This window comes from Micromonospora sp. NPDC000089 (genome assembly GCF_042899365.1).
Taxonomy (GTDB): domain Bacteria; phylum Actinomycetota; class Actinomycetes; order Mycobacteriales; family Micromonosporaceae; genus Micromonospora.
Genome location: NZ_JBIAZT010000005.1, coordinates 210,585 through 322,637 on the forward strand (window position 1 = coordinate 210,585; position 112,053 = coordinate 322,637).

General features: G+C 73.7%; 106 protein-coding genes and 2 pseudogenes (1 of these 108 cut by a window edge). 71 read left to right on the plus strand and 37 right to left on the minus strand.

Annotated elements, in window-relative coordinates:
* Positions 1 to 193: 193 nt before the first annotated feature.
* The 4 genes from ACFY3U_RS12515 (at position 194) to ACFY3U_RS12530 (ending at position 3,541) form a co-directional block, all read left to right on the plus strand.
* Positions 194 to 424 carry a hypothetical protein gene (locus tag ACFY3U_RS12515; protein WP_387199403.1) on the plus strand — a complete coding sequence of 77 codons (231 nt, stop codon included), beginning with the start codon at positions 194 to 196 and terminating at the stop codon, positions 422 to 424.
* Positions 425 to 592: 168 nt separating this feature from the next.
* Positions 593 to 1,333 carry a response regulator transcription factor gene (locus tag ACFY3U_RS12520; protein WP_387199928.1) on the plus strand — a complete coding sequence of 247 codons (741 nt, stop codon included), beginning with the start codon at positions 593 to 595 and terminating at the stop codon, positions 1,331 to 1,333.
* Entirely contained in the window at positions 1,311 to 2,816 is a 1,506-nt protein-coding gene (locus tag ACFY3U_RS12525) for a sensor histidine kinase (protein ID WP_387199406.1), read from the plus strand. Before ACFY3U_RS12520 ends, ACFY3U_RS12525 begins: the two co-directional genes overlap by 23 nt.
* A 44-nt stretch (positions 2,817 to 2,860) precedes the next feature.
* Positions 2,861 to 3,541, plus strand: a complete 681-nt coding sequence (locus ACFY3U_RS12530) for a helix-turn-helix domain-containing protein (protein ID WP_387199409.1) — start codon at positions 2,861 to 2,863, stop codon at positions 3,539 to 3,541.
* A gap of 44 nt (positions 3,542 to 3,585) precedes the next feature.
* On the opposite strand, the gene ACFY3U_RS12535 is transcribed toward ACFY3U_RS12530, so the two are convergent.
* The gene (locus ACFY3U_RS12535; protein WP_387199412.1) at positions 3,586 to 3,984 is read right to left on the minus strand and encodes a VOC family protein; all 399 of its coding nucleotides are present in this window, start codon (positions 3,982 to 3,984) and stop codon (positions 3,586 to 3,588) included.
* Positions 3,985 to 4,175: 191 nt separating this feature from the next.
* On the opposite strand from ACFY3U_RS12535, the gene ACFY3U_RS12540 reads away from it, so the two are divergent.
* The 4 genes from ACFY3U_RS12540 (at position 4,176) to ACFY3U_RS12555 (ending at position 9,371) form a co-directional block, all read left to right on the plus strand.
* On the plus strand, positions 4,176 to 4,397 hold the full coding sequence (locus ACFY3U_RS12540; RefSeq protein ID WP_387199969.1) for a hypothetical protein: 222 nt from the start codon (positions 4,176 to 4,178) through the stop codon (positions 4,395 to 4,397).
* A 16-nt stretch (positions 4,398 to 4,413) separates the two neighbouring features.
* Positions 4,414 to 5,829 (plus strand): class I SAM-dependent methyltransferase, encoded by a 1,416-nt coding sequence (locus ACFY3U_RS12545; RefSeq protein ID WP_387199414.1) that lies wholly within the window; start codon positions 4,414 to 4,416, stop codon positions 5,827 to 5,829.
* Between the two features lie 40 nt (positions 5,830 to 5,869).
* A complete protein-coding gene (locus ACFY3U_RS12550; protein WP_387199931.1) occupies positions 5,870 to 7,879 on the plus strand; it encodes a sulfatase-like hydrolase/transferase in 2,010 nt (669 codons plus the stop codon).
* Between the two features lie 208 nt (positions 7,880 to 8,087).
* Entirely contained in the window at positions 8,088 to 9,371 is a 1,284-nt protein-coding gene (locus tag ACFY3U_RS12555; protein WP_387199417.1) for a citrate synthase, read from the plus strand.
* A 177-nt stretch (positions 9,372 to 9,548) separates the two neighbouring features.
* Here the strand turns inward: ACFY3U_RS12555 and ACFY3U_RS12560 are convergent, their stop codons facing one another.
* The gene (locus tag ACFY3U_RS12560; protein ID WP_387199420.1) at positions 9,549 to 10,955 is read right to left on the minus strand and encodes a glycosyltransferase family 4 protein; all 1,407 of its coding nucleotides are present in this window, start codon (positions 10,953 to 10,955) and stop codon (positions 9,549 to 9,551) included.
* 315 nt (positions 10,956 to 11,270) lie between these two features.
* On the opposite strand from ACFY3U_RS12560, the gene glgX reads away from it, so the two are divergent.
* Genes glgX through treZ form a run of 3 tightly spaced genes read left to right on the plus strand, consistent with a single transcriptional unit; the run spans position 11,271 to position 17,448 of the window.
* The gene (glgX, locus tag ACFY3U_RS12565) at positions 11,271 to 13,391 is read left to right on the plus strand and encodes a glycogen debranching protein GlgX (protein WP_387199423.1); all 2,121 of its coding nucleotides are present in this window, start codon (positions 11,271 to 11,273) and stop codon (positions 13,389 to 13,391) included.
* Between the two features lie 2 nt (positions 13,392 to 13,393).
* On the plus strand, positions 13,394 to 15,718 hold the full coding sequence (treY, locus tag ACFY3U_RS12570) for a malto-oligosyltrehalose synthase (RefSeq protein WP_387199426.1): 2,325 nt from the start codon (positions 13,394 to 13,396) through the stop codon (positions 15,716 to 15,718).
* Positions 15,715 to 17,448, plus strand: a complete 1,734-nt coding sequence (treZ, locus tag ACFY3U_RS12575) for a malto-oligosyltrehalose trehalohydrolase (protein WP_387199429.1) — start codon at positions 15,715 to 15,717, stop codon at positions 17,446 to 17,448. Before treY ends, treZ begins: the two co-directional genes overlap by 4 nt.
* A 121-nt stretch (positions 17,449 to 17,569) precedes the next feature.
* On the opposite strand, the gene ACFY3U_RS12580 is transcribed toward treZ, so the two are convergent.
* Together ACFY3U_RS12580 and ACFY3U_RS12585 are read right to left on the minus strand one after the other, a co-directional pair.
* Positions 17,570 to 18,646 (minus strand): hypothetical protein, encoded by a 1,077-nt coding sequence (locus ACFY3U_RS12580; RefSeq protein WP_387199934.1) that lies wholly within the window; start codon positions 18,644 to 18,646, stop codon positions 17,570 to 17,572.
* Positions 18,540 to 19,232, minus strand: coding sequence for a GNAT family N-acetyltransferase (locus ACFY3U_RS12585; protein ID WP_387199432.1), 693 nt, complete (start codon positions 19,230 to 19,232; stop codon positions 18,540 to 18,542). The genes ACFY3U_RS12580 and ACFY3U_RS12585 overlap by 107 nt, the downstream gene beginning before the upstream one ends.
* A 262-nt stretch (positions 19,233 to 19,494) precedes the next feature.
* Here ACFY3U_RS12585 and ACFY3U_RS12590 point away from each other — a divergent pair, with 262 nt between their 5' ends.
* The 5 genes from ACFY3U_RS12590 (at position 19,495) to surE (ending at position 23,639) form a co-directional block, all read left to right on the plus strand.
* Positions 19,495 to 19,812 (plus strand): PadR family transcriptional regulator, encoded by a 318-nt coding sequence (locus ACFY3U_RS12590; protein ID WP_387199435.1) that lies wholly within the window; start codon positions 19,495 to 19,497, stop codon positions 19,810 to 19,812.
* Positions 19,809 to 20,636: a hypothetical protein gene (locus tag ACFY3U_RS12595; RefSeq protein WP_387199438.1), complete on the plus strand. Its 828-nt coding sequence runs from the start codon at positions 19,809 to 19,811 to the stop codon at positions 20,634 to 20,636. Before ACFY3U_RS12590 ends, ACFY3U_RS12595 begins: the two co-directional genes overlap by 4 nt.
* A 61-nt stretch (positions 20,637 to 20,697) precedes the next feature.
* Positions 20,698 to 21,435 (plus strand): ABC transporter ATP-binding protein, encoded by a 738-nt coding sequence (locus tag ACFY3U_RS12600; RefSeq protein ID WP_387199441.1) that lies wholly within the window; start codon positions 20,698 to 20,700, stop codon positions 21,433 to 21,435.
* Entirely contained in the window at positions 21,422 to 22,219 is a 798-nt protein-coding gene (locus tag ACFY3U_RS12605) for an ABC transporter permease (RefSeq protein WP_387199444.1), read from the plus strand. The genes ACFY3U_RS12600 and ACFY3U_RS12605 overlap by 14 nt, the downstream gene beginning before the upstream one ends.
* Positions 22,220 to 22,682: 463 nt before the next feature.
* Positions 22,683 to 23,639 carry a 5'/3'-nucleotidase SurE gene (surE, locus tag ACFY3U_RS12610; protein ID WP_387199447.1) on the plus strand — a complete coding sequence of 319 codons (957 nt, stop codon included), beginning with the start codon at positions 22,683 to 22,685 and terminating at the stop codon, positions 23,637 to 23,639.
* Positions 23,640 to 23,898: 259 nt separating this feature from the next.
* Here surE and ACFY3U_RS12615 read toward each other — a convergent pair whose 3' ends face one another.
* Positions 23,899 to 25,377: a glutamate--cysteine ligase gene (locus ACFY3U_RS12615; protein ID WP_387199450.1), complete on the minus strand. Its 1,479-nt coding sequence runs from the start codon at positions 25,375 to 25,377 to the stop codon at positions 23,899 to 23,901.
* Positions 25,378 to 25,539: 162 nt separating this feature from the next.
* On the opposite strand from ACFY3U_RS12615, the gene ACFY3U_RS12620 reads away from it, so the two are divergent.
* Positions 25,540 to 25,878, plus strand: coding sequence for a DUF3817 domain-containing protein (locus ACFY3U_RS12620; protein WP_387199453.1), 339 nt, complete (start codon positions 25,540 to 25,542; stop codon positions 25,876 to 25,878).
* 16 nt (positions 25,879 to 25,894) lie between these two features.
* Here the strand turns inward: ACFY3U_RS12620 and ACFY3U_RS12625 are convergent, their stop codons facing one another.
* Positions 25,895 to 26,437, minus strand: coding sequence for a hypothetical protein (locus ACFY3U_RS12625; RefSeq protein ID WP_387199455.1), 543 nt, complete (start codon positions 26,435 to 26,437; stop codon positions 25,895 to 25,897).
* Between the two features lie 131 nt (positions 26,438 to 26,568).
* Here ACFY3U_RS12625 and ACFY3U_RS12630 point away from each other — a divergent pair, with 131 nt between their 5' ends.
* The 4 genes from ACFY3U_RS12630 (at position 26,569) to ACFY3U_RS12645 (ending at position 32,460) form a co-directional block, all read left to right on the plus strand.
* A complete protein-coding gene (locus ACFY3U_RS12630; RefSeq protein ID WP_387199458.1) occupies positions 26,569 to 27,687 on the plus strand; it encodes a Vms1/Ankzf1 family peptidyl-tRNA hydrolase in 1,119 nt (372 codons plus the stop codon).
* On the plus strand, positions 27,680 to 29,437 hold the full coding sequence (locus tag ACFY3U_RS12635) for a thiamine pyrophosphate-binding protein (RefSeq protein ID WP_387199461.1): 1,758 nt from the start codon (positions 27,680 to 27,682) through the stop codon (positions 29,435 to 29,437). Before ACFY3U_RS12630 ends, ACFY3U_RS12635 begins: the two co-directional genes overlap by 8 nt.
* Positions 29,438 to 29,617: 180 nt before the next feature.
* Entirely contained in the window at positions 29,618 to 31,030 is a 1,413-nt protein-coding gene (locus ACFY3U_RS12640; protein WP_387199464.1) for a hypothetical protein, read from the plus strand.
* Positions 31,031 to 31,314: 284 nt separating this feature from the next.
* A complete protein-coding gene (locus ACFY3U_RS12645) occupies positions 31,315 to 32,460 on the plus strand; it encodes a SigB/SigF/SigG family RNA polymerase sigma factor (protein WP_387199467.1) in 1,146 nt (381 codons plus the stop codon).
* A gap of 63 nt (positions 32,461 to 32,523) precedes the next feature.
* On the opposite strand, the gene ctaD is transcribed toward ACFY3U_RS12645, so the two are convergent.
* From ctaD to ACFY3U_RS12670, 5 genes are all read right to left on the minus strand, one after another.
* Positions 32,524 to 34,527, minus strand: a complete 2,004-nt coding sequence (ctaD, locus tag ACFY3U_RS12650; RefSeq protein ID WP_387199470.1) for a cytochrome c oxidase subunit I — start codon at positions 34,525 to 34,527, stop codon at positions 32,524 to 32,526.
* 88 nt (positions 34,528 to 34,615) lie between these two features.
* The gene (locus ACFY3U_RS12655; RefSeq protein WP_387199473.1) at positions 34,616 to 35,341 is read right to left on the minus strand and encodes an ATP-binding protein; all 726 of its coding nucleotides are present in this window, start codon (positions 35,339 to 35,341) and stop codon (positions 34,616 to 34,618) included.
* A 91-nt stretch (positions 35,342 to 35,432) separates the two neighbouring features.
* Positions 35,433 to 35,897 carry a DUF4383 domain-containing protein gene (locus tag ACFY3U_RS12660; protein ID WP_387199476.1) on the minus strand — a complete coding sequence of 155 codons (465 nt, stop codon included), beginning with the start codon at positions 35,895 to 35,897 and terminating at the stop codon, positions 35,433 to 35,435.
* Between the two features lie 102 nt (positions 35,898 to 35,999).
* Positions 36,000 to 37,157, minus strand: a complete 1,158-nt coding sequence (locus ACFY3U_RS12665; RefSeq protein WP_387199479.1) for a glycosyltransferase — start codon at positions 37,155 to 37,157, stop codon at positions 36,000 to 36,002.
* Positions 37,158 to 37,263: 106 nt separating this feature from the next.
* Positions 37,264 to 38,247, minus strand: a complete 984-nt coding sequence (locus tag ACFY3U_RS12670; RefSeq protein ID WP_387199937.1) for a glucosyl-3-phosphoglycerate synthase — start codon at positions 38,245 to 38,247, stop codon at positions 37,264 to 37,266.
* A 251-nt stretch (positions 38,248 to 38,498) separates the two neighbouring features.
* Between ACFY3U_RS12670 and ACFY3U_RS12675 the strand changes: the two genes are divergently transcribed.
* From ACFY3U_RS12675 to ACFY3U_RS12700, 6 genes are all read left to right on the plus strand, one after another.
* Complete coding sequence (locus ACFY3U_RS12675; RefSeq protein WP_387199482.1) at positions 38,499 to 39,509, plus strand: Gfo/Idh/MocA family protein; 1,011 nt, start codon at positions 38,499 to 38,501, stop codon at positions 39,507 to 39,509.
* Positions 39,502 to 40,590, plus strand: a complete 1,089-nt coding sequence (locus tag ACFY3U_RS12680; RefSeq protein ID WP_387199485.1) for a zinc-binding dehydrogenase — start codon at positions 39,502 to 39,504, stop codon at positions 40,588 to 40,590. The genes ACFY3U_RS12675 and ACFY3U_RS12680 overlap by 8 nt, the downstream gene beginning before the upstream one ends.
* A 49-nt stretch (positions 40,591 to 40,639) precedes the next feature.
* On the plus strand, positions 40,640 to 42,385 hold the full coding sequence (locus ACFY3U_RS12685) for an ABC transporter ATP-binding protein (RefSeq protein ID WP_387199488.1): 1,746 nt from the start codon (positions 40,640 to 40,642) through the stop codon (positions 42,383 to 42,385).
* A gap of 108 nt (positions 42,386 to 42,493) precedes the next feature.
* The gene (gene secA2, locus ACFY3U_RS12690; RefSeq protein ID WP_387199491.1) at positions 42,494 to 44,785 is read left to right on the plus strand and encodes an accessory Sec system translocase SecA2; all 2,292 of its coding nucleotides are present in this window, start codon (positions 42,494 to 42,496) and stop codon (positions 44,783 to 44,785) included.
* A gap of 181 nt (positions 44,786 to 44,966) precedes the next feature.
* Entirely contained in the window at positions 44,967 to 45,707 is a 741-nt protein-coding gene (locus ACFY3U_RS12695; protein WP_387199494.1) for a GAF and ANTAR domain-containing protein, read from the plus strand.
* An 87-nt stretch (positions 45,708 to 45,794) separates the two neighbouring features.
* Positions 45,795 to 46,289, plus strand: coding sequence for a DUF2231 domain-containing protein (locus tag ACFY3U_RS12700; protein WP_387199496.1), 495 nt, complete (start codon positions 45,795 to 45,797; stop codon positions 46,287 to 46,289).
* Between the two features lie 222 nt (positions 46,290 to 46,511).
* Here ACFY3U_RS12700 and ACFY3U_RS12705 read toward each other — a convergent pair.
* A pseudogene (locus tag ACFY3U_RS12705) lies at positions 46,512 to 47,441 on the minus strand (DUF3500 domain-containing protein).
* A gap of 74 nt (positions 47,442 to 47,515) precedes the next feature.
* Positions 47,516 to 47,863, minus strand: a complete 348-nt coding sequence (locus tag ACFY3U_RS12710) for an ankyrin repeat domain-containing protein (RefSeq protein WP_387199940.1) — start codon at positions 47,861 to 47,863, stop codon at positions 47,516 to 47,518.
* A 174-nt stretch (positions 47,864 to 48,037) separates the two neighbouring features.
* Here ACFY3U_RS12710 and ACFY3U_RS12715 point away from each other — a divergent pair, with 174 nt between their 5' ends.
* The 11 genes and pseudogenes from ACFY3U_RS12715 to ACFY3U_RS12765 all read left to right on the plus strand — a co-directional run bounded on the left by ACFY3U_RS12715 (position 48,038) and on the right by ACFY3U_RS12765 (position 55,344).
* The gene (locus ACFY3U_RS12715) at positions 48,038 to 48,490 is read left to right on the plus strand and encodes a cysteine dioxygenase (protein ID WP_387199499.1); all 453 of its coding nucleotides are present in this window, start codon (positions 48,038 to 48,040) and stop codon (positions 48,488 to 48,490) included.
* A 38-nt stretch (positions 48,491 to 48,528) separates the two neighbouring features.
* Positions 48,529 to 49,014, plus strand: a complete 486-nt coding sequence (locus ACFY3U_RS12720) for a rhodanese-like domain-containing protein (RefSeq protein ID WP_387199502.1) — start codon at positions 48,529 to 48,531, stop codon at positions 49,012 to 49,014.
* A 56-nt stretch (positions 49,015 to 49,070) separates the two neighbouring features.
* A complete protein-coding gene (locus tag ACFY3U_RS12725) occupies positions 49,071 to 49,622 on the plus strand; it encodes a winged helix-turn-helix domain-containing protein (protein ID WP_387199505.1) in 552 nt (183 codons plus the stop codon).
* Positions 49,623 to 49,872: 250 nt separating this feature from the next.
* On the plus strand, positions 49,873 to 50,481 hold the full coding sequence (locus ACFY3U_RS12730; protein WP_387199508.1) for a winged helix-turn-helix domain-containing protein: 609 nt from the start codon (positions 49,873 to 49,875) through the stop codon (positions 50,479 to 50,481).
* A 33-nt stretch (positions 50,482 to 50,514) separates the two neighbouring features.
* A complete protein-coding gene (locus ACFY3U_RS12735; RefSeq protein ID WP_387199511.1) occupies positions 50,515 to 51,216 on the plus strand; it encodes a uridine kinase in 702 nt (233 codons plus the stop codon).
* Positions 51,217 to 51,355: 139 nt separating this feature from the next.
* Positions 51,356 to 51,754 carry a TraR/DksA family transcriptional regulator gene (locus tag ACFY3U_RS12740; protein ID WP_387199514.1) on the plus strand — a complete coding sequence of 133 codons (399 nt, stop codon included), beginning with the start codon at positions 51,356 to 51,358 and terminating at the stop codon, positions 51,752 to 51,754.
* A 42-nt stretch (positions 51,755 to 51,796) separates the two neighbouring features.
* Positions 51,797 to 52,666: a DUF72 domain-containing protein gene (locus ACFY3U_RS12745; protein ID WP_387199517.1), complete on the plus strand. Its 870-nt coding sequence runs from the start codon at positions 51,797 to 51,799 to the stop codon at positions 52,664 to 52,666.
* A 131-nt stretch (positions 52,667 to 52,797) separates the two neighbouring features.
* Positions 52,798 to 53,019 carry a hypothetical protein gene (locus tag ACFY3U_RS12750; RefSeq protein WP_387199520.1) on the plus strand — a complete coding sequence of 74 codons (222 nt, stop codon included), beginning with the start codon at positions 52,798 to 52,800 and terminating at the stop codon, positions 53,017 to 53,019.
* Positions 53,012 to 53,440: a DUF2267 domain-containing protein gene (locus ACFY3U_RS12755; RefSeq protein ID WP_387199523.1), complete on the plus strand. Its 429-nt coding sequence runs from the start codon at positions 53,012 to 53,014 to the stop codon at positions 53,438 to 53,440. Before ACFY3U_RS12750 ends, ACFY3U_RS12755 begins: the two co-directional genes overlap by 8 nt.
* 380 nt (positions 53,441 to 53,820) lie before the next feature.
* Positions 53,821 to 54,057 (plus strand): annotated as a pseudogene (locus ACFY3U_RS12760) (hypothetical protein); the annotation flags it as partial.
* Positions 54,058 to 54,072: 15 nt separating this feature from the next.
* Positions 54,073 to 55,344 carry a cupin domain-containing protein gene (locus ACFY3U_RS12765; protein ID WP_387199526.1) on the plus strand — a complete coding sequence of 424 codons (1,272 nt, stop codon included), beginning with the start codon at positions 54,073 to 54,075 and terminating at the stop codon, positions 55,342 to 55,344.
* 125 nt (positions 55,345 to 55,469) lie between these two features.
* Here the strand turns inward: ACFY3U_RS12765 and ACFY3U_RS12770 are convergent, their stop codons facing one another.
* From ACFY3U_RS12770 to ACFY3U_RS12790, 5 genes are all read right to left on the minus strand, one after another.
* Complete coding sequence (locus ACFY3U_RS12770; RefSeq protein WP_387199529.1) at positions 55,470 to 56,129, minus strand: hypothetical protein; 660 nt, start codon at positions 56,127 to 56,129, stop codon at positions 55,470 to 55,472.
* Positions 56,126 to 58,810, minus strand: a complete 2,685-nt coding sequence (locus ACFY3U_RS12775) for an FtsK/SpoIIIE domain-containing protein (protein ID WP_387199943.1) — start codon at positions 58,808 to 58,810, stop codon at positions 56,126 to 56,128. The genes ACFY3U_RS12770 and ACFY3U_RS12775 overlap by 4 nt, the downstream gene beginning before the upstream one ends.
* The gene (locus ACFY3U_RS12780) at positions 58,803 to 59,693 is read right to left on the minus strand and encodes a hypothetical protein (RefSeq protein WP_387199532.1); all 891 of its coding nucleotides are present in this window, start codon (positions 59,691 to 59,693) and stop codon (positions 58,803 to 58,805) included. The genes ACFY3U_RS12775 and ACFY3U_RS12780 overlap by 8 nt, the downstream gene beginning before the upstream one ends.
* A gap of 5 nt (positions 59,694 to 59,698) precedes the next feature.
* On the minus strand, positions 59,699 to 59,959 hold the full coding sequence (locus ACFY3U_RS12785; RefSeq protein ID WP_387199535.1) for a hypothetical protein: 261 nt from the start codon (positions 59,957 to 59,959) through the stop codon (positions 59,699 to 59,701).
* 211 nt (positions 59,960 to 60,170) lie between these two features.
* The gene (locus tag ACFY3U_RS12790; protein WP_387199538.1) at positions 60,171 to 60,557 is read right to left on the minus strand and encodes a hypothetical protein; all 387 of its coding nucleotides are present in this window, start codon (positions 60,555 to 60,557) and stop codon (positions 60,171 to 60,173) included.
* A 169-nt stretch (positions 60,558 to 60,726) separates the two neighbouring features.
* Between ACFY3U_RS12790 and ACFY3U_RS12795 the strand changes: the two genes are divergently transcribed.
* From ACFY3U_RS12795 to ACFY3U_RS12805, 3 genes are read left to right on the plus strand one after another with little or no spacing between them, the layout of a single operon-like run.
* Complete coding sequence (locus ACFY3U_RS12795) at positions 60,727 to 63,285, plus strand: ATP-dependent Clp protease ATP-binding subunit (RefSeq protein ID WP_387199540.1); 2,559 nt, start codon at positions 60,727 to 60,729, stop codon at positions 63,283 to 63,285.
* Between the two features lie 14 nt (positions 63,286 to 63,299).
* Positions 63,300 to 63,500, plus strand: a complete 201-nt coding sequence (locus ACFY3U_RS12800; RefSeq protein ID WP_387199543.1) for a hypothetical protein — start codon at positions 63,300 to 63,302, stop codon at positions 63,498 to 63,500.
* Positions 63,500 to 63,850, plus strand: a complete 351-nt coding sequence (locus tag ACFY3U_RS12805; RefSeq protein WP_387199546.1) for a DUF3140 domain-containing protein — start codon at positions 63,500 to 63,502, stop codon at positions 63,848 to 63,850. The genes ACFY3U_RS12800 and ACFY3U_RS12805 overlap by 1 nt, the downstream gene beginning before the upstream one ends.
* 106 nt (positions 63,851 to 63,956) lie before the next feature.
* On the opposite strand, the gene ACFY3U_RS12810 is transcribed toward ACFY3U_RS12805, so the two are convergent.
* Both ACFY3U_RS12810 and ACFY3U_RS12815 read right to left on the minus strand, forming a co-directional pair.
* A complete protein-coding gene (locus tag ACFY3U_RS12810) occupies positions 63,957 to 64,196 on the minus strand; it encodes a hypothetical protein (protein WP_387199549.1) in 240 nt (79 codons plus the stop codon).
* Positions 64,197 to 64,237: 41 nt separating this feature from the next.
* Positions 64,238 to 64,855, minus strand: a complete 618-nt coding sequence (locus ACFY3U_RS12815) for a hemerythrin domain-containing protein (protein WP_387199552.1) — start codon at positions 64,853 to 64,855, stop codon at positions 64,238 to 64,240.
* Positions 64,856 to 65,003: 148 nt separating this feature from the next.
* Between ACFY3U_RS12815 and ACFY3U_RS12820 the strand changes: the two genes are divergently transcribed.
* Positions 65,004 to 66,329, plus strand: coding sequence for a M20/M25/M40 family metallo-hydrolase (locus ACFY3U_RS12820; RefSeq protein WP_387199555.1), 1,326 nt, complete (start codon positions 65,004 to 65,006; stop codon positions 66,327 to 66,329).
* A 45-nt stretch (positions 66,330 to 66,374) separates the two neighbouring features.
* Positions 66,375 to 67,037, plus strand: coding sequence for a hypothetical protein (locus tag ACFY3U_RS12825; protein WP_387199558.1), 663 nt, complete (start codon positions 66,375 to 66,377; stop codon positions 67,035 to 67,037).
* A 90-nt stretch (positions 67,038 to 67,127) separates the two neighbouring features.
* Here ACFY3U_RS12825 and ACFY3U_RS12830 read toward each other — a convergent pair whose 3' ends face one another.
* Together ACFY3U_RS12830 and ACFY3U_RS12835 are read right to left on the minus strand one after the other, a co-directional pair.
* Positions 67,128 to 67,319: a DUF5703 family protein gene (locus tag ACFY3U_RS12830; protein WP_088646215.1), complete on the minus strand. Its 192-nt coding sequence runs from the start codon at positions 67,317 to 67,319 to the stop codon at positions 67,128 to 67,130.
* A gap of 99 nt (positions 67,320 to 67,418) precedes the next feature.
* Positions 67,419 to 68,390 carry an aldo/keto reductase gene (locus ACFY3U_RS12835; RefSeq protein ID WP_387199562.1) on the minus strand — a complete coding sequence of 324 codons (972 nt, stop codon included), beginning with the start codon at positions 68,388 to 68,390 and terminating at the stop codon, positions 67,419 to 67,421.
* Positions 68,391 to 68,567: 177 nt separating this feature from the next.
* On the opposite strand from ACFY3U_RS12835, the gene ACFY3U_RS12840 reads away from it, so the two are divergent.
* The 6 genes from ACFY3U_RS12840 (at position 68,568) to mshC (ending at position 74,029) form a co-directional block, all read left to right on the plus strand.
* Positions 68,568 to 69,620 (plus strand): LLM class F420-dependent oxidoreductase, encoded by a 1,053-nt coding sequence (locus ACFY3U_RS12840; RefSeq protein WP_387199565.1) that lies wholly within the window; start codon positions 68,568 to 68,570, stop codon positions 69,618 to 69,620.
* Complete coding sequence (locus ACFY3U_RS12845; protein WP_387199568.1) at positions 69,617 to 70,453, plus strand: undecaprenyl-diphosphate phosphatase; 837 nt, start codon at positions 69,617 to 69,619, stop codon at positions 70,451 to 70,453. The genes ACFY3U_RS12840 and ACFY3U_RS12845 overlap by 4 nt, the downstream gene beginning before the upstream one ends.
* Before the next feature lie 77 nt (positions 70,454 to 70,530).
* Complete coding sequence (locus tag ACFY3U_RS12850; RefSeq protein WP_387199571.1) at positions 70,531 to 71,235, plus strand: histidine phosphatase family protein; 705 nt, start codon at positions 70,531 to 70,533, stop codon at positions 71,233 to 71,235.
* A 103-nt stretch (positions 71,236 to 71,338) separates the two neighbouring features.
* A complete protein-coding gene (locus ACFY3U_RS12855) occupies positions 71,339 to 71,911 on the plus strand; it encodes a DUF3090 domain-containing protein (protein WP_387199575.1) in 573 nt (190 codons plus the stop codon).
* Entirely contained in the window at positions 71,908 to 72,723 is an 816-nt protein-coding gene (locus tag ACFY3U_RS12860; RefSeq protein ID WP_387199578.1) for an SCO1664 family protein, read from the plus strand. Before ACFY3U_RS12855 ends, ACFY3U_RS12860 begins: the two co-directional genes overlap by 4 nt.
* A gap of 67 nt (positions 72,724 to 72,790) precedes the next feature.
* Positions 72,791 to 74,029, plus strand: coding sequence for a cysteine--1-D-myo-inosityl 2-amino-2-deoxy-alpha-D-glucopyranoside ligase (mshC, locus tag ACFY3U_RS12865; protein ID WP_387199581.1), 1,239 nt, complete (start codon positions 72,791 to 72,793; stop codon positions 74,027 to 74,029).
* A 194-nt stretch (positions 74,030 to 74,223) separates the two neighbouring features.
* On the opposite strand, the gene ACFY3U_RS12870 is transcribed toward mshC, so the two are convergent.
* Both ACFY3U_RS12870 and ACFY3U_RS12875 read right to left on the minus strand, forming a co-directional pair.
* Positions 74,224 to 75,015, minus strand: coding sequence for a GntR family transcriptional regulator (locus tag ACFY3U_RS12870; protein WP_387199584.1), 792 nt, complete (start codon positions 75,013 to 75,015; stop codon positions 74,224 to 74,226).
* Positions 75,016 to 75,134: 119 nt separating this feature from the next.
* Positions 75,135 to 76,004: a PAC2 family protein gene (locus ACFY3U_RS12875; protein WP_387199587.1), complete on the minus strand. Its 870-nt coding sequence runs from the start codon at positions 76,002 to 76,004 to the stop codon at positions 75,135 to 75,137.
* Between the two features lie 274 nt (positions 76,005 to 76,278).
* Here ACFY3U_RS12875 and metH point away from each other — a divergent pair, with 274 nt between their 5' ends.
* Entirely contained in the window at positions 76,279 to 79,782 is a 3,504-nt protein-coding gene (gene metH, locus ACFY3U_RS12880; protein WP_387199946.1) for a methionine synthase, read from the plus strand.
* Here the strand turns inward: metH and ACFY3U_RS12885 are convergent.
* Complete coding sequence (locus ACFY3U_RS12885; RefSeq protein ID WP_387199590.1) at positions 79,769 to 80,032, minus strand: hypothetical protein; 264 nt, start codon at positions 80,030 to 80,032, stop codon at positions 79,769 to 79,771. The genes metH and ACFY3U_RS12885 overlap by 14 nt on opposite strands.
* Positions 80,033 to 80,152: 120 nt before the next feature.
* On the opposite strand from ACFY3U_RS12885, the gene ACFY3U_RS12890 reads away from it, so the two are divergent.
* On the plus strand, positions 80,153 to 81,586 hold the full coding sequence (locus ACFY3U_RS12890; RefSeq protein ID WP_387199592.1) for a HEPN domain-containing protein: 1,434 nt from the start codon (positions 80,153 to 80,155) through the stop codon (positions 81,584 to 81,586).
* A 572-nt stretch (positions 81,587 to 82,158) separates the two neighbouring features.
* Here ACFY3U_RS12890 and ACFY3U_RS12895 read toward each other — a convergent pair.
* A complete protein-coding gene (locus ACFY3U_RS12895; protein WP_387199595.1) occupies positions 82,159 to 83,280 on the minus strand; it encodes a hypothetical protein in 1,122 nt (373 codons plus the stop codon).
* Positions 83,281 to 83,846: 566 nt separating this feature from the next.
* Between ACFY3U_RS12895 and ACFY3U_RS12900 the strand changes: the two genes are divergently transcribed.
* From ACFY3U_RS12900 to ACFY3U_RS12925, 6 genes are all read left to right on the plus strand, one after another.
* Complete coding sequence (locus ACFY3U_RS12900) at positions 83,847 to 85,058, plus strand: helix-turn-helix domain-containing protein (protein WP_387199597.1); 1,212 nt, start codon at positions 83,847 to 83,849, stop codon at positions 85,056 to 85,058.
* Positions 85,059 to 85,234: 176 nt separating this feature from the next.
* Positions 85,235 to 85,573, plus strand: a complete 339-nt coding sequence (locus ACFY3U_RS12905; RefSeq protein ID WP_387199949.1) for a hypothetical protein — start codon at positions 85,235 to 85,237, stop codon at positions 85,571 to 85,573.
* Complete coding sequence (locus ACFY3U_RS12910) at positions 85,570 to 85,806, plus strand: hypothetical protein (protein WP_387199600.1); 237 nt, start codon at positions 85,570 to 85,572, stop codon at positions 85,804 to 85,806. The genes ACFY3U_RS12905 and ACFY3U_RS12910 overlap by 4 nt, the downstream gene beginning before the upstream one ends.
* 196 nt (positions 85,807 to 86,002) lie before the next feature.
* On the plus strand, positions 86,003 to 86,797 hold the full coding sequence (locus tag ACFY3U_RS12915) for an ArsR/SmtB family transcription factor (protein WP_387199603.1): 795 nt from the start codon (positions 86,003 to 86,005) through the stop codon (positions 86,795 to 86,797).
* A gap of 142 nt (positions 86,798 to 86,939) precedes the next feature.
* Positions 86,940 to 87,137 (plus strand): hypothetical protein, encoded by a 198-nt coding sequence (locus ACFY3U_RS12920; RefSeq protein WP_387199606.1) that lies wholly within the window; start codon positions 86,940 to 86,942, stop codon positions 87,135 to 87,137.
* Between the two features lie 130 nt (positions 87,138 to 87,267).
* Entirely contained in the window at positions 87,268 to 87,969 is a 702-nt protein-coding gene (locus ACFY3U_RS12925; RefSeq protein ID WP_387199608.1) for a dihydrofolate reductase family protein, read from the plus strand.
* On the opposite strand, the gene ACFY3U_RS12930 is transcribed toward ACFY3U_RS12925, so the two are convergent.
* The 4 genes from ACFY3U_RS12930 to ACFY3U_RS12945 all read right to left on the minus strand — a co-directional run bounded on the left by ACFY3U_RS12930 (position 87,961) and on the right by ACFY3U_RS12945 (position 90,799).
* Positions 87,961 to 88,431, minus strand: coding sequence for a DUF1707 domain-containing protein (locus ACFY3U_RS12930; RefSeq protein ID WP_387199611.1), 471 nt, complete (start codon positions 88,429 to 88,431; stop codon positions 87,961 to 87,963). The two genes, ACFY3U_RS12925 and ACFY3U_RS12930, sit on opposite strands and share 9 nt — an antisense overlap.
* Before the next feature lie 9 nt (positions 88,432 to 88,440).
* Positions 88,441 to 89,190, minus strand: coding sequence for a hypothetical protein (locus tag ACFY3U_RS12935; RefSeq protein ID WP_387199614.1), 750 nt, complete (start codon positions 89,188 to 89,190; stop codon positions 88,441 to 88,443).
* Positions 89,191 to 89,259: 69 nt separating this feature from the next.
* Positions 89,260 to 89,676 (minus strand): hypothetical protein, encoded by a 417-nt coding sequence (locus tag ACFY3U_RS12940; protein WP_387199617.1) that lies wholly within the window; start codon positions 89,674 to 89,676, stop codon positions 89,260 to 89,262.
* Positions 89,677 to 89,776: 100 nt separating this feature from the next.
* Entirely contained in the window at positions 89,777 to 90,799 is a 1,023-nt protein-coding gene (locus ACFY3U_RS12945) for a sigma-70 family RNA polymerase sigma factor (RefSeq protein WP_387199620.1), read from the minus strand.
* Between the two features lie 71 nt (positions 90,800 to 90,870).
* On the opposite strand from ACFY3U_RS12945, the gene ACFY3U_RS12950 reads away from it, so the two are divergent.
* Complete coding sequence (locus ACFY3U_RS12950; RefSeq protein ID WP_387199623.1) at positions 90,871 to 91,704, plus strand: alpha/beta fold hydrolase; 834 nt, start codon at positions 90,871 to 90,873, stop codon at positions 91,702 to 91,704.
* Between the two features lie 17 nt (positions 91,705 to 91,721).
* Here ACFY3U_RS12950 and ACFY3U_RS12955 read toward each other — a convergent pair whose 3' ends face one another.
* Both ACFY3U_RS12955 and ACFY3U_RS12960 read right to left on the minus strand, forming a co-directional pair.
* The gene (locus tag ACFY3U_RS12955; RefSeq protein ID WP_387199626.1) at positions 91,722 to 92,306 is read right to left on the minus strand and encodes a hypothetical protein; all 585 of its coding nucleotides are present in this window, start codon (positions 92,304 to 92,306) and stop codon (positions 91,722 to 91,724) included.
* Positions 92,307 to 92,391: 85 nt separating this feature from the next.
* Positions 92,392 to 93,192 (minus strand): class I SAM-dependent methyltransferase, encoded by an 801-nt coding sequence (locus tag ACFY3U_RS12960; RefSeq protein WP_387199629.1) that lies wholly within the window; start codon positions 93,190 to 93,192, stop codon positions 92,392 to 92,394.
* Positions 93,193 to 93,230: 38 nt separating this feature from the next.
* On the opposite strand from ACFY3U_RS12960, the gene ACFY3U_RS12965 reads away from it, so the two are divergent.
* The 3 genes from ACFY3U_RS12965 (at position 93,231) to ACFY3U_RS12975 (ending at position 95,111) form a co-directional block, all read left to right on the plus strand.
* Positions 93,231 to 93,434 carry a hypothetical protein gene (locus ACFY3U_RS12965; protein ID WP_387199632.1) on the plus strand — a complete coding sequence of 68 codons (204 nt, stop codon included), beginning with the start codon at positions 93,231 to 93,233 and terminating at the stop codon, positions 93,432 to 93,434.
* A 98-nt stretch (positions 93,435 to 93,532) separates the two neighbouring features.
* Complete coding sequence (locus ACFY3U_RS12970) at positions 93,533 to 94,294, plus strand: neutral zinc metallopeptidase (RefSeq protein ID WP_387199635.1); 762 nt, start codon at positions 93,533 to 93,535, stop codon at positions 94,292 to 94,294.
* Positions 94,295 to 94,463: 169 nt separating this feature from the next.
* Positions 94,464 to 95,111 (plus strand): HAD family hydrolase, encoded by a 648-nt coding sequence (locus ACFY3U_RS12975; RefSeq protein ID WP_387199638.1) that lies wholly within the window; start codon positions 94,464 to 94,466, stop codon positions 95,109 to 95,111.
* A gap of 50 nt (positions 95,112 to 95,161) precedes the next feature.
* Here ACFY3U_RS12975 and ACFY3U_RS12980 read toward each other — a convergent pair whose 3' ends face one another.
* The 3 genes from ACFY3U_RS12980 to ACFY3U_RS12990 form a co-directional block, all read right to left on the minus strand.
* Positions 95,162 to 97,705: an ABC transporter permease gene (locus tag ACFY3U_RS12980; protein ID WP_387199641.1), complete on the minus strand. Its 2,544-nt coding sequence runs from the start codon at positions 97,703 to 97,705 to the stop codon at positions 95,162 to 95,164.
* Complete coding sequence (locus ACFY3U_RS12985; RefSeq protein WP_387199644.1) at positions 97,705 to 98,472, minus strand: ABC transporter ATP-binding protein; 768 nt, start codon at positions 98,470 to 98,472, stop codon at positions 97,705 to 97,707. Before ACFY3U_RS12985 ends, ACFY3U_RS12980 begins: the two co-directional genes overlap by 1 nt.
* A gap of 487 nt (positions 98,473 to 98,959) precedes the next feature.
* A complete protein-coding gene (locus tag ACFY3U_RS12990; protein ID WP_387199647.1) occupies positions 98,960 to 99,871 on the minus strand; it encodes a RecB family exonuclease in 912 nt (303 codons plus the stop codon).
* Positions 99,872 to 99,953: 82 nt separating this feature from the next.
* On the opposite strand from ACFY3U_RS12990, the gene ACFY3U_RS12995 reads away from it, so the two are divergent.
* From ACFY3U_RS12995 to ACFY3U_RS13005, 3 genes are all read left to right on the plus strand, one after another.
* Positions 99,954 to 101,117, plus strand: coding sequence for a M50 family metallopeptidase (locus ACFY3U_RS12995; protein WP_387199650.1), 1,164 nt, complete (start codon positions 99,954 to 99,956; stop codon positions 101,115 to 101,117).
* Entirely contained in the window at positions 101,114 to 102,130 is a 1,017-nt protein-coding gene (locus tag ACFY3U_RS13000) for a tRNA (adenine-N1)-methyltransferase (RefSeq protein WP_387199653.1), read from the plus strand. The genes ACFY3U_RS12995 and ACFY3U_RS13000 overlap by 4 nt, the downstream gene beginning before the upstream one ends.
* A 79-nt stretch (positions 102,131 to 102,209) precedes the next feature.
* A complete protein-coding gene (locus ACFY3U_RS13005; RefSeq protein ID WP_387199656.1) occupies positions 102,210 to 102,782 on the plus strand; it encodes a hypothetical protein in 573 nt (190 codons plus the stop codon).
* Positions 102,783 to 102,796: 14 nt separating this feature from the next.
* Here ACFY3U_RS13005 and ACFY3U_RS13010 read toward each other — a convergent pair whose 3' ends face one another.
* Positions 102,797 to 103,090, minus strand: coding sequence for a ferredoxin (locus ACFY3U_RS13010; RefSeq protein ID WP_387199952.1), 294 nt, complete (start codon positions 103,088 to 103,090; stop codon positions 102,797 to 102,799).
* A gap of 178 nt (positions 103,091 to 103,268) precedes the next feature.
* On the opposite strand from ACFY3U_RS13010, the gene arc reads away from it, so the two are divergent.
* The 7 genes from arc to prcA all read left to right on the plus strand — a co-directional run bounded on the left by arc (position 103,269) and on the right by prcA (position 111,536).
* A complete protein-coding gene (gene arc, locus ACFY3U_RS13015) occupies positions 103,269 to 105,050 on the plus strand; it encodes a proteasome ATPase (RefSeq protein WP_387199659.1) in 1,782 nt (593 codons plus the stop codon).
* Between the two features lie 153 nt (positions 105,051 to 105,203).
* A complete protein-coding gene (locus ACFY3U_RS13020; protein WP_387199662.1) occupies positions 105,204 to 107,270 on the plus strand; it encodes a hypothetical protein in 2,067 nt (688 codons plus the stop codon).
* Between the two features lie 58 nt (positions 107,271 to 107,328).
* The gene (dop, locus tag ACFY3U_RS13025; protein ID WP_387199665.1) at positions 107,329 to 108,846 is read left to right on the plus strand and encodes a depupylase/deamidase Dop; all 1,518 of its coding nucleotides are present in this window, start codon (positions 107,329 to 107,331) and stop codon (positions 108,844 to 108,846) included.
* A gap of 112 nt (positions 108,847 to 108,958) precedes the next feature.
* Positions 108,959 to 109,171, plus strand: coding sequence for a ubiquitin-like protein Pup (locus ACFY3U_RS13030; protein ID WP_387199667.1), 213 nt, complete (start codon positions 108,959 to 108,961; stop codon positions 109,169 to 109,171).
* A gap of 22 nt (positions 109,172 to 109,193) precedes the next feature.
* Positions 109,194 to 109,880 carry an endonuclease VII domain-containing protein gene (locus ACFY3U_RS13035; protein ID WP_387199670.1) on the plus strand — a complete coding sequence of 229 codons (687 nt, stop codon included), beginning with the start codon at positions 109,194 to 109,196 and terminating at the stop codon, positions 109,878 to 109,880.
* Positions 109,799 to 110,638, plus strand: coding sequence for a proteasome subunit beta (gene prcB / locus ACFY3U_RS13040; protein ID WP_387199673.1), 840 nt, complete (start codon positions 109,799 to 109,801; stop codon positions 110,636 to 110,638). Before ACFY3U_RS13035 ends, prcB begins: the two co-directional genes overlap by 82 nt.
* A gap of 61 nt (positions 110,639 to 110,699) precedes the next feature.
* A complete protein-coding gene (prcA, locus tag ACFY3U_RS13045; protein ID WP_387199676.1) occupies positions 110,700 to 111,536 on the plus strand; it encodes a proteasome subunit alpha in 837 nt (278 codons plus the stop codon).
* Positions 111,537 to 111,699: 163 nt separating this feature from the next.
* On the opposite strand, the gene ACFY3U_RS13050 is transcribed toward prcA, so the two are convergent.
* A protein-coding gene (locus tag ACFY3U_RS13050) for a glycosyltransferase family 2 protein (protein WP_387199679.1) crosses the window boundary here: on the minus strand, positions 111,700 to 112,053 show its end. The gene runs 675 nt beyond the window's last position; 354 of the gene's 1,029 nt are visible here — the last part of the coding sequence; its start codon lies off the right edge, out of view — the gene reads right to left on this strand; its stop codon occupies positions 111,700 to 111,702.

Genomic DNA, 112,053 nt, shown 5'->3' on the forward strand with positions numbered 1-112,053 from the left:
CCCTCCCCATTGGTCTCCCCACCCCCCCGGCGCCCCCCGCCCGGCGGGGCCGGCCCGGTCGCCCGGGGGGCGGGCCCGGGGCCCCCAGCGGGGAACCCCGGGGGCGCCCCCCCCCGCGCGGGCGGGGGCCCGGCCGCGGGTGCGATACGTTCCACCCCGGAGCGTCGGACCGGCGGCGCGGGAGGGGGCGCGGATGAGCGCGGTGACCGTGCGGTTCGTCGGCGGACCGGCCGACGAGCTGGTCCGCGAGCTGCCGGCCGAGCCGGACGGCGGCCCACCCGCCCGGTGGGTGCTACGGCACCCCGACGCCACCCCGTCCCCGGGCGGCGGGCCGGACCACCTCTACGCCCGGGACCGGCCCGACGGCACCGGGGCGTGGACGATGCGCTTCGTGCGGACCTACCCGACCGGCGCGAGCGAGTAGCCCGCCACCACCCGCCCGCCCCGGCAGCGGCCCGCCGGCAGGCGCCGATCGGGTCCCCGCCGGCGGCCCGGCCGGGTACGGTCGGGACGGCGCCGACCGGCGCACAGCTCGCGCACAGGATGCGCATAGGCGAGCGCCAGCCACGGGTCCCACGATGGGGGCATGGTGATGGACGGGCAGACCGCGCAGACCCGGATCGAGCTGCGCCGCCCCGACGGCGAGCCCGTCCGGGTGCTGGTGGTGGACGACGAGCCGACGCTGACCGACCTGCTGTCGATGGCCCTGCGCTACGAGGGCTGGCAGGTGCGCAGCGCCGGGAACGGCACGGCGGCGCTGAGCGCGGCGCGGCAGTTCCGCCCGGACGCGGTGGTGCTCGACGTGATGCTGCCCGACCTGGACGGCTTCCAGGTGCTCCGCCGGCTGCGCGAGCAGACCCCGACCGTCCCGGTGCTCTTCCTGACCGCCCGGGACGCGGTGGAGGAGCGGATCGCCGGGTTGACCGTGGGCGGCGACGACTACGTCACCAAGCCGTTCAGCCTGGAGGAGGTCATCGCCCGGCTGCGCGCGCTGCTGCGCCGATCGGGCTTCGCGGTGGCCGCCCGGGAGGAGGCCGTGCTCACCGTCGGCGACCTCAGCCTGGACGAGGACAGCCACGAGGTGCGTCGCGGCGACGACCTGATCACCCTCACCGCCACCGAGTTCGAGCTGCTGCGCTACCTGATGCGCAACCCGCGTCGGGTGCTGAGCAAGGCGCAGATCCTGGACCGGGTCTGGAACTACGACTTCGGCGGCCAGGCCAACGTCGTCGAGCTGTACATCTCGTACCTGCGCAAGAAGATCGACGCCGGCCGGGCCCCGATGATCCACACCCTGCGTGGCGCCGGATATGTCCTCAAGCCCGCCGACTGACCGGCCCGGCCGACTGCGCTCCCGGCTGGCGGGCTGGCCGCTGCGGACCCGGCTGGTGGCCGCGGTGGTGGCGCTGCTGGCCCTGGTCAGCGTCGGCATCGGCGGGCTGACCACGGTCGCGCTGCGGCACTTCCTCGTCGCCCAGGTCGACGACCAGCTCACCGTGGACAACTCCCGGCGCGACGGTCCGCCGCCCTGGTTCCAGCAGCTCGCCGACCGGCAGCGGGCGGGGGACCAGGACCGGCAGCTGGAACCGCCGCCCACCTTCCCGCCGGGCTCCGTGGCGGTGAAGATCGTCAACGGTGCGGTGACCTCCGCCCGGATCCGGGACGCCTCGACCTCCACCGAGGCGCTGCCCATCGAGGGCCTCGCCGCGGTCACCGGGCTGCCCACCGACGGGCAGCCGCGCACGGTGGAGCTCGGCGACCGGGGCGACTACCGGGCGGTGGCCCGGCAGGCCGCCGACGGCGACGTGCTGGTCTTCGCGATCTCCCTGAGCGGCGTCGAGGAGACCGTGTGGTGGATGGTCGCCGCCCAGGCGGGCGTCGCCGCCGCGGGCCTGCTGATCGCCGGCAGCCTGGGCGCCCTCATCGTCCGGGCGACGCTGCGCCCGTTGAACCGGGTGGCGGCCACCGCCGTCCGGGTCACCGAGCTGCCGCTGGACCGCGGCGAGGTGGCGCTGTCGGTGCGGGTGCCCGAGGTCGACACCGACCCGCGCACCGAGGTCGGCCAGGTGGGGGCCGCGCTGAACCGGATGCTCGGGCACGTCGGCGCCGCGCTCGCCGCCCGGCAGGCCAGCGAGACCCGGGTACGCCAGTTCGTCGCCGACGCCAGCCACGAGCTGCGGACCCCGCTCGCGGCGATTCGTGGGTACGCCGAGGTGGCCCGCCGAGGCCGGGACCGGGTGCCGCCGGACGTGGCGCACGCGCTGCGCCGGGTGGAGTCCGCCAGCACCCGGATGACCAGCCTCGTCGACGACCTGCTGCTGCTGGCCCGGCTCGACTCCGGCCGGCCGCTGGCCACCGCGCCGGTCGACCTGACCGCGCTGCTGGTCGACGCGGTCAGCGACGCGCACGTGGCTGGCCCCGAGCACCGCTGGCAGCTGGAGTTGCCCGACGAGGCGCTCGAGGTGCCCGGCGACGCCGTCCGGCTGCACCAGGTGCTGGCGAACCTGCTCGCCAACGCGCGGGTGCACACCCCGTCCGGCACGACGGTGACCGCCCGGCTCGCGCCCGTCCCGGGCGGGGTGGAGATCGGCGTGTTGGACGACGGGCCGGGCATCCCGCCCGAGCTGCAGGGCGAGATCTTCGAGCGGTTCGCCCGGGGGGACAGCTCCCGGTCCCGCGAGCACGGCAGCACCGGTCTCGGGCTGGCCATCGTCGCCGCGGTGGTCGAGGCCCACCACGGCACGGTGCGGGTGCACAGCGCCCCCGGCCGGACCTGCTTCACCGTGCGGCTGCCGACCTCCGAAGCGGAGGCGTAGCCGCGACCCGGGGTCGCCCGGCCCCGGCGTGACAGGGTGGTGGGGTGTACCGGGAACGACCGGCCGCGCCGCTGCGCGCGGTGCTCTGGACCAGCGTCAGTGACGGCACGCCGGTGCGGGTGCTGCCGGACGGCTGCCTGGACCTGCTCTGGTCGAGCCGGTCGGGGCTGCTGGTCGCCGGGCCGGACCGTACCGCGCAGTTGACCGGCTCGCGGCCCGGGGAGCGCTGGCTCGGGCTGCGGATGCCGCCCGGCGTCGGGCCGGCGGTGCTCGGCCTGCCCGCCGACGAGCTGCGCGACCGGCGGGTGCCGCTCGACGCGGTCTGGGGCGGCGCGGCGGCCGAGGTCGTCGAGCGGCTGGGTGAGCGGCCCACCGGGGACGCCCTGGCCGCGGTCGCGGCCGCCCGGCTGGCCGCCACCGGTGGCCCGGATCCGGTCGGCGCCCGGGTGGCCGCGCTGCTCGCTTCCGGGGCCACGGTCACCGCGACCGCCGCCGAGGTGGGCCTCGGCGCGCGCGCCCTGCACCGGCGCAGCCAGGCCCTCTTCGGGTACGGCCCGAAGACCCTCGCCCGGATCCTGCGGATGCGCCGGGCCCTCGCCCTGGCCCGGGCCGGCGTCCCGTTGGCCGAGGTGGCCGCCCGCGCCGGGTACGCCGACCAGGCGCACCTGAACCGGGACGTCCGCGAGCTGGCCGGGGTGCCGCCGACCGCCCTGCTGTCGGCCTGAGCGCCGAGCCGCCGTCGGGGCGGGGCTGCGGCGCCCCGCCGGTGTCACCCGCCGTCGAGCGCGGCGAACAGGTCGACGCCCACGCCGTCGGGGTCGTGCAGCACGGCGTACCGCTGGCCCCAGCCGGCGTCCCACGGCGGCAGCTCACCGTGGAAGCCGGCGTCGGTCAGCTCCGTCCAGCAGCGGTCCACCTCGGCCGGGTCCGCGCAGCGGAAAGCCAGGTGGGTGCGGGGGTCGCCGCTCGGCGGCGCCCAGTCCGGGTGGTAGCCGCGGACCACCGCGACGGTGTCCCACGCCAGACGGAGGCCGCTCGGCAGGGTCACCTCCACGTGGTCCTGCCGGTCGGCGTCGGGCGGGATCTCCAGCCCGAGCCGCCGGTAGAAGTCGAGGGTGCGGGCCATGTCGGTGACCACGGTGCCGATCAGGTCGAAGCGAGGTGACATGCCGGGACGGTACGGCGGCCGGCGCGGCCCGGTCTTGAACGAATCGGACGGGTGCGGGTGATCCGTAGGTCCCTCGCGGCCGGGCCCGGCGGCGTACGGTGACAAGCAGTAAACCGGCTTTAAGGGTTATATGCCGCATAAGGCGTAGCCGTGACGTCGGGTCCACGACGGCGAGGGAAGGGAGCGACCCGGTGACGCATCTGGCCTACCTGGACGCGGGGTCCGGCAGCCTCATCGTGCAGGCCGTGGTCGGCGGGGTGGCGGGCGCGGCGGTCGCCGCCAAGCTCTACTGGCGCCGGCTCGTCTCCCGGTTCCGCCGGCAGCCCGCTGCCCCGGCCGAGACCGTGCCGGCCGAGACCGCCCCGGCCGAGGTCGCGCCGGCCGCCCGTCGGCAGCTGTCCGCCGACTCCTGATCGACGCCCCGAACTGATGACCACCTCCGACGTCCGGGTCGAGCCCGGCTCCTTCCGCGACCCGGCCAACCGGGTGTTCCACGCCGGTGACCAGGTGCTGCGCGGCCTCGGCCCGCAGGCCGCCGCCGACTGGCGGGCGCTGCGCGCCGCCGACTTCTTCGCCGAGCTGCTGGCCGAGGGCAAGGTGTGCGCCACCGAGCCGGTCGACGCCGCCGCGCTGCCCGGCCTCGGCTGGCACGCGGTCCTGCGGCACGAGCGCATCCCCTTCGTCTCCCACCCGTACGAGTGGTCGTTCGGCATGCTGCGCGACGCCACCCTGCTGCACCTGGAGATCCTGCGCCGGGCGCTGGCCGCCGGGTTCACCACCAAGGACGGCTCGGCGTACAACCTGCAGTGGCGGGGCAGCGAACCGGTCTTCATCGACATCGGCTCGTTCGAGCCGGCCCGCGAGGGCGAGCCGTGGGCCGGCTACCGACAGTTCTGCCAGACGCTGCTGTATCCGCTGATGATCCAGGCTCACCTCGGGCTGGACTTCCAGCCCTGGCTGCGGTCCCGGGTCGACGGCATCGAGGCGGAGCAGATGCGCCGGTTGTTCGGCGGCGCCCGGCGGCTGCTGCCGGGCGTACCGACCCACGTGCACCTGCACGGGGCCATGCAGGCGCGGCACGCCGCGGCCAGCACCACCGAGGTACGCGCCCAACTGCGGGCCGCGGGCTACTCCCGGGAGCTGGCGCTGGCCACCGTACGCGGCCTGGAGAAGCTGGTCCGCCGGCTCGACCGGCGGGCGGACGGCAGCCACTGGGCCGACTATCAGCGCACCTGCGGCTACACCGGACAGGACCGGGCCGAGAAGGAACGCTTCGTCGACGCCTCGGTGTCGGCCGCCGGCACTCCCCGGCTGGCGCTGGACCTCGGCGCGAACGACGGCCGGTACGCCCGGATCGCCGCCCGGCACGCCGACCGGGTGGTCGCCGTCGAGCAGGACCCGGCGGTGACCGACGCGCTCTACCGGGCGCTGCGCGCCGAGGGCGACCGGCGGATCCTGCCACTGGTGATGGACCTGGCCGACCCGTCGCCGGGCGGCGGCTGGCGGGGCGTCGAGCGGGCCGCGTTCGGCGACCGCGCCGGGGCCGACGTGGTGCTCGCCCTGGCCGTGGTGCACCACCTGGCGATCGGCCGTAACGTGCCGCTGCCCGAGGTGCTCGACCAGCTGGCCGCATACGTCCGGCCCGGCGGTCGGCTGGTGGTGGAGTTCGTCCACCCGGAGGACCCGATGGCCCGCCGACTGCTGGCCAACAAGCCCGCCGGGCTGTTCCCCGACTACCGGCGGGACGAGTTCGAGCGGCTGCTGGCGGCGCGCTGCCGGGTCGAGCGGCGGCACGAGCTGCCGTCCGGCACCCGCACCCTCTACCGGGCGGTGGTGGGTGGCTGAACCGGTCCTCACCGTCCGGCCGGGCCGGCGCCGACCCGTCATCCCCGCGCCGGCGGGGCGGGTCGAGCCGTCGGCCCGCCGGGTCGAGTGGCACCGGCTGCTGGAGGTGGCCGCGCTGGTCGGCCTGGTGGTCACCCAGCCGCTGTTCGACGTGCTGGGGCGCAGCCCCGACTTCTTCCTGTTCCACCGCGCCACCACCGGCGACATCCTGCTGCTGGTGGCGCTGATCGCGCTGCTGCCGACGCTGGCCGTCGCGCTGCTCGGGCTGACCGCCCGGCTCGCCGGCGCCCGGGTCCGCGGCGCGACCCACCTGGTGCTGGTCGGGCTGCTGCTGGCCGCGCTGGCCGTCCAGGTCGGCCGGCACGCGACGCCGCTGCGGGGCGTACCGCTGCTGGTGGTCGCGGGGGTGGTCGGCGCGGCCGGGGCGGCCGCGTACCGGCGGTGGTCGGTGCTCGGCCGGGTGCTGCGGGTGGCCGCGGTCGGGCCGCCGGTGTTCGTCGCCCTGTTCCTGTTCGCCTCGCCCGCCTCGGCGGTGGTGATCCCCCGGGCGCACGGTGGCGCCGCCGGGGTGGCCGGGCCGGGGGAGCACCCACCGGTGGTCATGATCGTCCTGGACGAGCTGCCGCTGGTGTCGCTGCTCGGCCCGGACGGAAAGATCGACGCCACCCGCTATCCGCACTTCGCCGAGCTGGCCGGCGACTCGACCTGGTACCGCAACGCCACCGGGGTGAGCGGGTGGACGCCGTACGCGCTGCCGGCGATGCTCACCGGCCGCTACCCGGCCCAGCCGTACGCGCCGCACTACTCGCAGTACCCGGACAACCTCTTCACCGCCCTCGGCGGCCTGTACGACATCGAGGCGCAGGAGAGCATCACCCGGCTCTGTCCGCCCAGCCTGTGCGACCAGCCGGCCGCCCCGGAACAGGGGCTGGGGGCGTTGGTGCGGGAGACCGGTCGGCTGCTGGGGCAGGTGGCCGCCCCGGAGGACAGCCGGGTCGACCCGGAGGAGTCGTACCGCGAGCGCACCCGCGCGGAGGTGGGCCTGGACGCCGCCGAGCCGGTGCCGCACGACCCGAAGTTCCGCTTCGACAGCCTGGACGACAACCAGCCCGCCCGGTTCACCAGCTTCCTCGCCGGCCTGCGCCCGTCGAGCCGGCCCACCCTGCACTTCCTGCACCTGCTGATGCCGCACCCGCCGTGGGCGTTCCTGCCCTCCGGAGCGCGGTACGCCGCGCCCGAGGACCTGCCGAACGACGGGGCCGGCTGGGTGGAGCTGGCCCGGGCCCGGCACCTGGCCCAGCTGGAGTACACCGACCGGCTGATCGGCGAGACGCTGCGGACGCTGCGCGCCAGCGGCCTGTACGACAAGGCGCTGCTGCTGGTCACCGCCGACCACGGGGTGAGCTTCACCCGGGCCTGGCAGGGCCGCGGGATGGACGCGATCACGCACGCCGCCGGGCAGGTCGCCTGGGTGCCGATGTTCGTCAAGGACCCCGGCCAGCGGGCCGGCCGGGTCGACGACCGCAACTGGGAGCACGTCGACCTGCTGCCGACGATCGCCGACGCGACGCACGTGCGGGTGCCCTGGCAGATGGACGGCCGGTCGGCCCGGCAGGCGCCGCGGGAGCGGACCGAGAAGTGGTTCTACGACCGGCCGGGGCAGCGGACCACCTTCCCGGGCGGGGTGCCCACCCCGACGCCGGCCCCGGCCCCTCATCCGCTGGTCGGCAGGGCGGTGGCCGAGACGCCGACCGCGGGCCGGGCCACCGTGGCGAACCTGGCCGCGTTCCGGAACGTGGATCCCGCCGACGGCGAGCTGCCGGCGCTGGTCTGGGGCAGCGTGCCCCGGGAGGTGCCGGACGGCACGCTGCTGGCGGTCGCGGTCAACGGCCGGATCGGTGCGGTGGTGCCGGTGGTCCCGGCGGATCCGGGCGGCCGACGCTTCGCCGCGTTCCTGCCCGACGACCACCTGTTCCGGGCCGGCGCGAACCGGCTCGACCTGTACCGGGTCGGCGCCGGCGACGCGCTGCGCCGACTGAGCCTCTCCTGAGCGGTCGCGGCCCCTTCGTCCGCCTCCGTACCCGCCGTCCGCCTTCGCGGCCCCTTACCCGCGCCCGACCGCGTTTCCCATCCGCCGGGTCGGGAATCGGGTGACGCACACCTCACCGCCGAACCACGGCAGGCGATGTCCCACCGACCGCGATTACGGTAAAGCGAAGGCTATTCAACGACGATTCGCCGGCGAAGCGAGGAACCACATGACGGAAGTCAAGCTCGACCACTCCGGTGGTCAGCTGTCGATGCCGGTGCACGACGCGGTGGAGGGCCCCGGCGGCATCGGGGTGACCAAGCTGCTGAAGGAAACCGGGATGACCACGTACGACCCCGGTTTCACGAACACCGCGTCCTGTTCCTCCGCGATCACCTACATCGACGGTGACGCGGGCATCCTGCGCTACCGCGGCTACCCGATCGAGCAGCTGGCCGAGAAGTCCTCCTTCCTGGAGGTCTCGTACCTGCTCATCTACGGCGAGCTGCCGACCCAGCAGCAGCTGTCCGAGTTCAGCGACCGGATCCGCCGGCACTCACTGCTGCACGAGGAGATGCGCCGGTTCTTCGACGGCTTCCCGCGGGACGCCCACCCGATGGCCGTGCTCTCCTCCGCGGTCAGCGCGATCTCCACCTTCTACCAGGACAGCCTGGACCCGTTCGACGCCTCGCACGTGGAGATGTCGACCATCCGGCTGATGGCGAAGGTGCCGACCATCGCGTCGTACGCGTACAAGAAGTCGATCGGCCAGCCGCTGCTGTACCCGGACAACTCGCTCGGGTACGTGGAGAACTTCCTGCGGATGACCTTCGGCGTGCCGGCCGAGGAGTACGAGGTCGACCCGGTGATGGCCCGGGTGCTGGACATGCTCTTCGTGCTGCACGCCGACCACGAGCAGAACTGCTCGACCTCCACCGTCCGGCTGGTCGGCTCCAGCAACGCCAACCTCTTCGCCTCGGTCTCCGCCGGGGTGAACGCCCTGTTCGGCCCGCTGCACGGCGGCGCCAACCAGGCCGTGCTGGAGATGCTGGAGAAGATCCAGGCCGACGGCGGCGACGTGCAGTCCTTCGTCCGCAAGGTCAAGGACAAGCAGGACGGCGTGAAGCTGATGGGCTTCGGCCACCGGGTCTACAAGAACTACGACCCGCGCGCCGCCATCGTCAAGAAGGCCGCCCAGGACGTGCTGGGCCGGATGTCCAAGCCGGACCCGCTGCTGGACATCGCCATGCAGCTGGAGGAGATCGCGCTCGCCGACGACTTCTTCGTGTCCCGCCGGCTCTACCCGAACGTGGACTTCTACACCGGCCTGATCTACAAGGCGATGGGCTTCCCGACCAAGATGTTCACGGTGCTCTTCGCGCTGGGTCGGCTGCCCGGGTGGATCGCCCAGTGGCGCGAGATGCTGAACGACCCGGAGACCAAGATCGGCCGTCCGCGGCAGATCTACACCGGCTCCCCCGAGCGGAACTACCTGCCCGCCGCGGAGCGCTGACCCTCCACCCGCACGACCGAAGGCCGCCGCCCCCACCAGGGGCCGGCGGCCTTCCCCGTACGCCCCCGCCCCCGCGATCTTGCACTTAGTGCCCCGGCAAATCAGACAAGAAGCACAAAGCAAGGGCCACAAGTGCAAGATCGCGGGGAGGGGAGGGTGGGTCGGGGAGGGGGTGGGTCAGCGGAGGCCGGCGGCGGTGAGGAGGTTGCCCTCCGGGAGGGGGGCGGGGGTGCGGCCGAGGGTCATCTTCAGCTCTGCGCGGGCCGCGGTGAAGGCGGCGTCGCCGGCGATCGCCGCGGCGTACGCCGACGCGGTGCGGTGCGCGATGGCGGACCAGCCGTACTGGTCGCGAACCATGGCGCGGGCGCGCCGGGCGAGCACCCGGGCCCGGTCCCGGTCGGACAGCAGGGCGTCGACCGCCTCGGTGAGGCCGTCCGGGTCCTGCGGGGCGAAGGTCATCCCGGTCACGCCCGGCTCGACGATCTCGGCCAGGCCGCCGGTGCGGGCCACCGCCAGCGGGGCTCCCGCGGCGGCGCCCTCCAGCGCCACCATGCCGAACGGCTCGTAGATGCTGGGCACCGCGAAGCAGTCCGAGGCGGCCATCACCGCGGGCAGGTCGGTGCCGCCGAGGAAGCCGGGCATGCTGACCGTGCCGGCCAGGCCGAGCCGGTGCACCTCGGTCTCCAGCGCCGCCTTGTACGGCCCGTCGCCGACGATCACCGCGCGCAGGCCGGGGTGCCGCTCGCGCAGCCGGGGCAGGCCGGCGAGCAGGTGCTGCACGCCCTTCTCGTACACCAGTCGGCCGGCGAAGGTGACCAGCGGGCCGTCCCCGGCGTAGCGTTCCCGGGCCGAGGCGACGGCGGCCGCCGGCGCCTTCCAGCGGTGCGGCTCGACGCCGTTGGGCACCACGTCGACCCGGTCGGTGGGCACCCCGAACAGCGCGCCCACCTCGTCGCGCATGTAGCCGGAGCAGACGATCACCCGGCCGGACTCGCCGGCCAGCCACTGCTCGACGCCGTGGATGGTCCGGTTCATCTCCTCGGGCAGCCAGCCCTGGTGCCGGCCCGCCTCGGTGGCGTGGATGGTGCTGACCAGCGGCACGTCCAGGTGCTCGCGCAGGGTCATCGCGGTGTGCGCGACCAGCCAGTCGTGGGCGTGGATCACGTCGTACGAGCCGGACTGGGCGGCCCGCAGCGCGGCCCGGGTGAGCGTGTGGTTGAACGCCATCGTCCAGGCCAGCAGCGACTCGGTGGCGAGCGGGAAGGCGACCGGGTCCTCGGCGGCGCGGACCACCCGTACCCCGTCGGCGTACTCCTCGAGCGGGGCGCCCTCGGTGTGTCGGGTGACCACGGTGACCTCGTGCCCGGCGGCCGCGAGGGCGACCGACAGCGCGTGCACGTGCCGGCCCAGCCCACCGACCAGCACCGGCGGGTACTCCCAGGACAGCATCAGGATGCGGCGGGTCCGCGGCGGCACCCCGGCGCCGCCGTGCTGCGGCGGGATCTGGGCGCGGGAGGTGGGGGTGGGCCGGCAGGACCGGTCCGGGGCGGTAGCGAGCTGATCGCCGACCCGCAGGGTGGTCACATCGATCTCCGTCCAGGCATGGAGGCGCACGCCGGCAGCGGTGGCGGCGGAGGGAAGAGGGAAGGGGCCGAGATGGCCGTGCGGACACCCCCGCGCGGGCGCGTCCGTGTCTAGCAAAGGCCATCCCGCGTCCTGGCGCACCATTAAAAGGCCTATCGTGATGGAGGACACCCAAAGGTCCCAGCAGTCTCATCCCGGCGGATATCGGGTGCCGGCCGAACGGGTGGATTGGCCAGCCACCGCGAGGGGCATTAGCGGCCTGCGCACCGGCGGCCGCCCGCCGGTGCGCCCATGATCAGGTGCCGAAGGAGCGACATGCAGGTCTGGCCGGGCGAGCGGTATCCCCTCGGAGCCACGTACGACGGAATGGGAACCAACTTCGCCATCTTCTCCGAGGTGGCCGAGCGGATCGAGCTCTGCCTCTTCGACGAGTGGGACACCGGCGCCGAGCGGCGGGTGGAGCTGCGCGAGGTGGACGCGTACGTCTGGCACGCGTACATCCCGGGCATCGAGCCGGGCCAGCGGTACGGCTACCGGGTGCACGGCCCGTGGGACCCGGCCAACGGGCTGCGCTGCAACCCGAACAAGCTGCTCCTCGACCCGTACGCCAAGGCGGTCGACGGGGAGATCTCCTGGGACCCGTCGGTCTACGACTACGAGGTGGGCGGCGACCCGGACCGGCGCAACGACACCGACTCGGCGCCGTTCATGCCGAAGTCGGTGGTGGTCAACCCGTACTTCGACTGGGGTAACGACCGGCCGCCCCGGACGCCGTACCACCACTCGGTGATCTACGAGACGCACGTGCGCGGGCTGACCATGCGCCACCCGGACATCCCCGAGGAGCTGCGCGGCACCTACGCGGCCATCGGCACCCCGGTCATGATCGAGTACTTCAAGCAGCTCGGGATCACCGCGATCGAGCTGATGCCGGTGCACGAGTTCGTGCACGACCACCGGCTCGCCGACCTGGGGCTGCGCAACTACTGGGGCTACAACACCATCGGCTTCTTCGCCCCGCACCACGGCTACTCCGCGCTGGGCCGGCTCGGCCAGCAGGTGCAGGAGTTCCGGGGCATGGTCAAGGCGCTGCACGCGGCCGGCATCGAGGTCATCCTCGACGTGGTCTACAACCACACCGCGGAGGGCAACCACCTCGGCCCGTCGCTGAGCTTCAAGGGCGTCGACGCCCCCAGCTACTACCGGCTGAGCGAGGAGGACCGCCGCTACTTCGTCGACTACACCGGCACCGGCAACAGCCTCAACGTGCGCGCCCCGCACTCACTGCAGCTGATCATGGATTCGCTGCGCTACTGGGTGACCGAGATGCACGTCGACGGCTTCCGGTTCGACCTGGCCGCCACCCTGGCCCGGGAGTTCTACGAGGTCGACCGGCTGTCCACCTTCTTCGAGGTGGTCCAGCAGGACCCGGTGGTCAGCCGGGTCAAGCTGATCGCCGAGCCGTGGGACGTCGGCCCGGGCGGCTACCAGGTGGGCAACTTCCCGCCGCTGTGGACCGAGTGGAACGGCAAGTACCGGGACACCGTCCGCGACTTCTGGCGCGGCGAGCCGAACACCCTGGCCGAGTTCGCCTCCCGGATCTCCGGCTCGGCCGACCTCTACCAGGACGACGGCCGCCGGCCGTTCCACAGCATCAACTTCGTCACCTGCCACGACGGGTTCACCCTCAACGACCTGGTGTCGTACAACGACAAGCACAACGAGGCCAACGGCGAGGAGAACCGGGACGGCGAGAGCCACAACCGGTCCTGGAACTGCGGCGCCGAGGGGGAGACCGACGACCCGGGCGTACGCGCGTTGCGGGCCCGCCAGCGGCGCAACTTCCTGGCCACCCTGATGCTGTCGCAGGGCGTCCCGATGATCGGGCACGGCGACGAGCTGGGCCGCACCCAGCGGGGCAACAACAACGCCTACTGCCAGGACAGCGACCTGGCCTGGGTGGACTGGGAGCACGCCGATCCCGAGCTGCTTGCCTTCGTCCGACGGCTCACCGACTTCCGTACCCGGCACCAGGTGTTCCGTCGGCGGCGGTTCTTCACCGGCCTGCCGGTCGGTGGTCGCAGCGCCGAGTCCGGCCTGCCGGACCTGGCCTGGTACACCCCCGACGGCCGGGAGATGACCGGCGAGGACTGGGGCAACGACTTCGGCCGCTCGGTCGCGCTGTACGTCAACGGCGACGGCATCCCGGAGCGCGGCCAGTACGGCCAGCGGCACCAGGACAGCTCCTTCCTGCTCTGCTTCAACGCGCACGACGCGGCGCTGGACTTCACCCTGCCCGGGCCCGAGTTCGGGCAGCGCTGGGAGCTGGTGATCAGCACCGCGGAGCCGGAACCGGAGAAGACGGCGATCGTCGAGGCGGGCGGCACGATCTGCGTGCCGGACCGCTCCCTCGTGGTTCTGGAGAGGACGGCCTGACCATGCCCCCCACCCCCCACACCGACCCGACGACCCGGGTCGGTTCGACCTACCGCGTCCAGGTGCGCCCCGGCTTCGGCCTGGACGCCACCGCCGACCTGAGCGACTACCTCGCCGACGTCGGGGCCACCCACCTCTACAGCGCCCCGCTGCTCACCGCCACCCCCGGCTCCGCGCACGGCTACGACGTGGTCGACCACCGCGCGGTCAATCCCGAGCTGGGCGGCGAGGCCGGCCGGCAGCGGCTGGTCCGGGCGCTGCGCGCGGCCGGGCTGGGCCTGGTCGTCGACATCGTCCCGAACCACGCCGGGGTGGCCCAACCGGCCGCCAACCCGGCCTGGTGGGACGTGCTGCGCCGGGGCCGCGACTCGGCGTACGCGGACTGGTTCGACATCGACTGGGAGCGCGGGCGACTGCTGTTGCCGGTGCTGGCCGACACCCCCGACGCGCTGGACGACCTCAAGGTGGTCGACGGCGAGCTGCGCTACCACGAGCACCGCTTCCCGATCGCCGACGGCACCGGCGACGGCACCCCGCGCGAGGTGCACGACCGGCAGCGCTACGAGCTGATCTCCTGGCGGCGCGGTGACGCCGAGCTGACGTACCGCCGGTTCTTCGCAGTGTCGGACCTGGCCGGCCTGCGGGTGGAGGACCCGGAGGTGTTCGCCGCCACCCACGCGGAGATCCTGCGCTGGGCCACCCTCGGCGAGGTGGACGGCATCCGGGTGGACCACCCGGACGGCCTGCGCGACCCGGCCGGCTACCTGGCCCGGCTGCGCGCGGCCGCGCCGGACGTCTGGCTGGTGGTGGAGAAGATCCTGGAGTACGGCGAGGAGCTGCCGGACTGGCCGGTGCAGGGCACCACCGGCTACGACGCGCTCGCCGCGGTCAGCGGCCTGTTCGTCGACGGCCGGGCGGCGGGGGACTTCGACGCGCTCGACGCCCGGCTGACCGGCCGGCACACCTCCTGGCAGGACCTCACCCACTCCACCAAGCTGGCCGCCGCCACCCGGCTGCTCGCGGCCGAGCTGAGCCGGCTGGCCGCGCTGGTGCCGGAGCTGGACCGCGACCGGACCCGGGCGGCGCTGGCCGAGCTGGCCGCCTGCTTCCCGGTCTACCGTGGCTACCCGCCCGAGGGCGCCCGGCACCTGGCCGCCGCCCGCTCCGAGGCCGGTCGCCGCCGGCCCGACCTGGTCGAGACCCTGGACGCGGTCACCGCCCGGCTGCGCGACCCCGGTCACGAGCTGGCCGCCCGCTTCCCGCAGCTGACCGGCGCGGTGATGGCCAAGGGGGTGGAGGACACCGCCTACTACCGGTGGAGCCGGTTCATCGCGCTCAACGAGGTCGGCGGGTCGCCGGCCCACTTCGGCGTGCCGCCGGCGGAGTTCCACCGCTTCGCCGCCGCCCGGCAGGTGCGCTGGCCGGCCTCGATGACCGCGCTGTCCACCCACGACACCAAGCGCGGCGAGGACGTCCGCGCCCGGCTCGCCGTCCTGGCCGAGCTGCCCGAACGCTGGGCCGAGCGGGTGGCCGACTGGATGTCGCGGGAGCCGCTGGCCGATCCGGCCTTCGCCCACCTGCTCTGGCAGACCGCCGTCGGCGCCTGGCCGATCGAGCGGGACCGGCTGCACGCGTACGTGGAGAAGGCCGCCCGGGAGGCATCCGACTCGACCAGCTGGTCCGACCCGGACCTGACCTTCGAGCGGGACCTGCACGCCCTGGTCGACCGGATGTACGACGACCCGCGGCTGCACGACGAGATCACCGCGTTCGCCGCCGAGCTCACCCCGGCGGGCTGGTCCAACTCGCTCGGGCAGAAGCTGGTCCAGCTCGCCATGCCCGGCGTGCCGGACACCTACCAGGGCACCGAGCTGTGGGAGAACAGCCTGGTCGACCCGGACAATCGCCGCCCGGTCGACTTCGCCGTACGCCGGGACCTGCTGGCTCGGATCGACGGCGGCTGGCGGCCCGAGGTCGACGCGGACGGCGCGGCCAAGCTGCTGGTGGTCTCCCGCACCCTGCGCCTGCGCCGGGATCGGCCCGAGCTGTTCACCGGCTACCGGCCGGTGGCGGCGCACGGGCCGGCGGCGCCGCACGCGGTGGCCTTCGACCGGGGCGGGGCGATCGCGGTGGCCACCCGGCTGCCGCTGCGGCTGGCCCGCGACGGCGGCTGGCGGGGCACCGTGCTGTCACTTCCCGGCAACAGTGTTACGGATGTGTTCACCGGTCGGGTCTACAGTGGGTCTGAGCTGCTGCTCCAAGATCTGCTGAGCACCTATCCCGTCGCCCTCCTCGTTCCCGCCGACGTCGCGGAGGCTGCCGCATGACCGAGTTCACCGTCTGGGCGCCCGAGGCCGCCCGGGTCCGGTTGCGCCTGCCCGGCGCCGCCGACCACGAGATGCGCGCCGCCCCGGACGGCTGGTGGCGGGTCGAGGTGCCCGACGCCGGCCCCGGGGCGGACTACGCCTTCCTGCTCGACGACGACGACCGGGCGCTGCCCGACCCACGGTCGGCCTGGCAGCCGGCCGGCGTGCACGGGCCCAGCCGGCGCTACGACCACGACGCGTTCCGCTGGAGCGACCAGGGCTGGACCGGCCGGCAGCTGCCCGGCAGCGTGCTCTACGAGCTGCACGTCGGCACGTTCACCCCGGAGGGCACCTTCGACGCGGCGATCGACCGTCTCGACCACCTGGTCGACCTCGGCGTCGACCTGATCGAGCTGCTGCCGGTGAACGCCTTCAACGGCGAGCACAACTGGGGGTACGACGGGGTCTGCTGGTACGCCCCGCACCAGCCGTACGGCGGCCCGGACGGGCTCAAGCGCCTCATCGACGCCGCCCACGCCAAGGGCCTGGGGGTGATCCTGGACGTCGTCTACAACCATTTCGGGCCCTCCGGGGCCTACGCGCCGATGTTCGCGCCGTACCTCACCGAGCAGAGCAACACCTGGGGCCGCACGGTCAACCTGGACGGCCCGCACTCCGACGGGGTGCGCCGCTACATCATCGACAGCATCCTGATGTGGCTGCGCGACTACCACGTCGACGGGCTGCGGCTGGACGCCGTGCACGCGATGCCGGACTCCCGGGCCACCCACTTCCTGGAGCAGGTGGCGATCGAGGTGGAGGCGCTCTCCACCCACCTGGGCCGGCCGCTGTCGCTGATCGCCGAGTCGGACCTGAACGACCCGACGCTGATCACCCCGCGCGAGGCCGGCGGCTACGGCCTGCACGCCCAGTGGAACGACGACGCCCACCACGCCCTGCACACCCTGCTCACCGGGGAACGCCAGGGCTACTACGCCGACTTCGGCTCGCTGGAGTGCCTCACCGACGTACTGACCGGCGCGTTCTTCCACGCCGGCACCTGGTCCAGCTTCCGCAACCGCAGCCACGGCCGGCCGGTCGACCGGCAGCGCACCCCGGGGCACCGCTTCGTGGCGTACCTGCAGAACCACGACCAGATCGGCAACCGGGCCACCGGCGACCGGATCTCCGCGACCCTGTCGCCCGCGCTGCTGCGGGTCGGTGCCACGCTGCTGCTGACCGCGCCGTTCACTCCGATGCTGTTCATGGGGGAGGAGTGGGCCGCCAGCACGCCGTGGCAGTTCTTCACCAGCCACCCGGAGCCCGAGCTGGCGGTCGCGGTCGCCACCGGCCGGCGCCGCGAGTTCGCGGCGCACGGCTGGCCGGAGGGCGACGTGCCGGACCCGCAGGACCCGCAGACCTTCCTGCGCTCCCGGCTCGACTGGGCCGAGCTGGACAAGCCCGAACACCGCGAGATGTACGAGTTCCACAAGCGGCTGATCGCGCTGCGCCGATCGAGGGCCGACCTGTCCGACCCGCGCCTGCACCGGGTGGAGGTGCGCCACGGCGACCAGTTCGTGCTGATGCGCCGCGGCGACACCCTGGTGGCGGCGAACCTGGCCGACAAGCCGCAGCGGATCACCCTGCCCGGGGTGGCACGCCGGGTGCTGCTGGCCACCGGCGAGGGCGTCACGGTGATGCGCGACCGGGTGGAGCTGCCGGGCGAGACTGCGGCGATCGTCGCGCTCTGACCGAGCCGGTCTCGCCGCACGGCCGGTTACGGCCGGCCGGACTCGCTGCCGGTGCGCCAACGGTGTCCCCGGCCCGGACGGGCGGGATGCGCCGGTCCGGGCCGCGGGTCGTCCGAGTGGATCAGTTGGGCTTCGTCGGCACCAGCAGGTAAGCCCGGCGGGCGGCGTCACCACCGGCGTCGCAGTCGAACGGGCAGGCGAAGCCGACGATGTAGCCGGCATCGTTCACGTCCTCCGCGGATCGCAGGGTCACCGCCGGCGGCAGCCCGCGCACCCGCTTGTTCAGGTCGACCATGCGCCCGCCCTGCCACAGGAAGGCCCGCTCGGGGTAGTAGCTGTCCCCGGACGTCCGGGCGATGCCCACGACCTGCCCGGGCTTGTTCACCGCGCGCGCCTCGGAGTAGTTACCACCGAGAGTGCCGAGGTCACGGATGGCGCCGGCACGCCAGAGGGTCGCGTGCAGTTCGTCACCGCGGTTCTGCGAGATGCCCACGACGTCGCCGTTGTCGTTGAGGTCCCGGGCGTACGTCGATTCGGTGACCCCGCCGAGCGTGCCGAGGTCCCGCAGGGCGCCTCCGGTCCAGAGGAACGCGTGCAGTGCGCCGCTCGGCGTGATGGCGCCGCCGACCACGTGGCCCGCATTGTTCACGGCGTACGCGATGCTGTTCGTGCCCCAGTCGCCGGCCTGGCCACCGAACGTGCCGAGAGCACGGATCGAGCCGTTACGCCAGACGACCGCCTCCTCCGGCGCACCCTGCCGCTCGAACCGGGTCCCGACCGCCGTACCGCTGTTGTTGATGTCCATCGCGTGGCTGCCGCTGCCCGGCCCGTAGCCGGTGCCGAGATCGGCCATCCTCCCGTTGGTGTAACGGAATGCGTGCGGCGGGTCGGTGTAGTTGACGTTGGTTGAGCCGACGACCTCACCGCCGTCGTTGACCCCCGTCGCGGCACTGCCGCTGTAGGTGTTGGGATAGATCACGCCGAGGTCGTTCATCACGCCGGCGGTCCACGCGAACGCGTGATGGGCGAAGATGCCGTCGATGGTGGAGACCCCGACCACGGTGTTGGTGGCGTTGAGCGCGTATCCGTCGCTACTGGGCGCTTCTGCCGTGCTCGGCGTGCCGATCGTGCCCAGGTCGATGTAGGCGTAGGTGGGCAGGGCGGTGGCTGCCGATGCGATGCCAGGCGTGGTGGCCACGCCGGTGACCAGCACGATCAGACCAGTCAGGACTTGGTGCAACCGACTCATGGACACTCCCCGTTGGGTCGTACCGCTGTTGGATCGATGATCCGATGAGACGCTGGCGGGGGACCCTTACGATGTGCTTACCGTCAGCGGGCGGGCGAGGAGGCTTCGCCACCGCCGTGGACATCGAGGCGGAGCAGCGGATCCTCGTGTCGAGACGCTCGCGTTCGTCGTCGGTCAGGGCGGCGCTCCCGGTCGGGTTGCCCGCCCAGACGATCGTCTCGATCCGGTCCGCGCCGAACGCCCGCGCCCGCTCCAGGGCCCGCTCGTGCAGCAGGCCCCCGATGCCCTGCCGCCGGTCCGCCGGCAGCACCCGGACGATCACCGTCGCGGTTCTCGTATCGGTCGTCGGTGGCCGGATCGTGGTGCAGCCGATCAGCTGCGCGTCGCGGTAGGCGACCTCCAGGTGGTGGCGCCCCCTGCGCTCGCGGACCTCCTCGGGGCTCAACGGATCGGCGGGAATGATCTCGTTGTGGGCGTTGCGCCAGTCCTCGGCGGTCGCGTCGTCGTGCACCTCGATGATCCGGATGTCGGTCACCGGCCCTGCGAAGCGCCCACGCCGACGGTCGTCAACCGGGATGCCGGCCTGGCGGTCGTGGAGGTACCGGCGGCGGCGGTGCCGTGTGCGGTCATGGCGAAGAGCGGCCGAGGATGCCGGCCGGCGTGGTGCGGCTGGGCGCGCTGGTCCGCATGACCCGATGCCGACCGGGTGCAATCGCGCGGCCCGATCGACCAAGGGAGTGTTGTTATATCGTCCCACGTAGTACGCTGGGCGGTATAACGACGGGCGGAGTAGCGGCATGAAGCTTGAGGAACCGGGCCGTTGGGCCGAACCGGGCCTGCTGATCCTGGCCAGCCTGGCCGACGGCGCGAAGCACGGCTACGCCATCACCGCCGACGTCGCCGAGCAGGTCGGTGTCACCCTCGGCCCCGGGACGTTGTACGCCGCGCTTACCCGGCTGGAGAAGAGCGGCCTGATCGAAGGGCTCCCGGCCGAGGGGCGACGGCGGCCCTACCGGCTGACCGCGGCCGGGGCGGCCGAGCTGTCCGCCCAGGCCACCCGGATGCAACGGCTGGCCGCACTGAGCCTGAGCCGCCTGGGCGGGGCGCCGGCATGAGCGACGACGGCCGGCTCGTGCGGACGCTGGTGGCCTGCTATCCGGCCCGATGGCGTCGTCGCTACGGCGAGGAGTACGCCCAACTGCTGTGCGACCTGCGGGTGCACCGCCGTGCCGGGCTGATCCTCGACTCCCTGCTCGGCGCCGTCCGCGCTCATGGAGGGGTGCTCATGTCCGGTGATTCTCCGCTGGCCGCCGTGGTCTGGGCGGTCGGGCTCTTCACGGTGGCCGGTCTCGGCTTCGCGAAGCTGGCCGAGGACTTCGACGGCCTGGCGAGCGGCGCGTACCTGTCGCTGGTCGCCGCTGCGGTGGTGACGCTGGCGGCGACGGTGGTCGCGGCGGCGCCCAGCATGCTCGCGCTGGCCCGCCGCGATCGCCGCCTGTGGGCGTACGCCGCCGTCCCGTTCGTCGGCGCCGCGATGTGGTACGGAGTGCTGCGGCTGGCCCTGGCGATCTCGGCCGGTGAGCTGCGCTCGGCACCCAACGTGGCCGCGTTCCTGCTGGTCGCCGTGGCCGGGATCGGGGTGGTCGCCGCCACCGCCTGGGCGGCCACCGCGCTGCTGCGCCGGGCGCCCGCCGCGCCGCCGACCCGGCTGCGTACGGTCGCGCTCACCGTCGTGGCCGCCGGAATGGCGGTGTCCACGGTGACCGCCGTGACGTGGGGCCTGCAGGTGCGCTCCCACGATCCGGCGGGGTTCCATGGCGCTCACGGGTTGCTGGCCACCCCGTTCGTGCTCAACTGGCTGGCCGTCGTGGTCGCGCTCGCCGCCGCGACCGCGGTGGCCGCGACGCAGACCCGGCGACGGCCGCCCGCGTCGCGGTAGGCCGTCAGCTCTTCCCACACCCGTTCCGACCCTCGGTGACCTCGAGAGAGGGCGATGCGTCATGCCCGTACCAACAGTCATGATCCAGGCCGACGGATTGTCCAAACAGTACGGCCGCCGGCGGGCCGTCGACCGGGTGGCCTTCGCGGTGGCGGCCGGCCAGGTCTGTGCCCTGCTCGGGCCGAACGGCGCCGGCAAGACCTCGACCATGCGGATGCTGGTCGGCCTGTCCAGGGCGGACGCCGGTACGGCCCGGATCGCCGGCCAGCCCGTACGCCTGGGCGCGCCGATCCTGCGGCGGGCCGGGGTCCTGATCGACGGTCCCGCCCTGGTGCCGCACCTGAGCGGCACCGCGAACCTGAAGCTGCTCTGGGCCGTCACCCGCCGGCCCTGGCCCCCACCCCGGCTGGCGGACGCCCTGGATCTCGCCGGCTTGGGCCCGGCCATCGATCGAAAGGTCCGGGGCTGGTCGACGGGCATGAAGCAGCGGCTCATGCTGGCCCACGCGCTGATGCGCGACCCCGATGTGCTGATCCTCGACGAGCCGGCCAACGGCCTCGACCCGGCCGAGGTCCGCGCGCTGCGACAGCATCTCGCCGCGCGGGCTGCCGACGGCGCCGCCGTCCTGATCTCCAGCCATCTGCTCGCCGAGATCCAGGCGCTGGCGAGCCACGTCGTCGTGCTCAACCACGGTCGACTGGTCACCAGCAGCCCGCTCGACACGCTGCTCGGGGCACACCGGTCGCTGGAGGACGCCTACCTCGCGTTGCTCGAAGGAGCGGACCATGCTGCGCTTTGAGCTGACCACCCAACTTCTCCGGCTGCGTACGCTGGTCGCCCTGGGCGTCCTGGCCGCCGTGCCGGTCGCCGCCGGGTTGTCCTTCGCCTCGTCGGCCGGGCACCGCAACGGCGACGAGGGCGGGCTCTTCGGCGCGTCACCGTACTCGGCGCTCAACCACGCGATGGCCAGTCTGCAGTTCATCAACCCGTTGCTGCTGCCGATCGTGGTCGCGCTGCTGGCCGCGACGATCGCCTCGGCCGACCGCGACTGGGGCGTGCTGCGCTACCTCTACGTCGCGCCGGTCACCCGCACCCGGCTGCTGGGCGCCAAGCTCGCCGCCACGGCCGTCGCCACCGGCATCGCCGTCCTCAGCGTGCCGTTGGCCGGCCTGGCCGTCGGCACGGTGCTGTTCGGCTGGCATCCGTTCCACGTCATCGGGGCGGCCGACCTCACCACCGGCGGCACGGTCCTGCGGGTGCTGGCCGCCACCGGGTACACGCTGCTCTGCATGCTCGCCATGGCCGCCATCGCGTTCACGCTGGGGCTGCTGCTGCCCCGGGGTGCGGAGGCACTGGCCGTGGCGATCGGCTTCGTCGTGCTCGCCAGCGTCCTGAACGGCCAGGACCGACCGCACGCGGTCGCCGCCGTGCTGCCGGTGCACTACTGGCAGAGCTGGGTGGGCCTGTTCGAGCCGCCCGGAGCCACCGGTCTGGGGCTGGGCGTGCTCGTCCAGGCCGCCACGGTCGCCCTCTGCGTGGCCGCGAGCTGGGCCGTCCTGCGCCGCCGGGACCCGGCGGCGTGACCAGCCGGCACGGGCCGGACGATCACGGCAACACCCCTTACGACACACGGTGATGCGGGCGCCGTGGGTCGCCCGCCTGACTCCTCAGCCCTCGGCTCGGGCGACTCCAGAAGAAGGGACGACTGCACCAAGGTGGTGCTGAAGGTCTGACGGAAGGAGCACGGGCGAGGGTCGCCGGTGCGCCGGCCCGCCCCGGTGGCCGTCGCCGCGGCGCCCGCCGTCGCGCCGGCCGGCTGCACCTCGGTCGGCGCGCCGACCGCCGACCCGCCCGCCGCCCGCGCCTCGGGCGGGTCGCCGGGCGGCACCCCGGGCACGGCCCCGGCGCGCCGGACCCGGGGTTCGCCCGGCCAGAGGGCCGGCCCGGAGGTCGTTTCGGTGCTTGCGGCGCCCGTCTACACTGGACAATCCGCCACGCGCGAAGACCGGTGTCCGGTCCCGGGTGGAACCTCAGATGGGAGTCCCCTTGCGTACAGCTCGTCGCCTCGCCCCCCTCGTCCTGGCCGTGGCCGTGGCCGTCGCCGCGGTCGGCTCGTTCGACGCCACCGCCACCGCCACCGCCCAGCCCCACCGTCAGCCCGCCGAGCAGTCCCCGGTCGACCGGCAGGCCGACGCCCGCCCGCTGCGCATCATGATCACCAACGACGACGGCTGGATCGGACCGGGCGGGTCGAACACCCCGCTGATCGCGGCGCTGCGTACCGCGCTCGTCGCCGACGGTTACGAGGTGACCGTGGTCGCCCCCGCGACGAACCAGAGCGGCACCGGAACGCTGATCACCTATCCGACGGTGAACCTCGCCAACCCCGAAAACGGCGTCTGGACCGTGACGGGCACGCCCAGCGACGCGGTGATCGTCGGCCTCGACGCGGTGTTCCGCAACGACCCACCGGACCTCGTGGTGTCCGGTATCAACCCCGGCGGAAACTACAGCAACATCGTCACCCACTCCGGGACGGTGAGCGCGGCGACCATGGCCCTGGAGAACGACATTCCGGCGATCGCCGTGAGCATCGACGGCAAGACCGTCGACCAGTCTCTGGCGCTCAAGGACAAGGTCGCCGAGTACACCGGCGACGTGGTGGCGGCGCTCGCCCGCAACGCCCGTGGTGGCGCTCTGCTCCCGGAGGGCCTCGGCCTGAACATCAACTACCCCGGCGCCACCCCGGCGACGGGCACGAGCCTGACCCGGGTGGACCGCAACGGCTATCTCCGCTTCGGGTTCCGCAACACCACCGGGGCAACCGGCGAGCCCGGGACGTATGCCCTGTCGGTCGGTGGGCCGACTGGGACGCCCGCGCCGGGCAGCGACTGGAGTGCCCTGCAGGCCGGCAGGATCAGCATCAGCCCGATCGACGCCGACCTCACCGCCGGCCCGCGCGACGTGGCCCGGGTGCGCTTCCTGAACAGCCTCACGCCCTGACCCGCCCGCCGTCGCGGCCGTCCGATCAGGGGTGAACACCGTGGCCCGGGCGGGCGGCGGCGTCCCGCAAGGGGCGCTGCCGCCCGCCCGGGGCGCCGCGCCACGTCGCGTCCCGGCGACGCGGGCGCGAGGATCCCGCAGACGGACCGCTCCGGGAGGAGGGACCAGGACGCAGGGCTTCCCACGGCTTCCCCGCGCTTGCCCGTGTTCCCCCGGTCTCCGGCACCGCGACCCGCCACGCCGTCGGGTCAGCTCCGGTTCAGGGGATCGGCCACTCGTGGACCGGGCGGTTGCTGTGCATCAGGTCGACGTAGTGCCGGACCACCTCGCGCAGCGCCTCCGGCCGGTCGAGGTGGTCGGCGGACTCCAGCCGGTGCAGGGTCTCCACCTGCCAGGTCGCCCCGTTGCGCCCGGTCAGGCAGCGCTGCTCGATGATGCCCAGCAGCCGGTCCCGCTCGGCCGGGTCGAGCCCCCACCGGTCCAGCCCGTGGTGCGCCAGCGGCAGCAACCGGCGCAGCACCAGCTCGGTCACCGGCAGGTAGCCCAGCGCCGGCCAGAAGACCTGCGCGTCGATGCCGTGCCGGGAGCAGTTGGTGAAGTTCTCCTCGGCGGCGCTGAACGACATCTGCGACCACAGCGGACGGTCCGACTCGGCCAGCGCCCGGACCACACCGAAGTAGAAGGCGCCGTTGGCGATGGTGTCCACCACGGTCGGCCCGGCCGGCAGCACCCGGTTCTCCACCCGCAGGTGCGGGCGGCCCCGCAGCACGTCGTAGACCGGCCGGTTCCAGCGGTAGATGGTGCCGTTGTGCAGCCGCAGCTCGGCGAGCTTCGGCACGCCGCCGGCCGCCAGGGTGCGCGCCGGGTCCTCCGGGTCGCAGACCGGTAGCAGCGCCGGGAAGTACCGCACGTTCTCCTCGAACAGGTCGAAGACGCTGGTGATCCAGCGCTCGCCGAACCACACCCGGGGGCGTACGCCCTGGGCCTTGATCTCCTCGGAGCGGGTGTCGGTGGCCTGCTGGAACAGCGGCACCCGGGTCTCCCGCCACAGTTCCCGGCCGAAGAACAGCGGCGAGTTCGCGCCCAGCGCGACCTGGATGCCGGCGACCGCCTGGGCGGCGTTCCAGTAGTCGGCGAACTGGGCCGGGCTGACCTGCAGGTGGAACTGGGTGCTGGTGCAGGCGGCCTCCGGGGTGATGGTGTCGGCGGTGGTGGCCAGCCGCTCCACCCCGCTGATCGCGATCGGCAGGTCCTCCCCGCGGGCGGCGAAGATCTGCTCGTTGAGCAGGTTGTAGCGCGGGTTCGCCGAGAGCGTCTCGGCGGTCAGGTGCTCCGGCCGCAGGGTGGGCAGCACGCCGATCATCACCATGTGCGCGCCGACCGCCCGCGACTTCTCCTCGGCGGCGTTCAGGCTGGCCCGGACCTCGTCCTCGAACGCGGCGGTGCCGGCCCCGGTCAGCCGGCGGGGCGGGACGTTGATCTCCACGTTGAACTGGCCCAGCTCGGTCTGGAAGCTCGGGTCGGCGATCGCGGCGAGCACGTCGGCGTTGCGCATCGCCGGCTGGAAATCCTCGTCGACCAGGTTCAGCTCGATCTCCACGCCGGTCATCGGCCGTTCCACGTCAAAGCGCGACTCGCGCAGCATCTCGGCGAACACGTCGAGGCAGCGGCGGACCTTCTCCCGGTAGCGGGCCCGGTCCTCCCGGCTGAAAGTCCGTACGCCCACGTCCTCGCCCATGGTCACCACCCTGTCACCGTTGGTCCCCCCAACCTCGCACGTCGCGACGGCACGGGAAAGACCCGAAGGACTCTTTACGTACCCAGTCCGGGCCGAGTGATCCCGATCGCGTCCGGGCCGCTGTCGCCGGGGCGGCCGGGGGCGGCTGGCTAGCATGGCCCGATGCGCGACAAGACGACCCGGCTGTTCGTGGTGGCGGCGATCGCGGAGGCCTGCTCCTGGCTGGCCCTGCTGGTCGGCATGGCGGTCAAGTACGGCCCGCCGGCGAACGAGATCGGCGTCAAGATCTTCGGGCCGATCCACGGCGCGCTCTTCGTCGCGTACGGGTTGCTGACCCTGGCGGTGGCCCGCCGGCACCGGTGGAGCGTGCCGGTGACCCTGGTGGCGCTGGCCTGCTCGGTGCCGCCGTTCGCCACGCTGGTCTTCGAGCGCTGGGCGCACCGGCGGGGGATGCTGCGCACCGCGCCCGCCCCGGAGCGTCCGCTCACCCCCGTGGGCTGACGGATCGCGGACGGCCTCAGCCGGTGAGGACCGAGCAGGCGTTGAGCCCGGCGACCAGCAGCACGCCGAGCGCCGCCTGCAGCAGCAGCGGCGGCCCGAGGTGCGACCAGAGCGTCGCGGTACGCGGCCGCAGCAGCTGACCGGTGGTCACGTTGACGATCCGCTCCACCCGGGGCGGTAGGTCCGGATCCGGTTGCCGGCGCAGGGTCAGCTGCACGTGGTCGGCGGGGTGCAGGGCGCTCTGCGGCAGGTGGCCGTGCAGCTCAACCTCGTAGAGCAGGCCGGCGTCGTCGCGGATGCGCAGCGGCGTGACCAGGAACTCCGGGCCCTGCTTCAGCTCCTTCCACCTCCGCCGGGCGCCACCTCCGCCGATCGACGACACCAGCGTGCGCAGCAGCATCAGCAGCAGCCCCACCACGCTGGCGGCGGTCACCACCGCGACCAGCACCGGCTGGCCGATCCTGAGCTCCCGCGGATAGCCCTCCATCAGCCGGACCACCCGGCCGGTGAGGATGCCGTCGGTCGGTCGTACCACGCGGGTACGCAGGTCGTACTCCATGATCACACCACCGAGCGTCAGGAAACGTGCACTGATGGTATCGGTCGTCCGACTCCGGCGGCGTGAGTGAACCGAGGTGACATCTCCGGCGGCGCGGGTAAGCGGGCGGCCGAGCCGGAAAGGGGTCGAGCATGCAGCTGTCCTTCCTGCGCCCGCTCTACGATCGTCCCGGGCCGTGGTGCTCGGTCTACCTGGACGCCTCCCGGGACACCCACGACGCGCGACCGGCGGTCGACCTGCGCTGGCGGGCGCTGTCCGAACAGCTCGCCGCGGACGGCGCGGACGAGCCGACCATCGCCGCGCTGGACCGGGTGGTCCGCGGGCACGACCCGATGCCCGGCGACTACGGCCTGGCCGCCTTCGCCACCCGCGGCCGGGTGGTGCTCACCGAGTACCTCGCCGCGCCGCCGCTGCGCGACCTGGCCGCCTGGACCGCGCTGCCGCACGTCATGCCGATGCTGGCCCAGCGCGGCGAGCAGGTCGCCTGGGTGCGGGTGCTGGCGGACCGCACCGGCGCCGACGCGATCGCGGTCAGCGCCGGGGGAGTGCCGCGCAAGGCCCAGGTCACCGGCCGGGAGGACTTCCAGCTGCGCCGGGTCAACCCGGGTGGCTGGTCGCAGTCGCGCTACCAGCGGGCCGCGATGGAGGCCTGGCACCACAACGCCGGCGACGCCGCGGCCGCCACCGCGGAGCTCGCCGAGCGGGTCGGCGCCGAGGTCGTGGTGGTGGCCGGCGACATCCGGGCCACCGGCATGATCGCCGCGCAGCTGCCGGAGCGCTGGCAGAACCTGGTGGTCCGCACCGACGCGGGGGCGCGCACCGGCGGCGCCGACCCGGCCGCCATGGACGACCTCACCGTGCAGACCATCGCCGAGGTCGCCGACCAGCACGTGACGGCGGCGCTGGACCGCTTCGGCATGCAGGAGGACGTCGGGGCCGGCCTGCCCGCCGTGGTCGCCGCCCTGCAACGCAACCAGGTCGACACCATGCTGATCGTCGACGACCCGTCGGCGACCGGGCAGCTCTGGGTCGGTCCGCAGCCCACCGACATCGCCACCGACCCCGGCCAGCTGGCCGCCGTCCGGGACCCGCAACGGGTACGCGCCGACGCGGCCCTGGTGCGCGCCCTGGTCGGCACGGACGCCGAGCTGACCGTGCTCGGGCCGGACGAGGCGCCCGACCTGACCGACGGCGTCGGCGCGGTGCTGCGCTACGTGGACGCCGGCACCCCGGGGCGCGGCAATGGCTGACCGGATCGTCGCGGACCTGGTGGTGGAACGGCTCCGGGCCTGGCGGGTGCCGCGCGCCTTCGGCTACCCGGGCGAGGCGATCGCCCCGGTGGTCGCGGCGTTGGACGCCGCCGGCGGTGACCCGGAGTTCGTGCCCGCGCGGCACGAGGAGACCGCCGCGTTCATGGCCACCGGGCACGCCAAGTTCACCGGCGGGATCGGGGTCTGCCTGGCCACCCAGGGGCCCAGCGCGGTGCACCTGCTCAACGGCCTGTACGACGCGAAGCTGGACAGCAAGCCGGTGGTGGCGATCGTGGGGGAGGACATCACCGGTCCGCTGGGCGGTGCGCACGAGGAGATCGGCCTGAGCCGGCTCTTCGGCGACGTCTGCCAGTTCGTCCGTTACGGCCGGGTGCCGGCTCAGGTGCCGGCGGTGCTGGACCAGGCGTTCCGGACGGCCGCGGCGACCCGCGGCCCGACCTGCGTGGTGCTGCCCCGGGCGCTGCAGGTCGCGGCCGTGCCGGACCTCGAGTCGTACGCGGCCGGGGTGTTCACCGCCACGCCCGGCGAGCCGCTGGCCCGGGTGCTGCCGCACGACGCCGACCTGGACGCCGCCGCGTCGCTGCTCACCGTGGGGAACCGGGTGGCGATCCTGATCGGGCAGGGGGCCCGGGGCGCGGAGGAGGAGATCATCGCGCTCGCCGACCGGCTCGGCGCCGGGGTGGCCACCTCACTGCTGGGCAAGCCCGTGCTCGACGAGCGGCTGCCGTTCCACACCGGTGTGCTCGGCGAGGTGGGCACCACCGCCGCCGCCCAACTGATGGGTGGCGCCGACACCCTGCTGCTGGTCGGCACCAACGACCCGTGGACGGACTACTTCCCGATGCCCGGCCAGACCCGCACCGTCCAGGTCGACATCGACGGCCGGCGGATCGGCACCCGGTACCCGGTCGACGTGCCGCTGGTCGGCGACGCCACCGAGACGCTGCGGGCCCTGCTGACCCGGGTGGCCGACCACCCCAACCGGGACTGGCGCTCCACCGTGGAGCGATCGGTCGACCGGTGGCGCGAGGACGCGGTGGCCCGGGCCGCCGAGCCGGCCGAGCCGGTCAACCCACAGCAGGTGCTCCAGGAGCTGTCCCCCCGGTTGTTCCACACCGGCGCCGTCGCCGTGGACGTCGGTTCGGTGCTCTACTGGTACGCCCGGCACCTGGAACTGCCGCCAGGGGTCAACGCCCAGCTCTGCGGCACGCTCGGCTCGATGGGCTGCGGCCTGCCGTACGCGGTGGCGGCGAAGCTGGCCCGGCCGCACGAGCCGGTGGTGGCGCTGCTCGGTGACGGGGCGATGCAGCTCAACGGCCTGGCCGAGCTGATCACGGTGGCGCACCGCTGGCAGGACTGGCCGGATCCGCGGCTGGTGGTGCTGGTGCTCAACAACCGCGACCAGTCCGGCATGGGTGGCGGCCGACCGGTCACCGGCACCGGGGGCCGCCGGCCCGACGTGCCGTACGCCGGCTGGGCCCGGCTGCTGGGGCTGCACGGCGTCCGGGTGGACCGGCCGGAGCTGGTCGGGGCGGCCTGGGACGAGGCGCTCGCCGCCGACCGACCCTGCGTGCTGGAGGCGGTGGTGGACCCGGCGGTGTCGCTGCGTCCGCCGGAGCCGGCCCTGGCCGACCTGCGCGGCGTCTTCGCCGACGGCGAGGCCGCCCGCCGGATCCGGGACACCGCGCTGGCCGCCCGCACCGTGGTGGAGGCGGAGGACCTGGTTTAGCGTCCCAGGTCGGCCGGAACCGGTTCTCCCCGGTTGGGCGGGGACACCCTCGGCCGCCGCTCGATCGGCGTACCGACGTCCGGCAGAGGGTTGGTGCCATAGGCGGCGGATGCCCCGTTTAGACCCCATAGGGACGGGAAGCCGCCCCGCGTGGTGAGCGAACGAGGCAGGGTGGGCCCGGTGCCCAAGGCGCCCCAGGGGCCGACGGCCGACGGCGCCGGACTGGCCGGCGACCGGGTGGTGGCCGTGCAGAGCACCGGCCGGGTGCTGGTGGCCGCGGCCGCCCGCGCGCTGCGCGGCGTGGACTGCGCCGACCTCGGCCAGCCCACCCCGCTGTCCCGCTTCACCCCCGCGCCCGAGCCGGTCCGCCGCGCAGCGGCGGCCCGCGCCGCCGGACGGGTGGCGCTCACCGTCGCCCAGACCGCCGAGGTGGACGCCGAGCGGGTGGCCCGGTGGATCGTGGACCAGTACCCGCACCGCCGCTACGCCGGCGTGGTGCTCGGCTCGCCGCACGCCGCGGCGGTGCACCTCGCCGTCGCGCTCGGCGTGCCGTGGCTGCCCGCCGCGTTCGAGATGAGCGTGCACTGGGCCGGCGGCGCGGTGGACCGGCCGCGGGCCGCGCTCGACCACGGGGCGGCGCTCGCCGCCCGACTGCTGGCCGGCAACCCGGACCTGCACGTACGGCAGGTGCACTGTCCGGCCAGCCGGGGCGCGTCGGCCGGCGCGACGGTGGCGCTGACCGCCCGCTGGCGGGGGCTCCCGGCGGCGTACGCGCGCTTCCTGGCCGACCGGCTGGCCCCGGGCGCCCCGCTGGTGCTGGTCCGCGACGCCCGGACCTGGCCGGTACGTGACGAGGGTCAGGGGCACAGCTTCCAGGTCGGCTCCCCGGCCAGCGGGTTGGAGCCGGTGGACTTCCACCCGGACTCGCACGCCCTGCGGCAGGTGCTGCGCTCGGCCGGCGGCGACGGGGACCGGTGGGAGCCGCCGGAGGTGTCCGCGGCCGGCGGGGCCGCCGAGCACGACGTGGAGGCGGGCTTCGAGGCCGACGCCCGGCAGTTCGCCCAGCGGCGGGGCCACGCCCTGCGCCAGGTGCTGGTGCCGCAGCCGGCCGCGCTCAGCGCGGCCACCGCCGACCTGTACCGGAGGTGGCTGCGCGGCGCGGGCAAGACCGGTGACCGGCTGGTGGTCGAGTGCGGCCGGCTGCTCGACCCGTGGCAGGTGGTCCGGGCCGGCATGGTGCCGTACTGGTGCGAGAACGCGACCCGACGCAGCGTGGAGGGGGTGGAGTGGTGGCTGGCCGGCAGTGAGCCGTTCAGCTCGGTGGACGTGCTGCCCGAATCGCCCGGGATGCGGTCGCCGGCCCTGGCCGGGCTGCCGCAGTGGCTGGCGGTGGCCGCGTTCGGCCGGCGCCGGCGCGCGCTGGACCGGACGGCCGCGCGGGGCTACCCGGTCGCCGCGGTGCCCACGAAGCGGGCCACCGAGGTGCTCCGCGGCCAGCCGTACGACCTGCCCGTACCGCCCCCGCTGGGGGTCGACGAGGCGCTGGCCACGCTGCGCGACACCGGTGCCCCGCTGGGCCTCGCGGTCTCCTGAGAACCCCCCGGATCGGGACGTCCGGCGCGTCGCCGCACGGCCCCGCCGGGCCAGCCGGCCGAAACATCCTCGCGAACCCCGGGTCCCGTGGTTGAGTACCTGGGGAGCGGGAACACCGCTCGCTGCGACGGCCCAGTCCACGCTGCGCAGCAGCAGTTCGTCGCTCCCGCGCGCCGGTGACGCCGGCGCGCCAGGTGACCCAACCTCTGACCCGGTGCCGTGGCTCGACCACGCGCACGACCGGCTCCGATTCCGGGCGGGGACCTTCGGAGAGGGAGGCGCGGATGTTCGGACAGACCAGCACGACCACACCGCCACCACCACCCACCGATCGCGGACTGGAGGACCTGGACGCGGCCGCCCTGGCGTACGCCGCGCGGATCGCCGGCCTGCCACCCGAGCGCCGGGGGGAGGCGCGCGACGACCTGGTCCGGTTCGCGCTGCCCTTCGCCGGTCGGCTGGCCCGCCGGTACCGCGGCCGCGGCGAGCCGCTGGAAGACCTCGAGCAGGTCGCCCGGCTCGGCCTGGTCAACGCCGTCGACCGGTACGACCCCGAGCGGGGCTCGTTCACCGCGTACGCCGCGATCACCATCGTCGGCGAGATCAAGCGGCACTTCCGGGACCGCACCTGGGGGGTGCACGTGCCGCGCCGGCTGCGCGACCTGATCCTGGAGGTCGGGCAGGCCACCGCGGCGCTGACCAGCGAGCTGTCCCGGGCGCCCACGGTCGCCGAGTTGTCGGCGCGGCTGGAGACCCCGCAGGAGGAGATCCTGGCGGCGCTGGAGTCGGCCGCCGGATACAGCCCGGCCTCGCTGAACGCGCCGGTGGGCGGGGAGAGCTCCGCCGAGTTCGGCGACCTGGTCGGCGAGTCGGACAACGCGTTGGAGTCGGTGGACGACCGGGTAACCGTCAGCGGGCTGCTGCACCGGTTGCCCTGGCGGGAGCGGCGGATCCTCGCCATGCGCTTCTACGGCAACCAGACCCAGGCCGAGATCGCCGCCCGGTTCGGCATCTCCCAGATGCACGTGTCCCGGCTGCTGTCCCGGGCGCTGACCTGGCTGCGCCAGGCGATGCTGGCCGACGCGCCGCCGCCGTGGCAGAACGGCGCCGCCGAGACGGAGACCGGGCGCAACCGGATCGCGGTCAAACGCACCGGCGACCGGGTGCTGGTCGAGGTCGGCGGGGAGATCGACCGGGACGGCGCCGACCAGCTGCGCCGGGTGGTGCTGGAGGCGGTCACCGGGCAGCCCCGCGAGGTCGTGGTGGACCTGGACGGCGCCGGTGGGGTGGACGCGGGCGGGATCGCCGCGCTGCTGGCCGGCCGGGACGCCGCCGAACGGACCGGGGTGCCGCTGCGGCTGACCCGGGTGCAGCCGGCCGTCCGCCGGTCGCTCACCGCCGCCGGGCTGCCGGCCACCGTGGAGGCCTGACGCCGGTACGACGAGGGCCGGCCCCCGGTGGGGGCCGGCCCTCGCGACGTGCGGCGGGCGCGGTCAGTGCTCCTCGGTGTCGCCCTTGCTGTGCGGGTGCCGCCAGCGCTCGTTGCCCCGCGGGTCGCGATCGGCGCCGAGGTTGCCGATCTCGGGCTCGTCGGTCTGCTCGAAGCTGGGCCGGCGTACCTCCTCGGGCTCCGGCACGTCCACCGGCCGGGCGCCGGACTGCGGGGCCGGCTGGTACGCCACCGCCTCCCGGGCGCCGTGCGCGCCCTCGGCCGCCGGCGACTCCGGCATGTGGTGCTCGTGCTTCAGCTCCTCGCGGAAGTGCTGCGGCGGCTTGGTGGTGCGCTGCGGCAGGTCCCGACCCAGGTCGGAGACGAGCGGACCGTACTTCGCGTCGAAGGCGGGCCGCTCGGAACGGATCCGCGGCATCCGGTCGAAGTTGCGCAGCGGCGGCGGGCAGGTGGTGGCCCACTCCAGCGAGTTGCCGAAGCCCCACGGGTCGTCCACGGTCACCATCGCGCCGTACCGCCAGGACTTCCAGACGTTGTAGATGAAGAACAGGGTGGACGCCCCGAGCACGAACGACCCGACGCTGGAGATCGTGTTGAGCGTGGTGAAGCCGTCGCTGGGCAGGTAGTCGGCGTACCGCCGGGGCATGCCCTCGTTGCCCAGCCAGTGCTGCACCAGGAAGGTGGCGTGGAAACCGACGAACATCGTCCAGAAGTGCAGCTTGCCCAGCCGCTCGTCGAGCAGCCGCCCGGTCATCTTCGGGAACCAGAAGTACACCCCGCCGAAGGCGGCGAAGACGATGGTGCCGAAGAGCACGTAGTGGAAGTGCGCCACCACGAAGTACGTGTCGGAGACGTGGAAGTCCACCGGTGGGCTGGCCAGCAGCACCCCGGTGAGCCCGCCGAGCAGGAAGGTGACCAGGAACCCGATGGCGAACAGCATCGGCGTCTCGAAGGTGAGCTGCCCCTTCCACATGGTGCCGATCCAGTTGAAGAACTTCACCCCGGTGGGCACCGCGATCAGGTAGCTCAGGAAGCTGAAGAACGGCAGCAGCACCTGGCCGGTGGCGAACATGTGGTGTGCCCACACGCTCATCGACAGCACGGTGATCGCGATGGTGGCCAGCACCAGGCCGGTGTAGCCGAAGATCGGCTTGCGGGAGAAGACCGGGATGATCTCGGTGATGATGCCGAAGAACGGCAGCGCCACGATGTAGACCTCGGGATGGCCGAAGAACCAGAACAGGTGTTGCCAGAGCATCGGCCCGCCGGTGGACGCGTCGTAGACGTGGGCGTTGAGTAGTCGGTCGGCGCCCAGCGCCAGCAGCGCCGCCGCCAGCAGCGGGAACACCAGGATCACCAGCACGCTGGTCAGCAGCAGGTTCCAGGTGAAGATCGGCATCCGGAACATGGTCATGCCGGGGGCGCGCAGGGTCAGCACCGTGGTGATCATGTTGACTGCGCCGAGGATGGTGCCCAGGCCGGAGACGACCAGCCCGACCACCCACATGTTGGCGCCGACGCCGGGGGAGTTCTCCACGTCGCTGAGCGGGTTGTACGCGAACCAGCCGAAGTCCGCCGCGCCGCCGGGGGTGAGGTAGCCGCCGAGCACCATCGTCCCGCCGAACAGGTACAGCCAGTAGGCGAACGCGTTGAGCCGCGGGAACGCGACGTCCGGCGCGCCGATCTGCAGCGGGACGATGTAGTTGCCGAACGCGAACACCAGCGGCGTGGCGAACAGCAGCAGCATGATCGTGCCGTGCATGGTGAACGCCTGGTTGTACTGCTCGGGGGAGAGGAACTGCAGCCCCGGCCGGGCCAGCTCGGCCCGGATCAGCAGCGCCAGCACCCCGCCGATCAGGAAGAACACGAACGAGGTGATCAGGTAGAGCAGGCCGATCTGCTTCGCGTCGGTGGTGCCGACCAGCTTGATCAGCTTGTTGCCGGCCAGCGCCGGGCGGACCGGGCCGGGGAAGCCGCCGAACCGCGCCGGGGCGAGGATCGCCGGGCCGCGGTCTCGTGCCGGCTCCGTGGTAACCCGTCTGGCCATGGCTCTTCACCCCGTCGTGACGACAGAAAGGACGGGCGCGACTACCCGCCCCTCCGCCCATGTAACCAGGCGAGAGTGGGAATTTCGGTCAATTCGCCTGGACCAGGGCCCAGACCACCTTGCCGTCCACCAGCGGGGAACTGCCCCACCGCCGCGCGGTCTCCCGCACCAGCAGCAGCCCGCGCCCGCCCTCGGCTCGGGCGCCGGGGGCGGCCGTGGCCACCGTCGAGCGGTTGCCGTCGGTCACCGCGACGTGCAGGTACGGCCGGCGCAGCGTCAGCGTCACCTGCATCGGGGTGTGCGCGTGCCGGACCACGTTGCCGACCAGCTCGCTGAGCACCAGCGAGGCGGGCCCGACCAGCTCCGGCACGTTCCACCGGCCGCAGGCCTCGCCGACCAGCTCGCGGGCCTTGCGGCAGGCCGTCGCCACCGGCTCGAACCGGGCGCGCAGTCGCGGCGCGGACGCCCCGGCGTCGCGGGTGGCCTCCGCGCAGTCGTGGTGCACCGGCACCACCCGGCAGGTGGTGGACTCGGCCAGCCAGGCGGCGGCGTCCGGCGGCGGGGAGCAGAGCACCAGCGGCACGGACGGCCAGCCGGCGGCCTGGCGGGCGGCGGCGACGAAGACCGACAGCGCCAGCCGGTCGGCGACCGTGACCTCGCGCAGGTCGACCACCAGGGCGTCCGGCTGGTCGGTCAGGCAGCGGTCCAGCACGCCGTGGACCGACCGCATGGTGCCGAGGTCGAGGTCGCCGATGAGGCGTACGACGGCCACTCCGGCCTCGTCGCGCACCTGGCAGCTGATCCGGCTCGCCATCGGCCCCTCGATTCCGCTCGCGTGCTGGCTGACCCCCGAACTACCCGGGGCCGCCGCGGGCGAAACCGGACCGACCGGATACCCGCCCTGCTCAGCGGCGATGTCCGTCACGTCGGGTGAGCAGGCCGAGACCGATCATGCCGAGCCCCAGCCCGAGGTGCAGCCAGCCGTCCGGGTCGTCCACGGGCAGGAAGTTGGCCCCGGTGGGCTTGTCGACGACCAGTCCGTACAGCGCCAGCACCAGATAGACCGCGCCGCCGCCGAGCAGGTACGCCCGGGCCTCCCGCGCCCGGCGGGACAGCACCAGGCCGGCCACCCCGAACGCCAGGTGCAGCGCGTTGTGCAGCACCGAGACCCGGAACACCCCGAACAGCTCGGCGCCGGACCCGGGGCCGGCCAGCCGCAGGTCGGCGTAGTCCGTGGTGATCCCGGGCAGGAAGCCCAGCCCCCCGACCAGCAGGAACAGCACCCCGACCGTGGCCGCCGCGCGGCGTACCGGGGCCCGGCCGTCCGCCGGGTTGCGGCGGGCCCGGGAGTGCGCCATCGGTCCGGCCATCCGCGCCCCTCTCGTCGGGGCGCGGGAATTCCCCTGACCCGACCGGGCAAACCCGGGCCCGGACCGTGCGGTCCGGGCCCGGGCAAGGGGGTACGCGACGGCTCAGGCGACCTGCAACTGCCGTTCGGCCACGCCCTGGCGGACCCGCTCGTAGAGCGCGACGTAGCGCTCGGCCATCACCGCGGGGGTGAACCGCGTGGCGGCCTCGCGCCGGCACTCGTCCGGGTCCAGCTGGTCGGCCGCGAGCAGCAGGTCGCCCAGCTCCTCCTCGTCGGTGGTGAGCAGGCCGGTGCGGCCGTGCTCGATCAGCTCCGGCAGGCAGCCGCGGGAGGTGGCCACCACCGGGGTGCCCAGCGCGAGCGACTCGACCACCGCGGTGCCGCCCGGCTCCTCCCAGCGCAGCGGGAAGAGCGAGGCCTTCGCGCCGGCCAGCAGGTCGTCGCGGTCCTGGCCGGCCACGGTGCCGACCCAGCGCACCAGGTCGCCGTCGACGTGCGGGGCCACCTCGTCGTAGAAGAACCGCACGTCCGGGTTCTGCCGGGCCTCGTCGCCCGCCGCGGCCAGATCCTCCGGCCGGTGGTACGGCCCTACCGGGCCGGCCAGCACCAGCGGCACCCCGACCCGGTGGGCCAGCCGGGCGCCGACGTCCTGACCCTTGCCCGGGTTGATCCGACCCAGGATGAGCGCGTAGTCGCCCTTCTCCGCCCGGGGGGCGCGGTCGGCGTCGACCGCGAGCGGGGTGGACAGGTGCACGTGCCCGACCGAATGGTCCCGCAGCGCCTGGGGGGCGCGGGCCAGCTGCGAGGCGGACACGCCGTTGACCCGGACCCGGGCGCCGGCGTCCAGGTTGCCGTAGAACTCGGGGTGCTTGCACAGGTCCCAGTGCAGGGTGTGCAGGGCGGGCGGGGCGTCCGGGCCCATCGCCGCCATGGTGGCCAGCCCGACCGCCTCCACGTGGTCGTGGACCAGGTCGATGTCGTTCCGGTCGCGCAGCAGCCGCACCACGCCGTTGAGGTGCGCCTGGGAGACCCCGCAGACCTGGTTGTACGGCCGCTGCAGGGCGTGGAACTGACCGTCGGGAAAGACGGAGAACTTCTCGTCCACCGGCAGGGTGCTGCTGTCCACCGAGGCCAGCACCACCTTGACGCCGAGGCGGCGCAGCTCGGGCACCAGGGTCGCGATGACGTTCTCGATCCCGCCGTAACCGGGGGGCGGCACGGACAGCCAGGGTCCGGCGTTCATCAGCACGGTGAGAGTCATCGGGTCGTGGTCCTTCCCTCGGCGGGGCCGCCGTCGGCCGTCCGCCCCAACACGTCAGAGACCGGCCCGCAGGGCCGGTCGTACCGCCACGGTCGCTCGGACCGCCTCACGCCGCTGCCACCCGGCGCCGCGGCACCCGGTGGCGCAGCTGCGCCAGTGGCGGCCGCTCCTCCACCGAGACGTCGCTGACCACGATCTCCCGATCCAGGTTGGGCAGCGCGTCCGAGCCGCCCCGACGGAACTGGGTGAGCAGGGTGGCCGGCATCGTGCCGGGGCTGGCCCAGCCGCGCCGCTGCAGCCGCGACCAGGCGGTGTGCATGATCTGCGCGGACATCCGGCCCAGCGCCGCCGTGTCCTGGTGGCGGTGCTTGCGCTCGCCGAGGTCGACCTGGGCGAGCGCGTCCAGGCCGACCAGCTCCAGCAGGTCGATCAGCATCGCCGTCTCGACCCCGTAGCCAGAGACGAACGGCACCCGCGAGAGCACCTCGCGACGGCCGGCGTACTCACCCGCGAGGGGCTGCACGAAGCCGGCCAGCTCCGGCCAGAACAGGTTCAGCAGCGGCCGGGCCATCAGCTCGGTCACCCGCCCGCCGCCGTCGGCCTCGGTGCTGGTCGCCCCGACCAGCGGCCGGTGGTAGAAGCCCTTGACGAAGTCGACCGACGGGTCGGTCAGCAGCGGGCCGATCAGGCCGGTCACGAAGTGTGGCCGGAACTCCCGCAGGTCGGCGTCGACGAACGCGACGACGTCGCCCTCGGCGGCGGCGAGGCCGGCCCAGAGCGCGTCGCCCTTGCCGGTCAGCCGCGGCAGGCCCCGGGTCATCGCGTCCTGGCTGACCACCTCGGCGCCGGCGGCCCTGGCCACCCGCGCGGTCTGGTCGGTCGACCGCGAGTCCACCACGATCAGCTCGTCGACCAGGGCCACCCGGTCCATCAGGTGTTCGCGGATGGTGGCCACGATCGCACCGACCGTGGCCTCCTCGTTGCGGGCCGGCAGCACCACGCTGACCCGGCTGTCACCCTTGGCCCGCAGCAGCCGGTCCACCGGCCAGTCCTGCGCCGACGTGGTCCGGTACGTCGCCCATGCCTCCACGACGGGTGAGACGATCGATTCTGAATCCCGCACTGGCACACCCCCAGATCGTGGCGGAAAGAGCGGATTGGGTTTTCCCATCCACGCCCCCACGCTAACCGGATCATGACTAACAGCTTGATCACGAAGGTCACACTCTCCGGTTCCGGGCAGGTGAACGGCTGATTGCCGGCACGCCCGGGTTTCGCGTTCCACCAGCGCGGGGAGTTCTGAAGCCGCAAATCGTGAAAAGCGTCGAGAGGGTCTGTGGAATGCGCACGTGCCGGGTGGGACTGGTAGGAGCCGGTGGGGTGGCGCAACGCCACGCCAGGGTGTTGAGCGGCTTCGAGGACGTGGAACTGCTCGGGGTGACCGACGTGGCCCGGGACGCGGCGCAGGAGCTGGCCGCCGCGCACGGTGGGCGGGCGTTCGCCGACATCGACGAGCTGCTGGCCGCCGGGCCGGACGCGGTGTACGTCTGCGTGCCGCCGTTCGCGCACGGTCCGGTGGAGGAGGCGGTGATCGCCGCCGGCGTGCCGATGTTCGTGGAGAAGCCGGTCGCGGTCGACCTGGACACCGCCGAGCGGATCGCCGCGCTGGTGCAGGAGAAGCAGCTGCTGACCGCGGTGGGCCACCACTGGCGCTACCTGCACGTGGTCGAGCAGGCCCGCGAGCTGCTCGCCGGCCGGCCGGTCCGGATGGTCAACGGCGCCTGGCTGGACAAGGTCCCCCCGGTGGCCTGGTGGGCCGTGCGGGACCGCTCCGGCGGCCCGGTGGTGGAGCAGGCCGCGCACGTGCTGGACCTGATCCGCGCGCTGGTCGGCGAGGCGACCGAGGTGACCGCGTACGGCGACGGCACCCCGCCGCCGGTCGACGGCGCCGACATCGACTCGGTGACCGCCGCGACCATCCGGTTCGCCGGCGGCGCGGTCGGCACCCTGGCCGCCGCCTGCGTGCTCAACTGGAAGCACCGGGCCGGGCTGGAGATCCTCGCCGACGGGCTGGCGCTGTCGCTGGCCGAGGACGGGCTGACCGTCCGGGACGCCGACGGGGAGCGCCGGATCGGGTCCGACCCGGACGGCGCCCGGGTGGCCGTCGACCGGGCCTTCATCGACGCGGTCACCGGGGTCGGCGACGACGTCCGGGTGCCGTACGCCGAGGCGCTGCGCACCCAGCGCCTCGCCCTCGCGGTCGCCGAGTCGGCGCGTACCGGGCGCAGCGTGACGCTGCCCACCGGCCCGGCCGCCGTTCCCGCGCCGGCGGGGGTGGGCGCCGATGCGTGACACCGTCGTGGCGGTCACCGCCCCGGGCACCGTCGAGCTGATCGAGCAGGACTCCGGCGAGCTGCCCGAGGGCAGCTTCCGGGTGGAGACGCTCTACAGCGGGGTCTCCGCCGGCACCGAGCTGAGCTTCGTCAAGGGCACCAACCCGTACCTCAACGTGACCTGGAACGCCGGCCTGGGCCTGTTCCAGCCCGGCGAGGCGAGCACCCCGTACCCGGTCACCCGGCTGGGGTACATGCAGGTCGGTCGGGTGGTGCAGAGCCGTACCCCGGCGATCGCCGTCGGCACGGTCGGCGCGATGACGTACGGCCACCGCACCGGCTACGTGGCCGACCCGCTGGCCGAGCGGTTCGTGCCGCTGCCCGACGACCTGGACCCGCTGCTCGGCGTCTACGTCGCGCACATGGGCCCGATCTGCGCCAACGGCGTGCTGCACGCCGCCGCCGACCTGTGCGGCACCGACGTGCGCTCGCTGGGCGACGGGGTGCGCGGCCGGCGGGTCGCGGTGGTCGGCAGCGGGGTGGTGGCCCTGCTCACCGCCCTGTTCGCCAAGCGGCACGGCGCTGCCTCGGTGGTGGTGCTCGACCCCACCCCGGCGCGCCGGCAGGTCGCCGAGGCGCTCGGCCTGGAGACCCTCGACCCCGAGGCCGACGACCCGGCCGTGGTGCTGAAGACCCGGTGGAACCACGCGGCCGGCGACCGGGGTGCCGACGTGGTGTTCCAGTGCCGGGGCCAGGCCTGGGCGATGCAGCTGGCGCTGCGCCTGCTGCGTCCCCAGGGCACCGTGATCGACCTGGCGTTCTACCAGGGCGGCGCGGAGGCGGTGCGGTTCGGCGAGGAGTTCCACCACAACGGGCTGTCGCTGCGCTGCGCCCAGATCGGCCGGGTCCCGCGCGGGCTCGCCCCGACCTGGGACCGGGAGCGGCTCTCCGCCGAGACCATCGACCTGCTGCGGCAGTACGGAGACCTGATCCGCAAGCACCTGGTCTCCGCGGTCGTCCCGTTCTCCGAGGCCCCGCAGCTGCTCACCGACCTGGCCGAGCGGCGCCGCTCGGAACTGCAGGTGGTGTTCACCGCCTGATCCACCGCCGGGTGGCGACCGGCGGGCGACCGGCGGCTACCGTCGGCGCATGAGCACCGCAGTCGCCCGGCCGGGCGGTCTCGCCGCCCTGCTGCCGTACCTGCGCGCCCACCGCGGCACCCTCGCCGTGGTGGGCGCGCTCTCGCTGGCCGGGGCCGGCGCCTCGCTGGCCCAGCCGCTGCTGACCCGGGAGGTGCTCGACGCGCTGACCGCCGCCCGGCCGGTCACCGGCCTGGTCGTGGTGCTGGTCGGGCTGGTGGTGGCGGGCGCGGCGCTCGGCGGCCTGCGCGACTACCTGCTGCAGCGCACCGCCGAGGGGCTGGTGCTGGGCACCCGTCGCCGGCTGGCCGGGCACCTGCTGCGGCTGCCGATCGCCGAGTACGACCGTCGCCGCACCGGCGACCTGCTGTCCCGGGTCGGCTCGGACACCACCCTGCTGCGTGCCGTGGTCACCTCCGGCCTGTTCGAGACGGTCACCGGGGCGGTGCTGGTGGTCGGCGCGGCCGCCGCGATGGCCCTGCTCGACCCGGTGCTGTTCGGGGTGACCATGGTCGGGGTGGCCGGCGGCATCGGCTTCGCGGTGACGTTCGCCCGCCGGGTGCGCGGGCTGTCCCGCGCCGCCCAGGAGCGGATCGGCGAGATGACCTCCGCGGTGGAGCGGGCGGTCTCCGGGGCGCGGACCATCCGCGCCGCCCGGGCGGAGACCCGCGAGACCGAGGCGGTCGCCGCCGGCGCCGAGGCCGCGTACCAGGCCGGGCTACGGGTGGCCCGGGTGCAGGCCTTCGTCGGCCCGCTCAGCACGGTCACCATCCAGGGCGCGTTCCTGCTGGTCCTCGGCGTGGGCGGGGCCCGGGTGGCGGCCGGGGCGATCAGCGTCGGCGACCTGGTGGCCTTCGTGATGTTCCTGTTCTTCCTGGTGCTGCCGCTGGGGCAGGCGGTGCACGCGTACACCCAGCTGCAGACCGGGCTCGGCGCGTTGCAGCGGATCGAGGAGATGTTCGACGTACCGGTGGAGGGGGCCGGGGACGACCCGGACCCGGCGCCGGCAGCACCCGCCGGCGGGCCGGCGGTGATCGAGTTCGACCGGGTCGGCTTCGGCTACCCGGGTGGGCCGGCGGTGCTGCGCGAGGTCAGCTTCACCGTGCCGGCGGGCACCCGCACCGCCCTGGTCGGGCCCTCCGGCGCCGGCAAGTCGACGCTGCTGGCCCTGGTGGAGCGCTTCTACGAGGTGACCGAGGGGGCGTTGCGGCTGGACGGGGTGGACGTGCGCCGGCTGCCCCGCGACGCGCTGCGGGCCCGGCTGGGCTACGTCGAGCAGGAGGCGCCGCTGCTGGCCGGCACCCTGCGGCAGAACCTGCTGCTCGGCGTCGGCGCCGCCACCGACGAACGGCTGCGGGCCGCGCTGGACGACGTGAACCTGGGCCACCTGGTCGAGCGGACCGCCGCCGGGCTGGACGTCCAGGTCGGCGAGGGTGGGGTGCTGCTGTCCGGCGGGGAGCGCCAGCGGCTGGCCATCGCCCGGGCGCTGCTCGCCGGGCCGCCGGTGCTGCTGCTGGACGAGCCGACCAGCAACCTGGACGCCCGCAACGAGGCGGCGCTGCGCCGGGCCATCGACGCGGTGGCCGTGCGGCGGACCCTGCTGATCGTGGCGCACCGGCTCGCCACGGTCGTCGACGCCGACCAGATCGTGGTGCTCGACGGCGGTCGGGTGGTCGCCGTGGGCACCCACCACGAGCTGACCGGGACCAGCCCGCTCTACCGCGAGCTGGCCGCCCACCAACTGCTGCTGAGCTGACTGCCGGGCCCCCGCGAGCTGCTCGGACGCCGATCGGACGGGACACACCGGCGCGGGCCGCCCGACCGGGCAGCGATCGGGCCGCCGGTTCGCGTACCGTTGCCGCTCATGGGTGTGTCGCAACGCTTGAAGAGCAGGGTCCGGCGGTTCCTCCAGCGCCCGGGGACGACGGTCGACCTGGCGCCGCTGGAGAAGTTGCTGCCGGGCATCGAGGCGCGCGAGGAGGAGCTGCGGGCGCTCGACGACGCCGCGCTCACCGAGGCCGCCGGCGCCGCCACCGGCTACCAGGAGATCTGCGCGGTCGGCCGCGAGGCCGCCCGCCGCGGGCTCGACCAGCGGCCGTACGACGTGCAGCTGCTCGGCGCCATGTCGCTGCTGTCCGGCAAGGTCGCCGAGATGGCCACCGGGGAGGGCAAGACGCTCACCGCCACCGTCGCCGCGTACGGGCACGTGCGGATGGGCAACGGGCCGGTGCACGTGCTCACCGTCAACGACTACCTGGCCCGCCGGGACGCCGAGTGGATGGAGCCGGTCTACCGGCTGCTCGGGCTGACCGTGGGCTGGGTCAACGAGGCCTCCACCCCCGCCCAACGGCGGTCGGCGTACGGCTGCGACGTCACCTACGTCTCGGTCAGCGAGGCCGGCTTCGACTTCCTCCGCGACCAGCTGGTCACCGACCTCGCCGACCGGGTGCAGCCGCCGCTGGCCACCGCCATCGTCGACGAGGTCGACTCGATCCTGATCGACGAGGCGCGGGTGCCGATGGTGCTGGCCGGCGCGGTCGCCGGCGACCAGGACCCGGTGCAGTCCGCCGCGGCGCTGGTGCGCGGGCTGCGCAAGGGCGCGCACTACACCATCCCCGAGGACGGCCGCAGCGTCGCGTTCACCAGCGAGGGCCTGGCCGCCGTCGAGGCCCGCCTGGACGGCATCGACCTGTACGACACCGAGCACGTCGGGCAGCTCTCCGCGGTGAACGTGGCGCTGCACGCGCACGCCCTCCTGCACCGCGACGTGGACTACATCGTCCGGGACGGCTCGGTGGAGCTGATCGACGAGATGCGCGGCCGGGTGGCCCAGCGCCGCCGCTGGCCGGACGGGCTGCAGGCCGCCGTCGAGGCCAAGGAGGGGCTGGCCGCCACCGCCGAGGGTGAGGTGCTCGGCACCATCGCGGTGCAGGGCTTCATCACCCTGTACCCGAAGCTCTGCGGGATGACCGCGACCGCGGTGCTGGTCGGCGACCAGCTGCGCGAGTTCTTCGGCCTCGAGGTGGCGGTGATCCCGCCGAACACCCCGTGCGTCCGCGAGGACGAGCCGGACCGGATCTACGCCACCCGGGCCGAGAAGGAGGAGGCGCTCGTCGACGAGATCCGGCGCCAGCACGAGCGGGGCCGTCCGGTGCTGGTCGGCACCCTGGACGTCAAGGAGTCCGAGGGGCTGGCCGCCGCCCTGCACGCGGCCGGGGTGCCGTCGGTGGTGCTCAACGCCAAGAACGACGACGAGGAGGCCGCGATCATCGCCGAGGCCGGCGCGTACGGCGCGGTCACCGTCTCCACCCAGATGGCCGGCCGGGGCGTCGACATCCGGCTGGGCGGCAGCGACCAGGCCGACCGGGACCGGGTCGCCGAGCTGGACGGGCTGTACGTGATCGGCAGCGGCCGGCACGACAGCCGGCGGGTGGACGATCAGCTGCGCGGCCGGGCCGGCCGGCAGGGTGACCCGGGTGGCTCGGTCTTCTTCGTCAGCCTGGAGGACGAGCTGGTGGTCCGGCACGCCGGCGACGCCGTGCCCGCGTCGCCGCGGATGAACGCCGACGGCCTGGTCACCGACGAGCAGGTGGACTACGCGGTGGAGCACGCCCAGCGGGTCGCCGAGGGCGTCGCCCACGAGATCCACCGCAACACCTGGCGCTACAGCGTGGTGATCGAGCAGCAGCGCAAGGCCCTGGCGGAGCGCCGGGAGCGGCTGCTGACCACCGACGTCGCGGCGCTGATGCTGCTCGACCGGGTGCCGGAGAAGGCCGGCGAGCTGGACGAGGAGCTGTTGGCCCGGGTGGCCCGGTCGATCGCGCTGTTCCACCTCGACCGGCTCTGGGCCGAGCACCTGGCCGAGCTGTCCGAGGTGCGGGAGGGCGTGCACCTGCGGGCGCTGGGCCGCCTCGACCCGCTGGACGAGTTCCACCGGGCGGCGGTGCCGGCGTTCAACAACCTCGTCCCGGAGATCGAGCGGCGGACCATCGACACGTTCACCGAGACCGAGTTCGACGGGGACTGGCAGCCGGACTCTTCGAAGCTGGTGCGGCCCACCGCCACCTGGACGTATCTGGTGCACGACAACCCGTTCGGCTCCGAGCTGGACCGGTTGATCGCGTCGATCGGCCGGCGGCTCTCCGCCGCCCGCTGAGCATCGCGTAGGGGCCTCCGCCCGGGTCGTTCCGGCCGGGCGGAGGCCCCTTTGCGCGGTTTCGATCCCGGTTTGCGAGGGTAGTAGGCCGGGGCTCACGAATCGGGGGAGAGATCGTAACGATGACACAGGCAATGGCGCCGGTGCCGGGCATCGGACGGTGCGTGGGGGCCGTGGGCCGGTGAACCTGGATACGCGGGAGCCGACGATCGATACCCTCGGTGTGCTGGAGACCGCCGCCCTGCTGCGTGAACTGACCGCCGGGCTGATCGCGGTGGACGACTTCGACGAGGCGCTGGACCGGCTGGTCCGGGTCGCCCGGGACGCCGTACCCGAGGTCACCTGGTGCGGGTTCACCGCGCTGCGGGCCGGTGAGCCAGCCGGCGTGGCCGCCTCCGACCCGCGGCTGGCCGAGCTGGACGACCTGCGGCACGGACCGGAGTCGCCGGCGATGAGCGCGATCACCCGGCGCGAGATGATCATTGCGGGTGACCTCGACGCGGACGGCCGCTGGCCGGCCTGGGCGGTGCGGGCGCGTGGCCTCGGCGTACGGGGGGTGATCTCCGCCCCGGTCGACGTGGACGACCACGTGATCGGCGCGATCAACCTGTACGCCGGCTCCGCCGCACCGTTCACCACCCGGCACCAGCTCACCGCGATGCTGCTGGCCGAGCACGCCGGCTTGCTGCTGGCCGCCGTCCGGGACCGGGCGAAGCAGGCGGCGCGGGCCGGGGAGCTGGACGGGTCGCTGCTCGGCGAGGGCGTGGTGGGGCAGGCGATCGGCGTGATCATGACCCAGCGCGGCTGCCCGGCGCCGGAGGCGCTGGACGTGCTGCGCAGCGCCGCCACCTCGCTGGACATCCCGCTGCGCGAGGTGGCCGAGCGGCTGGTCGCCACGGTCTCCCGCCCGAGGGAGACCTGAGCCACCCGCGCTGAGCTGCTCGTTTCGTCCCGTTGGCGGTCGGGTAGCACCCTGGAGGAGGGCGCTGTCCGATCCTGGGGAGGAATCATGGAGAGCCGGCTGCGGGTGCAGGGGCACCCGATCCAACCGATGCTGGTGACGTTCCCGTTCGGGCTGTTCGTCTGCGCGACCGTGTTCGACCTGGCCGACCTGGCGGGCGGTCCGGCGTTCTTCGGCGAGGTGGGCTACTGGACGGCGGTGGCCGGCCTGGTCGCCGCCGCGCTGACCGCGACGGCCGGCATGGTGGACCTGTGGGACATGCGGCCGGGCCCGGGCCGCCGCAGCGTGGTCACCGTCAACATGGTCAACGCCGGGATGGCCGCCCTGTTCGTGCTGGCCTGCCTGATCCGCGCCGACGCGCCGCGGCACGGCGCCAGCGGCGTGCTGCTGGTCACCGAGCTGGTGGCGCTGGCGGTCGGCGCGGTCGGCGTCGCGCTGGGCGCCCGGCTGATGCGCCGGTTCGACGCCGTCGGGCGGCGCGAGCCGAGCGGGTTCGACCCGCTGAGCGGCGCCACCGTCGAGATCGTCCGCCCCGGCGCCTGATCTGGCGGCCACGCGCCTGATCTGCCGGCCGCCGGCGCGGTGCGGGGCGGATTCGAGCCGGCGGGAATCGCCCACTCCCGCCGGTTCCTCGTCGAGGCCGTCCGGGCGGACTGAGCCACCGCCCCACCCGTCCGGCCGGTCACCCGACCGTGGGGGTGTCGCCCGGCGCGCCGCCGTCCGGCCATCCGGAGGTGGGCGTGGCGCGCGGATGTGCCGGCGGCGTCAGGGGCGATGGTGGGCCTCGGCGTGGTGGTCGGCCAGCACGTCCTGGCCGAAGTCGCCGGCCGGGCGGCGCAGCACGGTGTGCGCGTGGTTGCCGTCGTCCGTGGTGTTGTCGTACTCGATCAACAGGTCGTCGCCCTGGACCCGGTAGTAGTGCCGGGCCCCGGGTCGGGTCGCGCCGGCCCAGGCGAAGTGCCGTTCACCGCCGGCGAGCCGGGCCGCCTCGCGGGCGGCCAGCTCGGCGGGCAGCCGGTCCAGGTAGAGCGCGACCAGCTGGTCCAGCAGCGCCCGGCCGGTCGGGCCGAGCCGCCCGGCCGGTACGCCCAGCGGCTCCAGCGGCGCGGTCACCGTCGGCCGGGTGGCGCTGATGATGTCGGCCGGCGCCTCGTCGGCGATGATCGCCGCGGCCCGGCCGGCCGAGCCGATCGCCTCCAGCAGCTCCCTGGCCAGGTCCTCCTCCACCCCGAGCGGGCGGGAGACCGGGCGGCCGGCGTGCCGGACGGTGGCCGGGTTGGCGCCGAGGAAGATCGGGGCGGGGGAGACCTGGTCGTCGACGACGGTCATGGTCACCGACAGGTGGTGTCCCTCGAACCGTCACGCCCACCGGTCGTCCCGGCCGGGGTCGCCGAAGGTCGCCACCCAGTAGTCGCCGCTGTGCCGGCCCCGCCGCCAGCCCTCCGCGCGGTCCAGCACCTCCTCCAGCGACATCACCGCCATCGCCTGCGCGTACGCGGCGGGGCTCAGCGCGGTGGCGAGCAGCCGGTGGGCCGCCTTGCGGCCGGCCACGTCGAGGTCGGCCAGGCAGCCGCCCGGTCGGGGACGGGGACGGTACTCCAACCATCGGCGCCGGTCGTCGGCGAACGGGCGGGCGACCGCGGCGCGGGCGGGCCCGTCCAGCCCGGCCAGCAGCGCGGTGGTCGCCCGCCGCATCCGTTCGGGTACGGGTTCCTCCACCGCCCCTGTATACCGGCCCGCCGCCGGGTCCGCTGCCCGCGGTCGCCGGCTCAGCGCGCGGTCAGCAGCGCGAGCATCTCCGGCAGGTCGAAGAAGCGGGCGGTCTCCACCGCCGACGGGCCGCCGTGCTCGGGGTCCGCGCCGGCGGCGAGCAGCGCCCGGACCGCGGCCTCGTTCTGCCGGAACACCGCGGCGGCGAGGGCGGTCTGTCCCCGGTCGTTCACCCGGGCGTGGTCGGCGCCGTGCGCCAGCAGGGCGGCGACCGTGTCCGGGCGGGCGTGGTACGCGGCCAGGATGAGCAGCGTGTCGCCCTTGTCGTTGGTCATGTTCGCCGGCAGTCCGGCGTCGAGGTAGCCGGCGAGTTCCTCGGTGGACCCGCAGCGCGCCAGGTCGAACATGCGGTGGGCGAAGGCCAGGGTCTCGGCGTCGAGTTCGTCGGTCACCCCCGCAGGCTAGTGCCGCGGTGGACCGCCCGCGGCCGACACCACGTCCCAACATCCGGTATTGCCTACTAAACCTATAGGGTTTACCGCCTAGACTGGTCCCCAGCACGCACCACCTCGGGAGACGCCATGACCAGCATCCACCCCACCGACCTGCGCACCGTCGCCGAGCGGTACACCGACCCGACGCGATGGCCGGTCCCGCTGAGCTTCGACCCGGCCACCCGGTGGTACGCCCGCCTCGCCGTCGCCGAAGACCACGAGGTGTGGGCGCTGAGCTGGCTGCCCGGTCAGGGCACCGACCTGCACGACCATGGTGGGTCATCGGGCGCGTTCCTGGTGGTCGCCGGCGAGCTCACCGAGGAGACCGTGGTCGGTGGCGAGCTGCGACCGCACCGGCTCGCCGCCGGCGCCGGTCGGCGGTTCGGCCCCCGCCACGTGCACGTGGTGACCAACCGCGGCGACGTGCCGGCGGTCAGCGTGCACGTCTACCGCCCCGCGCTGCGCCGGATGAACCGCTACCTGCTGGCCGACGGCCGGCTGCGGCTCGCCGAGGTGGCCGAGGCCGGCGCCGCCTGGTGACCGCCCCGCCGACCCGCTCCCCGGAAAGGACCACGACCATGCCGCACACCCTCACCCCGGGCCGTTCGACGCCCCCGCCGGGCTCCCGGGGCATCGACGAGATCCTCGCCGCGGCCCGCGCCCGGCTGCGCCGGCTCGACCCCGAGTCCGCCCACCTGGCGTACCGGGGCGGCGCCCTGCTGGTCGACATCCGGCCGGCCGCCCAGCGGGCCGCGCACGGCACCGTGCCGGGCGCCCTGGTGATCGAGCGCAACGTGCTCGAGTGGCGGCTCGACCCGCGATGTCCCGCCCGGTTGCCCGAGGCGGTCGGCTACGACCTGCCGGTGCTGGTGCTGTGCCAGGAGGGCTACACCTCCTCGCTGGCCGCCGCCGCGCTGCAGGATCTCGGCCTGCACCGGGCCACCGACGTCGCCGGGGGATTCGTGGCCTGGCGGATCGCCGGTCTGCCCGTCCTCGGCCCCACCCCACCCCGCCCGTCCCCGCCCGTCGCGCCGCCGGTGACCGCCGGCCGGGCGGCGTACTGACCGCCGCGCTCGACCGGGCGCCGCGGACGGCACCACCGACCCAGGAGGCCCTGCCCATGTCCGTCGTCGCCATCACCTCGCGCCCGCACCCGGCCGGCCGACCGCCGGCCGGCCGGCCCCGGCCCGTGCCGACGCTCACCATCACCGTCGACCTCTCCGCCGACCCGCTCCCGCCCCGGCTGGCCCGCCTGGTCGACCTGCTCGGCGAGCTGGCCGAGGCGGGCGAGGTCGCCGGCCGTCCGCCCGCGCCGCGGATCGTGGCCGCCCTGCCCGCGCCGCGCCCGGCGCCGGTGGCCGAGGACCCCCGGCTCGTTCGGGTGTTCGCCGGCTCCCGGACCGTCCGCCGGGAGGAGCGGGAGATCGCGCTCACCCGGATCGAGTTCGACCTGCTGCTCTTCCTGGCCGAGCACCCGCGCCGGGTGTTCACCCGCCCCCAACTGCTCGACCACGTGTGGGGGCACCCGCACGCGGTGGCCCGCACGGTCGACGTGCACGTGCGCCGGCTGCGGGCCAAGCTGGGCGGCGACGAACCGCTGATCACCACCGTGTACGGCGTGGGCTACCGGCTCGCCGACGACGCCCCGATCCGGGTCGACCGGCTCCGCTGACCGGGCCGACCCCGCCGCCGGCCCGGCCGATCGGGCGCGGCGCCCGCCGTGGGTACCCCCGAAAACCGGACGTTCGGACGACTCTGCTGTAATCATCTGGCTCGTACGCAGAGCGAGGGCTTGGCTGCGATGTGTTCGCTATATGTCACATTCATGCAACGCGGCCGCCCCTTGACCCTCGCTGAGGTGCCGGGAAGCATCGATGCAGCGGCGTCCCGGGCCGTGGGATCCGGACCAGCCTAGGAGGACCATGTCGGTCAGCCCCGCCTCGCCGCGCGCCGGATGGCACACGTCCCAACCCGCGGTCCCCGGCCGGCCGCCGGGCGGCCAACGCCGCCCCTCCAACACGTCCGCGCCGATGCTGACGGTGACCCTGTCCATCCCGCTGGCCGGCGAGGAGTCGCTCACCCCGCCGGCCCGACGACTGCTCGAGGCGGCCCGGGAGCTGCTGGAACGGGGCGAGGCCACGATCGCCACCAGCGGCGTGCCCGGTGAGCGCCGGCCCGAGCAGCTGCCCGCCGGCCGGCAGGCCGGCCGACCGCTCGCCCCGACCATCCCGGCCCTGCACATCCTCGCCTCGTCCCGCTCGGTGCTGCGCGACGGCGAGCCGCTGCCGCTGACCCGGCTGGAGTTCGACCTGCTGCTGCACCTGGTGGCCCACCCACGGCGGGTGTTCACCCGGCTCCAGCTGCTCAACGCCGTATGGGGCTACGAGCACGCCGGCGTCCGCACCGTCGACGTGCACGTGCGCCGGCTACGCGGCAAGGTCGGCGTGGACGTCCCCCTGGTCACCACCGTGTACGGCGTGGGCTACCGCCTCGCCGACGACGCCCGGGTCACCATCGACCGCACCGGCTGACCCGCCCGGCACCGTCCGGGGCACCATGGGCGGATGCGCGTCCGTCCGATCTCACCCGACCGGCTCGTCGAGGAGCTGACCGAACGGCTGCACGCGGCCGCCGGCGAGCTGGCGCCGGCCGTACCCCCGCCGTCCGGCGCCGGGTCGACGGCCGGGTCGACCGACGGCGGCCGGCTGCGGGTCGGCCTGGACGGCCCGCCGGCCGCCGCCCCGCAGCGACTCGCCGCGGCCCTGGTCGACCCGCTGCGCGCGCTCGGCCGGCCGGTGCTGCACGTACGCGCGGAGGACTTCCTGCGGCCCGCCTCGATCCGCTACGAACACGGCCGGACCAACCCGGACGCCTACTACGAGGGCTGGACCGACGAGGCCGGGTTGCGCCGGGAGGTGCTCGACCCGGCCGGTCCGGGCGGCTCGGGCCGGGTGCTGCCCTCGCTCTGGGACGCCGCCGCCGACCGGGCCAGTCGGGCCGGCTACGTCGACCTGCCACCCGGCGGCGTGCTGCTGGTCAGCGGCGCCCTGCTGCTCGGCGGGGGCCTGCCGTTCGACGTCACCGTGCACCTGCGGCTCACCCCGGCCGCGCTGGCCCGCCGCACCGACCCCGAGCACCGCTGGGCGCTGCCGGCCTACCAGCGGTACGCCGACGAGGTCGCGCCGGAGTCCTTCGCCGACGTGGTGGTGCGCGCGGACGACCCCCGCCACCCCGCCCTGGTCGAACCGGACCAGCCGGCCGACTGAGGCGGAAAAATCGCCGGTTTGCTGCCGTGGGGAGCGGGGTAATCGCCCGGCTCACAGGGCACGGGTGATCTCACCCGTGCGCACCGTATCCGGGGGACCGGGCCGACCACGGCACCGACCCCACGAAAGGCAGGCAGCGATGCTCGTCCACGACACGGTCGGTACGGGCCGTTCCCAGGCGGAGACCGACCAGATTCGACTCTCCCTGCGGGCCCGGTACGACGAGTTGTCCGCGGAGTACGAGCAGGCGGTCACCCAGAGCCAGGGGCTGCGGCTGGTGGAGGTCGGCGACACCGCCGGCGACGACCAGGCCGACAGCGGCACCAAGACGGCCGAGCGGGACACCGCCCAGTCGCTGCTGCGCACCATCCTGGACCGGCGGGCCCAGTTCGAGCACGCGCTGACCCGGCTCGACGAGGGCACCTACGGCTTCTGCGAGGGCTGCGCGGCGCCGATCCCGGTGGAGCGGCTGGAGATCTTCCCCTCGGCCACCTCCTGCGTGGCCTGCAAGCAGCACCGGGAGCGGCGGGCGGCCTGACCGCGGTTGCCGGTCGGATCCGGACGCGGTCGACTTCCGCTCATGGGTGAGATCAGGGTGGGCACCGCGTCCTGGACCGACCCGACGCTGCTCGACTCCGGGTGGTACCCGCAGACCGCGGACACCCCGGAGAAGCGGCTGGCGTACTACGCCCGGGCATTCTCGCTGGTCGAGGTGGACGCCACCTACTACGCGCCGCCGGCCGAGCGGACCGCCCGGCTGTGGGCCGAGCGCACCCCGGCCGGGTTCACCTTCAACGTCAAGGCGTTCAGCCTGCTCACCGGGCACCCGACCCGGGTCTCCGCGCTCTACCAGGACCTGCGGCCGGAGACGGACAAGAAGAACGTCTACCCCGACGACCTGCCGGCGCAGGCGTACGAGGAGGTCTGGACCCGGTTCCTGTCCGCGCTGGACCCGCTGGTGGCGGCGGGCAAGCTCGGCGCGCTGCTGTTCCAGTTCCCGCCCTGGTTCACCATCAAGCGGGACAACAAGGACTACCTGCTGGAGGTGGAGCGGCGCTGCCGCCCGCTGCGGCCGGTCTTCGAACTCCGGCACGCGTCCTGGTTCGACGGCGCGAACGCCGACGAGACGCTGGCGTTCCTGCGCAGGCACCGGCTGCCCTTCGTCTGCGTGGACATGCCCCAGGGCCACCGCAGCTCGGTGCCGCCGGTGCTGGCCGCCACCGCCGACCTGGCGGTGGTGCGCTTTCACGGGCACAGCGACAAGTGGACCAGCAAGGACATCCACGAGAAGTTCGGCTACCGCTACTCCGACCGGGAGCTGCGCGACTGGGCGCCGAAGCTGCGCGAGCTGGCCGACTCCGCCGAGCAGACCCACGTGCTGATGAACAACTGCTACCGCGACTACGCGCAGACCAACGCCCGCACCCTGGTCGACCTGCTGGCCGACTGACCGTTCTCCCCGGCGCCGACGCCGCCGGCCTCACCCGCGCCGGGTGAGGCCCGCTCACCCGGCGCCGCGCAGCATGGAGGGTGCCGGCCGCCGCCGCGGCCGGGAACGACGACGGTACGGAGGTGACCGGTATGGCGGCTCGGGTGGTGGCGGATCCACGACGCGGTTCGGTGCTGCACGTCGTCGGCTCGGGCGGTGACCCCCGGCGGCCGGCCCGGACCAACCGGACCAGCAGCCCCGTGCGGCACCGGCGCGGCGCGTCCGGCCCGCCGGGGCGCGACGACGACCGCCGGTGGGGTGGCGACGACGACCCCCGGTGGGACGCCGAGGGCCGGGGGTGGCGCGATGGCTGACGAACCGATCTCCGTCTTCGAGAGCTCGCGGGACAAGACCAACCAGATCCTCAAGGACATCGAGCGGGCGTACGGCTGGCCCCGGGAGCGGCGCAACCAGTCGTACGCGGCGTTGCGCACCGTGCTGCACCTGCTGCGCGACCGGATGCCGGTGCAGGAGAGCGTGGAGTTCGCCCAGCAGTTGCCGGTGCTGGTGCGCGGGGTCTACTTCGACGGTTGGCAGCCCGCGAACGTGCCGATCAAGCTCGACCGGGACGACTTCCGCTACGAGGTCCGGCAGGGCTTCCCGTACGACGCCGAGGGCGGCCCGGAGCGGGTGGCGCAGGTGGTGCTGGACACCCTGCGCCGGCACGTCAGCCAGGGCGAGTGGGAGGACGTCAGGTCCACCATGCCCGCCGACCTGGCCCGGATGATTCCCTAGCGGGGCCCGCCCGCCGGGTGTCACGCCGTACGGTTCACCCGGCGGGCCGGCCCGGCGATCGCCGCCGCGTCGACCAGGATCACCACCGGACCGCTTACTGCGGACCGAGCGGGAACACCTCGAACGCCGCCCCGTACCGGGTGCCGAGCCGGCTCCCGACCGGGCGGCTGACCCCCTCCAGGAACTCCTCCGCGTCGAAGCCTCCGTCCCCCAGCCCGCGCCGAACGCGCGGGACGGGTCGCCGCGCCGAGCCCCGCCGAACGGCCCGTACGTGCGGGTCCGGACGTCTACGGTGTGGTTAGAGAAGATCGCACGTGGGGTACCACCCGCAGCACGACGAACCCCGACCGATGCCGGGGCGGCACACCCGAGGGAGACCCATGGCACTCAACGACGACGACATGCAGACGACCAGCGGCGGCGGCCTCGAGGGCCCGGCCGACGGTGGGGCTACCCCGGGTCACCAGGACGGTGGCGCCGACGGTGGCGCGGAGGGTCCGGCCGACGGTGGCGCGACCCCGGGTCACCAGGACGGTGGCGCCGACGGTGGGGCCGAGGGTCCGGCCGACGGTGGCGCGACCCCCGGCCACTCCGACGGTGGCGCCGACGGCAGCGCCCGCTGACCGACCGACGTGACGATCACCGACCCGCCGGGCGGCCACGGCCGCCCGGCGGTTCCGTCTGCCGCGGCCGCGGCGCTGGCCCGCTGCGTCAGCGTCGAGCCGGCCAAGTTCGCCGCCGCCTACTGGGGTAGGGCGCCGCTGCTGTCCCGCGCCGCCGAGCTGCCCAATCCCACCGGCTTCACCGATCTGCTCAGCCCGGACGACGCCGACGAGCTGCTCAGCCGGCGCGGCCTGCGTACCCCGTTCCTGCGGGTCGCCCGGGACGGCCAGCTGGTCCCCGCGGCCCGCTGGACCGGCGGCGGCGGGGCCGGCGCCGAGATCGGCGACCAGGTCCTCGACGAGCGCGTGCTGGAGCAGTACGCCGCCGGCGCCACCCTGGTGCTGCAGGGCCTGCACCGGATCTGGCCGGCGCTGGTCGACTTCACCCGCGACCTGGGCACGGCGCTCGCGCAGCCGTTGCAGGTGAACGCCTACCTGACCCCGCCGGCCAGCCAGGGCTTCGCCACCCACTACGACACCCACGACGTGTTCGTGCTGCAGGTCGACGGGCGCAAGCACTGGCGGATCCACCCGCCGGTGCTGCCGGACCCGCTGGAGCGGCAGCCCTGGGGCGGGCGGGCCGACGAGGTCTCCGCCACCGCCGAGGGCACCGCCGCGCTGGACGTGGTGCTCGAGCCGGGGGACGCGCTCTACCTGCCCCGCGGCTGGCTGCACAGCGCCCAGGCGCAGGAGTCGAGCTCGCTGCACCTGACCGTGGGCATCCGCGCGCTGACCCGGTACGCCATGGTGGAGGAGCTGCTCGCCCTCGCCGCCGAGGACGCCCGGCTGCGCGCCGGCCTGCCGTTCGGCACCGACGTGGCCGACCCGGACGCGATCGAGCCGGAGCTGACCGAGACCGTCGAGGCGCTGCGCGACTGGCTGCTGCGCGCCGACCCGGGCGCCGTCGCCGCCCGGCTGCGGGCGCGCGCCTGGCCGGCCGCCCGGCCCGCGCCGATCCGCCCGCTCGCCCAGGCCGCCGCGCTGGCCGCCCTGGACGCCGACAGCCGGATCGCCCCCCGCGCCGGCCTGCGCTGGCAGCTCGTTCCCGCCGGGGCTGAGCGGGTGGCGCTGCGGCTGTTCGACCGGACGATCACCCTGCCGGCGGTGTGTGAGCCGGCCCTGCGGGCGCTGCTGGACGGCACGGTCGTCCGGGTCGGCGACCTGCCCGGCCTCGACGACGACGCCGACCGGCTGGTGCTGGCCCGTCGACTGCTCCGCGAGGCCGTCGCCGTCCCGGCCTGACCCGGCGCCGGGCCCGGCCGAGCGGCCGGCCGGGCCGGTGCTGTGCCGCCAGCGGCGCGACCAGCGGCCATCCCACCGCGTGGGCCGCGGACAGGCCGCACGGCGGCCGCCTGCCGCGCCTGCCGTCAGCGCGTCGCGACCAGCAGGCCCACGGTGGTCACCAGGCCGGCGATCAGCACGACGACGACCGGTCGGGGGCCCAGCACGGCGTGCCGCCGGTCCGCCAGCCGCTTGGCCGGCCCGAGCCCCGCCACCGGGCCGAGCAGCGTCACCACCAGCGCCAGCACCGGCATGCCCACCGCCAGGTCCCCGCCGTACCGGTGACCGGCGGCCCGGGCGGCGGCGCCCAGCGCGAACGCGACCAGCGCGCCGGCCACCCCGCAGAGCACCAGCAGCGGATTCACCGCCGCCGGCAGCTCGCCGCGCTGGCCGGTACGGTCCAGCAGCTCCCGCACCCCGCGCAGCAGCGGCACCGGATCCCCGGTGACGTCCGGGGCCGGGGCCGGTGGTTGGCCGAGCCGGCGGGCGCCCAGCCGGGTGCGCAGCTCGCCCCAGAGATGGCCCACCTCGGCGTCCACCCGCTCCAGCAGCGTCCGGGCCGCCGCCGCCTCCCCCTCGGCCTGGCGCAGCTGCTCGTCCGCCTCCGCCGCCGCCCGGGCGGCGGCGGCGCACTGCTGGTCGTGCCAGGCCTGCGCCTCGGCCCGCTGGGCGTGCACCCGGCCGGTCAGCTCGGCGAGCCGGCGGACGTGGGCGGCGTAGGTGTCACTGGCGACCGGTTCGTTCATCGGGACGGACCATAGGGGATGATCACCTGTCCGGTGCGGTGCACCGCCCGGTCGAAGAACAGTCCCCGCCACGGCCGGGGGTACCAGTCCGGGCCGCCGCTGCCGGGGTAGAGCGCCGAGCCCAGCTCACCGCCCTGCACGTCGAGCGCCACCCAGGCCCCGATCTGGTCGGTCCGGGACGCCGGCCCGCCCAGGTCCACCCGCATCCGGGCCACCCCCCGCCACCAGGCCAGGACGTGGGTACGCCGCTCCGGCCCGTCGTGCAGGATCCGCCGCAGCCGGTCCAGCCCGGTGCGGCCGGTGCCGCCGGTGGAGAGCGCGCCGGCGGCCGCGTCGACGGCGAACAGCAACAGGTAGTGCGGAACCGTCGGGGTGCCGGGGCGGCCCAGCCCCTCGGCCGTCTCGGCCATCAGCTCCGGCACGGTCTCCTCGTCGTACCAGGCGGCGTCGTCGGCCAGGTCGGCGTATAGGGCCCGGGCGGCCGGGTCGGCGTCCGGGTCCAGGCAGGCGATGGAGAAGCGGGCGGTGCCGGGGCGGTGCTGGCGGGCCAGCGAGCGGGCGGCCGCGTCGAGCACCGCGCAGGCCTCGTCCACCCGGGTGCCCAGCACCGCGAGGTTGCGTCCGGGCGCCCGGGGCAGCCGCAGCGCCGCCGAACGGGCCTGCACGTCGATGATCTCACCGAGCAGCGCCACCGGCCCCCGCGGCGGCGCGTCACCGGCCGGTGCCTCCAGGGCCCGGAAGTCCGGCGCGTCGGCCAGCCGGGGGATCGCGTCGCCGTCGAACAGCCGGGCCGGCGCGGCGTCCGGCGACCGCATCCGCCACAGCCGGTGCTGCAACTCGTTCCAGTCGTCCCAGTCGCTCGCCGACGGGATCCGGGCCACCTGGTTGCCCTCGGCCATCCCCGACTCGGCGTTGACCACCGCGTGGTACTTCGGCAGCGCCTGCGCCGCGTCGTTGCGTTCGGCCAGGATGCGCAGCGCCTTGGGCAGCGCGATCCGCAGGGTGAACTGGGCGACCAGCGCGGGCCGCCCCCACAGCGCCTCGATGCCGCGCACGTCCTGCGAGGCGAGCACCAGGTGGATGCCCTGCGAGCGGCCCCGCCGGGCCAGGTCCTCCAGCAGGTCGGCGGCCTCCCGGGCGACCACGTCCCGGCCGGCCAGCAGCGCCTGGAACTCGTCGACCACCGCCACGATCCGGGGCCAGTGCCCGGTCGGGTCGACCGCCCGCAGCTCGGCCAGCTTGGTCACCTCGAACGCCTTCGCCGCGTCCGCGCGCCGGCGCAGCTCGTCGGCGAGGAACCGCAGCAGCGCCAGGCCGAACTCCCGGTCGGTGTTGACGTTGATGCCGACCAGCCGGACGTGCGGCAGGAAGCTCGGGTCGCGCCGGCCCTGGGCGAACCGGGCGAAGGACACCCCCTCCTTGAAGTCGAGCAGGTAGAACTCCAGCTCGGTGGGGGAGTAGCGGGCGGCCAGCGCCCCGATCCAGGCGAAGATCAGGTTGGTCTTGCCGGTGCCGGACGGGCCGCCGATCAGCGCGTGCGGCGGATAGTCGCCGAGGGTCAGCCGCACCGGCCGGCCGTGCGGGCCCTCGCCGATCGGCGCGGTCAGCCCCGCCGCCGAGTGTTCCTTCCACATCTGCTCGGGCGGGGGCAGCAGGTCCGCGAAGGGGGCGGGCGGCGGGCCGGCGTTGACCCGGGCGGCGACGTCCCGGCAGGTCTCGGTGACCAGGGTGGCCGGCGGCGGGGGGTCGAGGCGTACCGGCAGGCCGGGCGGGGCGCCCACCCGGGCGTCGTCCGGCGCGGCGACCACCCGGGTCACCGTCGGGTCGTCCGGCAGCGGGATGCCGCGCACCACCAGGTGCACCCCGCAGGCGGCGCCGGTGCGGACCACCCGGTCCAGCTGGCCGCGCTCGTGCCGGGACAGCTCCTCCCCGCCGAGCAGCACCGCCACCCGCCACGGCTCCGGCCGCCGGCCGGTCACCGCGGCCAGCTCACGCAGCGAGCCGTACTCGCCGGCGAGCACCGTCTCGTTGATCCGGCGGATCTGCTCCACCAGGTCGTCCAGCAACCGGCCCAGCCCGCCCGGGCCGACGAACGTGAGCAGCCCGGCGGTGCCGAGCGGGGCGAAACCGGCCAGCCCGCCACCGAGGTGCTCCGGGTCGTACCCGGACAGCCGTACCGTGCCCGGGTCGGCCCGGCCGACGCTGCGCAGCAGCAGCGCGGCGACCACCGCGTCCGCGCCCGCCCGGTCCTCGCCGGACAGGTGCACGTGCCCGGCGTCCAGCAGCGGCACCAGCGCGGGCACCGGTTCCGCGCCGGCGATCCGCAGCGTGCCGACCCGGACCGGGCCGGCCGGCTCGCCGCGCCCGACCGGCGCCGCCCGCCAGCCGGCCCAGTCCGCGGACGCCGCGCCGGGCGCCTCGCGCAGGGCGGCCGCGGCGGCCCGCCGGGCCAGCTCGGCGAGCCGCGCGGCGTGTCGTTCGTCGATCTCCGTCAGCCGCCGGTCGCGCGCCGCGGCGACCTTGCCGGGTACGGCCGCGGCGGCCCGCCGGATCCGGGTACGCCGTTCCTGTGCGGCGGTCACCTCCGCCTCGGCGGCGGCCAATCGGGCCCGGGTCGCGCCGAGCGCCTCGGCGAGCAGGCCCCGGGCCCGCGCGACGACCTGGTTACGCAGGTCAGCCACGGTCGTCACCGGCCACCGTGGAGGCCGCGCGCTCGTCCGAGCGGGGCAGGTCCCGGCCGAGTCGGGCGAGCAGCACGCCGGCGACCACCCCGGCGGTCACCGCGGGGTCGGCGGCGTGCGGTTGGCCGGTTCCGGCGCCGCCGGCCGGCGGCATCCGGCAGATCCGGGTGAGCAGGGTGTCGAGCACCGGCGCCGGCAGCCCCGGCAGCAGGTCGCGGACCCGGCCGCCCAGCTCGCCCCGCAACCGCCCGAGGTCGCCCGCGCGCGGCGGGTGGCCGAGCAGCTCACCGGCGAGGTCGCGCAGCAGCGGCGGGGCGATCGCGGCCAGCCCGAGGCCGACGTCGGCGTGCGCCCGGCGCAGCTCCCGCCGCAGCCCGTCCCGGTCACCGGAGCGGACCCCGCTCACCACCCGGCGCAGCAGCTCGCGGGAGTCACCCACCCGCTCGTCCGGTTCGTCCGGCGGACCCTCGCCGCCGCCGGTCAGCTCCGCCACCCGGACCGCCCACCAGCGCCGGACGGTCGGGTCGGCCCGCTGCTCGCCGGGCGCGCCGGGCGGGGCCACGGCGTCGCCGCGCGGGGCGTCGTGGGTCGGCTCGCGGCCGGCGGCCCGGGGTGCCGGCGCGCCGTCGGGGGCGAGCCCGATCGCGGCCAGGTACGCCGAGAGCTGCTCCTGGGCCACCCGCAGCGCGTGCCCGGCCGACTCGGCGTGCTCGGTGGCCGCGGAGAGCTCGGGCACCCCCATCGGGTCGGCCGACTCCTGCCGAACCCAGCGCAGCCGCTCGCTGGCCTGGCCGAACTTCTCCAGCGCCAGGGCGAGCGGGGCCAGCGGAAGCTCCTCTGCGGCGGCGCGCACCTGCGCCCCGAGGTCCTCGATGATGGACACGGCGACTACAGCGACGAGACGTACAGCTGCGCCTGCTCCACCGCGACGAGTGTCGCGGCGAGGCACTCCTCCAGCTCCTGCCCGGCCTGGGTGAGCGACGCCTGGGCGGCCTCGACGGTTTGGTGCCCGCTGCCCTCCAGCGCGCCGGCGAGGGTCTGCTGCGCCTCGGACAGCTTCTCGCCGGCCGCCTGCACGGCTGTCTGCCCGTCACCGATCTGTTGCAGCGCGACATCGATCGCAGCCTTCAGTTCGGCGACGCTCGCCACGGTGACCTCCAGGGGGCGGGGAGAGCTCCATTACAACGCATCCGGTTCGGGGAGAGAACAGCCGCCCTGGCGGTGTTCCTGCCCCGCTGTCCGGATGCCGGCCCTGACGTGCGACGCGAGCCGGTGCGGGCCCTGCGTCGGCGGCGCAGGGTCCCGTCAACGGGACCGTGGTCGGTCGCCCGGCCCGCCGAGGTGGACCGGGTCGGGCCGGTCAGCGCTCCTCGCCGCGCAGCCAGCGTGGGCCGCGTACCTCGGCGCCGAGCGCGCCCACCCGCTCCCGCAGCTCGCGGTCGGCGGTGACCACCAGCCGGCGCCGGTCCGGCGCGGCCCGGACCAGGTCCACGATCGTGTCGTCGCCCGAGCCGGGCGCGCCGACGGTGTCGACGCCGGGCACCCCCGGCACGTCCCGGGCCGCGCCCTCCACCACCAGCACCACCTCCACCGGCGGCGACAGGTCCGGCGGTACGCCCCCGGCGGCCACCGGCACCAGCCGGTCGCGCAGCCGCGCCGCGGCCCCGGCGCGGTCCCGCCACCAGCCGTCCGGCCGGGAGCCGACCACGTTGGCGCCGTCGACGATCAGCAGCGGTGCGGTGTCCATGCCCCCAGCCTGCCACCCCGCGGCGTTTGTCGGTGCCTGCGACGCGGCGGCGTTCGTCGCCGCCCGCGAGCCGGCGGCGTTTGTCGGGCCGACCGCCGGGTAGCCACCGCCGACCGTGCCGCGCCATGTCGCGCCCCGGCGGCCGTGCCGACCGACTGCGGAGGACAGAATGATGGGACCCGGTGACTTCGGCAACGACCCGTGGGACGAGTTCCTGGCCCGGTACTTCGGCCGGGGCGAGGGTGGTCGCCGACCGGCGCACCGGGTCGACATCACCCGGCTGATGACCGCGGACGCCCGGGAGATGCTGGCGGACGCGGCGCGGCGGGCCGCCCAGAAGCACAGCAACGACCTGGACACCGACCACCTGCTCTGGGCGGCGCTGCAGCGCGAGCCGCTGCGCGACCTGGTACGCCGGGCCGGCGCCGACCCGGACGCCCTGGTCAACGCCCTGGGCGGGCGCGGTGACGGGGCGCCCAGGGGCGAGGTGCCGCCGAACCTCTCGCTCACCCCGGCGGCGAAACGCGCGCTGCTCGACGCCCACCAGCTGTCCCGCGCGATGGGGGCGAACTACATCGGGCCCGAGCACATCCTGATGGCGCTGCCGCTGAACCCGGAGTCCCCGGCCGGCCGGATGCTCGCCGCCGGGCGGATCCAGCCGGAGTCGCTGCAGGCGGCCAGCGCCGAGCGCGGCCCGACGAGCGGCCCGAAACCGGACCGCGGCACCCCCACCCTCGACCAGTACGGCCAGGACCTCACCGACCTGGCCCGGGCGGACCAGATCGACCCGGTGATCGGCCGAGCCGACGAGATCGAGCAGGCGGTGGAGATCCTCTCCCGCCGGACCAAGAACAACCCGGTGCTGATCGGCGAGGCCGGCGTCGGCAAGACCGCCATCGTGGAGGGGCTGGCCGAGCGGATCTGCGACGGGGACGTGCCGCAGACCCTGCTCGGCAAGCGGGTGGTCCAGCTCGACCTGTCCGGGTTGGTCGCCGGCACCCGCTACCGGGGCGACTTCGAGGAGCGCCTGAAGAAGGTGATCGACGAGATCCGGGCCCACCGGGACGAGCTGATCATCTTCCTGGACGAGATCCACACCCTGGTCGGCGCGGGCGGCGCCGGCAGCGAGGGCGGCATGGACGCGTCCAACATGCTCAAGCCCGCGCTGGCCCGCGGCGAGCTGCGGGTGATCGGCGCGACCACGCTGGACGAGTACCGCAAGAGCATCGAGAAGGATGCCGCGCTGGCCCGCCGGTTCCAGCCGGTGCTGGTGCCCGAGCCCAGCGTCGAGGACACCGTCGCCATCCTGCGCGGCCTGCGCGACCGGTACGAGGCCCACCACCAGGTGCGGTTCACCGACGAGGCGGTGGTCGCCGCCGCGGAGCTGTCCGACCGGTACGTCACCGACCGGTTCCTGCCGGACAAGGCGATCGACCTGATCGACCAGGCCGGCGCCCGGGTCCGGCTGCGCACCCGGACCCCCGCCTCCGACGTGCGCGAGCTGGAGCAGCAGCTCGACGACGTCCGCCGGGACAAGGAGCAGGCGGTCGCCGACGAGCAGTACGAGAAGGCGTCCGCGCTGCGCGACCGGCTGGCCGAGCTGGAGGAGCGGATCCGGGGTGCCCACGGCAACGGCGACAACGACTCCTCGCACGTGCCGGCGGTCGGGCCGCAGGAGATCGCCGAGGTGGTCTCCCGGGCCACCGGCATCCCGGTCAGCCAGCTCACCGAGGAGGAGCGGGACCGGCTGCTGCGGCTGGAGGGTCAGCTGCACGAGAAGGTGGTCGGCCAGGACGACGCGGTCAGCGCGGTGGCCGAGGCGGTCCGCCGCTCGCGTACCGGGCTGGCCGACCCGGACCGCCCGATGGGCAGCTTCCTGTTCCTCGGCCCCACCGGCGTCGGCAAGACCGAGCTGGCCCGGGCGCTGGCCGAGGCGCTCTTCGGCGAGGCCGACCGGATGATCCGGGTGGACATGAGCGAGTTCCAGGAGCGGCACACCGTGGCCCGCCTGGTCGGCGCGCCCCCCGGCTACGTGGGGTACGAGGAGGCCGGCCAGCTCACCGAGGCGGTGCGCCGCCGCCCGTACGCGGTGGTGCTGCTGGACGAGATCGAGAAGGCCCACCCGGACGTGTTCAACATCCTGCTCCAGGTGCTCGACGACGGCCGGCTCACCGACAGCCAGGGCCGCACGGTGAACTTCAAGAACACCGTGCTGATCATGACGAGCAACCTCGGCTCGGAGCTGATCACCGGCAGCCAGCGCTCGGTCGGGTTCGACCTGGGCGAACCGGGCGGCTCGCAGGAGAGCGACGAGCTGCGGCAGCGGCTGATGCGTCGGCTGCAGGAGAACTTCCGCCCGGAGTTCCTCAACCGGATCGACGAGACGATCATCTTCCGCCGGCTGGAGGGCGAGCAGCTGCGGCAGATCACCGAGCTGCTGCTGGAGGAGACCCGCCGGCGGCTGCACGCCCAGGACATCCAGGTCGCGTTCACCCCCGCCGGGGTGGACTGGCTGGCCGAGCACGGCTACCAGCCGGAGTTCGGGGCCCGGCCGCTGCGCCGGGTGATCCAGCGCGAGGTGGACAACCGGTTGTCCCGGATGCTGCTGGAGAACGGGATCTCCCCGGGCCAGAAGGTCACCGTGGACGCCCGCGACGGTCAGCTCGCCTTCGACGTGGCGGCCGGGGACCGCGACCACACCCCGTCGAGCACCACCCATCCGCGGTGAGCCGGAGGTCGGGGATGACCGGACCGGAGCAGAACGCGCGGAACGCGCGGAACAGGGAGAACGACGAGAACGAGGACGACGCGGAGCGCAGCGAACCGATCCTCGCGCCGCCGACGGCGAACCCGTCCCGGGTGAAGGTGCCGCCGGAGGGCCTCAGGCACCAGGACGACGACGGTGAGCCGGCCCCGCCCGGGCCGCCGGAAGAGGAGGCGTGATGGTACGCGAGCAGCGACTCGACCCCGAGGTCGAGGTCATCTGGGAGGACTTCCACGCCGAGGTGAACGTCCCCTCCGAGCAGCTGCGCCAGTGGCTGCTGACCCGCGGCTCGGGGGAGGAGTCGTTCGGCCCGAACCCGGATCTCGACCTGCCCGAGCCGGGCCGGCAGATCCTCGCCGTGCTGCGCAAGCGCAAGGTCGATCTCACCCCGGAGGACATCGAGGTGATGCGGAACGCGATCGACCGGATCCGCGAGCTGTCGGCCGAGAAGCCGCGCGGCGGCAACGCCGACGACAAATGGCGCCACTCGCTGCTCGACCTGGGCCACGACGTCCTCGTCGAACGCTGACCGGCACGACCGCGGCACCCGGGAGGTCGGTCCCGGGCGCCGCGGTCGTGGTAGATGGGAGCGGCCAGCGCGTGGCGGGCCCGCGGGCCGCCGGCGCGGCGGCCGGTCAGTGCTCCGTGCCGAGGCTGGGCAGTTGCAGGCCGGCGGCGTCGGCGGCCGCCTGCCGTTCGCCCCGGGCGGCCTCCTCCCGGCTGAGCAGGGTGGCGTACTCGGTGATGTCGGCCGGGTCGGGCACCTCGGGCAGCCGGCGCAGGAACGCCTCGACGTCCCGGGACGCGGCGGTGTGCGCGGCGGCCGCCCGGCGCAGCAGCTCGCTCTGGTCGGCGGCGGGGTAGAGATCGGTCATGCGGGTCGGATACCCGCCGCCGGGCCGTTCGCACCCACCGGTCAGTCGCGGGCGTTCCGCCGCAGGCTGGCCAGGTACGTCCGGCGGCCGGTCACCACGTCGCGCACCTTGTCCACCACGCCCACCGCCGGCTCGACGATCCGGTTCCACGGCGGGGCGGACGGGGTGCCGGGGTGCGGCCGGGTGGGCGCCGCCTCCTGGGCGATCTCCCACCGGTTGCCCAGCCGGATCAGCTCGGCGTCGGTGGCCACCTCGCGCAGCGGGGTGATCAGCGCGGAGACCGCCTCGGCGTGCCGGCGTACCCGGTCCACCACGTCGGCCAGCGCCGGGTCGTCCGGGCCGGTGAGCGCCTTCAGCGCGGTGAGCAGCGCGGCGTCCGCCTCCAGCTCCCGGTCCACCCGGTCGCCGGCCTCGGGCAGCGCGGCCCGGGCGGCCGGCAGCAGGTACTGCTCCTCGGCGGACAGGTGCCGGGACACCGCGGCGGTCAGCACCTCGACCACCTCGCGGCGCCGCTGCGGGGTGAGGCCGGGCTCGAGCACCTCGTCGACCAGGCCGAGCAGCTGCCGGTGCTCGGTGTCGGCGAGGTCGGCCATGCTGCGGCCGCCGGGTCGCCACGCGTCGTCCGCCGCGGGCGGCAGCGGGGGCAGGGGGACGGTCATGGTGCCCTCCTCGACGAGGCGGTGCGCGACGGGGGCCGGTACGACAGGCGTGCCGGGTCGGCGCCGAGGTACCCGTACCGGATGATCGGGAAACCCGGCGCGGATCCGCCGCCTCCCCGCGGCCCCGGCCGGCTGGTAGAAAGGTGCGGTGACTGCCGACGCCGCCCGCCCACCGGATCCCACCGACGAGGTCGTCGACCTCTGCCGCGAGCTGCTGCGGATCGACACCACCAACACCGGCGACAACGCGACCAGCGTCGGCGAACGCGCCGCCGCCGAGTACGTCGCGCAGCGGCTGGCCGAGGTCGGCGTCGAGGCCGAGCTGCACGAGTCCGCGCCCGGCCGGGCCAACCTGGTCGCCCGGATCCCGGGCGCCGACCCGGGGCGGGACGCGCTGCTGGTGCACGGCCACCTGGACGTGGTGCCCGCCGACGCCGACGAGTGGTCGGTGCACCCGTTCTCCGGCGAGATCCGCGACGGTTACCTGTGGGGCCGGGGCGCGATCGACATGAAGGACTTCGACGCGATGGTGCTCGCCGTGGTGCGGCACTGGCGGCGCACCGGGGTCCGGCCGCCGCGGGACATCGTGCTGGCGTTCACCGCCGACGAGGAGGCGGGCAGCGACTACGGGGCGCGGTTCCTGGTGGAGCGGCACCCGGAGCTCTTCGAGGGTTGCACCGAGGCGGTCGGCGAGGTGGGTGGCTTCTCGTACTCGATCAACGACGCCACCCGGCTCTACCTGATCGAGACCGCCGAGAAGGGGATCGACTGGCTGCGGCTGCACGCCAGGGGCCGGCCCGGGCACGGCTCGTTCATCCACGACGACAACGCGGTCACCGCGCTGGCCGAGGCGGTCGCCCGGATCGGCCGGCACCGCTTCCCGGTCACCGTCACCGACACCGTACGGGCCTTCCTGACCGAGGTCTCCGAGGTGCTCGGCGTGGAGCTGGACCCGGACGACCCGGAGACCGCGATCGCCAAGCTCGGCCCGATCGCGAACATCATCGGCGCGACCATCCGCAGCACCGCCAACCCGACCCGGCTGGCCGCCGGCTACAAGGACAACGTCATCCCCGGCCGGGCCACCGCCACCATCGACTGCCGCAGCCTGCCCGGCCAGTCGCAGATGCTGGAGCAGCAGCTGCGCGACCTGGTCGGCCCGGACATCGACATCGAGTACGTCCAGCGCCAGCCGGCCCTGGAGACCACCTTCGACGGTGACCTGGTGGCGGCGATGGGCGCGGCGCTGCGGGCCGAGGACCCGGGGGCCCGGCCGGTGCCGTACATGCTCTCCGGCGGCACCGACGCCAAGGCGTTCTCGCAGCTGGGCATCCGCTGCTTCGGGTTCGCCCCGCTGCGGCTGCCGGCCGACCTGAACTTCTCCGCCCTGTTCCACGGCATCGACGAGCGGGTGCCGGTGGACGGACTACAGTTCGGCGTGCGGGTCCTCGACCGGTTCCTCCGTAGCTGCTGACCGCGGTTCCGCAACCCTCCCCCCACTGTCGAAGGGAACCAACCGATGACCGACCAGCACGGCGAGCTGGACGCCGCCCTGGAGCGCGTGATCGACGCCGCCCGCGCCCACCTCACGGCGGTCCGCGCCGCCCAGGGCCGGATCGACGACGACGACGTCTGGCAGGCGTACGTGGCTTTGAACAACGCCTCCTTCGCCTACGACGAGCAGCTGCTGGACGCGTTCGGCGAGGTCACGCCGTGGGACGTGGAGTCGATCGACCCGGACGAGGCGGACGAGCGCTTCGGCGGCGGGGCCGACGGCGCCGAGGCGACCGATCCGCACCCGCGGGTCATCTCGGTGCGGCAGCGCCGCGACTACCGGGTGCCGAGCGTGTCGGCGCTGATCCGGGTGGCCGACGCCGCCCGCCGCGAGGGCACCCCGGAGGAGGACGAGGCGGCCCCGGTCGAGGGCGTCGGCGAGGCGGTGCTGGAGCTGCTGCAGAGCGGCGACGGCTCGCTGAGCGCGCTGGACGTGCCGGAGCTGGAGCCGCTGGACGGCGTGGTGATGGTCAGTGAGGTCGGCACCCCGGTCGACCTGGAGGCCTTCGACGACGACGACCCGGTGGGCCCGTTCACCCCGGCCGTCGACGACCGGCTGGTCGGCCGGCTCGACGAGCACCCGTTCCTGGACGAGGACGACCACGACCACGCCGGCCACCAGCACTGAGCCCGCGTCAGCACTGAGCCCGCGTCGCCCCGGCCCCGGACCGCACGGTCCGGGGCCGGGGCGCGGGCGGGCCGGTCCGCCCGCCCGAGGTCAGTACGACAGGCCCGGCTGCGGCTGGTTGACCCGACGGCGGCGCAGCACCACCTTGCGCGTGCCGTCCCGGAACAGCTGCACCCGGGCCAGTTCCCAGCCGGAGAATTCCGCCTGGATCGCCAGCTGCGCCGCGGCGGTCAACCGGTCGACGTTCGGCGGCAACCTCAGCGGCGCGTATTCGTAGTCCATGGCACCTATGCTGCCCAGCCCGGCCGGGCCGCGCCACCCTTGTCCGGGTGACCCGTGCCGCGTGTCGCCCCGGCGATCCGGTCGGACGGGACGAACCGCTCAGCCGTCCCGCTCCGGGTAGCCGACCGGCACGGCCGAGACGTCGTCCAGCGCCGTGGTGATCTCCTCCGGCAGGGTCATCCGCTCCACCTGCAGCGCGCCCAGCAGCTGGCCGACCGTGCGGGCGCCCAGGATCGGCGCGGTGACCCCGGGCCGGTCCCGGATCCAGGCCAGCGCCACCTCCACCGGCGACACGCCCAGCCCGCCCGCGGCGATGGTCACCGCCTCGACGATGCTGGAGCAGCGCGGCTCCAGGTAGGTGGCGACGAACCGCTCGAAGTGCGCGGACGCGGCCCGCGAGTCCGCCGGCCGACCGTTGCGGTACTTCCCGGTCAGCACCCCCCGCCCCAGCGGCGACCAGGGCAGCACTCCCAGCCCCAGCGCCGCGCAGGCCGGCAGCACCTCCCGCTCCACCCCGCGCTCCAGCAGCGAGTACTCCACCTGGGCGGCGACCACCGGGGCGCGCCCCGGCCAGGCGGCCTGCCAGGCGGCGGCCCGGGCGGTCTGCCAGCCGGCGAAGTTGGACACCCCGACGTACCGGACCCGCCCGCTGGTCACCGCGTGGTCCAATGCGGACAGCGTCTCCTCCAGCGGGGTGTCCTCGTCGTACCCGTGCACCTGCCACAGGTCGACGTGGTCGGTGCCGAGCCGGCGCAGCGAGGCGTCCAGGGTACGCAGCAGGTGCCCCCGGGAGCCGTCCCGGCGCCGGCCGGTGCCCGGCCGCAGGCCCGCCTTGGTGGCGATCAGCAGCTCGTCCCGGGGGACCAGGGCGCCCAGCAGCGAGCCGAGCACCGACTCGGCGTCGCCGTCGCCGAACACGTCCGCGGTGTCGACCAGGTTGCCGCCGGCGTCGAGGAAGCTCTTCAGCTGGGCGGCCGCGTCGTCGGAGTCGGTGTCCCGGCCCCACGTCATGGTGCCGAGCGCGAGCCGGGAAACCGCCAGCCCGCTTCGGCCGAGCGGTCGCTGTTGCATGGGTGAACCTTATTTCGATCCCGGCGTCACCGATATCCTCGCTCCCGCCATCTTCCCCCGTCGCGTCGCCGACAGACCGCCCGGTGCCCGCCGGCGGCGGTGGTGAGCCGGTGATCGGCACCGGGCACGGCATTGCGTAACCTGATGCGACCTGTGGTGCGGGATGGGGGAGGATCAGTGCGACTCGGGCTCAGCCTCGGTTACCAGACGGCGTGGAGCACACCGGCCGACCACCTGGCGCTTGCCCAGGAGGCGGACCGGCTCGGCTACTCGGTGGTGTGGGCGGCGGAGGCCTACGGCTCCGACTCGCCCAGCATGCTGGCCTGGATGGCCGGCCAGACGGCTCGGATCGACGTGGGCAGCGCGGTGATGCAGATCCCCGCCCGGACCCCGGCGACGACCGCGATGACCGCGGCCACCATCGACGCGCTCTCCGGCGGCCGGTTCCGGCTGGGCCTGGGCGTCTCCGGGCCGCAGGTGTCGGAGGGCTGGCACGGCGTACGGTTCGCCAAGCCGCTCGCCCGCACCCGCGAGTTCGTGGACATCGTCAAGCTGGCGGTCGCCCGCAAGGAGGTCGCGTACGACGGCGAGCACTACACCCTGCCGCTGCCCGACGGCCCCGGCAAGGCGCTGCGGCTGGGCTTCCACCCGCCTCGCGAGCACATCCCGATCTACCTCGCCGCGGTCGGCCCGAAGAACCTGGAGCTGGCCGGCGAGATCGCCGACGGCTGGCTGGCCGTCTTCTACGCCCCCGAGTTCGCCGACGAGCAGCTCGCCTCCGTACGCGCCGGCCGGGCGAAGGTTGGCAAGGAGCTGGCCGGCTTCGACGTGGTCCCCGCGGTGCCGGTGGTGGTCGGCGACGACGTCGCCAGCTGCGCCGAGCTGGTCCGCTGGTACGCGGCCCTCTACGTCGGCGGAATGGGCAGCCGGCAGCAGAACTTCTACAACCAGCTCGCCACCCGGATGGGCTACGGCGACGCCGCCCGCGAGGTGCAGGACCTCTACCTGGCCAAGCGGCAGCGCGACGCCGCCGCCGCGGTGCCGATGGAGTTCATCGACCGCACCTCGCTGCTCGGCCCCAAGGAGCGCATCGCCGAGCGGATGCGGGAGTACGCGGCGGCCGGGGTGACCACCCTGTCGGTCACCCTCTTCGTCGCCGACCGGGACAGCGGCGTGGCCACCCTGCGCACCGTCGCCGAGGCGCTGGAGCTGTCCGGAGTCGGCGAGTGACCTGGGTAGAGGCCATCGTCCTGGGCATCGTCCAAGGGCTGACGGAGTTCCTGCCGGTCAGCTCGTCCGGCCACCTGCGGATCACCTCGGCGATCTTCTTCGGCCGGGACGCGGGCGCCTCCTTCACCGCGGTCACCCAGCTGGGCACCGAGACGGCGGTGCTGATCTACTTCGCCAAGGACATCTGGCGGATCACCCGCACCTGGCTGCTGGGCATCCGGGACCACTCGGTGCGCGCCAGCCTCGACTACCGGATGGGCTGGTACGTCATCGTCGGCACCATCCCGATCGGTGCGTTCGGCTACCTGTTCAAGGACCAGATCAAGACCGCCGGCCGGAACCTGTGGGTGGTCGCCACCACCCTGATCGTGTTCGCCTTCGTGCTGGCCTTCGCCGAGTACTGGGGCCGGCAGACCCGCACCCTGGAGAACTTCCGGATGCGCGACGGCGTGGTGATGGGCTTCGCCCAGGCGATGGCGCTGGTGCCGGGCGTCTCCCGCTCCGGCGGCACGCTGACCGCCGGCCTGCTGCTCAACCTGACCCGGGAGACCGCCGCCCGCTACTCGTTCCTGCTGGCCATCCCCGCCGTGGTGCTGTCCGGGGTGTTCAGCCTCGGGGACGTCTTCGAGCCGTCCGCGCCCGGCACGGCCGCCCCGTCCGGGCCGCAGCTGGTGGTGGCGACGCTGATCGCGTTCGCCATCGGCTACGCGGCCATCGCCTGGCTGCTGCGCTACGTCGCGCACCACAGCCTGTACGTCTTCGTGCTCTACCGGGTGGCGGTCGGCACCCTGGTGCTGGCGCTGCTGCTCACCGGCACGATCAGCGCCACCTGAGCGGCGTTCCCACGGCGGCCCCCGACACCATCGGTGCCGGGGGCCGCCGCGTGAGCGGGCGCGCCTAGGGTGGTGTCGTGGCGACCCTTCTGCTTCTGCGACACGGCCGGACGACCGCGAACGCCGCCGGCGGCCTGGCCGGCCGCCAGCCGGTCGAGCTGGACGACACCGGCCGGGCCCAGGCGGCCGCCGTCGGCGAGCGGCTGCGCGGCCTACCGCTCGCGGCGGTGGTGAGCAGCCCGCTGATCCGCTGCCGGCAGACCCTGGAGCTGGCCCTGCCCGGTACCGAGCCGGTGCTGGAGGACGGCCTGATCGAGTGCGGGTACGGCGGCTGGGAGGGCCAGCCGCTGAAGAAGCTGGCCAAGGAGCCGCTCTGGCCGGTGGTGCAGCAGCACCCGAGCGCCGCGGTCTTCCCCGAGGGGGAGTCGATGGCCGGGATGGCGGCCCGGGCGGTCGCCGCGGTGCGCGCCTGGGACGCCCGGGTGACCGCCGAGCACGGGCCGGAGGCGGTCTGGCTGGCCTGCAGCCACGGCGATGTGATCAAGGCCATCGTGGCGGACGCGCTCGGCGTACACCTGGATCTGTTCCAGCGGATCGTCGCGGACCCGGCCTCGGTGACCGCGATCCGTTACACGCCGTTGCGGCCGTTCCTGGTCCGGCTCAACGACACCGGCGGTGACCTGGGCGGTCTGGTCCCGCCGCGGCCGAAGCGACGCCGGCGGGCCAGCCGGCCGGCCGAGTCGGACGCCGCCGTGGGCGGTGGTGCCGGGGCGGCCGGATGACCGGCGTCGGTGCGGGGGCCGCCGGAAGCGCCGCGTTCGCCCTCGGCGGAACCACCCTCGGTGCGGTGCGCGACCCCTCCACGGGCCGGATAGGGTCGTGGGTATGACCCACCAGGTGCACGCCTTCGAGCCGCCGGAGCGGTTCGTCGCCGGGACCGTCGGGCCGCCGGGGGAGCGCACGTTCTTCCTGCAGGCCCGCGGCGGCGGCCGGCTGGTCAGCGTCGCGCTGGAGAAGGTGCAGGTGTCCCTGCTCGCCGAGAAGCTCGAGGAGCTGCTCACCGAGGCGGCCCGCCGGTTCGGCGTCGACCTGCCGGAGGCTCCGGCCGCCGTCGGCGACAACGAGCCGCTGGACACCCCGGTCGACGAGGAGTTCCGGGTCGGGACGCTCGGGCTGGCCTTCGACGTCGACAGCGCGACCGTGGTGATCGAGGCGATCGCCGCCGGCGAGGCCGAGGTTGAGGTCGACCTCGACGACGAACCGGACGACGAGGACGACGACGAGCCGGACGAGGACCTCGACCGGCTCCGGGTGCGGCTCACCCCGGAGGCGACCCGCGAGTTCATCGAGCGGGCCAAGCGGGTGGTCAACGCGGGCCGCCCGCCGTGCCCGCTCTGCGGCCAGCCCCTCGACCCGGCCGGTCACCTCTGCCCCCGGCACAACGGTTACCACCGGTGACCTCGTCGGAGCTGCGGCGCCAGGACGGCAGCGCGGCGCTCCGGCTGCTGCGCGACGGTGAGCTGACCCTGGAGGGTCGGCTGGTGGACGCCTCCAACACCACCCTGCGCGGCATCCTCACCCTCGACGACCAGACCGCCCGGTGCGTCTACAAGCCGGTCCGGGGCGAGCGGCCGCTGTGGGACTTCCCGGACGGCACCCTGGCCGGCCGGGAGGTCTCCGCCTACCTGGTCTCCCGGGCCACCGGCTGGGATCTGGTCCCGCCGACGGTGCTGCGGGACGGCCCGCTCGGCCCCGGCTCCTGCCAGCTCTGGATCGACGAGCCGGAGGACGCCGAGCCGCTGGTGGGTTTCGTGCCGGCCGAGTCGGTGCCGCCCCGCTGGTTCCCGGTCGCCGCGGCCCGCGACGAGGACGGCGCCGCGTACGCCCTGGCGCACGCGGACGACCCCCGGCTGGCCCGGTTGGCCGTCCTGGACGCGGTGATCAACAACGCCGACCGCAAGGGCGGCCACGTCCTGGTCGGCCCGGACGACCGGCTCTACGGGGTGGACCACGGGGTCTGCTTCCACGTGGAGGAGAAGCTGCGCACCGTGCTGTGGGGCTGGGCCGGCCGCCAGCTGCCGCCGGACGCGCTGGAGATGCTCGACGCGCTGGCCGGCCGGGTCGCCGGCGAGCTGGGCGAGGAGCTGGCCGAGCACCTGACGATCGGCGAGGTGGCCGAGCTGGCCGCCCGGGTCGACCGCCTGCGCGAGAGCGGCCGGTTCCCGCTGCCCCCGGAGGACTGGCCGGCGATGCCCTGGCCGCCCATGTGAGCCGTTGTCGCGTTGATCACCCGAGGGGCGCCGCCCGGGCGTCCGAACGCTGGTTAGGCTGGCGGTCATGGAGTCTTGGGCGGGACACGATGTGCCACGGCTGCCGGGTGACGGTCAGCCCCTGAGGTTGTACGACTCGGCGCGGCGCTCGGCCCACCCGAGCCGCCCGGACGGCGCCGGCACCATGTACGTCTGCGGCATCACCCCGTACGACGCCACCCACCTCGGCCACGCCGCCACCATGATCACGTTCGACCTGGTGCAGCGGATGTGGCGGGACGCGGGCGTGCCGGTGCGCTACGTGCAGAACGTCACCGACATCGACGACCCGCTGCTGGAGCGCGCCGCCCGCGACGGGGAGGACTGGAAGGTCCTCGCCATGCGGGAGACCGCGCTGTTCCGGGAGGACATGGAGGCGCTGCGGATCATTCCGCCGGCGCACTACGTCGGCGCGGTGGAGTCGATCCCGGACATCGCCGAGAAGGTCCTGCTGCTGCTCAAGGACGGCGCCGCGTACCGGCTGGACGACGGCACCGGCGACGTCTACTTCGACGTGAGCGCCGCGCCGGAGTTCGGGTACGAGTCGAACCTGACCCGGGAGCAGATGCTGGAGATCTTCCCGGAGCGCGGCGGCGACCCGGACCGCGCCGGCAAGCGCGACCCGCTCGACCCGCTGCTGTGGCGGGGCGCCCGCGAGGGTGAGCCGTCCTGGCCGGGCGGCGACCTGGGCCCCGGCCGCCCGGGCTGGCACATCGAGTGCGCGGTGATCGCGCTGAACCTGCTCGGCGACACGATCGACGTGCAGGGCGGCGGCAACGACCTGCTCTTCCCGCACCACGAGTGCTCCGCGGCGCACGCCGAGCGGCTCACCGGCCGGGCGCCGTTCGCCGGCCACTATGTGCACGCCGGCATGATCGGCCTGGACGGCGAGAAGATGTCGAAGTCCCGGGGCAACCTGGTCTTCGTCTCCCGGCTGCGGGCCGACCGGGTCGACCCGATGGCCGTCCGGCTGGCGCTGATCTCCGGCCACTACCGCGCCGACCGCACCTGGACCGACGACCTGCTCGCGGTCGCCGGCGAGCGGCTGGACCGCTGGCGCCGGGCCGCCGCCGCGCCCGCCGGGCCGTCCGGCGCCGACCTGCTGGCCGGCGTACGCGCCGCACTCGCCGACGACCTGGACACCCCGGGTGCCATCGCGGTGGCCGACGCGTGGGCGGACGCCACCCTCGCCGGAGCCACCGACGACCCCACCGCCCCGCCCCTGTTCGCCGACACCGTCGACGCCCTCCTCGGCATCCGCCTCTGACGGCGCGGCAGCGGCCTGAACGGGCCCCTGCCCGACCCGTCACCGCTCCGCGTCACGTCGGGCTGCCCCGCGTCGCGCAAGATCGTGCTCGATCCAGGAAACAGTGGCCTCCCTGTTCGAGGGAGACCACTGTTTCCTGGTTGTAGTGGCCTCCGCCGCCAACCTCGCGGCGCGGGTGGCAGGTGCGGGCGACGTCAGCCGAGGACCAGGCCGGGGTCGGGGTCGGGGGTGTGGGCGGGGGCGGGGATGCGGTACTCCTCGGTGAGCGTGGTCATCGGGCCGGGCCAGGTGGCCTGGGCGACCTCGATCGGCTTGCGCTGGGCGTCGTACGCGACGTGCAGCAGGTGCAGCACCGGGGTGTCCGGCCGGATCTGCAGCGTCTCGGCCTCCTCCCGGCTGGGCTGGCGGGCGCTGATCGTGTCGGTGGCCGAGACGTACCGCCGGCCGGTGGCCTCCTCGGCCTCCTGGTAGAGCGGCCGGCCGAACGCCTCGGCCCGCTCCAGCGAGGTGCCGGCGGTGTCGGCGGGCAGGAACCAGGAGGCGCCCACCTCGACCGGTGAGTCGTCGGTGCGTACCAGGTGCCGGCGGCAGAGCAGGTCGGTGCCGTCGGCCACGCCGAACGCGTCGGCCACCTCGGGCGGGGCGGGGGAGCGGCCGACGGAGACCAGCTGCTGCCGGTACCGCGCGGCCAGGTCGGTGTGGTATCCGCGGAAGCCGCCGTACCGCCCCCGGGAGAGCCGGTTGAGCCGCCGCCGGGTGCCCCGGACGTACGTACCGGAGCCGGGTTTGGTGATCAGGATGCCCTCGACCCGCAGCTGGTCGACGGCGCGCTGCACGGTCTGCTTGGCGACGCCGAACATCTCGGCGATGGCCGGGATGGACGGCAGCCGCTCGCCGGGCCCCCAGTCGCCGCGGCGCACCTGCGCCTTGAGCTGCGCGGCGATCTGCCGGTGCGGGAACTCGGCGGCCCCCGGGTTGATCTGCACACCCGCCTCCTCAGAACAGCTAGGTTCCTAGGATGCCCTAGCGGGTGTGACGGCGCCACCCCGGACACGCGAAAAGGGCCCCCGAGCGTCGGAACGCTCGGGGGCCCTGAGGTCTCGGTCTACCAGGAGCCGGCGGTCGGGCCGGCCGAGCCGCCGCGCCGGCGCAGGTACTTCTCGAACTCCTGAGCGATCTCGTCACCGGTCAACGGGGTGATCCCCGCGTCGCCGACCCGTTCCTCCAGCTCGCGCACGTACTCGCCGAGCTCGGCGTCCTGCTCGGCGGCGCTGCGCACCCGCTGCTCCCACTCGGCGGCCTCCTCGGCCAGGTCGGCCATCGGCACCGGCAGGTCGAGCACCTCCTCGACCCGGTGCAGCAGGGCCAGGGTGGCCTTCGGGCAGGGCGGGTTGTTCGCGTAGTGCGGCACGTGCACCCAGAATGAGACGGCGTCCACCTCGGCCCGGCTGCAGGCGTCATGCAGCACCCCGACGATGCCGGTCGGCCCGTCGTAGCGGGTCGGGGTGAGCTGGTAACGCTGGGCGGCCTCGGCGTCCGAGGCGCTGCCGCTGATCGGCAACGGCCGGGTGTACGGCACGTCGGCCAGCAGCGCGCCGAGCAGCACCACCCGTTCCACCTCGAGGCTGTGGCAGATCTCCAGCACCTGCTCGCAGAAGGTGCGCCAGCGCATGCTCGGCTCGATGCCGCGGATCAGCACCACGTCCCGTTCGGTGCCCTCGGGGCTGGCCACCATGAACTTCGTGGTGGGCCACTCCACCCGGCGGGTCTCGCCGTCGGCCATGGTGATCGTCGGCCGGCTCACCTGGAAGTCATAGAACTCCTCCGGGTCCAGCTCGGTGATCGGCCGCGCCTCCCAGACCTGCTCCAGGTGCTCCACGGCGGCGGTGGAGGCGTCCGCGGCGTCGTTCCAGCCCTCGAAGGCGGCGATCGCCACCGGGGACCGCAGCACCGGCAGCCCGTCGAACTCGGTCACGCCGTCACCTCGCCCTGCTCGTCCGGGACGGCGCCGGGCCCCCGCCCGATCGTCCGCCCGCCGGGCACGGTGGCGTCCCTGTTGTCCTTCACGTCCGCCAGCCTACGGGTCGGGGCGGGGCGCGGCCCGTCGGCCGCGCCGGTCCGCCCCACCCCGGGCCCGGCAAAAACCATCAAATCGGGTACGCGGTGGCGGCAGACAGAATGTGGAACCCGCGGCAGGTCGTTACCGTCGCGGGGATCTCGGCACTAACCTGGGTCTCGTGTCGAATTCGTTGCTGAACGCGCTGGCTGACCGGATCCTCATCGCCGACGGGGCGATGGGCACCATGTTGCACGCGGCGGACCTGACCCTCGACGACTTCGAGGGGCTGGAGGGCTGCAACGAGATCCTGAACGTGACCCGCCCGGACGTGGTGCGCGGCGTGCACGAGGCGTACCTCGCCGCGGGAGCGGACTGCGTCGAGACCAACACCTTCGGCGCCAACCTGCCCAACCTCGCCGAGTACGGCATCCAGGGGCGGATCCGGGAGCTGTCCGAGGCGGGCGCCCGGCTGGCCCGGGAGGCCGCCGACGCGGCGAGCACCCCGCAGCGCCCCCGCTTCGTGCTCGGTTCGATGGGGCCGGGCACCAAGCTGCCCACCCTGGGCCACGCCCCGTACGCGTCGCTGCGGGACGCGTACCAGGAGAACGCGGCCGGCCTGATCGCCGGCGGCGCGGACGGCCTGATCATCGAGACGTCCCAGGACCTGCTCCAGGTCAAGGCCGCTGTGGTCGGCTCGAAGCGGGCGATGGCCGAGCTGGGCCAGCGGGTGGCGATCATCTGTCAGGTCGCCATGGAGACCACCGGCACCATGCTGGTGGGCAGCGAGATCGGCGCGGCGCTGGCCGCGATCGAACCGCTCGGGGTCGACCTGGTCGGGCTGAACTGCTCGACCGGCCCGGCCGAGATGGGCGAGCACCTGCGCTACCTGTCCCGGCACGCCCGGGTGCCGCTGTCGGTGATGCCGAACGCCGGGCTGCCGGTGCTCACCGCCGACGGCGCGTACTTCCCGCTGGGGCCGGAGGAGATGGCCGACGCCCTGGAGCGGTTCGTCGCCGACTACGGCGTCTCCCTGGTCGGCGGCTGCTGCGGCACCACGCCGGAGCACATCCGGGTGCTGGTCGAGCGGCTGCACGGGGCGACCCCGGTGGCCCGCGACCCGCGGCCCGAGCCGGGCGTGTCGTCGATCTACCACCCGGTGCCGTTCGCCCAGGACGCCAGCGTGCTGATGGTGGGGGAGCGGACCAACGCGAACGGCTCCAAGGCGTTCCGCGACGCGATGCTCGCCGCGGACTTCCAGGCCTGTGTGGACATCGCCCGCGGCCAGGCCCGGGACGGCTCGCACCTGCTGGACCTCTGCGTCGACTACGTCGGCCGGGACGGCACCCGGGACATGCGCGAGCTGGCCGGCCGGTTCGCCACCGCCTCCACGCTGCCGATCATGCTGGACTCCACCGAGCCGGCGGTGGTCGAGGCGGGCCTGGAGATGCTCGGCGGCCGGTGCGTGGTCAACTCGGTGAACTTCGAGGACGGCGACGGCCCGGAGTCCCGCTACGCCCGGGTGATGCCGGTGGTGAAGGAGCACGGCGCCGCGGTGGTGGCGCTGCTGATCGACGAGGAGGGCCAGGCCCGGACCCAGGAGTGGAAGGTCCGGGTGGCCGGCCGGCTGATCGAGGACCTGACCACCCGGTGGGGGCTGCGCCGCGGCGACATCCTGATCGACGCGCTGACCTTCCCGATCGCCACCGGCCAGGAGGAGACCCGGCGGGACGGCATCGAGACCATCGAGGCGATCCGGGAGATCGCCGCCCGCTGGCCGGGGGTGAACTTCACCCTGGGCATCTCGAACGTCTCGTTCGGCCTCAACCCGGCCGCCCGGCAGGTGCTCAACTCGGTGTTCCTGCACGAGTGCGTGCGGGCCGGGCTCACCTCGGCCATCGTGCACGCCAGCAAGATCCTGCCGATGTCGAAGATCCCCGACGAGCAGCGGGAGATCGCGCTCGACCTGATCTACGACCGCCGGCGCGAGGGGTACGACCCGGTGCAGCGGTTCATCGAGGTCTTCGAGGGCGTCGACGCCGCCTCGGCGCGGGCCACCCGGGCGGAGGAGCTGGCCGGGCTGCCGCTGGACGAGCGGCTCAAGCGGCGGATCATCGACGGCGAGCGCAACGGCCTGGAGGCCGACCTGGACGCCGCGATGGCCGCCGGCACCGCCCCGCTGCTGATCATCAACGACATCCTGCTGGACGGGATGAAGGTGGTCGGCGAGCTGTTCGGCTCCGGCCAGATGCAGCTGCCGTTCGTGCTCCAGTCCGCCGAGGTGATGAAGACCGCGGTGGCGTACCTGGAGCCGCACATGGAGAAGGCCGACGACGGCGGCAAGGGCCGGATCGTGCTGGCCACCGTCAAGGGCGACGTGCACGACATCGGCAAGAACCTGGTCGACATCATCCTGTCCAACAACGGCTACGAGGTCGTCAACATCGGCATCAAGCAGCCGATCAACGCGATCCTGGAGGCCGCCGAGCAGCACCGCGCCGACGCGATCGGGATGTCCGGCCTGCTGGTCAAGAGCACCGTCATCATGAAGGAGAACCTGGCCGAGATGGCCACCCGCGGGGTCGCCGAGCGCTGGCCGGTGCTGCTCGGCGGGGCGGCGCTGACCCGCGCGTACGTCGAGGACGACCTGCGCTCGACCTTCCCCGGCCAGGTGCACTACGCCCGGGACGCGTTCGAGGGACTCTCCCTGATGGACCGGGTGATGGCCGCCAAGCGCGGCGGCGCCCCGGTCGTCGACCCGGAGCGCGAGGCCGCGCTGGCCGCCCGGCGCGCGCGGCGGGAGAAGCAACGCACCACCGTACGGGAGGCGCTGCCCGAGCTGGACGACGCGTCGGTCCGCTCGGACGTGGCGCTCGACGTGGCGGTGCCGACGCCGCCGTTCTTCGGCACCCGGGTGGTCAAGGGGGTGCCGCTGGCCGACTACTCGGCGCTGCTGGACGAGCGGGCCACCTTCCTCGGTCAGTGGGGGCTGCGCGGCTCCCGCGGCGGCCAGGGCCCGTCGTACGAGGAGCTGGTGGAGACCGAGGGCCGGCCGCGGCTGCGCTACTGGCTGGACCGGCTCACCGCCGACCAGGTGCTCGAGGCCGCCGTGGTCTACGGCTACTTCCCGGCGTACGCCGAGGGCAACGACCTGGTGGTGCTGGACGAGAACGCCAACGCCGAGCGGGCCCGGTTCTCCTTCCCCCGGCAGCGGCAGGAGCGCCGGCTCTGCCTGGCCGACTTCTTCCGCCCGAAGGGCGACCAGCTGGACGTGGTGGCGCTGCAGCTGGTCACCGTGGGCCAGCCGATCAGCGACTACACGGCGAAGATGTTCGCCGCCAACGAGTACCGCGACTACCTGGAGGTACACGGCCTGTCCGTGCAGCTCACCGAGGCGCTGGCCGAGTACTGGCACCGGCGGATCCGCTCCGAGCTGGTGCTGCCCGGCGGCGGCACCGTCGCCGGGAACGACCCGGCGGACCTGGCGGGCCTGCTGCGCAACGACTACCGCGGCTGCCGGTACGCGTTCGGCTACCCGGCCTGCCCCGACCTGGAGGACCGGGCGAAGATCGTGAGCCTGCTGGGCGCGGAGCGGATCGGGGTGCAGCTGTCGGAGGAGTTCCAGCTGGTGCCGGAGCAGGCGACGGACGCGATCGTGGTCCACCACCCGGAGGCCAACTACTTCAACGCCAAGTGACCGTGGCAGGCGGTTCGACCTGCGGTGGAGCGCCTGCAACAGCCCCGATTTCTATGATCACGCCGTCTCCATGGAATTCGTACTCGAGCCGGTCCCGTGTGAGTTCGTCGCTGGCGGCGGCGAGCGAGCCGTCGGCGTACCGCTTGAAGGTGATGCGGCGGGCGTACGGGTCGACGTATGTGCCCTTGAGGATGTCGGCTTGGGCGCTGGCGAGGAACGCTTGCACTTGCCGCTTCTTCTTGCCCCCCATGGAACTTACCTCGCGTCGGCAAGTCAGGCACTGAAGGTGTAGCACCGATGATCTTCAGACGCCGCAATGTTATCCGTTACGCTGATTTACAGTCCACAAAAGAGGGATAGCATCGGCGGAATGCAAGCACTTGATTCGACGGGCGAGTTTTGGCTCCCCGGGCCTCACGGCGTCAGGCAGTATGGCCGCCTCGTCTTTGACCCGGTTGACGGTACAACCTTAACCCTCGCGGACCCTTTGGTGGAACGCATGCCTAACGGGGAGGAGCAGGAAAAGGAAGGCGGCATGCGCCGCCGCATACTTGGCTACATCGACTACGGAAATCACCGCCAGCAAGTCACACTGATCGACAGCGTTCACACGAGCCGTAAATTGTATAGGCCTAATGTCATCCTCATAGGCGGCCACTTTGAGAGAGAGGAAGAAACCTTCTTTGAGTCCGTCATCGTTCGTCTGAGAGATGCGGCGCCATGGGTTAACAGAGAAGCAATTACGGTTGATCACGACTCTCCGGTAGACGGCGTTGATCGGGGTGACCTCGCATGGCGTCTAGATGTCCCTGAAGGAAGTAGTGCCAGATTCTCGCGGGGTAGAATTGTCTTGGATTTTCGCTGGTCCCGAGAAGACACAGAGCTTGAGGGAATCGCTGTCAAGTATTGGCCGGATTTTGCGATCGAGTACGAGCGGCAGGCTTCTTTAAGCGAGATTATCGAAGACGCGGGAAACCTGCAAAGCCTTTCGTCACTGTGCGTCGATCGCTCGGACGCGTTCATAAGCCTACGTGCCTACCACTCGGACCATCCCGAGACAAACATTAACGGGCTGCCCTTTGACGGTACGCGCCGTCCAATCGAGCTCAAGGCGCGTATGTACGAGCCAGGGCGACAGCTCAAGGCTAAGCGGCTAGAAGCCCACAGGGTTATCGTCCCCCTGGACGTCTTCGGTGGGGTTGAAGCGATTGCGACCTGGCTCGATCGCGTGCCTGGCATTGCGCCAATCGTTGGCTCGCTGCTGACTATGCGGGCGCAAAGTATTTACTCGGAGAATAGATTTCTCAACGTAGCTTCGGCAGCAGAAGGGCTGCATAGGGCTCTCGTTGGTCGAGGTAGATACATGCCGCAAGCCACTTTCGACAAGCTCAGGCGTGCAATGCGCGCACAGATGGTGCCGCCGGAGCATCACGAGTGGTTCACGAACGTAATGGCGCACGCGAACGACCTCGATCTTGACCGCCGACTGAACGACCTCATGGCTGAGCTGGGCGATCTTTCTCCCTTCCTTGTTGGCGAGGACACCATGCTGTGGACTAAGGCCGTTAAGAAAGCGAGGAACAACCTCACTCACCTTGACGAAAGTCGTCAGAGTTTCGACGGGTCAGACTTGTACTGGCTAGCGGAAAGCTTGTTCCAAGTAACCAGGCTTTGTCTGCTCACCCGTACCGGCCTAAGTGCGAACCGGCTCCCCGAGGTTGTGCGACACATATACGCCTGGAGCGATATCGAGCGGCTGGAAGGGGCGGTCCAACGCATTACAGGGCAGCCGGCGAGGACCTGACGACGATCAGCAAGCTGGTCGGTGTGCGTTGGTGGTGGGTGGGCCTGCACCTGTGGGAGGCCCTCAGCTGCTATCTGCGTGCCGGTCACTCAAGGTGTTCCCTGAACCCCGCACACATGGCCGCGATCGGCGTGCTGTCTTGCCGATCAGTTGGGGTCGCATGTCGCACATCAGCTGACGGAGGATAGTCTCCGAGGGTGGTGTGTCGGATCTCAGAACTGTTGTCCGCAGACGGTGAGGTTGCCCGAGGTGGGAACGATCCGGGTGGCCTCCACGGCCAAGCCGACGTCGTCACCGATTGTCACTGGTACGGCTGCGACGGTGGTCGAGCGCGCGGGCGGCGGAGGCGCTGGGACTGGCTTTCTGGGCGCCGGAATGGTGGTCGCTATCGCCGGGGGAGCCGCAGCGCGTCGGTTACAACCCGCTGACAGCGTCGGACACGAGGAAGCCCCGGTCCACCAATCGCGGCAGATTCCGGGGCTTCAAGAGTCTGGAGGACCATGCGTTAGCATGCTCCTTTGGCGTCCTGCGCACACCTCGTTGGTCCTCTGGACCCATGCGTAGAACACTCGTCAGCTGGCGTCGGCAGCGGCGGTCCCGGAAGGAAGCCATTCCAAGACGCGTGGGTCTGGTCCAGTAAACACGGACTTCTCTAGCGGTAGCGTCTCAAAGGCTTCCGATTCAACTAGGATAACGGTCATCGGCGGCGGATTTTCACTCAGGTCGCTGAAGCCGTGTATTCCCTTGCGGATCTCAGAACGAACAACATCATAGAGTTTGGGAGGGCTGTTTGTCGGAATGACGAAGAACACGACAGGGCGGAACCGCCCTCTAAAGCTTTGCCGAGCTGCGTAGCGTGCCTCTTGCGCCCACTCTAGCGACTGTCGAACTTTAGGACGCGCGACCGAAGTACCGTTTATCTGACTGACGTCGACGGCGAGGTTCGGCATATCGTCGGTGTCCGAGGTAACCATGAAGTCGGCTCGATCTACCCCTAGCCGCACATTGCGGACGACGTCGAGTTTCCCACCATAGACCCGTTCAAGATAGAGCACCGCTTCTTCTTGGGCACGGATGTAGTTGAGCATTCCCCGGATCTCGAGCGAACCAACGTTCCCGGCGACAATCTTGAGCGCAGAGATGTTCGTACGCGTGGTTGATGCGCGAGTTTCGGCATCCGGGCGCTCTTCATCCTCCGTCGATCGCCTGGGTGGGGGTACTTCCGTCCGGTCGTGCTCGTCGGAAGAGGGGGGATCGGCTGCCGACTCTTTGATGGCCGCCTCTGCGGCTTCTTCCTCGCCTTCCTTGTTGTCTCGAATTAACGCTCGGATCTCGTGGCGGGTTTTCTCATGCTCAAGCTTGATCTTCTCTAGTTCGGCCGACTCCCGGTCATTGAGCAGATCTTGGCGCCTCTTCCACATGGCAGCGCCGACAACAATAAGGACGATTCCAATCGCGAACAGGGCAATAGACACCGGGGGCCAGTAATTAATTATCCAGAGGGCTTGCTTCTGCTGGGCCTCTACCGCATCTCGGGCGTTCGGGCTGAGGTCTGCCAGCTGCTTCTCTGTAACCATCACGGTCTTCTGTGAGCGCAAAAGCAGAACCGGGAGAGCCACGGCCGCCGCCAGTGATAGGCCACCAACGCTCACAAGGAACTTGTGAAAGTCACTGAACTGCAGGCTGGGAAGCACGACTCACCGTACCGCAACCTCCTAATTGGCGAGGTGTCGGCTCGTGGCACAGCAAGAGATTGGGAGGTATCAGGACACCCGCTTGAGCCGGCCTGCCCTGCAGCCCGGCTAGAGGCGCCACGGGACATCGCCAACTACACCTCGCAGTACAAACCTTGGAGTAACGCCGATCGCCAGCAAACTGCCTCCGGCGAGGCACTCGGGCACTCCGGGATGCTGGTGCCGTCCCGACAGCCTCCGTCCGGGCGGAGCCGAGCAGACAGGGGATGCCCGGTCAAGGTCGTTCAGCCGCTGGGTGCTCCACCTGACCCGGCAGGCCCACCCCTCCGCGTTGTGCTGACGAAGGCCGACGGGATGGGTGTAGCCAGGCTATGGGCGATGGACGTCGAGCCAGTCGCCGCGAGATGGTCGCCCGGTACAGATCCAACGTCCGGCCCGACAACTGAGCCACTCCGTTCTGGACGCCCGGTGTGTGGGGGCTGTCAGGGCGGCCGTTGGGTCGGTAGCGTTGGCGTGACGGCGCACCGGTGGCCGACGGTGCAGCCCGCGCCGCGAGGAGGTCCGGGATGGATTACCTGCCGGAGTTGACGTTCGGGCAGCGGTTGAAGGTCTACCGCGAGCGGTCGGGCAAGACCCGGGCCGTGCTCGGTGGGCTGGTGGGCCGCAGCGCCGAGTGGGTCAAGGCGGTGGAGACCGACCGGATCCTGCCGCCGCGCATCCACATGCTGGACCGCATAGCCCGGGCGTTGAAGGTCGACGTGTCCGTGCTGGCCGGAGATCTGGGCGACCGCTCGGCGATGGTCAACGGGCCGGAGCATCCCGCGTTGGGATCCGTGCGCGAGGCGGTGAACCGCGTTGCGCTCCCCGGCGACGCTCCGGCCGAGCCGTTGGCGAGTCTGCGGGGGCGGCTGGCAGCGGCGTGGCGGGCCCGCCATCAGGCGTCGGATCACCGCACGGTGCTGGGCGGCCTGCTGCCGGGGCTGGTGCGGGACGTGCGGCACGCCGCCCTGGCGTACGAGGGTGACGAGCGTCGGCAGGCCCAGGCGCTGCTGGCGGAGACGCTCGGCCTGGCCCAGATGTTCCTCGCCTACCAACCTGCCGCCGAGTTGCTGTGGCGGGTCGCGGACCGGGCGATGGTGGCGGCGCAGGAGTCCGGTGATGCGGAGGCGCTGGCCGGTGCGGGGTGGTTCCTCTGCCAGGTGCACCGGGACGCCGGTGACTGGGACACTGCGATGGCGGTGACACTCGACGTCCTGTCGGCGGTGGAACCGCGAACCGCCGACGGGAGCACGAACCTGCTGGCGCTGTGGGGCGCGCTGAACTTCGAGGCCGCCTACACCGCCGCCCGCGCCGGTGAGGAGGGCCGGGCCTGGCGGTACTGGGACCGCGCGGACCGCGTGGCGCAACGCCTACCCGAGGGCTTCTACCAGCCGCAGACGTCGTTCTCCCGGGTCATCATGGGCGCCCACGCGGTGACGGTGGCGGTGGAGTTGCAGAAGTCCGGCGAGGCCGTGCGCCAGGCCCGCCGGCACGACGCGGCCGTGATCCCGTCGCGGCCGCGCCGGGCACGCCACCTGATCGAGGTGGCACGCGCGCATCACGGCAAGGGTGACAACGAGGCCGCCGTGGTCACCCTCCGGCAGGCGTACGAGTCGGCCCCGGAGACGATCCGCTTCAACGGGTACGCCCGCCGGATCACCCTGGAGCTGCTCGACGGTCCGCGGTCCATCCGGGACGACGCCCGTGATCTCGCCCTGAAGGTCGGGCTCGTCTCCTGAGTAACGGGTAGGAACCGTACCCGTACCGCCGCACGACCGACCGTAGCTTCGTGCTCACGGGATGCGGCGGGCGGTGCGGGTTTCGCCTGGTCGCCGCGTCCCCCTCAGCTTCGGGGGCAGAGTGCTGCCCTCGTGCCCGACGGGGGAGGGTACGTGCGGCGCGTCAGCTACGACGAATACCTGTCTGCCACCGCGCTGACGCTCGCCCGCCGGCATCGGCCGGTCTGGTGCTGGCGGCGGTGGCGGTGGGTCTGCCGGTGCGGCGTCGACCTGCCGTGCCGGGCCCGCCACCGGATCCCGATCAACCGGGGCCACTGGCCGCGGAGCGACGCCGAGTGAACGACGACCAGGAACAGGCGATCCTCGCGGTGCACGTGCCCGGGCTCGACGGGATGTGCGTCGGCTGTCGTGCCTGGTGGGCGCGGCTCACGCCGTACCCGTGCTGGCAGGTGGAGTGGGCGACCAGCCGGCATGCGCGGTCGCTGACGGCGGCGCTGCTGGGCGGCCGCGGATGACCACCCACGGCCCGGTCCCGCCGGTCTGGAGCTGCGGAGGCTGCGACCTGCCGTGGCCCTGCCCGACCCGGCGGCGCGAGCTGTCGGCGGAGTACGCGGGCGCCCCGGTGTCGCTGGCCCTGTACCTCGGCGCGCACCTCGTCCAGGCCACGCAGGACATGCCGTGGACACCGGCCGGTCTGTTGCACCGCCGCTTCCTCGGCTGGACCAGAGGCGTCGTCCGCCCACGCTGACGACCCTCCGCCTGGCCGGCCCGGAGGAGGGGCGGCGGCGCCACGAGGCTGCTCCGATCAGCGGCCGACCACCGGCAACGCCCTTGGCGAAGATGCGCGATGTGTTTTACATGCAGCCTCCCGGCTGCGTATCGTCAGAGGCAGCCAAACGGCTGCATATCCGAGCGGCGACGACCCCGGGGGTACGAGGGCAGGCATGGACGAGGTGTTCAAGGCGCTGGCCGATCCGAGCCGGCGCGCGCTGCTCGACTCGCTCAACGCCCGCAACGGGCAGACGCTGCGCGAGCTGTGCGCCGGGCTCGACATGGCCCGGCAGTCCGTCAGCAAGCACCTCGCCGTGTTGGAGGAGGCCGGGCTCGTCGCCACCGTGCGACGGGGCCGGGAGAAGCTGCACTACCTCAACGCCGCGCCCGTGCACGAGATCGCCCACCGGTGGATCAGCCGTTACGACCGGGCCAGGGTCGCAGCCCTGGCGGACCTGAAGATCGCTCTGGAGGAGACCTCGATGGACGCGCCGACCTTCGTCTACACCACCTACATCAAGACGACGCCGCAGAAGCTCTGGCAGGCGTTGACCGAGCCCGAGTTCACCCGCCGCTACTGGGCCACGACGTTCACCACGGACTGGGCCGTCGGCTCCCCGATGACCTGGGACAACCACGGCGTGGTCATCGAGGACAAGGAGCAGGTGGTGCTGGCGGCCGAGCCGTACAGCCGGCTCTCCTACGCCTGGCACGCCATCACCCCGGAGCTGGCCAAGCGCTTCGGCTGGGACGACGACATGCTCGCCCGGCTCTCCGGTGAGGCCCGGTCGAAGGTCACCTTCACGATCGAGGAGACCGGTGCGCAGGTCGTCAAGCTCACCGTCGTGCACGACGACTTCGAGCCGGGGTCGAGCCTGGCCGACATGGTCCAGCATGGCTGGCCGAACGTGGTGGCGAGCCTGAAGTCCCTGCTGGAGACCGGGGAGCCGCTGCCCGAGGACGGATGATTTCGGCAGCAGCTCCCGGCCCGGGTGGTGGCGCACGGCGCACGCACCCGGGCCGGCCGGCGTGCTCACCGCCGCTTCCTCGGCCGGCCGTAGGGGTCGACGGAGCCGCGCCGGTGGTCCACTTCGCGGAAACTTCCCAGGAGTGTCGATTCGCGCCGCGCTGGCCACCTACGGCTACCTCAGCGCCGCCCGCGCCGACTTCCTGCGCCGGCTGCGGCGGTGGACGGCGGCGGCGGAGGCGTACCGGGAGGCGCTGGCGCTGACCGACAACGACGTCGAGCGGACCTTCCTCGCCGAACGCCTCGCGGACGTGGAGCTGGCCCAGGAGGCGTACCCGTGACCGGGGGTGGCCGCGCGCCGATGAGGTGACCGGCGTCACACAGGCGTGGTGTCGGAATGGGCACGGAGGGCTCCGATCACCCGGTGAGCGGCGCCGTCGGGGCGCCGCCGGGCCGGAAGGAACCAGCACGATGACGAAGGTGACCGCGCAGCTGTCCGTGTCGCTCGACGGCTGCTACGCAGGGCCGCGGCACCACGGCGACGGGGACTGGATGGCGTCCGACGAGGCGGCCAAGTTCTTCCGGGTCACCCGCTGGGTCACCGAGGCGGCCGCCTGGCGGGAGCGGCAGGGCTTCGCCGGTGGGGTCAGCGACACGAACTCCGACATCCTCGCCGAGACCTTCGCCGCCCCCGGCGCGTACGTGATGGGGCGCCGGATGGCCGACGGCGGCGAGGTGCCGTGGGGCGACGAGCCGCCGTTCCGCGCGCCGGTCTTCGTGGTCACCAACCGTCCCCGGGAGACGCTCCGCCGCGGCGGCGGCACCAGCTTCACGTACGTCACCGACGGGATCGCCGCCGCCGTCGACCGGGCCCGGGAGGCCGCCGGCGGGAAGGACGTGGCGGTGGCCGGCGGCGGCAGCCTGGTCCGGCAGGTGCTGGAGGCCGGCCTGCTCGACGAGCTGGAGCTGCACGTCGTACCCGTGGTGCTGGGTGCCGGGATGCGGCTGCTCGACGGGGACCTGGGCCTGGGCGGGCGGACGGGGATCGAGCTGACCCCGATCCGGGTGGTGCCCACGCCCGACGTGACCCACATCCGCTACCGGGTGGAGGGCCCGGCGCCGCTGCGCCTCGACGACCGCGGCGCCGGCGGCGGCCCGACCGCCCTACGGTGACTCCCGCTCCGGCCGCTGCCGGTGGTCGGCGTCCGCGCCGGAGTCGCGGGGCCGGCGCAGGTGCTCGACGTACGCCCCGAGCACGGTGACCGCCACCGGCACGGCGAGCGCCCACCAGGCGCCGTAGACGAAGCCCAGCACGACGGCCACCGGCAGGCCCAGCCCCAGCGCCAGGCACCCGGCGACCGCCACCGGCGGGAAGTCGGCGTCGTCGGCGTCCCCGCCGTCGTCGGTGGACGGTGGCATCCGCGGGTGCGGGGCGGGCAGGTCGGCGAAGACCTGGAGGAGCTCCGCCTGGGTCGTCGCCCGCTGGCAGGCCGCGACCCGGCGGTCGAACTCGTCGGAGTCCAGCCGCTGCTCGGCCAGGTGGGTCTCCAGCACGTCCTCGGCCTGCTGGCGCTCCGGGTTGCCGATGCGCAGCGGTGGCCGCGGCCCGCCGAAGGGGTCGTCGCCGCTCGTCATGGCGCGATCCTAGTGAGGATGATCGACAGCGGCTCGGTCGGAGCGGTCCCGGCGGGCGGCGCCCAGCGCGTTCAGCCCCACGCCCCAGATCAGCAGGGTGCCGAGCCACTGCGCCCAGCGCACCGCGCTCATCTCACCGGAGAGCAGGTTGCCCACCCCGTCGAACGGGGTGAAGGCCTGTGCGGGCCGCAGCACGTCGACCGCGCCGAACAGCGCCCAGCACCCCAGCGGCAGCACGATGGTGCCGAGGAACGCGACGGCGCGCGACCGGACGAGCAGGCCGAAGCCGGTGCCGACCAGTTGGGCGAGCACCTGGACCAGCACGCTGCCCACCGCCACGGTGCCGGCGTGCCGCCACGGGTCCGCGTCGCCGTCCGACGGCGCGACCAGCGTCACCGCCGCCACGCTGCACAGCAGGCCCACCAGGCCGATGCCCGCGGCGAGCAGCACCGCGCCCAGCAGGGTCGGCGCGAGCCGGGCCCGGCCGGATCCCCGGGGCAGATCGTGGGCCAGCAGCACGCCGAACAGCGGCACCAGCACGGACATCACGCTCTGCGCCGGGAGGGAGACCCCCGACAGGGTACGGTCCTCGGGTGCCCCGCTCGCGGCCACGGCCACGGCGACGAGCAGCCCCAGCAGCAGGGTCACCGCGAGCAGGATCGTGCGGGCCCTGGTCCCGACGGAACGCCGTAGCGCCTCCCGGGTCTGCGTGCCGAAGCCGACCGGTTGCCCGTCCCGCGTTGCGGTGGGATGTGTCATGACGCTGTCCCCCTTCCCCGTACGGTCAGTCTCTCCTGTCTGGACGGGGGCTGTCGACGACGTTACGGGTCAGCGGCGGACTGCCGCTCCGCCGCCGACCAGTGCGTCCCGCCAGGCCCGGGTTTTGAAGGCGGCCGCCCCGTTGAACACCTGGTCGAGGAAGCCTGGGCCGTCACCGTGGGTCGGACGGTGGGCCCAGAACTCCCCGCACTCGCGTCGCTGCTCGGGGCTCGGGTCGGGGGAGATGTCGGAGCCCCGACCGACCAGGGCGTAGCGGCGATCCGCGACGGTGAGCACCAGGGTGCCCAGGCGGGTCAGTCTGCCGGAGACCTGGTCCACGCGGGCGGCGAACAGCTCCGCACCGGCGGCGTCCCGGGCACGCAGCCAACCCTGGTCGAGGATCATCAGCACCGGCACGCAGCGCCGGCCGTTCCAGAGACTCCGTCGCCAGTAGACGATGCTCGCGTGAGCTGCCCGGGTGGTCACACGGCGACAGTACTGGTGCCGGCTACTGTGCGGCGGCTCAGCGCCCCGGCGACGTGCCGCTGGCGCGCATCGCGGGGCAGCCCCCGCTAGCGCTGACCGCTCAGGCGACGTCGGGCAGCCCGAGCAGGGTGAACTGCTCCGGGCCGAGGAACGACGTGATGCCGGCGATCCGTCCGTCCCGCACCGTCAGCACGTTGACCGACCACGGCAGGTACGGCCCGGTCGCGCCCGGCGCGCGCAGGTAGGACGCCACCGCCGGCTGCCCGTTGGCGCTGGTGGACCGGTGCCGCCAGGCGCCGCAGCGGCGCATCGGCACCTCCCGCGCGAAGTCCGCCACCGCACCCACGCCCCGGTACCACCGCGGCAGGGGCGGCATCGACCAGGTGACGTCCTCGGTCAGCAACGCGACCAGGGCGTCGGCGTCCCCGTCCTGCAGCGCGGTGGCGTACCCGTCCACCAGCGCCCGCAGCCGGGCGTCGCCGAGCGTCCGCAGAGTCTGCTGCTGGCTGACCGGGGGCACCCGGTCGGCCACGAGCCGGCGGGCCCGGGCCAGCGCGGAGTTGACCGAGGTGGCGGAGGTGCCCAGCATGCCGGCGATCTCCGCGGCGGAGAAGCCCAGCACGTCGAAGAGCAGCAGCGCGGCCCGCTGGTTGCCGGGCAGGTGTTGCAGCGCGGCGACGAAGGCCAGCTCGACCGCCTCGCGCCGCTCGTACCGGGCCTCGGGAGCGGCCCGACCGGCGGGGGAGCCGGCGTCCGGGTACGGCCCCAGCCACGCGACCTCACCGGCCGGCGCGTCGTCCGGCACGGCGCTCTCGCTGGCCGGGCCGAGGTCCATCGGCAGCGCGCGGCGCGCCCGGCCGGCGGCGACGTCCAGGCAGGCCCGGGTCGCCACGCTGTAGAGCCAGGTACGCAGCGAGCTGCGGCCCTGGAAGCCCGGCAGGCCCCGCCAGGCGCGCAGCAGGGCGTCCTGCACCGCGTCGTCGGCGTCGTGACTGGACCCGAGCATCCGGTAGCAGTGCGCGTGCAGCTCCCGGCGCAACGGGGCCACCAGGTCGGTGAATGCGGCCGGGTCGCCGGCCCGGGCCCGGGCCAGCTCAGCAGGTTCCGCGGACGTCACCCTCACGAGCGACGATTCTGCCGCACGATGCCGGTCTGCATGGTGAACGCGACACCGCCACGACCCTGGAGCAGCCGATGAGCAGCACGCCCACCGACCACGTCACCGTCGCCACGCTGGAGGTCCCCGACGGCACACTGCACTACGAGGTACGCGGCCGGGGCCCGCTGGTCGCCCTGGTCGCCGCCCCGATGACCGCGGACGCCTTCGCGCCGCTGGCCGACCTGCTCGCCACCGACCACACCGTGCTCACCACCGACCCGCGGGGCGTCGGTCGCAGCCCGCTGCGGGACCCGGACAGCGACTCCACCCCGCGGTTGCGCGCCGACGACCTGGCCCGCCTGATCGCCCACCTGGACGCCGGGCCGGCGGCGGTCCTCGGCTCCAGCGGCGGCGCGGTCACCGTCCTCGCGCTCGCCCAGGCGCACCCCGACCGGGTGCACACCGTGATCGCCCACGAGCCGCCGCTGATCGACCTGGTGGACGACCGGGCGGACCTGCGCGCCCGGGAGGACGACATGATCGCCACCTACCGGGCGGGGGACCGGCTCGGCGCCTGGCGGAAGTTCCTCGCCTCGGCGAACATCCAGCTGCCCGAGGAGGCCGTTCAGGCGATGTTCGCGGCCGAGCCCGACCCGCAGTCGGCCGCCGACGAGCGCTACCAGTACCTGCACATGCTCAGCGGCACCACCCGGTTCGCGCCGGACGTCGCCGCGTTGCGCGACGGCCCGACCCGGGTGGTGGTCGGCATCGGCGAGGAGTCGGCCGGCGAGCTGTGCGACCGCACCTCGCGGGCGCTCGCCGGGCTGCTCGGCGTCGCGCCGGCCATGTTCCCCGGCGGGCACACCGGCTTCGCGGAGAACCCGCCGCGCTTCGCCGCCCGCCTGCGGGAGGTGCTCGCCGAGCGGTGAGGAGTCGCGCCGGGGTGTCAGGACTCGGCCGGCACCCCGGCGTCCAGCTGCCCGATCATCGGCGCCAGCAGCGCGTCCAGCTCGCGCGCCAGGACGGCGACGGCCCGCCGGGCGGCCCGGTCGACCTGGTCGTCGGGGCCGTCCGGGGCCGGCGGCAGGTCGTCCAGCGGCACCGGCGCCTCGACCAGCAGCGTCGCCCGCAGGTGCGGGGCGCGGGTGAGGTCCTGCTCGGTCGGTGTGGCGTACTGGCCGAACAACCGCGGCCAGTTCCGCCAGCCGGCGTCGCGCGTCCACTGCCGGCTCCAGGTCAGCTCGGCCGGCCAGGGGGCGGCCACGGTCACCGTGGCGATCAGGCCGCCGTCCCATGGGCTGCGCCGGCACTGAGCGGCGATGATCCGCCGGTGCCACCGGACGAAACCCGGATCCAGGCCGGCGGCCAGCCGCCACGCGGTGACTGCGAAGGTGACGGGGGCGATGTCGCCCCACGCGTCGGCGAACTCGTCGAGCCGTCGGCGCACCTCGGCGTCGTACCGGCTGCGCCCGTCCGGGGCGTGCTCGCGGTCGAACTCCTCGTCCAGCCAGAAGACGCGTGCCGCGCTCATGGTCACCCCCGGTCGCTCGTCCGGCCATCATCGCACCGGCACGGGCCGTCCCGGCAGCGCACCGGCCGGCGCGGGTGGGCAGAGCTCAGCCCACCATGCCCCAGGCGAGCAGCGCGGCGGTGGGCAGCGCGAGCCGGCCCCGCTCGTCCAGGTGGTCGGCGACGAGGTGGTCGTACCGGCGGCGCAGCCGGCCGCGCTCCTCGGGGGACTGCCGGTGCAGCACCAGCCCCGGCGTGCCGAGGCCCGCCGCCGGGCCGGCCCACCAGTCGTCCGGGTCGACCCGGTGGGTCCAGGTCAGCGTCTCGCCGCGCACGTCGGCCAGTCCGGCCCGGGCGAGCAGGCCGGCCAACCCCGCCCCGGTCCGCGCGAAGTCCCGGTCCGCCGGCACCCGGGGCAGCTCGCCGGTGGCCACCCCGGCGAACACCTCGCCCCACAGCGCCAGCAGCGGGGACTGCGGGTACGGCCAGATCGTCACCGCGACGCGCCCGCCGGGGCGTACCGTCCGGCGCAGCTCGGCTACCGCGGCGGCCGGGTCGCCGACGTGGTTGACCACGAAATTGGCCACCGCCGCGTCCATCGCCGCGGTCGCCACCGGCAGGCGCGGCAACGCGCCCCGCACCGGGGTGGCCGCGGCCACCTCCCGGCGGACGACCGCCAGCATGCTCGCCTCGGCGTCCACGCCGACCACGGTCGCGCCCCGCTCGACGGCCCGGGCGGCCACCGTGCCGGTGCCGCAGCCCACGTCGAGCACCCGGTGGCCCGGCCGCACCCCGGCCGCGTCCAGCAGCGCCTCCACCGGGTATGCGCACAGCGCGGCGAACCCGCGCCGGTACGCCTCGGCCCGCCCCGTCCAGCGGTCCCGTTCATGATCGTCGAAGCTCGCCATGGGCGGTGATCGTAGCGGTGGGGTCCTACCCTGACGCCATGACGACGTGGGTGGTGCTCGGGGTCGGTGTGCTGGTGGTCGGCGGCGCGTTCGGCTGGGTCGCCTGGCGCGACCGGCTCAGGAGTCAGTCGGGTGAGGACACGGCCGCGGGTCGGGCCGCCCGGGCCGAGCAGCACCGGTACGAGGCCGCCCGGCACGCCGCCCAGGGCGAGGTGATCCGGCGCGGCGAGGAGCACCACTGACCGCCCCCACTGGCGATGGTCAACTCGGCCCCCACCCGGCATGATCGAGACGCGGCGGGGGTATCGGATCGCATCGGCTCGGACGCCTGGAGGGCACTGTGACGGCACGCTCGGGACGGCGCTCGCGCGGCGGGGTCGCCGCCGCGCTGGTGGCGCTGGTGGTGGCCGCCGGGTGCGCGGCCGGCGGGGTGGGCGGGGCCGGCCCGCAGGAGCCGCAGGACCCGGCGCCGCCCCAGTCCCGGCCGGCCGGCTCGCCCGGCCCGTCCACCACCACCCGGGCGGACGGCACCACCAGCGTCGCGGAGTTCAAGGACGACATCGGCACCGCGGTGGACATCGCCGAGCGGTACTGGGGCGCCCAGTTCAAGGCGTCCGGCAAGCGGTTCCGCCCGATCAGCCGGATCGTGCCGTACCAGCGGGAGGGCGAGGTGTCCTGCGGCGGGCAGGCGCTGCCGCGCAACAACGCCGTGTACTGCTCGCAGGGCGACTTCATCGCCTACGACGTCAACTGGTCGGTGTCGGCGTTCCGCCAGGTCGGCGACGCGTTCGTGTTCTACCTGCTCGGCCACGAGTACGCGCACGGCATCCAGGTCCGCCTCGGCATCCGGTACAACTACACCATCCAGCAGGAGCTGCAGGCCGACTGCATGGCCGGGGCGTACCTGGGCGACTCGGTGCGGGCCAAGGTGCTCACCCTCGACGAGGGTGACCTGGACGAGTTCCGCGAGGGGCTGCTCGCGGTGGGGGACGACCCCGACCAGCCCTGGTTCGCGGAGGGCTCGCACGGCACCGCCGAGCAGCGCACCGACTCGTTCTTCCGCGGCTACGAGAAGTCGCTGGACGCCTGCGACCTGAACTGAGCGGGGCCACCGGGCGAGGCGTAACTGATCGGCGGTGAGCACCGGCGACGGCGTTGATCTGCGTCACCGCGGCGCACCCGGGAACCGGCGCGCCCGCACCTGGCTGGCAGGATCGCCGGCAGCCGCCATACCCCGGGAGGATCCGCTGAGCAGCCCACACCCCGCCGCCGTGCTCTTCGACATGGACGGCACCCTGGTCGACAGCGAGAAGCTCTGGGACGTCGCGCTCCAGGAGCTGGCCGCCGAGTACGGCGGCACCCTGTCCGGCGCCGCCCGCCAGGCGATCGTCGGCACCAGCATGGCCGACTCGATGCGAATCCTGCACGACGACCTGGGCCAGCCGGAACGCGACCCGGAGGCGAGCGCCGCCTGGATCAACGCCCGCATCCTGACCCTGTTCCGCACCGGCCTGAGCTGGCGGCCGGGCGCGTCCGCCCTGCTCAAGGCGGTACGCGCGGCCGGCATCCCGACCGCGCTGGTCACCTCCAGCGGCCGGCCGCTGGTGGAGATCGCCCTGGACACCCTGGGCCGGGACAGCTTCGACGCGGTGGTCTGCGGCGACGAGGTGGACGCCACCAAACCGCACCCCGAGCCGTACCTGACCGCCGCCCGGCTGCTGGGCGTGCCGATCGAGCGGTGCGTGGCGATCGAGGACTCGCCGACCGGGGTGGCCAGCGCGCTCGCCGCGGGCGCGGCGGTGCTCGCCGTACCGCTGGAGGCGCCGATTCCGACGGCCGACGGCGTACACCAGGTGGCGAGCCTGACCGCCGCGGACCTGGAGCTGCTGGCCGCGCTGCTCGGCGAGCCGCCGGCCTGACGCGCGACGGCCCCCGCACCGGTCGGTGGCGGGGGCCGTCGCGGCGCGGCTCACTCGTGGGCGATGGCGCCCAGCACGTTGATTCGGGCCGCCCGCACCGCGGGCAGCACCGCCGCGATCACCCCGATGACCGCGGAGAGCACCAGGAACAGCGCCATCTGCCCCCAGGGCAGCCGCAGGTCGGTGATGCCGTCGTCCTTGAGGGCGCGGACCACCGCGGCGCCGAGCCCGGTGCCGACCGCCACGCCGAGCAGCGCCCCGAAGACCGAGATCACCACCGCCTCGACGGTGATCATCCGCATGGTCTGCGCCCGGCGCAGCCCGATCGCCCGCAGCAGGCCCAGCTCCCGGGTGCGCTCCAGCACCGACAGGGCCAGCGTGTTGATGATGCCCAGCACCGCGATCACGATGGCCAGCGCCAGCAGGATCTGGATCATCCGCAGCGGGGTGTCCAGCTGGCTGGTCTGCTGCTTGATGAACGCGCCCCGGTCGGCCACCGACACCTCAGGCGAGTCGGCCAGCAGCGTCTCCACCCGGGGCTGCACGTCGGCGACCTTGGCGCCCGGGGCCAGCTGGATGAACCCCTGGGTCGGCTGCGGAATCGCGAAGTCCTTCACCGCCGAGCCGGGCAGCAGCACCGGGTTGGTGAACTCGGAACTTTGGTAGATGCCGGTGATGGTGTAGCGCTGCGCCTCACCCCGGGCCAGCTGCACCGACACCTGGGAGCCGACCGACCAGTTGCGGTCCTTGGCGGTGTCCGAGCTGGCCAGCATCTGGCCGGGCCCGAGCCGGCCGATGTCGCCGGCGGAGCGCTGCGCGCCGAAGATCCGCTGCAACGCGGCCACGTTGCTGCTCGCCCCGGCGAAGGTGGTGGTCCCGTCGATCTTGGCCAGGTCGCCGTACTCGCCGTCGACCAGCTGGACCCCGGGAATGGCGGCGGCCCTGTCCAGCACCGCCGGGTCGAAGCTCGGCGGCCGGGGGCCGCTCTGCGCCCCGGCGATCACCAGCTCCGCCTTGATGGTGTCCTCGGCCAGCGCACCGATGCTGCCCTTCGCCGAGTCCAGGATCACCGTCACCCCGGTGACCAGGGCGATGCCGACCATCAGGGCGGCGGCGGTGATCGCCGTGCGGCGCGGGTTGCGGCCGGAGTTCAGCCGGCCCAGCTTGCCCGGCACCGACCAGGCGAACACCGCGCCGAGCAGCGCCACCACCGGCTTGCTGATCAGCGGGGTCAGCAGCGCCACCCCGATGAAGGCGAACAGCACGCCGCCCAGGATGGTGGCGAGCGTGTTGCCGCCGGCGTTGCCGCTGAGCCCGAGGAACAACAACCCGCCGCCGATCGCGGTGACGATGCCCCCGGCCACCGTGATCTTGGTCAGCGGTCGGTCCGGCGTGGCCACGTCCTGCATCGCCGCGATCGGCGGAATCCGGGACGCCCGCAGCGCTGGCAGCAACGCCGCCACCACCGTGATCACCAGGCCGACCGCGAAGGCGCCGATCACCGCCGCCGGCGGCACCCCGACGCCGGCCAGGGCGAGCCCGCCGGCCAGCTTCCCGAACAGGTACGCCAGCAGCGCGCCCACGCCGATCCCGGCGGCCAGCCCCAGCACCGAGGCGATCAGGCCCACCAGCACGGCCTCCAGCACCACCGAGCCGATGATCTGCCGGCCGCTGGCGCCGATCGCCCGCATCAGCGCCAGCTCCCGGGTCCGCTGGGCCACGATGATCGAGAAGGTGTTCAGGATCAGGAACGTGCCGACCAGCAGCGCCACCGCGGCGAAGCCGAGCAGGATCTTGTTGAAGAAGGACAGCCCCTCCTTCAGGCCGGCCGCCGCGTCGTCGGCCGACTGCTCGCCGGTCTTGACCTGGTAGTCGCCGCCGAGCGCGCCAGCGACGTCGTCCCGCAGCGCCGCCGGGGTCACCCCGTCGGCGGCCCGGACGATGACGCTGGTGAAGGTGTCGGCCTTGCCGAGCATCAGCCGCTGGGCGACCGGGGTGGTGAAGGCCACCTCGTTCGCCCCGCCGATCGACGTCCGGTCGCCGCTGTAGCCGAAGATCCCGACCAGGGTGAACTGCTTCTTCGGCTCCAGGGTGAGCACGCCCACCCGGTCGCCCACCTTGACCTTGGCGGCGTCGGCGAGCGCCTGGTTGACCACGATCTCGTCGTCGGCCTTCGGCTCCCGACCCGAGCGCAGCTGCACCAGGTCGCTCTGGCCGACCCAGTTCTCACCCAGCTGCGGCGGCCCGAAGGAGCTCACCACCTTGCCGTTGCTGCCGATCAGCCGGGCGCCGTCGGCGTTGACCCGGCCGGTCACCTCCGCCACCCCGTCCACCTGGCGGATCCGCTCCACCAGGCCGGCCGGCACCGGCGTCGGCACCTGCCCGCCCTGGGACTCGTCGAGCTTGGGCTTGGCCTGCACGTTGACGTCGATGTCGGAGAACCCGTCGGCGAAGACCGCGTCGAACGACCGGCCGAGGGTGTCGGTGAGCACGAACGCGCCGGAGACGAACATGACCCCGAGCACCACCGCCAGACCGGACAGCAGCAGCCGTACCTTGCGCGCCAGCAGGCTCTTGAGCGTGGCCCGGAACATCAGCGGGTCACCTCGGCCGGCGCGTCCAGCTTCTTCATGGTGTCCAGCACGGTGTCGGCGGTCGGCTCGACCAGCTCCGAGACGATCTGCCCGTCGGCCAGGAAGACCACCCGGTCGGCGTACGCGGCGGCGGTCGGGTCGTGGGTGACCATCACGATGGTCTGGCCGTGCTCGCGGACGGAGCTGCGCAGGAAGTTCAGCACCTCCGCGCCGGAGCGGGAGTCCAGGTTGCCGGTCGGCTCGTCGGCGAAGATCACCTCGGGGCGGGAGACCAGCGCCCGGGCGCAGGCGACCCGCTGCTGCTGGCCACCGGACAGCTGCGCCGGCCGGTGCCCCAGCCGGTCCTTCAGACCGACCGTGTCGATCACCGTGTCGTACCAGGCCGGGTCGGGCTTGCGGCCGGCGATGGACAGCGGCAGCACGATGTTCTCGTGGGCGGTCAGCGTGGGCAGCAGGTTGAACTGCTGGAAGATGAAGCCGACCTTGTCCCGGCGCAGCTTCGTCAGGCCCGAGTCGCCCAGCCCGGTCACCGTGGTCTCGCCGATCGACACGGTGCCCCGGGTGACCGAGTCCAGCCCGGCGAGGCAGTGCATCAGCGTCGACTTGCCGGAGCCGGACGGGCCCATGATCGCCGTGAACCGGCCGCGCTCGAACTCGGCGCTGACCCCTCGCAGCGCGACGACCTGCGCCTCGCCGCTGCCGTACACCTTCCACACGTCGTTCGCCCGGGCCGCGGCCTGCGCCTGCCGGCCTACCGTCGCGGTCACGTCATCTACCTCTTCCGTCGCGTGCCGATAGCCCTCACCGCCCCCGCTGGCCGGTGAGTTCTGTTCCATCCTCCGTGCCGTCCGCCCCGGATCCGTCCGCCTCCCGGCTGATCCGTTGCGGACTTTCCGCTGCGGGTCGCCCGGAGCCCGGCTCAGGGTTGTCCCTGAGTCGGCGGACGGTCCAGCGTGATTCCCGCCGTCCGGGACGACCTGATCACCTGACGCCACGTCATGGTCAACCCCGCCGCGCCGCCTTACGTCACGGTAGGTGAGAAGGGCAACGCCGCCGTCGGCCAGCCGGCGAACATTCGGGTACGCCTCACGGCGCAGCCGCGGTGGTGCGGGCTACGCCCCGGGACGGACGGGTGGACGACCGGTTCGGGTGGCGGGCCGGCGCCGCGGGTGGGCACCGGGCCGATGTGCGCCGGGTCGCGACGGAAGGAGGGCTACGCCGGCGCCGCCGATCAGGTTCGCGACCCGGGGCCGGTCACTCGTCGGCGCCCGGCACGGCCGGGGCGGAGCGGGAGTCGCGCAGCGGATCCGGCGCGGCCGACCGGTCGGGGAACGGCGGTGGGGTGCCGCCGAAGGTGGGGCAGAGCGCCTGGTGGCTGCACCAGTCGCAGAGCCGGCTCGGCTTCGGCCGGAAGTCCTGCCGCTCGGTGGCCTGCTCGATCGCCCGCCACAGCGCCACCACGGTGCGCTCGAAGCGCACCAGCTCGTCGGCGTCGGGGGAGTAGTCGCAGACCTCGGCGTCCTTGAGGTAGAGCAGCCGCAGCACCCGCGGCACCACCCCCCGGGTGCGCCACAGCACCAGCGCGTAGAACTTCAGCTGGAACAGCGCCCGCGCCTCGAAGGCCTCCCGCGGCGCCCCTCCGGTCTTGTAGTCGACCACCCGCAGCGCCCCGTCGGGTGCCACGTCGAGCCGGTCGAGGTAGCCGCGGATCAGCAGCTCGTCGTCGACGACCGCGGCGATCAGGCTCTCCCTCTCGGCCGGCTCCAGCCGGCGCGGGTCCTCCACCGCGAAGTAACCCTGCAACAAGGCGGCGGCCGAGCGGAGGAACTCGGCGGTGCCGGCCGCGTCGCCCGGGTCGAACAGGCCGGCCAGCTCCGGCTGCTCGGTGACGAGCCGGTCCCACTGCGGGGCGACCAGGTCGCCGGCCGCGTCCGGGGTGCGGCCGGCCGCCGGCAGGTCGAACAGCCGCTCCAGCACCGCGTGCACCAGCGTGCCCCGGGCCTGCTCCGGGGTGGGCCGCTCGGGCAGCCGATCGATGCTGCGGAACCGGTAGAGCAGGGGGCACGTCTTGAAATCCGCCGCCCGGGACGGCGACAGCGACGCCCGGATCGTGGCGGGTGGCGCCGCCGGAGGATTCTGCTGGTCGATCACCGGTTCCGCCGTCATGTCCGGAAGGTTAGGTCACCGGTGTGACAGCGCCGCCGTCGCCGCTCCGGAGCGTGATCTCCCACCGCGTAGCATCGTCCCGATGGAACCCCGCAGCCGCGCGCCGCGCCGGCCCGCCCGGCCCGGCCGGCGTACCGGCCTGACCGTCGGCCGGGTGTTCGGGGTGCCGCTGCACCTCAACGTGTCGATGCTGCTGCTGACCCTGCTGGTCACCGTGGTGTACGCCGAGTTCGCCCGGCACCGGCTCGGCCTGCCGCCGCTGGGCGGCTACCTGATCGGCCTGGGGTTCATGGTCTCGCTGCTGGGCTCGGTGCTGCTGCACGAGCTCGGCCACGCGCTGACCGCCCGCCGGTACGGCATCGGTGTGCGCGGGATCACCCTGGAGCTGCTCGGCGGGTACACCGAGATGGACCGGGACGCCCCGACCCCGCGGATCGACCTGCTCGTCTCGCTGGCCGGCCCGGCCGTCTCCGCGGTGCTCGGCGGGCTGGCCGTCGCCGCGACCCTGGCGCTGCCCCCGCACACCCTGGCCCACCAGCTCGCCCTCCAGCTGGCGCTGAGCAACGTGATCGTGGCGCTGTTCAACGTCCTGCCCGGGCTGCCGCTGGACGGCGGCCGGGCGCTGCGCGCGGTGGTGTGGGCGCTCACCCGGGACCGGCACCGGGCGACCGAGGTGGCCGGCTGGGTGGGGCGCGCCGTCGCGGTGGGCACCGCCGCCCTCGCCGGCTGGCTCACCCTGCAGCGCCTGCTGGTGCCGTTGATGCTGCCGCTGATGCTGCTGGTCGCGGTGACCCTGTGGCGGGGCGCCGGGCAGTCCGTCCGGTACGCCCGGATCGGCCGCCGGGTGCCGCTGATCGACCTGGCCCGGCTGGCCCGCCCGGTCCTTGGCGTGCCCACCGGCACCCCGCTGGCCGAGGCGCAGCGGCGGCAGGCGGCCGCCGGGCCGCCCGGGGCCGCGGTGACCGTGCTCGACGGCGCCGGTCGCCCGGTCGCCCTGGTCGACCCGGCTCGGGCCGGGGCCGTACCGGCCGAGCGCCGGCCCTGGACGGCGGTGGACGCGGTGGCCCGGCCGCTCGCCGGGCTGCCCACCCTGGTGGCCGGGTCGGACGGCGAGCGGGTGATGGCGGCCGTCCAGGACCACCCGGGCGCGCAGTACGTGGTGACGTCAGGCGAAGATGTCGTGGGCGTTCTGCACATCGCGGATCTCGCTCAGCTCCTCGAACCCACACGGAAGATGAACAGGTGACCGCAGCACATCCCACCCTCCCGGCCGACCCCGACGCGCCGGCGCCCGCCGCCGTCCCGGAGCTTCCCCCGGTGCACCGGGGGCCGTTCCGGCCCGGCGACCGGGTGCAGCTGACCGACCCCAAGGGCCGGATGCACACGGTGGTGCTGGAGCCCGGCAAGGAGTTCCACACCCACCGCGGCATCCTCAAGCACGAGGCGCTGATCGGGCAGCCGGACGGCAGCGTGGTCACCACCACCGGTGGCGGAACGGCGTTCCTGGCGCTGCGGCCGCTGCTGTCGGACTACGTGCTGTCCATGCCGCGCGGCGCGCAGGTCATCTACCCGAAGGACGCGGCGCAGATCGTCGCGATGGGCGACATCTTCCCCGGTGCCAAGGTGCTTGAGGCCGGCGCGGGCTCCGGCGCGCTGAGCTGCTCGCTGCTGCGCGCCGTCGGCACCGCCGGCGAGCTGCACTCGTACGAGCTGCGCGACGACTTCGCCCAGATCGCCCGGCGCAACGTGGAGGCGTTCTTCGGCGCCCCGCACCCGGCCTGGCAGCTGCACGTCGGCGACGTGGCCGACTGCCGGGAGACCGGCTTCGACCGGATCATCCTGGACATGCTCACCCCCTGGGAGACCCTCGACATGGTCGAGCGGGCGCTGGTGCCGGGCGGCGTGTTCATCGGTTACGTGGCGACCACCCCGCAGCTGTCCGAGCTGGTCGAGGCGCTGCGCGAGCGGGGCGGCTGGACCGAGCCGCGGGCCTGGGAGTCGCTGGTGCGCGACTGGCACGCCGAGGGGCTGGCGGTCCGGCCGGACCACCGGATGATCGCGCACACCGCGTTCCTGGTCTCCGCGCGTAAGCTCGCTCCCGGGGTCACCGCCCCGCCCCGGCGTCGCAAGCCCAGCAAGGGCGCCGAGGCGTACGCGGAGCGCAAGCAGGCGCTGCGCGAGGCGGCCGCGGCCCGCGAGGCGGCGGCCGCCCAGGCCGCCGCGACGCCGCCGGCCGCGGACGGGGTGGACCTGCCGTGACCACGGCACGCCGGCGGCGGGACGTGAGCGGACGGATCCCGCCGGCCCGCGGGGGGCGGCGCGACCTGGTGGAGGTGGCATGAGTCGGCCAGGGTTCGGGGGCGGCGACCTGCCGGCCGTGTTCCCGGACTGGTCCCCCTACCAGGACCTGGAGTCGGCCGCGCGGGCCTACCTGCGCGATCCGGACATCGCCCTGGAGGCGCTCGGCGGGGTGCTGCGCGGCGCGTCGGTGCTCGGCTTCACCCTGGAACGCTTCGTCAACGAGGTCAATGGGGTGTGGCAGGAGGTCGTCGTCTGCGACGGCAGCCGGCTGGTGCTGTGGCACGGCGAGGACGTCCCGCCGGGGGAGGGGCCGCCCGGCTCGATGACCTCGTCGCTGCGGGTGGTGCCGGTCTCCACGGTCACCGAGGTCGGCTGCCGGCGGCGGCTGACCCGGGCCGACAGCGGCGAGGTGCGGGTCGACAGCATCGACGTCTACCTGCTGCTCACCTCGCTGGACGAGGCGCCGCCCGGCGACGAGATCGTCGGCGCCCCGCGGCACGACGCGCTGCGCTTCGGCAAGACGCTGGACGACGGCGGGGCCGGCCAGATCGCCCGGCTGGAGGAGTTCGCCCGGCTGGTCGCCTCGGTGGTCGGCCGGCCGCTGCTCTGAGGCCGGCGCCGGGGTCAGTCGTCGGCCTCGGGGCCGGCGACCTCGACGCCGTCGCTGCCCCGCACCACGTGGATGCAGTCGCCCGGGCACTCCTTGGCCGAGTCGATCACCTCGAGCCGCAGGTGCTCCGGCACGTCCACCCGGCTGCCCGGGGCGAGCCGCAGCTCGCCGTCGACGCCCTTGACGTACGCCAGGCCGTCGACATCGAACTCGAATACCTCGGGCGCGTACTGCACGCACAGCCCGTCGCCCGTGCAGAGATCCTGGTCCACCCAGACCTGCAACTGGTCGGTCGCGACCTCGGCCACCGGTGCACCCCCCATGTTCTCCCGTCCCACGCCTCGACGGTACCCGAACGCCCGGACCAGCCCCCGGGGCCACCCTTGGCGATCAAGGTTCGGTGACGAGGGTGTTGCACGGGACCGAATCGGCCTCATAGCGGCTAGTGTTAGGGCAGAACGTTCAAGCCCCCCGGGGAGGTGGGACGTGGCACGCAGCGACGACGCGGACTCGCGCGCCGCACGGTGGGAGAAGGAGGCCCACGATCTCTCCACGCAGGTCGCGTTCCTTCAAGAGGAACTCGCTCTGGTGCGGCGCAAGTTGACCGAGAGCCCCCGACACGTCCGGCAGCTCGAAGAGCGGCTGGCGGCCACCCAGGCACAGTTGGCGCGGCTCACGGAGAACAACGATCGGCTGGTGAGCACCCTCAAGGAGGCTCGCGCGCAGATCGTGACGCTCAAGGAGGAGATCGACCGGCTCGCCCAGCCGCCCAGCGGCTACGGCGTCTTTCTCGCTCGGCACGACGACGGCACGGTGGACATCTTCACCGGTGGGCGCAAGCTCCGGGTCGCCGTGTCGCCCTCACTGGACGCCGAGGAGCTTCGGCGCGGCCAGGAGGTCCTGCTCAACGACGCGCTCAACATCGTGGACGCGTTCGGTTACGAGCGGGTCGGCGAGGTGGTGATGCTCAAGGAGATCCTGGTCGGGACCGACGGCGCCCCGGGTGACCGGGCGCTGGTGGTCTCCCACTCCGACGAGGAACGGATCGTGCACCTGGCCGACACCCTGATCGGCGCGCCGATCAGGGCCGGCGACTCGCTCATGATCGAGCCCCGCTCGGCGTACGCGTACGAGCGGATCCCGAAGAGCGAGGTCGAGGAGCTCGTCCTGGAGGAGGTGCCCGACGTCGACTACACCGACATCGGCGGCCTCCACTCGCAGATCGAGCAGATCCGCGACGCGGTCGAGCTGCCCTTCCTGCACGCAGACCTGTTCCGCGAGCACCAGCTCCGGCCGCCGAAGGGCATCCTGCTTTACGGTCCGCCCGGCTGCGGAAAGACGCTCATCGCCAAGGCGGTGGCGAACTCGCTGGCCAAGAAGATCGCCGAGCGCGAGGGCAAGGAGCGGCACACCAGCTTCTTCCTCAACATCAAGGGCCCGGAGCTGCTCAACAAGTACGTCGGCGAGACCGAGCGGCACATCCGGCTGATCTTCCAGCGGGCGCGGGAGAAGGCCGGCGAGGGCACCCCGGTGATCGTGTTCTTCGACGAGATGGACTCGATCTTCCGGACCCGTGGCTCCGGCGTCTCCTCCGACGTGGAGAACACCATCGTTCCGCAGCTGCTCAGCGAGATCGACGGTGTCGAGGGCCTGGAGAACGTGATCGTGATCGGCGCCTCCAACCGGGAGGACATGATCGACCCGGCCATCCTGCGCCCCGGCCGGCTCGACGTGAAGATCAAGATCGAGCGGCCGGACGCCGAGGCGGCCAAGGACATCTTCTCCAAGTACATCCTCTCCGGGCTGCCCCTGCACCCGGACGACTTGACCGAGCACGGCGGCGACGCCCAGGCCACCGTAGCCGCGATGATCGACGCGACCGTGCTGCGGATGTACTCGGAGACCGAGGAGAACCGCTTCCTCGAGGTGACCTACGCCAACGGCGACAAGGAGGTCCTCTACTTCAAGGACTTCAACTCCGGCGCCATGATCCAGAACATCGTCGACCGGGCCAAGAAGATGGCCATCAAGGAGTTCCTCACCTCCGGGCGCAAGGGACTGCGACTGCAGCACCTGCTCGACTCGTGCGTCGACGAGTTCCGCGAGAACGAGGACCTGCCCAACACCACCAACCCCGACGACTGGGCCCGGATCTCCGGCAAGAAGGGCGAGCGGATCGTCTACATCCGTACGCTCGTCTCCGGCGGCAAGGGTGCCGAGGCCGGCCGCTCCATCGAGACGGCCAGCAACACCGGTCAGTACCTCTGACGCACCGACGACCCGGGCCCGCGGCGCGACGCGCCGCGGGCCCGCTCGTACCCGCCGTCCGGTGACGAGCGCGGCACCGCGCGTCCGGCGGGTTCCCAACCGCACCCTTCGGTATAATTCGGGCATTGCACTGGTCAACCGCCAAGGATCCGCGTGCCCTCCGAGCTCACCGTCGCCGTCCCGCCGAGCCTCCCGGCGGACGCCGCGGCGCCGCCCGCGCCGCGCCGCCCCCGCCGGGTACCGCTGCTGGCCGCCGCCCTGGTCGCGGCCTGGTTAGGGCCGCTCGCCGCGCACGCGGCGCACGCCGACCGGCTGCTGCCACCCATCGTTCTGCTGGTCACCGCCAGCCTGCTGCGCGGCGGGCGCACCCTGCTCGACCGGCTGGTGCTCGCCCTCGCGCTACTGCTCGGCGCCGCCACCGCCGCCGGCCTGCTCTTCACCACCTGGCCGTGGGGGATCCGGCCGGTGCCGGTCACCGGCCTCGCCCTCACCCTGCTGGCGCTGGCCGCCGCGGCCACCCGCCGCCGCCCACGGCTGCCCCGTCCCGGCTGGCCCGACCTGTTCCCCGTCGCCGGCACCGCGGCCGCGGTGACCTACCTCGGCCAGCCGTGGCTGCGCGCCGCTGACCTCGCCGACCAGCTCACCATCATGGGGCGCGGTGAGGACAACTGGCGGCACCTCGCGCTCTTCGACGCCATCGGGCGGCTCGGCGGCTACGCCTTCGTCGACCCCGCCGGCGCCCGCGACCAGGTCATCACCCAACTGGTCTACTACCCGCAGGGCTGGCACCTGGTCACCGCCCTGCTCGACGGCTTCCTCGGCCCCACCGGCGCCGGGCCGCGCGGCGCCGCCGGCATCGGCCACTACGCCGGCTGGTGCCTCGCCAGCTTCGGGCTGCTCGTGCTCGCCCTGCTCTGGGCCGCGCACCGGGTCGCCGGGCCGCTGCACCCGCTGCACCGCACCGTCCTCACCGTGATCGTCGGCTCCCTCGTCCTGGGCACCCAGCTGCCCCGGCTGATCATCGCCGGATACCCCACCGAGGTGTTCGGCCTCGCCCTCACCGTGCTGCTCGCCGCCCTGGTGGCGCGGCCGCTGGCGGGCACCCGGGAACAGGCCCTGCTGCTCGGCGCCCTGCTCGCCGCGATCGGGTTCAGCTACTACCTGTTCCTCCCGTGCGCCGCCGTGCTGGCGCTCTGCTGGCTTGTCGGGCACTGGCGGGAGGCGCTGCGCCGCTGGATCAGCGTCACCGTCACCGGTCTCGCCGCCGCGACCCTCGCCCTGGTCGCGCCGCTGCTGGGGGTGCTGCGCGCCGGGCAGGCCGAGGCACTGACCATCGGCGCCGGCCAGGTCACCGAGGCCTGGCGGGCACTCGTCTGGCTGGGCGGCATCGTCGCCGTCGCCCTGCTGGTCCAGATCCGGCGCGCCGATCGCACCTGGCGGCGGCTGCTGCTGGTCTGCGTCGTGGGCGCCGCGCTGCCGCTGGCCATCGCTCAGGTCGACACCTCCGCCGACGTGCCGCCCGGCTACTACTTCAACAAGGCCGCCCACCTCGCCACCGCGCTGCTGATCGTCGGCGCCGCCGGGGTGGTCCGGCTGCTGCCCGTACCCCCGGGCGGTCGCCGTGCCCGCGGCGTCGCCGGCACCGTCGCCGCGGTGCTCGCCGGCGCGGTCACCGCCACCACCGCCGTGGCCCTGTGCGGGGTGACCGGGTGGCACCCCAGCCTGCTGCTGGTCGACCGGAAGACCTGGGCCCAGCAGTGGATCCACCAGGACCTCACCCTGCCGTCCAGAGTGGCCTGGGTCTGCGCCGAAGCCCGGCGGCGCTACCCCGACCTGCCCGGCACCACCACCATCGTGCTCGACCGCGGCCCCTACCGCGGCTACGTCGAATCCCTCTGCCTCAGCACCCTGCAGGGCACCACCGCCCGCACCGAGGCCGGCATCTACGGGCTGCCGTTCGCGGCACCGGACCGGACCGAACTGGTGGCGCGCCGGGTACCCGGCCCGATCCGCTTCGTCGCCGCCGACCCGAGCGCCGAGCGGCGGCTCGCCCGGCTGCTCAAGGCCGATCCACTGCTACGGCACCGGGTCAGCGTCGTCACCGTCGCCGTGCCGGAGTGCGACGTACTGCCGTCCGACCCGCCGCCGGCCACCCCGCGACCCGCCGGACCACCCGCGACACCCGCCCCCGCTGTGCCGGCGTGCCCCCTTCCCCGGTGACGGCGACTACGCTCGACGTGACGGCGGACCGGGTGAGGCGAGCGAAGCAGGTAGGTCGATGAGCGTCAGAAGGATCATGGGCACCGAGGTCGAGTACGGGATCTCCGTGCCCGGCCAGGCCGGAGCCAACCCGATGGTCACCTCGTCCCAGGTGGTCAACGCGTACGGAGCGCGCCCCGAGCTCAACCGCGGCGGCCGGGCCAGATGGGACTACGAGGAGGAGTCGCCGCTGCGCGACGCCCGCGGCTTCACCTACTCCGGCGCCGCGTACGACCCGGCCGAGGCGCTCGCCGACGAGGACCTCGGCCTGGCCAACGTGATACTCACCAACGGCGCCCGGCTCTACGTCGACCACGCGCACCCGGAATATTCCACGCCCGAGGTGACCAACCCCCTCGACATCGTGCGCTGGGACAAGGCGGGGGAGCGGGTGATGGCCGAGGCCTCCCGGCGGGCCGCCACCATCCCCGGCACCCACCCGATCCACCTCTACAAGAACAACACCGACAACAAGGGGGCCAGCTACGGCTCCCACGAGAACTACCTGATGCGGCGGCAGACCCCGTTCGCCGACATCGTGGCGTACCTGACGCCGTTCTTCGTCACCCGGCAGATCGTCTGCGGCGCCGGCCGGGTCGGCATCGGCCAGGACGGCGGGCAGAGCGGCTTCCAGATCTCCCAGCGCGCCGACTTCTTCGAGGTCGAGGTCGGCCTGGAGACCACCCTCAAGCGGCCGATCATCAACACCCGGGACGAGCCGCACGCCGACGCCGACAAGTACCGCCGGCTGCACGTCATCATCGGCGACGCCAACCTCTCCGAGATCTCCACCTACCTCAAGGTGGGCACCACCGCGCTGATCCTCACCATGATCGAGGAGAAGGCGCTCGGCCCCGACCTGGGCATCGCCGACCCGGTCAGCGAGCTGCGCGCGGTCAGCCACGACCCGTCCCTGAAGCACCTGATGCGGATGCGTGACGGCCGGAAGCTCACCGCCCTGGACGTGCAGTGGGCATACCTGGAGCGGGTCCGGTCCTTCGTGGACCAGCGGTACGGCGGCGACGCCGACGCGCAGACGCTCGACGTGCTCGACCGCTGGGAGAGCGTGCTGGACCGGCTCGGCCGGGACGCCTTCGAGTGCGCCGACGAACTGGACTGGGTGGCCAAGCTGCGGCTGCTGGAGGGCTACCGGGAGCGCGAGAAGCTGGGCTGGGGCTCGCACAAGCTGCAGCTGGTCGACCTGCAGTACTCCGACGTACGGCCGGAGAAGGGCCTCTACCACCGGCTGGTCTCCCGCGGCTCGATGAAGACGCTGCTCGACGACGAGCAGACCCGGCGGGCGATGACCGAGCCGCCGGAGGACACCCGGGCCTACTTCCGGGGCCGCTGCCTGGCCCAGTACGCCTCCGAGGTGGTGGCGGCGAGCTGGGACTCGGTCATCTTCGACATCGGCCGGGAGTCGCTGGTGCGGGTGCCGATGATGGAGCCGGAGCGCGGCACCCGGGCGCACGTCGGCGCGCTCTTCGACCGCTGCGACACGGCCAAGGACCTGCTGGAGACGCTGACCGGCGGCTGAGCGTCGCCGATCGAAGCCCGTCGTACGCCGGAACCCGGCGTGCGGCGGGCTTTTCGTCGCTCCGGCGAGGTAAGTTCGTCGCAGGCGATCGTGATCGTGGAGGAGGCACCAGATGGCGACGCAAGAGGGTGGTCAGACCCAGTCCAACAAGTCGACCCAGGGCGAAGAGGTCGAGGACGTCACCGCGCAGGCCAACCCCGAGGTTGCCGAGCGGCACGCCGAGATCACCGAGGACGTCGACGACCTGCTCGACGAGATCGACTCCGTCCTGGAGGAGAACGCCGAGGAATTTGTGAGAGGCTACGTTCAAAAAGGGGGCCAATAGGGCATAGTTGGGCAAATCGGACATGCCTAAACCGCTCGATGATCGAGACGGACGCCGTCGTTGCCGGGACTGCGACGAGTGGAAGCCGCTCGATGAGTTCTGCATGAACAGTCGCCGGCCGGACGGTCGCGGCAGCTACTGCAAGACATGCTTCAACCTGCGTTCCAAGGCGAGCTACGCCAAGCGGCTGAGGACGAAGCACGGTCGGGAGGTCCGCGAGCTGCCGGCGGTCCCGAACGGTCACCGCCGCTGCCCGGCGTGCGGTGAGACGAAAGCGCTCGACGACTTTCCCCGTAATCGGTCGGGGCGGGGCGGCTACGGCCGATACTGCAAGCCCTGCCACAACGAGAAGGGCAAGGAGAGCAAACTCCGGTTGCACGGCGGGAGTCGCGAGTACCACCTGCGCCGGCGCTACGGCGTCGGCGAGAAGGAGTTCCAGGAGCTGCTCGCCGAGCAGGGCGGGGTCTGCGCCATCTGCGGCGCGGAAGATCCGCAACATCTGGACCACGATCATCGCACCGGGTGGGTGCGCGGGATACTCTGCTTCAACTGCAACGGCGGCCTCGGTCAGTTCCGTGACAGTCCCACGAGGCTGGCCGAGGCGATCACGTACCTGAGAGGAACCACGTGGCAGCGGGCTTTGATCCATCCGGGCGTCTACCAGATGTTTTCACCAACGCGGGGACGTCCTCCTTCACGACGTTCCTGAGCCGGGTGGCTCCCGAGATGCTGCCCGGCCGCCGGCCGTTGCCGCCGGGCATGGCCGCCGACCTGGCGCCGCACGCCACCACCATCGTGGCCATCTCCGCCACCGGCGGCGTGGTGCTGGCCGGCGACCGGCGAGCCACCATGGGCAACCTGATCGCCCAGCGTGACATCGAGAAGGTGCACCCGGCGGACGCGTACTCGCTGGTCGGCATCGCCGGCACCGCCGGCATCGGCATCGAGCTGATGCGACTGTTCCAGGTGGAGCTGGAGCACTACGAGAAGATCGAGGGCGCGATGCTCTCGCTCGACGGCAAGGCCAACCGGCTGGCCTCGATGATCCGCGGCAACCTGGGCGCGGCGATGCAGGGCCTCGCGGTCGTGCCGCTGTTCGCCGGGTTCGACCTGGCCGCGAGCGACCCGGCCCGGGCCGGCCGGATCTTCAGCTTCGACGTCACCGGCGGCCCCTACGAGGAGACCGGCTACGACGCGATCGGCTCCGGCTCGCTGTTCGCCAAGTCCGCGCTGAAGAAGCGCTACCGGGCCGGCGTCTCGATCGAGGACGCGACCCGGCTGGCCGTCGAGGCGCTCTACGACGCCGCCGACGACGACACCGCCACCGGCGGCCCGGACCTGACCCGCCGGATCTACCCGGTGGTGATGACCGCGACCGCCGAGGGCACGCGCCGGCTCACCGACGCCGAGACGGCGGCGATCGCCGAGTCGGTCGTGGCCGGCCGGATGGAGAACCCGGGCGGCTGACCGCCGTCCTTCCGCCCCCTGACACCAGCTCCCGCACCGCGAACCAAGGAGAACCGCCGCCGTGGCCATGCAGTTCTACGCCTCGCCCGAGCAGATCATGCGCGACCGCTCCGAGCTGGCCCGCAAGGGCGTGGCCCGGGGGCGCAGCGCGGTGGTCCTCAGCTATGCCGGTGGGGTGCTCTTCGTCGCGGAGAACCTCTCCAGCGCCCTGCACAAGGTCAGCGAGATCTACGACCGGATCGGCTTCGCCGCGGTCGGCCGCTACAACGAGTTCGAGAACCTGCGTCGGGCCGGGGTGCGGATGGCCGACCTGAACGGCCTGAGCTACGACCGGCGCGACGTCACCGGCCGGGCGTTGGCGAACGCGTTCGCGCAGACCCTGGGGTCGATCTTCACCGAGCAGTCGAAGCCGTTCGAGGTGGAGATCTGCGTGGCGCAGGTCGGGGCCTCGGCGGATGACGACGAGCTGTACCGGATCACCTACGACGGCTCGGTCAACGACGAGCCGGGCCGGATGGCGATGGGTGGCCAGGCCGAGGCGATCACCGCCGTGCTCAAGGAGCGGCACCGGCCGGAGATGTCGCTCAGCGAGGCGGTCAAGGTCGCCATGTCGGCGCTGAGCAGCGTCGGCGGCGAGGGCGGCGCGGCCAGGACCATCGCCGCGAACCAGCTCGAGGTGGCGGTGCTGGACCGCCAGCGGGTGGGGCGGACGTTCCGGCGGGTGACCGGGGCGGCGCTGACCGCGCTGCTGGACGGTGACTCGTCGGCCGACACCGCACCGGCCGGTGGTCGGGCGAAGACCCCGACCGTGCCGACCGAGGAGGCGCACAAGCCCACCACCTCCGCCGGCTCGGCCGACCTTGAGGGCGGCCAGCGGGACGGGACGCCACCGGCGTAGCGGGACCCGATCCGGGATGCGGCGGCCACGCCACCGCGTCCCGGATCGAGCGCGATCCGGCCCCGCGCCGGGCATCCGCTCGCCCCGCCGAGCAGCGCCGAGCGCCCGGCGTGCCGGACGGCTTCGCAGCGGCGCCGATCAAGCGGAGCGGCCTCGATCAGGCTCAGCGCCGGCGCAGCAGCGGCCGGGCCAGGGCCCAGTAGCCGGCGGCGATGACGTTGTAGGCGCTCATGCCGGGCGGCGACTCGACGTTGGAGGCGTCGACCTTCGCGGTCATCAGCTCGGCGATGACGCCGTCCGGGACGGTCCGCTCCGCCTGCAGCCGCCGGCGGCGGGCGCGCAGCCAGGCCCGGTTGTCCCAGAGCCAGCGCCAGCCGCGGGCCTTCTCCCGCCCCCAGCCGCCGAGCAGCGCGGCGACCAGCAGGGCCGCCTCGGTGAGCAGCAGCATCGGGGCGAGCACCACCAGCGTCCGGGTCTCGTACGCGGTGAACAGCGAGATCAGCCGGTTCCGCTCGAC

Coding starts and splice junctions, on each gene's coding strand:
- ACFY3U_RS12515 (WP_387199403.1), top strand. CDS start 194: ATGAGCGCGGTGACCGTGCGGTTCGTCGGCGGACCGGCCGACGAGCTG.
- ACFY3U_RS12630 (WP_387199458.1), top strand. CDS start 26,569: ATGCAGCTGTCCTTCCTGCGCCCGCTCTACGATCGTCCCGGGCCGTGG.
- ACFY3U_RS12750 (WP_387199520.1), top strand. CDS start 52,798: ATGGCGGCTCGGGTGGTGGCGGATCCACGACGCGGTTCGGTGCTGCAC.
- ACFY3U_RS12830 (WP_088646215.1), bottom strand. CDS start 67,319: ATGGACTACGAATACGCGCCGCTGAGGTTGCCGCCGAACGTCGACCGG.
- ACFY3U_RS12735 (WP_387199511.1), top strand. CDS start 50,515: ATGCGCGTCCGTCCGATCTCACCCGACCGGCTCGTCGAGGAGCTGACC.
- ACFY3U_RS12795 (WP_387199540.1), top strand. CDS start 60,727: ATGATGGGACCCGGTGACTTCGGCAACGACCCGTGGGACGAGTTCCTG.
- dop (WP_387199665.1), top strand. CDS start 107,329: ATGAGCGTCAGAAGGATCATGGGCACCGAGGTCGAGTACGGGATCTCC.
- ACFY3U_RS12675 (WP_387199482.1), top strand. CDS start 38,499: ATGCGCACGTGCCGGGTGGGACTGGTAGGAGCCGGTGGGGTGGCGCAA.
- ACFY3U_RS13030 (WP_387199667.1), top strand. CDS start 108,959: ATGGCGACGCAAGAGGGTGGTCAGACCCAGTCCAACAAGTCGACCCAG.
- secA2 (WP_387199491.1), top strand. CDS start 42,494: ATGGGTGTGTCGCAACGCTTGAAGAGCAGGGTCCGGCGGTTCCTCCAG.
- glgX (WP_387199423.1), top strand. CDS start 11,271: ATGCAGGTCTGGCCGGGCGAGCGGTATCCCCTCGGAGCCACGTACGAC.
- ACFY3U_RS12835 (WP_387199562.1), bottom strand. CDS start 68,390: ATGCAACAGCGACCGCTCGGCCGAAGCGGGCTGGCGGTTTCCCGGCTC.
- ACFY3U_RS12980 (WP_387199641.1), bottom strand. CDS start 97,705: ATGTTCCGGGCCACGCTCAAGAGCCTGCTGGCGCGCAAGGTACGGCTG.
- ACFY3U_RS12620 (WP_387199453.1), top strand. CDS start 25,540: ATGCGCGACAAGACGACCCGGCTGTTCGTGGTGGCGGCGATCGCGGAG.
- ACFY3U_RS12715 (WP_387199499.1), top strand. CDS start 48,038: ATGACCAGCATCCACCCCACCGACCTGCGCACCGTCGCCGAGCGGTAC.
- ACFY3U_RS12680 (WP_387199485.1), top strand. CDS start 39,502: ATGCGTGACACCGTCGTGGCGGTCACCGCCCCGGGCACCGTCGAGCTG.
- ACFY3U_RS12555 (WP_387199417.1), top strand. CDS start 8,088: ATGACGGAAGTCAAGCTCGACCACTCCGGTGGTCAGCTGTCGATGCCG.
- ACFY3U_RS12890 (WP_387199592.1), top strand. CDS start 80,153: ATGCAAGCACTTGATTCGACGGGCGAGTTTTGGCTCCCCGGGCCTCAC.
- ACFY3U_RS12615 (WP_387199450.1), bottom strand. CDS start 25,377: ATGGGCGAGGACGTGGGCGTACGGACTTTCAGCCGGGAGGACCGGGCC.
- ACFY3U_RS12665 (WP_387199479.1), bottom strand. CDS start 37,157: ATGACTCTCACCGTGCTGATGAACGCCGGACCCTGGCTGTCCGTGCCG.
- ACFY3U_RS12625 (WP_387199455.1), bottom strand. CDS start 26,437: ATGGAGTACGACCTGCGTACCCGCGTGGTACGACCGACCGACGGCATC.
- ACFY3U_RS12805 (WP_387199546.1), top strand. CDS start 63,500: ATGGTACGCGAGCAGCGACTCGACCCCGAGGTCGAGGTCATCTGGGAG.
- treZ (WP_387199429.1), top strand. CDS start 15,715: ATGACCGAGTTCACCGTCTGGGCGCCCGAGGCCGCCCGGGTCCGGTTG.
- ACFY3U_RS12915 (WP_387199603.1), top strand. CDS start 86,003: ATGGACGAGGTGTTCAAGGCGCTGGCCGATCCGAGCCGGCGCGCGCTG.
- ACFY3U_RS12935 (WP_387199614.1), bottom strand. CDS start 89,190: ATGACACATCCCACCGCAACGCGGGACGGGCAACCGGTCGGCTTCGGC.
- mshC (WP_387199581.1), top strand. CDS start 72,791: ATGGAGTCTTGGGCGGGACACGATGTGCCACGGCTGCCGGGTGACGGT.
- ACFY3U_RS12990 (WP_387199647.1), bottom strand. CDS start 99,871: ATGACGGCGGAACCGGTGATCGACCAGCAGAATCCTCCGGCGGCGCCA.
- ACFY3U_RS12600 (WP_387199441.1), top strand. CDS start 20,698: ATGCCCGTACCAACAGTCATGATCCAGGCCGACGGATTGTCCAAACAG.
- ACFY3U_RS12740 (WP_387199514.1), top strand. CDS start 51,356: ATGCTCGTCCACGACACGGTCGGTACGGGCCGTTCCCAGGCGGAGACC.
- ACFY3U_RS12720 (WP_387199502.1), top strand. CDS start 48,529: ATGCCGCACACCCTCACCCCGGGCCGTTCGACGCCCCCGCCGGGCTCC.
- ACFY3U_RS13005 (WP_387199656.1), top strand. CDS start 102,210: ATGAGTCGGCCAGGGTTCGGGGGCGGCGACCTGCCGGCCGTGTTCCCG.
- ACFY3U_RS12925 (WP_387199608.1), top strand. CDS start 87,268: ATGACGAAGGTGACCGCGCAGCTGTCCGTGTCGCTCGACGGCTGCTAC.
- treY (WP_387199426.1), top strand. CDS start 13,394: ATGCCCCCCACCCCCCACACCGACCCGACGACCCGGGTCGGTTCGACC.
- ACFY3U_RS12910 (WP_387199600.1), top strand. CDS start 85,570: ATGACCACCCACGGCCCGGTCCCGCCGGTCTGGAGCTGCGGAGGCTGC.
- ACFY3U_RS12755 (WP_387199523.1), top strand. CDS start 53,012: ATGGCTGACGAACCGATCTCCGTCTTCGAGAGCTCGCGGGACAAGACC.
- ACFY3U_RS12930 (WP_387199611.1), bottom strand. CDS start 88,431: ATGACGAGCGGCGACGACCCCTTCGGCGGGCCGCGGCCACCGCTGCGC.
- ACFY3U_RS12955 (WP_387199626.1), bottom strand. CDS start 92,306: ATGAGCGCGGCACGCGTCTTCTGGCTGGACGAGGAGTTCGACCGCGAG.
- ACFY3U_RS12590 (WP_387199435.1), top strand. CDS start 19,495: ATGAAGCTTGAGGAACCGGGCCGTTGGGCCGAACCGGGCCTGCTGATC.
- ACFY3U_RS12605 (WP_387199444.1), top strand. CDS start 21,422: ATGCTGCGCTTTGAGCTGACCACCCAACTTCTCCGGCTGCGTACGCTG.
- ACFY3U_RS12885 (WP_387199590.1), bottom strand. CDS start 80,032: ATGGGGGGCAAGAAGAAGCGGCAAGTGCAAGCGTTCCTCGCCAGCGCC.
- ACFY3U_RS12900 (WP_387199597.1), top strand. CDS start 83,847: ATGGATTACCTGCCGGAGTTGACGTTCGGGCAGCGGTTGAAGGTCTAC.
- ACFY3U_RS12855 (WP_387199575.1), top strand. CDS start 71,339: ATGACCCACCAGGTGCACGCCTTCGAGCCGCCGGAGCGGTTCGTCGCC.
- ACFY3U_RS12960 (WP_387199629.1), bottom strand. CDS start 93,192: ATGGCGAGCTTCGACGATCATGAACGGGACCGCTGGACGGGGCGGGCC.
- ACFY3U_RS12745 (WP_387199517.1), top strand. CDS start 51,797: ATGGGTGAGATCAGGGTGGGCACCGCGTCCTGGACCGACCCGACGCTG.
- ACFY3U_RS12825 (WP_387199558.1), top strand. CDS start 66,375: ATGACCGACCAGCACGGCGAGCTGGACGCCGCCCTGGAGCGCGTGATC.
- ACFY3U_RS12520 (WP_387199928.1), top strand. CDS start 593: ATGGACGGGCAGACCGCGCAGACCCGGATCGAGCTGCGCCGCCCCGAC.
- ACFY3U_RS12730 (WP_387199508.1), top strand. CDS start 49,873: ATGTCGGTCAGCCCCGCCTCGCCGCGCGCCGGATGGCACACGTCCCAA.
- ACFY3U_RS12635 (WP_387199461.1), top strand. CDS start 27,680: ATGGCTGACCGGATCGTCGCGGACCTGGTGGTGGAACGGCTCCGGGCC.
- ACFY3U_RS12660 (WP_387199476.1), bottom strand. CDS start 35,897: ATGGCCGGACCGATGGCGCACTCCCGGGCCCGCCGCAACCCGGCGGAC.
- ACFY3U_RS12770 (WP_387199529.1), bottom strand. CDS start 56,129: ATGAACGAACCGGTCGCCAGTGACACCTACGCCGCCCACGTCCGCCGG.
- ACFY3U_RS12595 (WP_387199438.1), top strand. CDS start 19,809: ATGAGCGACGACGGCCGGCTCGTGCGGACGCTGGTGGCCTGCTATCCG.
- ACFY3U_RS12655 (WP_387199473.1), bottom strand. CDS start 35,341: ATGGCGAGCCGGATCAGCTGCCAGGTGCGCGACGAGGCCGGAGTGGCC.
- ACFY3U_RS12545 (WP_387199414.1), top strand. CDS start 4,414: ATGACCACCTCCGACGTCCGGGTCGAGCCCGGCTCCTTCCGCGACCCG.
- ACFY3U_RS12810 (WP_387199549.1), bottom strand. CDS start 64,196: ATGACCGATCTCTACCCCGCCGCCGACCAGAGCGAGCTGCTGCGCCGG.
- ACFY3U_RS12965 (WP_387199632.1), top strand. CDS start 93,231: ATGACGACGTGGGTGGTGCTCGGGGTCGGTGTGCTGGTGGTCGGCGGC.
- ACFY3U_RS12685 (WP_387199488.1), top strand. CDS start 40,640: ATGAGCACCGCAGTCGCCCGGCCGGGCGGTCTCGCCGCCCTGCTGCCG.
- ACFY3U_RS12525 (WP_387199406.1), top strand. CDS start 1,311: ATGTCCTCAAGCCCGCCGACTGACCGGCCCGGCCGACTGCGCTCCCGG.
- ACFY3U_RS12725 (WP_387199505.1), top strand. CDS start 49,071: ATGTCCGTCGTCGCCATCACCTCGCGCCCGCACCCGGCCGGCCGACCG.
- ACFY3U_RS12950 (WP_387199623.1), top strand. CDS start 90,871: ATGAGCAGCACGCCCACCGACCACGTCACCGTCGCCACGCTGGAGGTC.
- ACFY3U_RS12700 (WP_387199496.1), top strand. CDS start 45,795: ATGGAGAGCCGGCTGCGGGTGCAGGGGCACCCGATCCAACCGATGCTG.
- ctaD (WP_387199470.1), bottom strand. CDS start 34,527: ATGGCCAGACGGGTTACCACGGAGCCGGCACGAGACCGCGGCCCGGCG.
- ACFY3U_RS12995 (WP_387199650.1), top strand. CDS start 99,954: ATGGAACCCCGCAGCCGCGCGCCGCGCCGGCCCGCCCGGCCCGGCCGG.
- ACFY3U_RS12645 (WP_387199467.1), top strand. CDS start 31,315: ATGTTCGGACAGACCAGCACGACCACACCGCCACCACCACCCACCGAT.
- ACFY3U_RS12800 (WP_387199543.1), top strand. CDS start 63,300: ATGACCGGACCGGAGCAGAACGCGCGGAACGCGCGGAACAGGGAGAAC.
- ACFY3U_RS12790 (WP_387199538.1), bottom strand. CDS start 60,557: ATGGACACCGCACCGCTGCTGATCGTCGACGGCGCCAACGTGGTCGGC.
- ACFY3U_RS12710 (WP_387199940.1), bottom strand. CDS start 47,863: ATGTTCGACCTGGCGCGCTGCGGGTCCACCGAGGAACTCGCCGGCTAC.
- ACFY3U_RS13035 (WP_387199670.1), top strand. CDS start 109,194: ATGCCTAAACCGCTCGATGATCGAGACGGACGCCGTCGTTGCCGGGAC.
- ACFY3U_RS12535 (WP_387199412.1), bottom strand. CDS start 3,984: ATGTCACCTCGCTTCGACCTGATCGGCACCGTGGTCACCGACATGGCC.
- ACFY3U_RS12815 (WP_387199552.1), bottom strand. CDS start 64,855: ATGACCGTCCCCCTGCCCCCGCTGCCGCCCGCGGCGGACGACGCGTGG.